Source organism: Embleya sp. NPDC059237 (genome assembly GCF_042754105.1).
In the GTDB taxonomy this organism is placed as follows: domain Bacteria; phylum Actinomycetota; class Actinomycetes; order Streptomycetales; family Streptomycetaceae; genus Embleya.
In genome coordinates, this window is record NZ_JBHZAE010000001.1 from 57098 (window position 1) to 170668 (window position 113571).

Genomic DNA, 113571 nt, shown 5'->3' on the forward strand with positions numbered 1-113571 from the left:
TGCGGACGGCCCCGGCGGCCGGCTACGGGCTAGATTTCCGGCATGACCGATCTTGTGCGTTCCCGTCCGCCGGCTTTCGTCTTCGACCTCGACGGGACCCTCGTCGACAGCGTCTACCACCACGTCATGTCGTGGCAGGAAGCGCTCGGCGAGGCCGGCATCGACCTGGCCATGTGGCGGATCCACCGCAAGATCGGGATGAGCGGCGGCCTGTTCGTCCGGGGCATCCAGCGCGAGACGGGGATCGACCTGTCGCCCGAACAGGTCGAGGCGCTGACCGACGCGCACGGGCGCCACTACGCCGCCCGGGTGCCGTTCGTGGAGCCGCTGCCCGGTGCCCCCGAACTGCTGCGCCACCTCACCGAGGTGGGCATCCCGTGGACCATCGCCACCAGCGGCCGGCGGGCCGGGGCCGAGCCGATGCTGGCCAAGCTCGGCGCGCCTGCGGACCTGCCGATGGTCACCCGCGACGAGGTCGCGCGGGCCAAGCCCGACCCCGACCTGTTCCTGGCCGGCGCCGCCAAGCTCGGCGTCGACCCCGCCCAGTGCGTGGTGGTCGGTGACAGCATCTGGGACCTGCTCGCCGCCCGCCGCGCCGGCTCGCTCGGCGTGGGCCTGCTCTCCGGCGGCTACGGCGCCGACGAGCTGGAGCGCGCGCATGCCTTCCGGGTCTACGACGAGCCCGGCGACATGCTGGCGCACATCGACGAGCTGGGCGTACGCGGCGACTGAGCCGCACACGCATCCGGGTGATCCTGTTCGGTCAACCCGTCCCGGCCGGGGCGCCACGTCCTACCCTGGGGACATGGGTCCGGCCGACGAACCTGCGGAACTGCTCCGTCTCCTCGCCGACGACGCCCGATTGAAGGTGTTCGCCGCACTGGTCCTGGAGGCTCGTCTCAGCTCCGACATCGCCGATCGGGCCGGCCTGCCGCTGCGGGACACGATCAAGGTGCTGACCCGGTTCGAGTCGGTGGGTCTGGCCGCGCGGGCCGGCGACGGGTGGCACGCGTGTCCCGAGGCGCTGGCCCAGGCGGCGGCGGGGATCGGCGAGGAGCCCGACGACGCGTTCGCCGACCGGGGCCCCGCCGAGGCGGCCGTGTTGCGGACCTACCTCGCGCGCGGCCGGGTCCGGCAGTTGCCCGTACAGCGGGCCAAGCGCCTGGTCGTGCTCGACCACATCGCCGGCAGCTTCGAACCCGGCGTGCGCTACGAGGAGGCGGAGATCGTGGAGACCCTGCGCCGCTTCATGGACGACCACGCCGCGCTGCGCAGACACCTCGTGGACGAGGGCTTTCTGGGCCGCGAGGGCGGGGTGTACTGGCGCACGGGCGGATCGTTCGTGGTCTGATCCGCCGCCGGCGAGGACCGGGGCGGGTCGCGGATGTCCCCGCGTCGGACATCCGCGACCCCCGGCTCAGCGCGCCGCAGCGCGGTCGACGGTGATGCCGCCGTTGTCGGTGCGGATGTCGATCGAGCGGGTCGCCCGGGGATCGTCGCCGAGTTCGTTGTCGATGCCGCCGTTGCCGGACTTGGCGCTCACCCGGTACGTGTTCTCGTCGCCGGGCACGGTGACGTGCACGCCGCCATTGTCGGTCTTCACCTTCACCTTTGTCGGCGCGGTGTCCATACGCAGCCGCATTCCGCCGTTGTCGGAGGTGGCGGTGATCGTGTCGGCGCGCACCCGCGACGTGGTGATGCCGCCGTTGTCGGTGGTCAACGTCAGGTTCCCGGTGCTTTCGGTGACGTCGATGTGCCCGTTGTCGGTGCCGAACTTCATGTTCTGCCGCAGTCCGATGGCGTTGATGGCGCCGTTGTCCGAGGACACCTCCAGCGGGATGTCGAGCGGAATCCGGATCCGGTAGGACCCGTCACAGTCCACGTTCATGAAGCCCGAGCAGTTCAGCCGCAGCTTGAGCCGGTTGCCGACCAGGCTCCAGGTCGGGTCCGCGCCGCGGATGCTGTGCGTGACCTTGCGATCCACGCTGATCGTGCCCGGCGCGCCCGGTTCGATGGTGACCCCGCCGTCGTCCGTGTCGATGATCAGGTCACCGGCGGTCAGCGTGAAGGTGCGGTGGTCGCGAACGTCGTGGCTGGAGAGCAGCGTGAGCCCGGTCCACGCGGCCATCAGGATCCCTCCGATGGCGAACAGCCCACCGAAGAAGATCAAAGACGTCCGAAGCGGCCTTTTCATGACACTCTCCCCGACAGGTGATCCGAAGCTGCCCAAACTGTATGAGCGAGCGTCCCGGGGCCGGCATCCGGCGGTCACCCGAACCCGGGGTAGGGCTGTCCCCCCTGTGCGGTCGGTGACCGGCCCGGCGGGGCGGGTGTTCGACGGGGGCTGAACCCGGGCAGTCTGGGAGCCGTTGATCTGTGCGAGGGTCGATACCTTCCCCCGAGTGCCCCCACCCGCCCCGCGATTTCCCCGCGATCCCCGACCGTTCAGGAGAACCGCTTCATGTTCGACACCGTCTCCGGCCTGCCCGTTCACGTCCTGGTCGTGCACTTGGCGGTGGTCATCGTGCCGGCGGCGGCGATCGCGAGCGTGCTCGTGGCGGCCAAGCGGCCCTGGTTGCTGCGCTTCGGCTGGTGGGTGGTCGGGCTGGATGCGGTCGCCGCGCTGACCTGCTTCGTGGCCAAGGAGAGCGGCGAGAAGCTGCTCGCCCGGCTCGACCGGCTCTCCGACGGCCAACGCGCCGCCGCCGTGCAGACGCACGTGGACCGGGGCTCGGACATGCTCTGGTACACCCTCGGCCTGCTCGGCGTCACGCTGGTGCTGCTCCTGGTCGCCCGGCACCGGGCCGCCGCCACCTTCCGGCCGCGGACGATACCGCCCATCGTGGTGCCGATCGTGGCCGTGCTGACCCTCGCCGCCGCGGTGCTCGCGGTGGTGCAGGTGGTGCGGGTGGGCGAGTCGGGCTCCAAGGCGGTGTGGCACGACACGGTGAAGAACAGCAGCGGTCCGCTGCGCTGACCGCGCGGGCCCGGCCCGGTGCGCCCCCGGCCGGCGGGTGTCAGTCGCCCTCGTCGCGCTCGCGGGTGCGCAGCAGCCGGCGCAGCGAGTAGAGCCGGGCCGGGTCCGCGTGACCGGCCTCGACCCACGCGTCGAGCCCGCAGTCGGGCTCGTCGTGCGAACAGGCGCGCGGGCAGCCCTCGGTGCCCGCCGCGAGGTCGGGGAAGGCGTTGATCACCCGCCCGAGGTCGACGTGGTTGAGGCCGAACGAGCGCACGCCGGGGGTGTCGACCACCCAGCCCCGGTCGGCGCCCGGAGCGCTCGTGTCGCCCGCGAACGGGGGCAGCCGCAGGCTCAACGCCGAGGTGGTGGTGTGCCGCCCGCGCCCGGTCACCTCGTTGACGTGACCGGTGGCGCGCCGGTGATCCGGCACCAACTCGTTGACCAGGGTGGTCTTTCCGACGCCGCTGTGCCCGACGAAGACGGTGACCTTGCCGGCCAGCCGGGCCCGGATCGGGTCCAGGTCCCACGCGGACTCGCTCTTGGTGACCACGTGCTCCACGCCGAGGGCGCCGTACATCGCCAACAGCGGGTCGGGGGAGGCGAGATCGGCCTTGGTCAGCACCAGCAGCGGTTCCAGGCCCGCGTCGTAGGCGGCGACCAGGCAGCGGTCGATCAGGCGCGGGCGCGGCTCGGGGTCGGCCAGCGCGGTGACGATCGCGAGCTGGTCGGCGTTGGCCACGATGATCCGCTCGTACGGGTCGTCGTCGTCGGCGGTGCGGCGCAGCGTGCTGCGGCGCTCCTCGACCCGGACGATCCGGGCCAGCGAGCCCTCCCCGCCGCTGAGGTCGCCGACGATGGCGACCCGGTCGCCGACCACGACGCCCTTGCGGCCCAGTTCGCGGGCCTTCATCGCGGTGATCGAGCGGTCGGGCGCGTCCTCGTCCTCCAGGAGGCAGGTGTAGCGGCCCCGGTCGACGGTCAGCACCCGGCCCTCGCGGGCGTCCTCGTGCTTGGGCCGGGTCCGGGTGCGCGGGCGTGAGCCGTGCTTGCCCGGACGGATCCGGATGTCGTCCTCGTCGAGGTCCCTGCGTCGGTTGGAGCCGAGTCCCGCCATCGTTTCCGGCCTCTCAGCCGCGGCGCGCGCTCAGCATGCGCGTCCACATGCCGGTGAAGTCGGGCAGGGTCTTCGCGGTGGTGGCCACGTTCTCCACCTCCACCCCCGGGACGAGCAGGCCGAGCACCGCCGCGGCGGTGGCCAGCCGATGGTCGTCGTAGGTGTGGAACACCCCGCCGTGCAGCGCGCGCGGCCGGATCTCCAGGCCGTCGTCGATCTCGTTCACGTCGCCGCCGAGGTCGTTGATCTCCTTGACCAGCGCGGCCAGCCGGTCGGTCTCGTGCAGCCGCAGGTGGGCCACGCCGGTCAGCCGGCTGGGGCCGTCGGCCAGCGCCGCCACCGCCGCGATCACCGGGGTCAACTCGCCGACGTCGTGCAGGTCGGCCTCGATGCCGTGCACCGCGCCGCCGCCGGTCAGGGTCAGCCCCGCCGGGGTGCGCCGGCACGAGCCGCCCATCGCGGTGAAGATCGAGCGCAGCCGGTCGCCGGGCTGCGTGGTGTGCTCGGGCCAGTCGCGCACGGTCACCGAACCGCCGGTGACCAGCGCGGCGGCCAGGAACGGGCCGGCGTTGGACAGGTCCGGCTCGACCACCATGTCGCGGCCGAGCAGCGCGCCCGGGGCGACCCGCCACACGTTCGGCTCGCCGTCGTCGACGCGCGCGCCGGCCGCGCGCAGCATGTCCACGGTCATCGCGATGTGCGTCATCGAGGGCACCGAGGTGCCGGTGTGCCGGACCTCGACGCCGAGGTTGAAGCGCGGCCCGGACAGCAGCAGCGCGCTGACGAACTGGGACGAGGAGGACGCGTCGATGTGCACCACGCCGCCCTCGACCCCGCCGCCGCCCAGCACCGTCATCGGCAGCCGGGCCTCGCCCTCGTCGTCGATCCGGGTGCCCAGGTCGCGCAGCGCGTTGATCACCCCGTCGAGCGGGCGCTCGTAGGAGCGCGGGTCGCCGTCGAAGCGCACCGGCCCCGCGGCGAGCGCGGCCACCGGCGGCAGGAAGCGCATCACCGTGCCGGCGTTGCCGCAGTCCACCACGGCCGGGCCGGCCAGCCGCCCGGGCAGTACGTACCAGTCGTCGCCGCGGTCCTCGATCACCACGCCGAGCGCGCGCAGTCCGGCCGCCATCAGCAGCGTGTCCCGGCTGCGCAGCGGACGGCGCACATACCCCGGCCCACCGGCCAGCGCGGCCAGCACGAGGGCGCGATTGGTCACCGACTTGGACCCGGGCACCTCGACGGTGGCGGTCACGGGAGCGGAGGCAACAGGGGCGGACCACAGCGCAGACATCACGAACCAAGCCTAGTGCGTTGCCGCCCCGCCCCCGATTTCGTTTCGGTACGTGGCACTCTGGACGCCATGTGTGGCCGTTATGCGTCCAGCAAGAGCCCCGACGACCTCGTCGAGATGTTCGAGGTCGATCGTTTCGATCCCGCGGACGAGCTTCCGCCGGACTGGAACATCGCCCCGACCAAGCAGGTGTACGCGGTCCTGGAGCGCCCGGTGGAGTCCGGCGGCGCGCCCACCCGGCAGCTGCGGTCGGTCAAGTGGGGCCTGGTGCCGTCCTGGGCCAAGGATCCCGGCATGGGCGCCAAGATGATCAACGCCCGCTCCGAGACGGTGCACGAGAAGCCGGCGTATCGGAAGGCGTTCGCCGCGCGGCGGTGCCTGCTGCCGGCCGACGGCTACTTCGAGTGGCACACGCCGGAGACCGCGCCCGACGGCCCCAAGGGCGGCTCGCGCAAGCAGCCGTACTGGATCCACGCGGCCGACGGCACCGAGGTCGCCTTCGCCGGGTTGTACGAGTGGTGGCGCGACCGCGGGCGGGCCGAGGACGACCCGCTCGCGTGGTTGTGGACGTGCACGATCCTGACCCTGGACGCCGAGCCCGAGCTGGCCCGGATCCACCCGCGGATGCCGCTGGTGCTGACCCGGGACAAGTGGGACGGGTGGCTGGACCCGGCCTGGACCGAGCCGGAGGAGATACGCGGGCTGCTCGTGCCGCCGCCCGCCGGGTTCATGACGGCGCATCCGGTCTCCACGGACGTGAACAACGTGCGCAACAACGCGCCCCACCTGCTCGACGCGATTCCCCCGGACGAGGTCACCGTTGACGCGACGCTCTTTTGAACCGGCCGGCCCCGCGGCGGTCGCCGTGCCCGAGGTGTTCGAGGTGGCCACGCCGCCCGGCACCGCGCGGGTGACGCTGCGCCGGGCGACCGTCGCGGCGCGTGCCTGGTTCGTGGCGAGCCACGGCGCGGGCGGCGGGATCGAGGCGCGCGACCTGGCGGCGCTCGCCGCCGCGCTGCCCGCGCGCGGGGTGCACGTGGCCCTGGTCGAGCAGCCGTGGCGGGTCGCCGGACGCCGGCTCGCGCCGGCGCCCAAGACGTTGGACGCGGGCTGGCTTCCGGTGCTGGAGGAGATCGCCCGGCGCAACACGGCCGAGGCGCTGCCCGTGTTCGGGTCCGGTCGCAGTGCCGGCGCCCGGGTGGCCTGCCGCACCGCGGCAAAGACCGGGGTGGCCGGCGTGGTGGCGCTCGCCTTCCCGCTGCATCCGCCCGGTCGACCGGAGCGTTCGCGCTTGGCTGAACTGCTCGGGGCGGGCGTGCCCACCCTGGTGGTGCAGGGCGAACGGGACACGTTCGGTGCGCCGAACGAGTTTCCGAAGGACGGTCCGACCGTGCTCCCGGTGCCCTTCGCGGACCACGGATTCGCCGTACCGAAGCGCGCCGAGATCACTCAGGAAGCGGCGTTGGCGCTGATCACGGCCGGTGTGGGCGATTGGTTGACGGTGCCGAGCACCCGGGAATGATCCGCTGCGGCGACGTGTTCCCACCACTGTCAAGCGTCGACGAGTGGAGGTCGCTCCCATGCTCAAGGCCGCCGGTTCGGTTGTCCGAAACGAGGCACCGTTTCTCGCCTGGCCCGAGTGGGGTGCGGGCACCGATCAGCCTCGGGCGATATCGTCGACTCCTGGCCTGAAGGAGGTGGGTCTCGTAACGGAGACCTTGGAGCAGCAAGACGCGCGGTTCGAGCGGGACGCCCTGCCGTTCCTCGATCAGTTGTACTCGGCGGCGCTGCGGATGACCCGCAACCCGGCCGATGCCGAGGACCTGGTCCAGGAGACGTTCGCGAAGGCGTACGCATCGTTCCACCAGTTCAAAGAGGGCACCAACCTCAAGGCCTGGCTGTATCGCATCCTGACCAACACCTTCATCAATTCCTATCGCAAGAAGCAGCGGCAGCCGCTGGAATCGCATGCGGAGGAAATCGAGGACTGGCAGCTGCACCGCGCCGAGTCGCACATGTCCACCGGACTGCGCTCGGCCGAGGCGCAGGCACTCGATCACCTGCCCGACTCCGACGTGAAGACGGCCCTCCAGGCCATTCCGGAGGAGTTCCGGATCGCGGTGTACCTCGCCGACGTCGAGGGTTTCGCGTACAAGGAGATCGCGGACATCATGGGTACTCCCATCGGGACCGTGATGTCGCGCCTGCACCGCGGGCGTCGCCAGCTTCGCGATCTGCTGGCCGACTACGCCCGCGAGCGCGGCCTCGTCCCCGCAGGCACCGACCGGAAAGGCTCGGACTCATGAGCTGCGGTGACCACCACGAGGTGGACTGCTCCGAGATCCTCGGGCACCTGTACGAGTACATCGACAACGAGTTGGCCGACGCGGACTGCACCAGCATCCGCACCCACCTCGACGAGTGCTCGCCGTGTCTGGACAAGTACGGCCTCGAGCAGCAGGTGAAGGAGCTGGTGCACCGCTGTTGCGGCCGCGACGAGGTTCCCTCGGAGCTGCGCAACAAGGTGTTGGAGCGGATCAAGCTGGTGCGCGTCGAAGTGGACGCCCAGCGGGTCTCGGTCGAGGAGTCCTCGATCGAGATGGAGCGACCGGGTCGTTGACCCGAGGGTGCTCCGGAGGCACCGGATCGCCGGCTCGAACAGGCTGTCGAGGCGCGCGGATCCACTGACTCCATCGGGCTAAAAATGGGGCGCATGGTCGGGACAAACCGGGCATGCGCCCCTCCGTCGTTCCCGGGGCGGCCTATTCTCGGTGGTCCGAGCGACCAGTCGAGGAGTCGCATGCGCACGCTGCCGCCGAGCGCCCGGATCCACGTCGGGATCGTGGTGGGCGGGTCCGTGTCCGCGCTCGTCCTGCTTCCGTGGACCGGCGCCGAAACCGATCGACTGGGCGCGCTGGCGGTGCTGTTCGTCGTCTTCGGAGCCGTCGCCCGCGCCCGCCTCGGCGGTCTGTGCGGCGCCCCCGACGGGGTGCTCTTCCCGCTGGTGTGCGCGGGGGTGCTGCTGCTGCCCGCCGGGCCCGCCGCGGCCGTCGTGGTGCCCGGCGTACTGATCGCGCGGTCGCGCACCGCGACCATGGTCACTCGGGTTGCCCACGCCGCCCACCTGGTGCTCGCCGTCGCGGTGGCCGCCGGGGTGTACGAACTCCTGGACGGATCACGGTATCCGTCCGCCGGCGAGCTGCCCGAGGCCCTGGTGCCGCCGGCCGCGGCGGGGGTGGCGCTCTACCTGGTGAGCGGACTGTTCGACACCGTCGCGGTCGGTGTGGCCGAGGGCGCCGTGCGACCGCAGGTGCTGCGCGAGGTGTTCGTGCGTTCGGCCGGCTGGCGGCTGGGCTCGGTGCCGATAGCGCTGATGATGGCGGTGTTGTGGCAGCAGCGACTGGGCGTGTTCGCCGCCGTGTTGGTGCTGCTCCCGCTATATGTGGCCTTCTGGGCCTACATGCAGTTGGCCTGCGAGCGGGCCGCGCACGAGGCGACGGTGCGCACCCTGGTGCGGGCGGTGGAGATCAAGGACGGCTACACCCGCGGCCACAGCGAACGGGTGGCCCGTGCCTCGGTGTTGATCGGCCGTCGGCTCGGCATGCGCGAGGACCGGGTGCTCTGCCTGCGCTACGCGGGGATCCTGCACGATGTCGGCAAACTGGGGGTGTCCACCCGGGTGTTGACCAAGCCGGGGCGGCTGGACCCCGACGAGGTGCGCGAGATGCAGCGGCACCCGGTGACCGGTGCCGCGATGGTGGCCGACCTGACCTTCCTCGGCGAGGCGCGCGCGGGCATCCTGCACCACCACGAACGTATGGACGGACGCGGTTACCCGGCGGGTCTGACCGGCGCCGAAATCCCCGAGTTCGCCCGGGTGATCGCGGTCGCGGACGCGTTCGACTCGATGACCTCGACCCGGTCGTATCGGCCCGCGCGCGGCGCCGAGGCGGCGATGGCCGAGCTGCGCCGATGCAGCGGGACCCAGTTCGACCCGCGGATGGTCGAGGCGTTGGCCGAGGCGCTGGACCGACACGGCTGGCCGGAGGGGGAGGTGCGGGACCGGGTGCCCGCGCCGCGCGGGAAACCGCGTGCGGAGAGCCGGCCGGAGATCCCCTCGGCGGACAGTTCCTCGGAGGCATGCCGGGACGGGGCCCCGGACACCCATTCGGTGGCGCGCGAGCGGGTCGGTGGCGGATCGTGATCGCGGTGACCCGGGTCCGGCGTGCGCCGGGCGGTCCGGCCGCGCGGCTGCGGGCGCATACCGGCACGCTCGTGCTCGGGCTGGGCGCGCTCGCGGCGGTGGCCGCGGTGGCCGGCACCGCGGCCCGGGGCGTGGTGCAGCCCTGGTACGCGCTGGTGTTCGGCGTGGTGATCGCGGTCGGCGAGGCGGCCCGGGTGACGCTGCCCGGCAGCCGGGAGAGCGCTCCACTGGGCGCGGCCGGCGCGCTGGCCTACGCCCTGCTGCCGGACGTGCACGGCACGGTGTCCCGGCACGGCGTGCTCCAGGTGGTTGCGGTGGTCGGCGTCGCGCTGCTCGCGGGCACGCTGCCGCACGTGGCGCGCGGGCGGGCGCCGGATCCCGCGTACGTGGCCCGGCGCCTGCTCGCGGCGGCGTTCGCCGCGACGCTGTTCCGGCCGCTGTACGCGGCGGGCGGGCTCGATCCGGTGATGGCGCGCGGCTGGGCGTACGGCACGTTCCTGGTCGTGGTGGTGCTGCTGACCGCGCTGTGCGACGCGGTGGTGGTGGCCATGGTCCGGGTCGGCGGTCCGTTTAGTCCCGCACTGCCGGCCGAACTGCGGGCGCTCGGCGCGGGCCCGGGCACCCGCGAGCGGATCGGGGCGGACGGCGGGGACGGCGGCCGGGCGCCGGGCGGGCCGGCCGGGATCGGCACCGCCGTGGGCGCCACCGGGATGCTGATCGCGCTGTCCACCGGCGCGCTGGGGCTGTGGGCGGTGCCGGTGTTCTGCGTGCCGTCGCTGCTGGTGCTGCTGTCCTTCCGGCGCTGCGCCGCGATCGGGCAGGTGCACCGGCAGACCGTCGACGCGCTGTCCCGGCTGCCCGAGGCGGCGGGGTGCGGCTCGCCCGGACACGCGGCCCGGGTGGGCGAGTTGGCCCACGCAGTCGGGGTGGACCTGGGGTTGGGCGAGGTGGAACTGCGCGAACTGGCCTACGCGGCGCGGATGCACGACATCGGGCAGTTGGCGCTGGCCGACCCGGTGCCCGGCGGGACCACGCTCGACCTGCCCGTGGCCGAACAGCGTCGGATCGCCCGGCTGGGCGCGGAGGTGATCCGGGAGAGCGGCGTCCTGGACCGGGTGGCGACCATCGTGGCCGCGCAGGCCGATCCGTACCGCGACGAGAGCGCCACGCCGCCGCCGCTGGCCAGTCGGATCATCAAGGTGGCCAACGCCTACGACGACCTGCTCGCGTCCGCCGACGACCTCGGCACGCGGCGCGAGGTGTTCGCCCGACTGCGCGCGGACGCCGCCGGGGCCTACGACCCGCGGGTGGTCGAGGCACTGGCGCAGGTACTCGAACGGGCCGGCTGAGCGCGGGGGCCTCCGGCCGAGTGCCGGGGCCTTTGGCCGAGTGCGCAAGCGGAGCCGCGATGGCCCCCGTCCGGAGCGAGACGAGCCCTGGCCGAACCGCGATGTGCGTCGGTCGGATCGAGGTGCACCCGCCGGATCGGGCCGGACACCGGTCGGACCGAGTGGCTGCCGTTCGGACCGCGACGGGCGCGGCGGATCGAGGCGCGCACTGCCGGACGGGCCGGACACGTGTCGGACCGAGACGAGTCCCGGCCGGGCCGCGATGGGCGTCGGGCAACGGACCGAGGCGCACCCGCCGGACCGACGTGGGTACCGGTGGGACCGGGGCGAGTCCCGGTTGGGCTGCGGTGGGTGCCGGGCGGGGCGACGTGCGCACCGTGGGATCGGGGCGGACGTCCGTCGGGTCGTGATGGGTTGGTCAGATCGCGGTGAGTACTCCGTGTTCTACGCACTTGGCGGTCCAACCGCGCGGGGTCACCTGTACGGTCATCCGCCGCCGGCACTGTCCGCAGTAGCGCGGCGGCTCGAGTTCGCGGCGCCGCACACAGTCGTCGTGCGCGGCGCCGGCAAGCTGCTCGCCGCAGTGGTCGCAGAAGGCTGCAATGGTGGTCACGGCCGTAGATTACGGCCCGGGCCGCAGCGGCCCGACCGGACACCCCGGCCGTGACGGCCGGCCGCGGTCAGCCCTGCGGGGTCTCGCGCAGGTCCTTGAGGTAGCAGATCAGCTCCACCTCGGGCACCGGCCACCAGTCCCGCTCGGGCGCGCGATGGAAGCCCATGCGGCCGTAGAGCCGGTGCGCGGCGCGCATGTCCCACACGGTGGAGATCGCCACGGCGGTGAAGTGGTACTTGCGGGCGCGCTCCAGGCACGCCTCGACGAGCGCCTCGCCGATGCCGCGCCCGCGCGCGGCCGGGGTGACCGCGAGCATCCGGAACTCGCCCTCGCCCTCGCGGGAGACCTCCGCGTAGGGGCTGCCGGGCAGGACGAACGCGACGGTGCCCAGGATCTCGCCGGTGTGCTCGTCCACGGCCACGAGCAGTTCGGAGTTCTCCGCGCGGTGCGCGGCCTTGCGCAGGTCGTTGACGTAGTCCTGGTCGGAGGCGACCAGGCCCGCGTAGCCGGCGATGGTCACCTCGCCGACCGCCTCGTACTCCTCCGGACGGGCCTGGCGGATGCGGACGCCGGTCGGCGCGGGGTGATGGTCGTGGGGTCGGGCCGCGGCGGCGGAGCCAGGGGGATTCATAGCCGTCCAGTTTACGCGGCGAATCACACACCCATGGTCGAGCGTGGGTAGACCGCCTCCGGATCGGTGAGCACGTTCACCAGATAGGGCACCCCGGAGGCGAACGCGCGCCGCAGTGCGGGGGCGATCTGCTCGGGCCGGGCGACCGTCTCGCCCGCGCCGCCCAGCGCCCGCACCACGTCGTCGTAGCGGGTGCTCGGCGCCAGGTCGGCGGCCACGTGGTGGCCGTAGAGCATCCGCATCGGGTGCTTCTCCAGGGCCCAGCACCCGTTGTTGCCGACGATCAGCACCACCGGCAGCCGATGCCGGACCAGGGTGTCCACGTCCATCAGCGAAAAGCCCGCCGCGCCGTCCCCGAGCAGCAGCACCACCTGCGCCGAGGGCCGGGCCAGTCGGGCGCCGAGCGCGTAGCCCAGGCCGGTGCCCAGGCAGCCGTAGGGGCCCGCGTCCAGCCAGCCGCCCGGACGCGCGGGCTCGATGTACTTGCCCGCGTAGGACACGAAGTCGCCGCCGTCGCCGATCACCACCGCGTCCTCGTCGAGCAGGCGCAGCAGTTCGCCGTGCACGCGCGCGGGATGGATCGGCCGGCCGGCGCTGCCCAGCAGCGGCGCGTCGGACTGCGCGGCGGTACGGGCCGCAGCGCGCACGTGGGCGGCCCAGTCGCGGTACATGCCGACCCGGCCGACCCGCTCCCACGCCGCGGTGAGCGCGTCGAACAGGGCGCTCAGGTCGCCGCAGGCGCGTACCGCGCAGTGCCCGTGCGAGGTCGCCTCGGGCGGCGCGTCGGCCAGGTGCACCACCCGGGCGGGCGGCCCGCCGCCCTGCCCGCCGAAGCCGCCGTAGGACAGCCGGAAGTCCAGCGGCGCGCCCGCCACCAGGACCAGGTCGGCGCCGCCGAGCGCGCCGACCCGGGCCCGACCGGCGAGCAGCGGGTGGCCGGCGGGCAATACGCCCCGGCCCATGCCGTTGGCCACCACCGGCAGGCCGATCGTCTCGGCGGCCCGGCGGGCGGCGTGTTCGGCGCCGCCGATCCACACGTCCTGGCCGAGCACCAGGACCGGGCGGGCGGCGCGCACCAGCAGGTCGGCGATCACCGCGATCAGGTCCGGGTCGGGCAGTACGGGCGCGGGCCGCGCGGCGGCGGGCAGCGTCACCTCGGCCCGGTCGTAGAGCACGTCCATCGGCACGTCCAGGAAGACCGGGCCGCGGTGCGGGCTGTTCGCCAGGACCAGCGCGGCGTCCACCTCGGTGGCGATCCGGTCGGTGTCGTGCACGGTGGCCGCGCGTTTGGTGATCGACGCGAGCAGCGGGGGGTGGTCGAGTTCCTGGAGCGCGCCCGAGCCCCAGCGGAACGCGGGCGCCCTGCCGCCCAGGACCAGCATCGGCGAGCCGTTGAACCAAGCGGTGGCCACCGCGCTGACCCCGTTGGTGACGCCGGGGCCCGCGGTGAGCACGGCCAAGCCCGGTCGGCGGGTGAGCTTGGCGGTCGCCTCGGCGGCGAACACGGCGGTCTGCTCGTGTCGTACGTCGATCACCCGCAGCGCCGGCTCCGCGCCGACCGCGCCGTCGTAGAGCGGGAAGACGTGGCCTCCCGACAGGGTGAACATGGTGTCGATCCCGTGTGCCCGGGCGGCGGCGACCGCAAGCGCCCCGCCGTGCCCCTCGACCGTCCCGCTCGCGGGTCCCCGGCCCCCGGCCCCTCGTCGTGCGCGCATGCCCGGCCTCCGTCGCCGTAGACGCCGCCACCCTCGTATGCCGGGGGAAACCTATCCGCGCGCGCCCGACGGGCAGTAGAGGGGCCGGCGCCGGCGGCCCCCGGGTCGGAGCGGGGGCCGCGGGCGGGGCGATGGGGCTACAGGGTCTGGTTGAGCGCCTTGACCGGCATGCTCAGTTCGTCGAGCAGGGCCAGGTCGGCGTCGGCGGTGCGGCCCAGGGTGGTGAGGTAGTTGCCGACGATCACCGCGTTGATCCCGCCGAGCAGGCCGTCGCGCGTGCCGAGGTCGCCGAGCGCGATCTCGCGGCCACCCGCGTAGCGCAGGATGGTCCGGGGCAGCGCGAGCCGGAAGGCGCCGATGATCCGCAGCGCCTCGCGCGGCTCCAGCACCTTCTGGTCGGCGAACGGGGTGCCCGGGCGCGGGTTGAGGAAGTTCAGCGGTACCTCGTCCGGCTCCAGCTCGGCCAGCTGGCCGGCGAACTCGGCGCGCTGCTCGACCGACTCGCCCATGCCGACGATGCCGCCGCAGCACACCTCCATGCCCGCCGCGCGCACCATCCGCAGGGTGTCCCAGCGCTCCTCCCACGTGTGGGTGGTGACCACGTTGGTGAAGTACGACTTCGCCGTCTCCAGGTTGTGGTTGTAGCGGTGGATGCCCATGTCGGCCAGCTCGTCGACCTGCTCCTGGGTGAGCATGCCGAGGGAGGCGGCGATGTTGATGTCGACGACCTCGCGGATCGCCGCGACGCCCTCGCGCATCTGCTTCATCAGGCGCGCGTCCGGGCCGCGCACCGCGGCCACGATGCAGAACTCGGTGGCGCCGGTCGCGGCGGTCTCCTTCGCCGCTTCCACGAGGGAGGGGATGTCGAGCCAGGCGGCCCGTACGGGGGAGGGGAACAGGCCGGACTGCGAGCAGAAGTGGCAGTCCTCGGGGCAGCCGCCGGTCTTGACCGAGACGATGCCCTCGACCTCGACCTCGGGCCCGCAGTGCCGGACCCGCACCTCGTGCGCGAGCTGGAGCAGTTCCTCCAGCCGGTCGTCGGGCAGGGTCAGTACGGCCAGCACCTGCTCGGCGCTCAGGCCGCGACCCTGCTCCAGGACCTGGTCTCGGGCCACGGCCAGGATGTCGTCGGTCCCGGTCTGCGTACGGTCGTCGAGGGCGGTGTCGAGGGATTCCGTCATGTGGCTCACCTTGCGGTCGGATCCTGTGCGGCGCGGAACGCGGCCGGGTCGAAGGTACCCCCCAGGGCGGGGGCCAGACTCGCTCGGGCCGTGAGCAGGAAGTCGGCCGGGTGCAGCGAACCGGCGCCCGCGGGCAGTACGCCGGCCAGTGGTCGGGCGGCCAGCGTCTCCAGATCCCGGACGTTGCAGCGCATTGCCAGGTCGGGCTCGTTCGGCCAGGAGCCGATCACCACGCCGACCAGGTCGACCCCGCGGTGGGCCAACGACTCCAGGGTGAGCGCGGTGTGGTTGAGGGTGCCGAGGTCGGGTCGGGCCACCACGAGCACGCCCGCCCTCAGCTCGTGCGCGAGGTCGGCGATCGTGGTGCCGTCGTCGTCGAAGCGCACGAGCAGGCCGCCCGCGCCCTCGACCACCACGAGGTCGGTCTCCTTGGCCAGTGCGCGGACCCGGTCGGCGACCCCGTAGAGGTCCACCGGCGGCAGACCGGAGACCCGGGAGGCGGCGGCGGGGGAGAGTGGGTCGGGGTAGCGGGAGTATTCGTGCAGGTCGGTCACCCCGGCCAGGCGCCGCACGTCGGCGAGGTCGCCCGGCTCGTCGGGCGCCACGCCCGTCTGCGAGGGCTTGACCACCGCGACGGAGCCGCCGCGCACCGCGGCAATGGCGGCGACGGCCGCCGTGACGATCGTCTTGCCCACCCCGGTGTCGGTGCCGGTCACCACGAGAACGCTCATGACGGTCCAGAGTAGGGGGACCTTGGGCCCGCCGTTTGTGGACCTGTGGCCCCGGTCGCCGGGCGCGCCGGCGAGGCATGATCGAGGTGGTGGGCGCATGGTCCGGCGGGGCCGCGCGTGACACCGCCGGCGGCCCTCTGCACGGGCTGTGGGAGTGAACGGCAATCCTCCGGCGATCGGCCGGACGGTCCGGGTGGGCCCGGGTCGTCCGGCCGATCGCATGTGCTCGAAGGGAGCGCCGGCGGATTCACGGCGCGCTCACCGGCTCATTCCTGGGGGCGGCGCAGGCGGGCGACGAACTTGTACCGGTCGCCGCGGTAGACGGATCGCACCCATTCGACCGGTTCGCCGTCGGTATCGAAGCTGTGCCGGGACAACAGCAGCAGCGGCAGGCCCACGTCGGTACCGAGCAGTCCGGCCTCGCGCGGGGTGGCCATCGCGGTTTCGATGGTCTCCTCGGCCTCGGCGAGATGGACGTCGAAACCGGCCGACAGGGCCCGATACAGCGAGTTGTGCTTGGCCAGGTGCTTGCGCAACCCGGGGAAGCGCTTGGTGGACAGGTGGGTGGTCTCGATCGCCATCGGCTCGGAGTTGGCCAGCCGCAGTCGCTCGATCCGCAACACGCGGTTGCCGGGTCGGATGGCGAGCCGCTCCGCGAGGTGGTCGTCGCAGGTGATGTAGCCGATCTCGATCAGTCGCGAGGTCGGTTCCAGGCCCTGGGCCTGCATGTCCTCGGTGTACGAGGTCAGCTGGAGGCTCTGCGCCACCTTGGGCTTGGCGACGAAGGTGCCCCGGCCCTGGGCGCGCTCCAGGCGCCCCTCGATGACCAGCTCCTGAAGCGCTTGGCGCACCGTGGTGCGGGAGATGTCGAACTGCGCCGCGAGGGTGCGCTCGGGTGGCACGGGCGTGCCCGGTGGCTGGGTGTTGGTCAGCTCCTGAAGATGGCGCTTGAGGCGGTAGTACTTGGGCACGCGAGCGCTCGGCTCGAGGCCGGCGTCGCCTCCCGCCATCGCACTGTCCGCCGTGGTCGTGATCACGTGTTCCGCCGTCACCGGTGCCCTCCTGACACGTTCGGTCCCCATCGTGGCACGACCACCGATCCCCCCAGGACCAGGAGCGCGGATGTCGGTCCGATAACGGCGTGCCTTCGCCGTCTACGGAACCTTGACACCCCAATTGGTCTATGCCAACCTCCGAAATGGTCTAAACCATTGATGGTCACCGCGCAACCCTCGTCCCTGGGGCGTCGGTGTTTTCCCATTTCGAGTCCCCTCCCCAGTGGGGGACTCGGTCGGTCCACGCACCTCACGGATCCGACGGGCGAATATCGACGACTTCATACCGAACTGCGGTGCCCGACATCCTGAGGAGGATGTAGTGAAGCGTCGTCTTCTCGTCGCGGCCGGTGTCGCGGCGGCGCTGACCGGTGTTGCCGCCTGTGGGTCCGACAGCAGCAGCGATGACAACAAGAACGAAACCAAGGCACCGGGCGCGAGCGCGCCGGCTGCGGGCAACGGCAAGACCGTTCGCGTCTGGCTGATGAAGGGCTCCGCCCCCGACGACTACATCGCCGCGCTGAAGACCAAGTTCGAGGCGGACCACCCGGGCGCCAAGCTGGACGTGCAGATCCAGCAGTGGAACGGTATCGGTCAGAAGATCACCGGCGCCCTCGCCAGCAACGACGCCCCCGACGTCGTCGAGGCGGGCAACACCCAGATCGCCCAGTACGGCGCCTCGGGCGGTCTGAAGGACCTCAGCTCCAAGGTCAACGAGCTCGGTGGCAAGGACTGGCTGACCGGCCTGTCCGACCCGGGCAAGGTCGACGGCAAGACCTACGGCATCCCGTTCTACGCCGCCAACCGTGTCGTGATCTACAACAAGGACCTCTTCGCGAAGGCCGGCATCACCACGCCGCCGAAGACCCGCGCCGAGTGGCTCGACGTCACCACCCGCCTCAACACCGGCGACCAGCAGGGCATCTACCTGCCCGGTCAGAACTGGTACTTCTACTCGGGTCTGCTCAAGGACGAGGGCGCGGACATCGCGACCAAGTCCGGCAGCGCGTGGAAGGCCAACCTCGACGGCGCCCCGGCCGTGGCCGCCGCCGGCTTCTACAAGCAGCTCCAGGCGCTCGGCAAGGCCGCCAAGGACGGCGACGAGAAGACCCAGCCCGAGGTCCTCGCGGCCGACGGCGGCAAGATCGCCCAGTTCATCGCCGTTCCGGGCGAGGCCGAGACGATCATCAAGTCGAACCCGGCCCTGAAGGACAAGTTCGGCTTCTTCCCGATCCCGGGCAAGGACGCGAGCAAGGCCGGTGCCACCCTCACCGGTGGTTCCGACCTGATGGTCCCCGAGGCGTCGAAGAACCAGGACCTGGCCTACGACGTCATCAAGCTGATCAACAGCGACGAGTGGCAGAGCAAGCTCGCGCAGGCGACCAAGCAGCTCCCGAACAAGACCACGCTCGCCAGCGCCGTCACCGCCGACCCGGGCGGCGCGGCGATGATGGAGGGCGCGAAGAACGGCTTCGCCACCCCCAACTCGCCGAACTGGGCCTCCGTCGAGGAGAACAACCCGATCAAGGCGTACCTCACGAAGGTGATGACCGGTGGTGACGCGGCCGCGGCCGGCAAGGAAGCCAACGCGTCGATCGAGAAGACGCTGAACACCAAGAACTGACCCGCACCACCCGCCCGGACCGCTGAGCGGATCGGGTGATGAACAGTCCGGCCGAACGGTCGGCTCCCGCCGCGGGGTACCGCTCCGCGGCGGGACCGGCCCGGCCCACCCGGCGCGGCCCGCCGGCGGTCCCCCGTCGCCGGCTCCGCGCTCTCGCCACGTCCCGCCACCGGGCGGGACGGGCCGGAGACCCCCGACACCGAACCACGGGAAGGCAGCTGTGTCAGCCTCCAAGGCAGACGCGGTGGTCGCGACACCTACGCAGCCCCCGCGCAAGCAGGCACCATCGGGTGCCAGACGCGCATCGAAGCCCCCACGCAAGTCGTCGGGGATCGTCAAGTCGGTCACCCCATACCTTCTTGTCGCGCCCGCGATTCTCGGGATCGCCTTCCTGCTGTTCTATCCGGTGGTCCGGAACGTCATGTTGTCGTTCCAGCATTACCGCTTCAAGCAGCTGATCTCGCGGTCGGCCGACTACGTCGGCTGGGAGAACTACCAGGCCGTCTTCAAGGACGACGAGTTCTGGGAGGTCACCCGGCGGACCTTCTATTTCACCGCGATCAACGTCGTGGCGATCATGGTGATCTCCACGCTGTGCGCGCTGATGCTGATGAAGCTCGGCAAGGCCATGCGCATCGTGGTGCTGATCGGCCTGGTCGCCGCGTGGGCGACTCCGGTGATCGCGGCCACCACGATCTTCAAGTGGCTCTTCCGCTCCGACAACGGTGTGGTCAACTGGGCGCTGGTCAAGCTCGGCTTCGACTACGAGGGCTACACCTGGTTCGCGCACGGAACCTCCACCCTGACCGTGGTCACCCTGCTCATCGTGTGGCAGTCGATCCCCTTCGCGACGCTGACCCTCTACGCCGGGCTGACCACCGTGTCGACCGACGTCTACGAGTCGGCCCGACTCGACGGCGCCGGTCCGGTGCGGATCTTCAGCTCGATCACCTTCCCGATCCTGCGCCCGATCTTTGCGCTGGTGACCTCGCTGGAAGTGATCTGGATCTTCAAGTCGTTCGCCCAGATCTGGGCGATCGCGGGCGAGAACGGGCCGATCAACGACGTCCGCACGCTGCCCGTGTACGCGTACCAGCAGGGCATGTCGCTCAAGTTGTTCGACATGGCCGGCGCGATCTCCACGATCACCGTGCTCATCCTCGTGGTGATGCTCGTCTTCTACTTCCGTCAGATGTTCAAGCAGGAGCGGGAGGCCGACAAGTGAAGGCGCGCACCCTGAAGCGGATTCCGCTCAACATCGCGGCGCTGCTGGTCTTCGCCGTGTCGATCTTCCCCGTCTACTGGATGATCCTCACCGCGTTCAAGCCGGCCAAGGACATCCAGTCGTCGACGCCGAAGTTCCTGCCGAGTTCGATCTCGTTCCACAACTTCGACACCGCGGTCAACACGCCGCACTTCTGGGACTACTGGCGCAACAGCCTGCTGGTCGCGGGCTGCGGCGTGCTCCTGGCGCTGGTCGTGGCGTGCTTCGCCGCGTTCGCGGTGGCGCGTATGCAGTGGAAGGGCCGGGCGCCCTTCATCCTCATGGTGTTCATCGCGCAGATGGCGCCGTGGGAGGCGCTGATGATCCCGATGTACCTGATCGCGCGCGACAACGACCTGCTCGACTCGCTGCCGATGCTCACCGCGATCTACTTCGTGATGACGCTGCCGTTCTCGATCGTGACCCTGCGCGGCTTCCTCGGGGGCATCCCGGTGGAGCTGGAGGAGGCCGCCCGGGTGGACGGCTGTTCGCGCTTCACGGCGTTCCGCAAGGTCGTCTTCCCGCTGCTGGCCCCGGGTCTGCTCTCCACCTCGCTGTTCGGCTTCATCACCGCGTGGAACGAGTTCGCGTTCGCCAACGCGCTGCTGCTGAACAAGCCGGAGCAGCGCACGCTGCCGACCTGGCTCAACTCCTTCAGCAACGGGCTCACCATCGACTGGGGCGCCATCATGGCCGCCTCCACCCTCTTCATGCTTCCGGTGCTTGCGATCTTCCTGGTCCTGCAGGGCAAGGTCACCGGCGGGCTCACCTCCGGCGCGGTAAAGGGCTGATCAACCATGTCCGAACGTCTCGAGCGCCTGGCGCTCGCCGTCCTGCAGCCCGGTTTCGACGGCCTGACCGCGCCCGGATGGCTGCGCCACCGGATCGCCGGCGGGTTGGGCTCGGTGGGCCTGTTCGGTCGCAACGTCGCGACCCCCGAACAGGTCACCGCCCTGACCGAGGAGCTGCGCCGGGAGAACCCCGATCTCATCGTTGCGATCGACGAGGAGGGCGGCGACGTCACCCGGATACACGTGAACACCGGCAGCCGCTGGCCGGGCAACCTGGCGCTGGGCGTGGTGGACGACACCGCGACCACCGAGGCGGTCGCGCGCGGGCTCGGGCGCGAGCTGGCCGCGTGCGGCGTCAACCTCAACTGGGCCCCGTCGGCCGACGTCAACTCCAACCCGGACAACCCGATCATCGGCGTGCGGGCCTTCGGCGCCGAGCCCGACCTGGTCGCGCGGCACACCGCCGCATACGTCACCGGGCTCCAGGCGGCCGGCGTGGCCGCGTGCGTCAAACACTTCCCCGGGCACGGCGACACCGCGATCGACTCGCACCACGGCATGCCGCTGGTGGACGTCTCGCGCGAGACGCTGGCCGCCCGGGAACTGGTGCCGTTCCACGCGAGCATCGCGGCCGGCACCAAGGCGATCATGAGCGCGCACATCCTGCTGCCCGCGTACGACACCGAACTGCCCGCGACGTTGTCCCGGAAGATCATGACCGGGCTGCTGCGCGAGGAACTGGGCTACACCGGCCTGATCGTCACCGACGCCATCGAGATGGGCGCGATCGCCGACACCTACGGCATAGCCGACGGCACCGTCCGCGCGATCGCGGCCGGCGTCGACGCGGTGTGCGTGGGTGGTGGGCTGTGCGACGAGGACACCGTGCTGCACCTGCGCGACGCGCTGGTGGACGCGGTGCGCGAGGGCCGGCTCGCCGAGGAGCGGCTGGTCGACGCGGCCGGGCGGGTGCACGCGCTGGCCGCGTGGGCCAAGGTCGGCGCGGCCGAGCCGGTCGACTACGCGCTCGGGCTCGACGCGGCCCGCCGCGCGGTCCGGGTGACCGGTACGGTGACGCCGATCGATCGGCCCGCACACGTGGTGGAGCTGTCGCCCACCGCCAACATCGCGGTCGGCGAGCAGACCCCGTGGGGCCTGGCGCCGGTGCTGGCCGAGGCGCTGCCCGGGACCACGGTGACCCGGGCCCGGGCCGCCGAGCCGCAGCTGATCGACGAGGTGCTGCGCGCGGGGGCGGACCGTCCCCTGGTACTCGTGGTGCGCAACCTGGAGCACCACGTCTGGGCGACCGAGATCGTGGCGGGCCTGCTCGCCGCGCGGCCGGACGCCGTCGTGGTCGAGATGGGCATCCCCGGAGCTGCCACTCCGGGCGCCGCCCATCTCGCCACGCACGGCGCCGCCACCGTGTGCGGGATCGCCGCCGCCGAGATCCTGACCGGCCGTCGGCTCGCCTGACGGCATTCCTCGACAAGGGGGCCGGAAGCCCGGTATTCGTTCGACACCGAGCGTCCGGCCCCCGTGAACCCGCCCGACACCGGGAAACCGGACACTGGGGAGGCGGGCGTTCCCGGGCCCCGGCCCGCGGATCCGCCCGACCTCCGCATCCGTATGTGGAAACCGAATCAGCACCTGGAATCAACGGAAGGCCGCACCATGTCCGCCACCGACGACCGTGACGTCCTGGCACCGAACCGGGGCACCATCATGTCCGCCGAGATGGCGGAGCAGCCTGCCGTGCTGCGCCGGATCCTGGCCGAGGGCGCGCCCTCGATCCGCGCCGTCGCGGCCGAGATCGCCGCGCGCAACCCGCGGTTCGTGCTGCTGACCGCGCGGGGCACCAGCGACAACGCCGCGTTGTACGCGAAGTACCTGATCGAGGTGCTGCTCGGCAAGCCCGCCGGGCTCACCTCGATGTCCACGACCACGGCGTACGGCGCGGAGCCGGACCTGACCGACTGCCTGGTGATCACCGTCTCCCAGTCGGGCGGCTCGCCCGACCTGGTGGCGTCCACCGAGGCGGCCCGCAAGGCCGGCGCGATCACCCTCGCGGTGACCAACAACGCCGACTCGGCGCTGGCCGCGGTCTCCGAGTTCCACATCGACGTGCTGGCCGGTCCGGAGAAGGCGCTGCCCGCGACCAAGACGTACACCGCGGAACTGCTCGCGCTGTACCTGTTCGTCGAGGGCCTGCGCGGCGGCGACACCTCGCCGGCCGACTCGCTGCCGGCGCTGGCGCAGGACGTGCTGGACCGCCGGGAGGAGGTCGCCGAGCTGGCGCAGCGCTACCGCTTCGCGCAGCGTCTGGTGATCACCTCGCGCGGCTACGGCTACCCGACGGCGCGCGAGGCCGCGCTGAAGATCATGGAGACCAGCTACATCCCGGCCCAGCCGTTCTCCGGGGCCGACCTGCTGCACGGGCCGCTGGCCATGGTCGACAACGTCAGCCCGGTGATCGCCGTGGTGCCGGACGGCAAGGGCGGCGACGCCCTCCAGCCGGTCCTGGAGCGGCTGCGCGGGCGCGGTGCGGACCTGATGGTGATCGGCAACGCGGACCAGGTCGGTCGGGCCTCGGCGGGCTTCGTGCTGCCGGAGGGTGTGGCCGAGGAGGTGCAGCCGATCCTGGAGATCATTCCGCTGCAGCTGCTGGCGTACGAGGTCACCATGGCCCGCGGTCTCGACCCGGACGCCCCTCGGGCGCTGGCGAAGGTGACCGAGACGCGCTGACGCCGACGACCGGGAGCGGTCCCGGGACGCGCGCGGCGAGGGTGCGTCCCGGGACCGCCCCGGGGCCGGAAAGCGCGGTCCGAACGCGCAAAAGCCCCCGACCCGGACCGGGTCGGGGGCTTTCGCGCATCGCGGGGTGGGGGTGGTCAGGCGGTGGCCTCGTAGGCGACCACTCCGCCGATCCAGGTCTTGAGGATCGTCCACTCGTCGCTCCACCAGACCAGGTCGGCCGTGGCGCCGGGGGCGATGCGGCCGAGGTCGGTGCGGCCCAGGGCGTCGGCCGGGACCCGGGTCGCGGAGGTGAGCACCCGCGCCGGCGGGTTGCCCAGGCCGATCAGGTTGCGCACGGCCAGGTCCAGGGTCAGCGCCGAGCCGGCGATGGTGCCGTCCAGGTTGCGCGGCACGTCGCCCTCGACCAGGGTCACGTCCACGTCGCCGAGCCGGTAGCGGCCGGGCGGCATGCCCGCGGCCGCCATCGCGTCGGTGACCAGTGCGGTGCGCTCGCCTGCCACGCGCAGCACCAGCGAGCAGACCGGGCCCACCACGTGGTGCAGGTCGGCGATCAGGCCGGGGGTAAGGCGCGGGTCGCTCAGCGCCGCGCCGACCACGCCCGGCTCGCGGTGGCCCAGGCCACGCTGGGCGTTGAACAGGTGGGTGACCATGGTCGCGCCCGCGTCCGCGGCGGCGGACATCTCGGCGGCGGTCGCGTCCGTGTGTCCGGCCGAGACTCGGATCCCCGCGGCGACGATGCGTCGAATGGCCTCGAGCGCACCGGGAAGTTCGGGGGCCAGGGTGACCAGCGTCAGCGCCTCGCGGACGGCGTCGTCCAGGAGCAGCCGGTCGATCAGTTCGGGAGTGGGCTCGCGCAGGTACTCCGGCGGGTGGGTGCCGACCCGGGCGGGGGACAGGAACGGCCCCTCCAGGTGCACGCCCAGGTCGCGCGCGATGGGCTCCGTGGCGAGCTTGGCGCGCAGCTCCGCGGCCCGCACGAGGGCCGCGGTGAGGATGTCCAGGTCGCCGGTGATGAAGGTCGGGCAAAAGGCGGTGACCCCGGTCGACGGGAGCCGGGCGGCGACCTCACGCCAGGCGGTCGCGTCCGCGGCCACGAAGTCGTGCCCGAACGCGCCGTTGAGCTGCACGTCGATCAGGCCGGGCGTGAGCACGCCGTGTGGCAGCCGGAGTGTGTCGGGGCGGCCGGGTCCCTCGGTGACGCCGGTGATCCGGCCCTGCTCGACCCCCACCTCGGCCGGGCCCACGAGCTTCCCGTCCACAAGCACGCGAGGTGCCCCTATGCCGGCCACGCGTGCCCTTCCTTCCCTGCGGGACCGCTACGCGGCCGAACGTTCGGCGGCCTCCCGGTGCGGGCCGGGAGGCCGCCGCCCATTTTGGTTCAGACCAATCCCAGTTGTCTAGACCAATGTCGAGGGACATGACACGTATACCGGTGGTTATCGGGTCACGAAGTGGCGTATCGCAGTGCCGTCAGGGCCCGCTCCAGATCGGCCGGCGTCAGGTCCGCGCGGGCCGCGAGACGCAGTCGGGAGATGCCGTCGGGCACCGACGGCGGACGGAAGCAGCCGACCCGGACCCCGGCCTCCGCGCAGCGCGCGGCGGTGTCGAACGCGAGCTGCGCCTCGCCGACGAGTACCGACGTCACTGCGCCCTCGGGCGCGGTCGCGCGCAGCCCCGCCTCTCGGGCGCCGGCCGCGAGCGCGCGTGCGTTCGCCCGTACCCGCGCGGCCAGGTCCGGCTCCGCGCGCAGGATCCGCAGCGCCTCCAGGGCCGCCGCGACGCTCGCCGGGGCCAGCCCGGTGTCGAAGATGAACGACCGGGCCGCGTCGATCAGGTGCTCGACCACCCGGCGCGGCCCCAGCACCGCGCCGCCCTGCGCGCCGAGCGCCTTGGACAACGTCGCGGTCAGCACCACGTCGTCGGCCCCCGCGAGCCCGGCCGCGTGCACCGCGCCCCGGCCGCCCGTGCCGACCACACCGAGCCCGTGCGCCTCGTCCACGAGCAGGACGGCGCCATATCGCCGTGTGACGGCCGCCAGCTCCGCGAGGGGGGCGATGTCCCCGTCGACCGAGAAAACCGCGTCCACGACCACCAGGGCCCGTTCCTCGGGCCGTTCCGCCAGCACCCGGGCCACCGCCTCGACGTCGCAGTGCGCAGTGATCGCCACCCGGGCCCGGGACAGCCGGCACGCGTCCACGATCGAGGCGTGGTTGATCGCGTCCGAGACGACCAGTCCGCCCTTGCCGATCAGGCCACAGATCACCCCGAGGTTGGCCAGGTAGCCGGAGGAGAACACCAGCGCCGCCTCGGCTCCCATGTGCGCGGCCAGCTCCGCCTCCAACGCGGCGTGCAGCGTCGTGGACCCGGTCACCAGGCGCGACCCGGTCGACCCGCCGCCCCAGGTGCGCAGGGCGCGTACGCCCGCCTCGATCACCCGTGCGTCGCGGGTCAGCCCCAGGTAGTCGTTTCCGGCCAGATCCAGCCCGTCGACCGTCGCCTCGCGCGGGCGCAACCGGCGCCGCAGCCCCGCCTCCTCCCGTTCCTTCTCCCGCAGGTCCAGCCAGTCGAGCGGATGACCGCCGCCGGGGAGGGGCCGGCCGGGCGTGGGCGATTCGGTGGACATCCATACCTCACGGGTGCGGCGGAGTGGGGCGGCCAGGATCGCAGGCCGGGTGGAAAGTACGCTGCGCATGTGCCCTCCATGAACGATCTCGTCCGCCGCCACGGCGCGCTGTCCGCCGCCGACCTGGAGTGGCTGCACCTGCTGGTGTCCGAGTGGCAACTGCTCGCGGATCTGTCGTTCGCCGACCTGGTGCTGTGGGTGCCCACCGACGACGGGCAGTACGTGGCGGTGGCGCAGATGCGGCCCAACACCGGAGCCACCTCGCACCAGGACGACCTGGTCGGCGACTTCGTCCCGCGCGGCCGGCGGCCGATGCTGGACGCCGCCCTCGACGAGGGGCGGATCGTGCGCGAGGGCGACCCGGAGTGGCGCGACGACGTGCCCGTGCGGGTCGAGGCGATCCCCGTCTCCCGCGAGGGTCGGGTGATCGGGGTGATCGCGCGCAACACCAACCTGCTCACCGCGCGCACCCCCAGCCGGCTGGAACTGACCTATCTGCAAAGCGCCGCGGACCTGGCGCAGATGATCGCCGCAGGGACGTTTCCGCACGCGGGCGAACTGCTCGACATGGACGCCTCGCCGCGCGTGGGCGACGGCCTGATCCGGCTCGACGCCGACGGCATCGTGCAGTACGCCAGCCCCAACGCGCTCTCTGCCTACCACCGACTCGGCCTGACCACCGACCTGGTCGGCTGCCACCTCGGCCGGATCACCGCCGAACTGGCCCCGCACGAGGGACCGGTCGACGAGGCGATCTCCGCCGTCGCCAGCGGTTGGGCGCCGCGCGAAACCGAGGTCGAGACGCCGGCCGCGGTGGTGCAGCTGCGGGCGATCCCGCTCAAGCCGCGCGGTCAGCGGATCGGCGCGATCATGCTCCTGCGCGACGTGACCGAATTGCGCCGTCGCGAACGCGAGCTGATCACCAAGGACGCGACCATCCGGGAGATCCACCACCGGGTGAAGAACAACCTCCAGACGGTGGCCGCGCTGTTGCGCCTCCAGGCCCGCCGGATGGACGCGCCGCAGGCCCGCGCCGCGCTGGAGGAGGCGGTACGCCGGGTCGGCTCGATCGCGATCGTGCACGAGACGTTGTCCCAGACGCTGGACGAGCGGGTGGACTTCGACGAGATCGCCGACCGGGTGTTGTCCATGGTCACCGAGGTCGCCGCGTCCTCGCTGCGGGTGCGCACCGCCCGGCACGGCAACTTCGGCGAGCTGATCGCGGAGACCGCCACACCGCTGGCGATGGTGTTGACCGAGCTGCTGCAAAACGCCCTGGAGCACGCGTTCGAGGACCCGGCGTACGCGGATCGGGCCAACACCCTGGAGGTGCACGCGGAACGGTGGGCGGAACGACTGCTGATCACCGTCACCGACGACGGGATCGGCCTGCCCGACGGCTTCGATCCGCAGACGTCCGGCAATCTCGGTCTGCAGATCGTGCGCACCCTCGTGGGCAGCGAACTCGCGGGCCGTTTCGACATGGTGCCGAATCCGGCCGGCGGCACGATCGTCAGGCTGGACGTACACCTGAGGCAGCGCCGCTGAGCGCCGCCGCCGAATTGCGGATCGGTTCGGATCCGGCGTACGCGACGAATACCCACACGAGAAAAAGCAGTTGCCCCGCCTCGGTCCGATCGGACCCCGGCGGGGCAACTGCGGTAAAGCTCTTTTGTTTTCCGGCGATCCAAGTCTCCGGAGAGTTCAGCCCGTCGTGGTGATCAGGCGGAGGCGCGGGCGCGGTTGCGGGCGGCGCGGCGCTTGAGAGCGCGACGCTCGTCCTCGCTCAGACCGCCCCACACACCCGCGTCCTGACCGGACTCGAGAGCCCAGCCCAGGCACTGCTCCATCACGGGGCAACGGCGGCAGACCGCCTTCGCCTCCTCGATCTGAAGCAGAGCGGGACCGGTGTTGCCGATCGGGAAGAACAGCTCCGGGTCTTCGTCACGGCAGGCAGCAACGTGGCGCCAGTCCATGCGGTCCAACTCCTCGTGGGTCAGCAAGGGCTTCCGGCCCCGCTGTGGCTTGTGAATGTGAACGCTTTCACGAACCCCCCGACAAGCATGGGGCCGACGGAGTCGGTCCCCAGGTTTGGCAGTGGATTCGGGCGGTGAAGATGACCTTTCGGCCACGTCCCTGCCGCCTCGTAGAGCCTTACAAACCTCGGCCGCCGATACAACCCCCTTGGGCCAGGATTTTTTAAATCATCGGTGTCGACTAGGTCACACCACTACATCGAAGGGATGAACGGGGTATTCGCGTTCGAGTGAAAGGCCAAAAGGCCCTTCCACTCACACAATCACACGCAGTGCACGGGGAACCCCCCTGAAGGTCACACTCCGATGTTCTCCCAGATGGTCCCCGTCGACCTGAAGGGAAACAGGTTCTTCAGCCCGAAGAGTGAACGCATCGCAGTCGTGCAGGGACACGACGTGACGCCCGTGTGGAGCATTACCCGTGGAGCCCAGCATCTGGGCCAGATGGCGCAATGTGGGCAGTGTTGTCATCCGGGTGAGCGCGAAGAGGTCCAATCCGGTGTCATATGACGCTTGCGGACAGGGATTCAACGGCCGATTGCGCAAAAACGTCCACGGGACCGTGTTCTGGACTATGCCGAGGCAGATTCCCCCGATCGGGTCCATGCCCGGGACCTCCAGCGTGAGCGGCCCGCGCCTGTGGGCGTTTCGACCGCCGAGGAAGTGGTGCATCGCGGAGCGTACGTACAACCCGGGGGTGGCCCGCCGGCCGCCGGCCCGGCGGTGCTCCACCCGTCCGACCACCTCGGCGTCGAAGCCGAGTCCGGCGCAGAACAGGAACCAGCGCTCGTCGGCCAGGCCCAGGCCGATCTCCCGACTGCGGCCCGCGCGCAACGCGTCGAGCAGCAGACCGGTCGCCTCGACCGGGTCGTTGGGCAGTCCGAGCGAGCGGGCGAAGACGTTGGTACTGCCGCCCGGGACCACCGCCACCGCCGGTAGCGAGGGGGCCGGGCCCGCCGCCAGGAGGCCGTTGGCCACCTCGTTGACCGTGCCGTCGCCGCCGAGCGCGATCACCAGGTCGATGCCGTCGTCGGCCGCCTGCCGGGCCAGCTCCGCGGCATGGCCCCGGTGCTCGGTGTTCACCACGTCGAGCTTGAGGTCGCCGGCGAGCGCGTGTGCCAGCACGTCGCGGGTCCGCTCACTGGTGGTCGTGGCCTTGGGGTTCACGACGAGAAGGGCACGCATGACGACAGGGTATCTACCGGCGGGTAGGGCGCCCCCGGCCCGGAGCACACCGGCCCGAGGTTACAGTCTTGGGGTGACCGAGAGCCCTTCCGCCCAGGACCAGCCGGACCCCGCCGGGGCCCTCCCGCTCACCTGGCGCATCTGTACCGCGGTGGTCGGTGTCGAGGCGTTCGCGCTCCTCGGCTACGCCCTCTACCTGACCTTCCGCAGCGAGTTCGGCCATCCGACCAACTCCTCGGAGGGCGTGGCGATCGGCATCTACCTGCTGATCCTCGCCGCCGGGATAGTCGCCGCCTTCGTCGGCATGGTGCGCGGCCGGCGCTGGAGCCGATCGCCGGCGATCACCGCCAATCTGATCGTGGTCGGCATGGGTTGGTATCTGATCAAGGCGGATCAGATGGCGATCGGGATCCTGACGATGATCGTGGGCGCGGCCACCATCGGCACGCTCGCCACCCCCGGGATGTACAAGGCGCTCGAAACGCGGCACCAGGCCCGGCGGGCCTGAGCGCGCGGACACCGGCTCGGCGAAGCGGGCGGCCCCGGACCGACATCGGTCCGGGGCCGCCGCACTTCCACACCCGCGCGCACCCGGTGTACCGGTGCCGCTCCGGTGCTACTCCTCGACCAGCAGGCGCTCGCGCAACTGCGCGAGCGTGCGCGCCAACAGCCGCGAGACGTGCATCTGGGAGATGCCGACCTCCTGCGCGATCTGGGACTGGGTCATGTTGCCGAAGAAGCGAAGCAGCAGGATCTTCTTCTCGCGCGGCGGCAACTGCTCCAGGAGCGGCTTGAGCGACTCGCGATACTCGACCCCCTCCAGCGCGTCGTCCTCGGCGCCCAACGTGTCGGCGACGGCCGGTGAATCGTCGTCGGTGTCCGGCACGTCGAGCGACAGCGTGCTGTAGGCGTTGGCCGATTCGAGGCCCTCGAGCACCTCCTCCTCGGAGATCCCCAACTGCACGGCGAGTTCGGCGACCGTGGGGGACCTGCCGTTGCGCTGGGACAGCTCGGCGGTGGCCGAGGTCAGCGCGAGCCGCAGCTCCTGGAGTCGGCGCGGCACCCGCACCGCCCAGCCCTTGTCCCGGAAGTGCCGCTTGATCTCGCCGACGATGGTCGGCGTCGCGTAGGTCGAGAACTCGACCCCGCGATCCGAGTCGAACCGGTCCACCGACTTGATCAGGCCGATGGTGGCCACCTGGATCAGGTCGTCGAGCGGCTCGCCGCGATTGCGGAACCGGCGGGCCAGGTGCTCGACCAGCGGCAGATGCATCTCCACCAGTCGATCGCGCACCGCGGCCCGGGCCGGCGGATCCGATTCCAGTTCCGCCAACCGCGCGAACAGCCCCCGCGCGACCTCGCGGTCGTGGGCGTGGCGTTCGGAACCGGCCCGCCGCCGATTCGGCACCGCGGGACCCGTGGGCCCGGCGGCTCCGGCAGGCTGCGCCGACCCCGTCGCCTCGACACCACCGTCCATCGTCATGCTCGCGTCGCTCACCATGCCCTCACCCTCCCCTCGGCCGCGCCCGGCGGCCTCGTCGGGTGAGGCCGCGCTCGGCTGCGGTTCGTTGGCCGCGCCTTCAACACCACTGCTCACGTCTGCTCCGGCCCGCCACCGCGCTTCTTGTGCAGGCTGATGGCGACCACCTTGTCGTCGCTCACCGTGGCGTCCACCTCGCCGGCCAGCGCCGACAGGACGGTCCAGGCGAACGTGTCGCGCGCGGGTGTTCGACCGTCCGTGGTCGGCGCGGACACGGTCACGTGCAACGCGTCGCCCACCAGGTTGAACACGCAGGAGAGGATCCCGCCGGCCACCGCCTGATCGAGCAACATCGCGCACGCCTCGTCCACCGCGATGCGCAGATCCTCGATCTCGTCCAAGGTGAAGTCGAGGCGGGCCGCGAGGCCCGCCGTGGCGGTGCGCAGGACGGAGAGATAGGCACCTTCGGCAGGCAGTCGGACCTCGACGAAGTCACGCTGCCCGGTGCCGGCTTCGTCCGCGGTGTGTGCGGATCGCTGGGACACCCTCACCTCCAAGGTGCTGCTGTGGGTGGCCGCCGGAGGCGGTCACCACCGATGTCGGGGAACCCCAGCGACGCTACCGCGCCGGCCGACAACTGTCGTCATCGATGCGCGAACGTGGGCGGGAACGACCGGGGAGCCGTCCACCCGACGCTACGTCACGATATGTGATTTGACGAGTACGTAGTGTACCCGACTTCGGTAATTTCGCACCGGGAGATCAAGCCGTCCATGTACATGTGCCACAGTCGACCGCGCGCCAACCCGCAAATGTCAGGTATGTCGGTCGGGCTGCGGCTCCCGGGCCCGGCGTCTGGCCCGGTACAGGGCCACGTTGGCGCGCGAGGCGCACCGGTCCGAACAGTGCCGGCGGGAGCGATTTGCGGACAGGTCCAGGAACACGTTTCGGCACGGGAGGGCCTGGCAGACGCCGAGTCGGTCGATACCGTGCGTAGTCAACTGCACGGCCAGGCCCATGCCGGCGATGGCGGCGAAGCCCTCGGCCGCGCCGACCGCGTCGCCCGCCAGGTGTAGATGCCACGGGCTGGCGTCGTGGCCGGTCAGGCGCGGATGTACGGGGAATTCGGCGAGCAGTCCGTTCAGCGTCGCCACCGCGTCCGCCTCGCGTCCGGCCGCGGCGGCCGTGAAGACCGCGCGCAGGCGGGTGCGGACCGAGCGCAACCGGGCCACGTCACCGTCGGTCACCCGGGACGGGATCCGCCGAACGGGTGCGATCAGCGCGGGCACGTCGTCGGGGGAGCGCAGCAGGTCCTCGCCGCGGGCCGGCTGTTCGGTGTTGACCAGGCGGACCGCGTGCTCGGCATACGCGGAGAGGTCCAACGGCTGCCCTTCTTCGCGCAGAGGACGATCGGCGCGCGATTCGCCCGGAACGACCTGACGGATGTGGCGGCGGTTACTGTCAGCGTACCGCCCGTGGCACTAGCGTCTGGGCCGGGTGCACCAGGGTCTGACGGTCCATCACAAAAAGGTGGTAATCGGTTCATCGCCCCGGCGTACCCCCGTTCGGGGGGTGTGCCAAAATCGGCGTCACGGGTGACCCCCGTACCCTCAGCCGGATCATGTGCGCTGCACGAAGCGCCGATGCCGCTGAGGTAAGCAGCTGGCGCTCGCGCTCCGAGAGCTGCACTTCCACTGAGCAATGTCGATGAAGTCGATAAGAGGGGTCACTGTGGCAGCGGAGATCATCCCGACGGACAGCATGGCGACGGACGAACTCGATCCGGTCTTCGCCCTGCACCGGGGCGGGAAAATGGAAGTTCGCTCGACCGTCCCGGTGCGCAACCGCGACGACCTGTCCCTGGCCTACACGCCCGGTGTGGCACGTGTCTGCACGGCCATCGCGCAGAACCCGGAGCTGGTCCACGACTACACGTGGGTGTCCAACACGGTTGCCGTCGTCACCGACGGCACCGCCGTGCTCGGCCTGGGCGACATCGGTCCGGCCGCCTCCCTGCCGGTGATGGAGGGCAAGGCGATCCTGTTCAAGCAGTTCGGCGGCGTCGACGCGGTGCCGATCGCGCTCGACTGCACCGACGTGGACGAGCTGGTGGACACCATCGCCCGGCTCGCGCCCTCGTTCGGCGGGATCAACCTGGAGGACATCAGCGCCCCGCGCTGCTTCGAGGTCGAGCGCCGGCTCCAGGAGCGGGTGTCCATCCCGGTCTTCCACGACGACCAGCACGGCACCGCGATCGTCGCGCTGGCCGCGCTGCGCAACGCGGCCACGGTGACCGGGCGCGGCCTCGGCGACCTGCGCGCGGTCATCTCGGGTGCGGGCGCGGCGGGCATCGCGATCGCCAAGATCCTGATCGAGGCGGGCATCGGCGACCTGTGCGTGGTGGACAGCCGGGGCATCGTGCACGAGGGACGCGACGACCTGACGCCGATCAAGCGGATGATCGCCGAGCTGACCAACAAGGCCGGGCTGCGCGGCGGCATCGAGCTCGCGATGAAGGGCGCCGACGTCTTCCTCGGGGTCTCCGCGGGCAAGGTGCCCGAGGAGGTCGTGGCGACGATGGCGCCCGAGGCGATCATCTTCGCGATGGCCAACCCGAACCCGGAGATCGACCCGGACCTCGCGCACAAGTACGCGGCCGTGGTCGCCACCGGGCGCAGCGACTACCCGAACCAGATCAACAACGTGCTGGCCTTCCCGGGGGTGTTCGCCGGCGCGCTGTCGGTGCGCGCCAAGCGGATCACCGAGGGGATGAAGGTGGCCGCCGCCGAGGCGCTGGCCGCGGTCGTCGCCGACGAGCTGGCGCCCGACCGGGTGATTCCGTCGCCGTTCGACGAGCGGGTCGCGCCGGCGGTGACCAAGGCGGTGGCCGAGGCCGCGCGCCGGGACGGTGTGGCGCGCATCTGAGCCGCGGTCCGTGGATCGGTGATCGTCCGACGGCTCCTCGCCGACCGTTCGACGATCGACGCGCGGCCACGGCTGCCGAGAGCCGAGGGCCCCACCCGGGCGGGTGGGGCCCTCGGCTCGTCGCCGGCGTCAGTAGGGTGCCTGCATGTTTGCCGTGAGTGCCGTGCGCATCGATGCCCAGGACCCGCTGTCCGGTCTCCGGCTCGGGGAACGACCCGAGCCCGGCGCGGACGGGGCGCTGCCGCCGGGGTGGACGACCGTCACGGTCAAGGCCGCCTCGCTGAACCACCACGACCTGTGGTCCCTCAAGGGTGTGGGCATCACCGAGAAGCAGTTGCCGATGATCCTGGGCTGTGACGCGGCCGGGATCGACGAGGACGGCAACGAGGTCGTCGTGCACTCGGTGATCGGCGGGCTCGGGACCGACGAGCCCCGGTCGATCCTGACCGAGCGCTACGACGGCACCTTCGCCGAGAAGGTCGCCGTACCCCGCTGGAACCTCCTGCCCAAGCCGGCCGAACTGAGCTTCGAGCAGGCGTGCTGCCTGCCTACGGCGTGGCTGACGGCGTATCGGATGTTGTTCACCAACTCGGGGGTGCGGCCGGGCGGCACGATCCTGGTCCAGGGCGCCGGCGGCGGGGTGGCCACCGCGCTGGTGGTGCTCGGGAAGGCGGCCGGGTACCGCGTGTGGGTGACCAGTCGGGACGAGGCCAAGGGCGCGCGGGCGGTGGAGCTGGGCGCGGACGCGGCGTTCGGGTCGGGCGCGCGGTTGCCCGAGCGGGTGGACGCGGTGATGGAGACGGTCGGCGCGGCCACCTGGTCGCACTCGATCAAGAGCCTGAAGCCGGGCGGCACGATCGTGATCTCCGGTGCCACCTCGGGCGATCGGCCGCCGGCCGCCGAGTTGACCCGGATCTTCTTCAACGAACTGCGCGTCGTCGGTTCGACGATGGGCGACAAGGACGAACTCGCGGGGCTGCTTCGGCTGTGCGCGCACGGTGGGGTGCGGCCGGTGATCGACTCCGTGCTGCCGTTGCGCGAGGCGGTGGAGGGGTTTCGGCGGTTGGCGGAGGGTGAGTTGTTCGGGAAGATCGTTTTCGCTGTTTGATTCGGTTGATTCGGCTTTTGGTTGCCGGTTGCCGGTTGCCGGTTGCCGGTAGTTGGTAGTTGGTTGCGTGGGTTTTCGGAAGGACCTTCGATGCCGTTGTCCCGTCGCCGTGTGCTTGCCCTGGGGGCCGGTACGGGGGTGGTCGCGGTGTCCGCGGGCCTGCTCGCCGGCTGTGGCGGGCGCGAGTCGCGGTCGGGGGGCACGCTCGTGGTGGGCCTGCCGCGGCTGCCCGACGTGCTCAATCCGGTGCATTCGACGGCCGAGGCGACCCGGTGGATCGCCGACCCGGTGGTCGAGGCGCTGTACACCTACCGGGACGACACCACGATCGGGCCGGTATTGGCCGCGGCCGATCCGCAGATCGCGCCGGACGGGCTGAGTTGGACCGTACGACTGCGGGCGGATGTGCGCTTCCACAACGGGGATCCGTTCACCGCTGAGCATGTGGCGGCATGTCTGCGTCGGGTGAACGATCCGGCGACGGCGGGGGACTGGGCGCCGTGGCTGGCGGGGCGGTTCGGGGCGATCGAGGCGCCGGACGCGCGGACGGTACGGATCGAGCTGCCGCGGGCGTTCGGGGCGCTCCGGGCGTTCTTGGCCTGTCTGCCGATCCCGCATCAGGCGAGCCTGGGGGATCCTCGGGCGCTGGTGGGCACCGGGCCGTTTCGGCTGGCGAGCGCGGACGGCGGTGCGGTCGTGTTGCGCCGGGACGCGGGGTATCGGGACAAGGCCGCGCCTGCGGACGCGTTGGAGTTCCGCGCGTCGGCCGATCCGGTGGCCGATCTGAAGGCGCACCGGCTCGCGGTGTACCCGCACCCGACGCCCGATCAGGTGCGGCGGTTGCGCAAGGCGGACGACACGTACGTGCAGACCGCGAGCGGGCCGGCCGACCTGGTGGTGCTGCCGAACCTGCGCCGGCCGCCGTTCGACGACGTCGCGGTGCGACGGGCGCTGGGGTTCGGGATGGATCGCACCCGGGTGCTGCGGGACGTGTACCGGGGCGACGCGGTGATCGGGCAGGGGCCGCTGGGGCCGGGCAACGAGGGGTGGGACCCGGAGTACACCCCGTACGGGCGGGGGGTCAGCCCGACCGTGTCGCCGAAGCCGAGTCCGAGCGCGACGGCGGGGCCGACGGTGGAGCCGGAGCGGGTCACCGCGATGTTGGGCGAGGCGCCGGTGCCGTTGCCGCGGGGCGGCGTGCGGTTCACGCTGCTTGCGGTGGTCGGGGATGCCGGGGAACTGCCGGACGTGGCACGGGTGTTGGCCGAGGGGTGGAATCGGGTCGGGTTCACCGTCGTGGTCGAGCGGGTGGACGTGGCGACGTGGGCGGCGCGGCGGCGGGTCGGTGACTTCGACGCGGCGCTGGTGGATCGGCGCGGGTCGGGGTACGCGGTGGGGCGCACGGGCTTCGCGGCGTTGGCGCCGGCGGTGTCGACCGGGGGCGAGAGCACGGGGTATGCGAACCCGGAGCTGGATCGGTTGGTCGAGGAGGCGGCTGCGACGCCGGACAACGCGCGGCGGGCGCGGCTCACGCGGGTGGCGGGGGAGATCGTCGCGCGGGACGCGGTGGTGCTTCCTCCGGTGTATCCGAAGGTCGTGGTGGGGCGGACGGGGCGGGTCGAGTCGGTGAACACGCGGGCGTTGGCGACGGGACGGTTGTCGCTGGCGCGGCTGCATCGACGGGGGTAGACGGGCTCGCCCCGGGCCGGGGCGGACGAGGCCGCGAGGTGGGCGCGGCGGGGCTGCGGGGCGCTGGAGTGGCGTGGTGCAGCGGAGCAAGGCCGGGATCGGGACGTGCGGGGGCGGGGCGTCGGGGTCGTGTCGGCGGCGTTGCTTCGTGTCGGGCGCTCCCCACCGGCTCGCGATGCACCACTTTTCCGCTCCCCCGCTTCGCTCCTCCAGGAAAAAAGGCCCCTCGCTCGGGGTCGGGTGTCTCTCCGTTTCGTTCCCGGGCCGCCCGGGCCGAGTTCTGCGGCTCGATCCGTGGGTGGGGTTCGGGCGGTTGTGCGGTCGATGCCACCTGGTGGAGATGGAGATGTTGGGCTTGTCGGGAGTGTCGGGCGGGCCGGCCCGTGAGGGTGTCCGGGCGGGCCGGCCGGCGGGTGTGCGGGTGCGGAACCGGGTCGTCTACCCGATGGGGGCTTCGGGGTCTTTGTGCGGCTTGTCGGAGGGAGGTTGGGGGTCGAAGACCTTTTTCAGGTCCTTGATCGCCGTTTTGATGATGTCTCGGGCCTGGGTCAGTTGGTCCTGGGTTACGCCGGCTCGGTGGGCCCAGGGGGTTACCTCTGTGCGGATGGAGTCGATGATCGACTCCAGGTCCAGGGAATCCTGGTCGCGGGTCGGGCGGTCGGTTTCCTTGGACCAGGCGTCGGTGGCTCGGGCTCGGGCGGAGGTGGGTTCCGGGTCGGTGCCGAAGCGGCGGCGGAGTTCGCGTTCCAGGTCGAACAGGCCGGGTTTGGCGGCCAGGTCGACCAGGTTGTGGGCCAAGCCCTCGGCGAGGTCGGCCATGCGCTGGGAGAACATCGGTTCCCAGGACCGGCGGCCGGCGGCCTTGGGGTCGGACCAGTCGTCGGTGTCCGGGCGTTGCTCCTCCTCGACGGCCGGGCGCGGGGACTTGCGGACCTCGCGGGCCGCGCGGCCCAGTTCCTCCCGCAGGTTTTGCGCCGACGTGCGCACCTCGTCCCGGATCTCCCGGGCCCGCTCGTAGACCGACTCGCGGATCTGCGCCTCCAGCTGGGTCAACTCCTCCTGGCGGGCCGCCAGTTCGGCGCGGCCGGCGTCGGTGATCCGGTACACCTTCCGGCCGCCCTCGACGTCGTGCTCGACCAGGCCCTCCTGCTCCAGCTTGGCCAGGCGCGGGTAGACGGTGCCCGCGGAGGGCGAGTAGAGGCCCAGGAAGCGGTCGTGGAGCAGGCGGATGACCTCGTAGCCGTGACGGGGGCTCTCGTCGAGCAGCTTCAGCAGGTAGAGCCGTAGCCGGCCGTGGCCGAAGACGGGGTTCATGCGCTCACCTTTCCCTCCGGCGCGCGGCGCAGCAGCGTCACGTCGCCCGATACCGAGTTGATCCGCAGCCGGCCCGAGCCCTCGCCGAGCTTGCCCGTCACGTGGCTCGCGCCGAATTTGGCGCTCGTGGTCAGCTCGTCGAAGACCGAGTCGACGGAGCCGGCCGCGGTGCGCACGTCCACGCGCATATCCCCGCGGTGCGGCAGGCGCACGGTCAACTCGCCGGATACCGTGGTCAGTTGCACGTGGCTGCGGCCGACCTCGTCCAGGTCCAGGGTCATCGACCCGGAGACCGAGTTGGCCCGCACCCGGCCGCCGGTGCCCTCGATCACGGTGAGCGAGCCGGCCACCGTCACCACCCCGAGGTCGCCGGCCAGCGACTCGGCGTCGACCGATCCGGAGATCGTGTTCGCGTCGACCGTGCCGGTCAGCCCGACCAGGGTCACGTCGCCGCCGATGCTGCGCACCGTGGTGGTGCCGTGCATCCCGGACACGGTCGCGTGCGCGGACACCACGCCGATCTCGACCGTGCAGTCCCACGGCACGGCCAGCGAGACCTCGGCGTGCCGCCGCCCGATCGCGCGCCCGTCGGCCATGAACGCGCGCAGGTCGGAGCGTTTGCCGGCGTTCTGGAACCGGTCCATCAGGTGCTTGGCCGTCAGGTCCGGGTAGGAGACGACGAGTTCGCCGCTCACCTCGTCGTGGGTCACCTGCAGCGGCGGACCCTCGACGGCGTGCACCTCCAGGCGCGGCGGGCCGTCGGTGCCCACGACGTCGACCAGCCCGCCGATGGTGCGCACCCGCAGCACCCGCACGGTGTCGAGTGTGAGGTCTTGCGGTCCCTCGATCATCCATCGGGACATGGACCCTCCCCTTGGGGTCGGTGTGCCGGACGCGATGCGTCGGGCGCGATGTGCGCCGGACGCGATATATCGCGAAGCTCTGCTACTCACGATATATCGCGTGTCCCGAAGGTCAAGGGAACCATCCGGTCTGCTTCCGGCGTTTTTGGATGCCGACGGACCTTGCCCCGCCGCGCGGCCCGCGCGCGGCGGGCCCGCATCGCACCCGGGGGCGCCACGCATGCCATTCACGCTCAGCCACATCGCCGCGGTGCTGCCGCTGCAGGGGGCGACCCGCACCGGCACCACGGTCGGCGCCGGGGCGGGCCGACACGGCCCGCTGATCGCCTCCGCGCTCGCCTTCGGCGCGATGGCCCCGGACGTGATCCTGTTCGTGAACCTGGACTTCCTGCCGATGCGCGCCGACCGCCGGGCCACCCACGAGCTGTGGCCGGGGGTGCTGGGCCTGAACATCGTGCTCACCGCGCTGCTCGTGCTCGCGTTCCACCTGCTCGCCAGGCCGCTGCTCGTACTGCTGCCGGACCGGATCCGGGCGGCCCTGGAGGAGCCGCTGCGCCCGCGCCTGCCGGGCCGGTGGTACACCGCCGCGCGGGCCCGGCGGCCCTTCCTGCGGGAAATGCTCGTGGTGTGCGCGTGGTTCGTGGTCTCCGCCGTGCTGGGCGGGCTCTCACACCTGGCCTGGGACGCCTGGACGCACCACGACGACCCCGGGGTGGCACACGTACTGCCCGAGCTGCGCCGGGAGTTCCTGGGCCTGCGTCCGGGCTATGTGCTGCTCCAGCACATCAGCACGGTGGTCGGGTTCGTCGCCTGCTCGGTGTGGACGTGGCGCTGGATCGGCCGACTGCCGCAACGCCCCGTCACGGGCCCGCGCATGCCCGTGGCGGGGCGCTGGGCGGTGCTGGGCGCCCTGGTGCTGGTCGGCACGATCGGGGCGGCCAGGGCGCTGCTGCCGTTCCCCGACGGGCGGGTACCGGCCTTCGAGGTGCTCGGCTTCGACGCCGCGACCGGATTCGGCCGCGGCCTCGCCGTCGGGATGGTGCTCTACGCCCTCGGCTGGGCCGTATGGCACACCCGCGCGCCGCGCCGAGCCGACACCGGGACCTGACCGAGCCCGCTACTCGTCGTCGTCCTCGTCGTCCAGCCGCGCCAGCCAGGTCGCCAACCGCTCGACGGGCGTCTCGAACTCGGGGTTGAGGTCCACGAACGTGCGCAGCTGCTCGGCGAGCCAGGCCAGGGACACCTCCTCCTCGCCGCGCCGCTTCTCCAGCTCCTCGATGCCACGGTCCGTGAAGTACATGTTCTCCGACTCCGGTATGTGTGTGGGATCCACCGCCGAACGCGGCTCCGCCCCGGCGCGCATCGTACGTGCGCCGGGGCGGAGCCGGTGAATCGACCTACGAGCCGTGGATCAGCTCATCGCTTCCTCGACCAGGCCCTGCTGCTCGGCCTCGTGCCGCTTGGCCGAACCGACCGCCGGCGACGAGGACGACGGACGCGCGATCCGCCGCGGCGCCGGGAGGCCGTACTCGACCAGGTTGAGCGCGATGAACGGCCACGCGCCCTGGTTGGTCGGCTCCTCCTGGGCCCAGACCAGCTCCAGGTCCTTGCCGTAGCGGTCGAGGCCGTAGCGCTCCAGCTCCGCCTTCAGCTCGGCCACCGGCAGCGGATAGAGCCGCTCCACGCGGACCAGCGCGACGTCGTCGCGGCCCGCCTTGGCCCGGCCCGCGGCCAGGTCGTAGTGGAACTTGCCGGACGACATGACCACCCGCTTGACCTTGGCCGGGTCCACCGTGGTGTCCCCGATCACCGGCCGGAACTGACCGGTGGTGAACTCCTCGATCTTCGACGCGGCGGCCTTCAGGCGCAGCATCGACTTCGGGGTGAACACCACGAGCGGCTTGTGGTGCGGGTTGAGCGCCTGCCAGCGCAACAGGTGGAAGTAGTTGCTCGGCAGGGTCGGCGCGGCCACCGTCATGTTGTTCTGCGCGCACATCTGCAGGTAGCGCTCGATGCGCGCGGACGAGTGGTCCGGGCCCTGGCCCTCGTAGCCGTGCGGAAGCAGCAGGACCACACCGGAGTGCTGGTGCCACTTCTGCTCGGCGGAGGAGATGAACTCGTCCATGATCGACTGCGCGCCGTTGGCGAAGTCGCCGAACTGCGCCTCCCACAACACCAGCGACTGCGGCCGGGCCAGCGAGTAGCCGTACTCGAAGCCCATCGCGGCGAACTCGCTGAGCAGCGAGTCGTACACGGTGAACTTGGCCTGGTCCTCGGACAGGTGCGCGAGCGGGGTGTACTCGGCGCCCGAGGTGCGGTCCACCAGGACCGAGTGCCGCTGGCCGAAGGTGCCGCGCCGGCTGTCCTGACCGGCGAGGCGCACCGGGCGACCCTCCATCAGGAGCGAACCGAACGCCAGCGTCTCGCCCATCGCCCAGTCGATCGTGCCGTCCTCGACCATCGCCGCCCGACGCTGCAACTGCGGCTGCAGGCGCGGGTGTACGGCGAAGTCCTCGGGCAGCGAGACCTGCGACTCGACGATCCGCTTGACCGTCTCGTGCGCGATGCCGGTCGGGTCGATCCGCGGGAAGGCGATGTCGGCCGCGGGGGCGGCCGGGGCCACCTGCGGGGCCTGCGGCGCGGTGGCCTGCCGGACCTCGGAGAAGACCTTCTCCAGCTGGTCCTGGTAGTCCTTGAGCGCCTGCTCGGCCTCCTCCACCGTGATGTCGCCACGACCGATCAGGGCCTCGGTGTAGAGCTTGCGCACCGAACGCTTCTTGTCGATCAGGTCGTACATCAGCGGCTGGGTGAACGACGGGTTGTCGGCCTCGTTGTGACCCCGGCGCCGGTAGCAGATGAGGTCGATCACCACGTCCTTGTGGAACGTCTGCCGGTACTCGAACGCGAGCTGCGCGATCCGCACGCACTGCTCGGGGTCGTCACCGTTGACGTGGAAGATCGGCGCCTCGATCATCCGCGCGACGTCGGTCGCGTAGATGGACGAGCGGGACGCGGCCGGGGAGGCGGTGAAGCCGACCTGGTTGTTGATCACCACGTGGATCGTGCCGCCGGTGCGGTAGCCGCGCAGCTGCGACATGTTGAGCGTCTCGGCGACCACGCCCTGGCCCGCGAACGCGGCGTCGCCGTGCAGTAGGAGCGGCAGGACCGGGAAGTCGGCGCCCTCCATGTCGATGATGTCCTGCTTGGCGCGCACGACGCCCTCCAGGACCGGGTCGACCGCCTCCAGGTGCGAGGGGTTCGCCACCAGCGAGACCTTGACCTGGGCGCCGTCCTCGGAGGAGAACGTGCCCTCGGCGCCGAGGTGGTACTTCACGTCGCCCGAGCCGTGCATCGACTTGGGGTCGATGTTGCCCTCGAACTCGCGGAAGACCTGCGCGTAGGACTTGCCGACGATGTTGGTCAGCACGTTCAGCCGGCCGCGGTGCGCCATGCCGATCGCGACCTCGTCCAGGCCGTCCTCGGCCGCCGCCGAGATGATCGCGTCGAGCAGCGGGATGGTGGTCTCGCCGCCCTCCAGGGAGAAGCGCTTCTGGCCGACGTACTTGGTGGCCAGGAAGGTCTCGAACGCCTCCGCCGCGTTCAGCCGGCGCAGGATGCGCAGCTGGTCCTCGCGGTCCGGCTTGGCGTGCGGCACCTCCACCCGCTCCTGGATCCAGCGGCGCTGGTCCGGGTCCTGGATGTGCATGTATTCGATGCCGACGGTGCGGCAGTAGGTGTCCCGCAGCACGCCCAGCACGTCGCGCAGCGTCATCAGCGACTGCCCCGCGAAGCCGCCGACCGCGAACTCGCGCTCCAGGTCCCACAACGTCAGCCCGTGCTCGACCACGTCGAGGTCCGGGTGCCGGCGCTGCTTGTATTCCAGCGGGTCGGTGTCGGCCATCAGGTGACCGCGGACCCGGTAGGAGTGGATCAGCTCCTGCACACGTGCCGTCTTGTTGACGTCGTCCTCGTGTGTCGCGGAGATGTCCTGCACCCAGCGCACGGGTTCGTACGGGATGCGCAGCGAACGGAAGATCTCCTCGAAGAAGCAGTCCTCGCCGAGCAGCAGCTGATTCATCCGACGCAGGAACTCGCCCGACTGGGCGCCCTGGATGATGCGGTGGTCGTAGGTGCTGGTCAGCGTGAGTGTCTTGCTGACCGCGAGGCGGGAGAGGGTGTCCGCGGACGCCCCCGCGAACTCCGCCGGGTAGTCCATCGCGCCCACGCCGACGATCGTGCCCTGACCGGGCATCAGGCGCGGCACCGAGTGCACGGTGCCGATGCCGCCCGGGTTGGTCAGCGAGATCGTCACTCCGGCGAAGTCGTCCACCGTGAGCTTGTTCGACCGGGCCCGCCGGACGATGTCCTCGTACGCCTGCCAGAAGGCGAAGAAGTCCATCTCGTCGGCCTTCTTGATGGCCGCCACCACGAGCTGGCGGTCACCGTTGGCCTTCGTCAGGTCGATCGCGAGACCGAGGTTGACGTGGGCCGGCTTGACCAGGAACGGCTTGCCGTCACGCTCTTCGTACGCGTGGTTCATCGACGGCATCGACTTCGCCGCCTGGACCAGCGCGTAGCCGATGAGGTGGGTGAACGAGACCTTGCCACCGCGAGCACGCTTGAGGTGGTTGTTGATCACGATCCGGTTGTCGATCAGCAGCTTGGCCGGTACGGCCCGCACGCTGGTCGCGGTCGGAATAGTGAGCGACGAGTCCATGTTGATCGCGACACGTGCCGCCGGGCCCTTGAGCTGGACGGCGTCGGGGGAGGCGGCGGGCTGCTTCGGCGCGGCGGGCGCCTTGGCGGCCGGCGGCTTGGCCGGCGCCGCGGGGGCGGACTTCGCGGGCGCGGGCGGGGCCGGAGTGCCGGCCGGGATCGGAGTCGACGAAGGCGCCGCGTCCTGTACACCGGTCGTCATCATCGGGTGGCTCGGGGCCGGGGCCGGAGTCGTCGTCCCCGTCGCGGTCGACGAAATCGCCGCCGACACCGGGGGTTGCGCCGTGCTCGGCGCGGGGATGTTTCCAGAGTTGTTCGTGGTACCGCTCACTGGTGTGGGGCCGCTCGGGCTTGCCACGGTGGCTGGACCGGCGGACGTCGACGGCGTCGACGGCTCGCTGGGCTTGTAATCGGCGAAGAAGTCCCACCAAGCACGATCCACCGAGTTGGGATCTTGCAAATATTGCTGGTAAATCTCGTCGACGAGCCACTCGTTGGGGCCGAAGCTGGCCATCGGGTTGCTAGGGGACTGTGACGACACGGCGGCAACCGCCCTCTTCCGCTTCCTGGGGTGGTGGACAGCGGGAAACAAGGCTACGCCCTTTGACCGGTGTCGCGCAGGCCCCTCGGCCTCCGCGTCGCGTAGATCACAAACGGTTGACTGTTTAGTCGCGTTTGTTGCTTCCCGCCGTATTGGTGGTCACGGAACGTCATGTCGGGATCGTCCCGTGCAGTTAGTGGCCGATCACCCGATTACGTCGGGTCACCGGGCAGGAGCACTCGGATTCGGCACCCATGGCTCGATTCGGCTACGGAAATATCACCCCCATGCAGATCCACGGCCCAGCGGGCGATCGCCAGCCCGAGTCCGGTTCCCCCGTCGGTGGACGAACTTCCGCCGCCGCGGGTGAAACGTTCGAACACCCGGCCGCGCTCGGCGGACGGAATTCCCGGACCCTCGTCCAGGACTTCCAGGCGCAGGCTGCCGATGCCGTCGTCGCGTCGTGCGTGCAGACTCACCGTGCCACCGAACGGGCTGTGCCGGCAGGCGTTGGCCACCAGATTGGTAACAACCTGATGCAGCCGCTCGGGGTCGGCCCGTGCGGTCAGCTCCGCGGGCTGGACGTCGACCTCGAAGCGAACGTCGCCGCCCAGTGCCCCGGTCTCCTGGGTGAGCGCGACCAGGAAGGGCCGTACGGCGAATTCGCGCGCCTGCAGCGGCACCGCCCCCGAATCCAGTCGGGAAAGGTCGAGAAGTTGTGACACGAGTCGGCCCAATCGCGCGGTCTGGGTGAGCGCGAGGCCCAGCGTGTCGGGATCGGGTTTCTGCACGCCGTCCACGAGGTTCTCCAGCACCGCGTGCAGCGCGGAGATGGGTGTGCGCAACTCGTGCGAGACGTTGGCGACCAGCTCGCGGCGGTGTCGGTCCACCGCTTCCAGGTCGGCCGCCATGTGGTTGAACGCACCGGCGAGGCGGCCCACCTCGTCGCGCGAGGTGGCGCGCACCCGACGCGAGTAGTCGCCGCGCGCCATCGCCTGCGCGGCGGCGGTCATTTCGCGCAGCGGCGAGGTCATCCCGTGCGCGAGCACGAGGGTGACCGCCAGGCAGGCCAGCGAGGTGAACACGAGCATGTACCGAAACCGCACCTCGGCCCGCAGCCCCAGGATGATCAGCAGCGTCGAGACGAAGACGGACGCGATCACCAGCACGCCCAGCTTGGCCTTGATCGAACGCAGTCGATCCAGCGGGCGCGGGTTGCCGCGGCCGAGCCGCAGGCGGCGCGACCGCACGGGGCGGAGGTCGGCGGTGTTCAGGACGGTGCCTCCAGCGCGTAGCCCACACCGTGGACGGTGCGGATCCACTCGGCGCCGAGTTTACGGCGCAACGCCTTCACATGGCTGTCCACTGTGCGCGTCCCGGACGCGTCCACCCAGTCCCACACCTCGGCCAACAACTGCTCGCGCGAGAGCACCGCCCGCGGTCGCGAGGCGAGGCAGACCAGCAGGTCGAACTCGGTCGGGGTCAGGTGCACCTCGTCGACGCCGAGCCGGACCCGGCGCTGGGTGCGGTCGATTCGCAACACGCCCAACTGGAGCGCGGCCTCGGGGGAGACCGCCCGGGCCGCCGCCTCGGCCCGCTCCAGCCGGCGCAGCAGCACGTGCACCCGGGCCACCAGCTCGCGCATCGAGAACGGCTTGGTCATGTAGTCGTCGGCGCCCACCGCCAGGCCGACGAGCAGATCGGTCTCGTCGTCACGCGCGGTCAGCATGAGCACCGGCAGCCCCGGGTGCAGCGCCTGGAGCCGACGACACACCTCCAGGCCGTCGAGCCCGGGCAACATCACGTCGAGCACGACCAGATCGGGACGGGTGCCGGCGGCCGTGGCCAGCGCCGAGGGACCGTCGGGCGCGGTGATCGCGCCGAACCCCTCCGCCCGGAGCCGGGCGGCCACCGCGTCGGCGATCATGGGCTCGTCCTCGACCACGAGTACGAGCCGCTTTTCCCCCGTCGCGTCGGTCATACCCGCAGCCTACGTACCGTCGGCGGGCGGTGTGCGCGAGTTGGCCAGGCTCGCCCGAACCGGGGAGACCCCCTACGACGTCCAGAGGAGAAGGGGCCGTAACAAGGTACCGAGGTACCCCCTGCGAGCCGGCCCCGATTGGTACTTCAGGGGGAGGATCGGTCTAACCTGATCCGTCTACCCTGGCTGAAGCGTTGCCGCCGGACAACGCACCCCTCGATCCGCCGCGCGGATCCGGGGAGTGGTCCACGACCCGGGTGGTGACGGATCGGATCGAATCGGCCGACCGACGGCTCAACCGACAGCATGGGGGACGTGGTGAAGGGCAACGTCACGGAGGATCCCTCCCACGAGGTCGAGGGGCGCGAGCAGTCGCCGCCGACCACGCAGGCGGGGTCGGTGACGAAGGCCGGCGAGGCGGCGAGGGCTTCGGACGAGGCGGCCGCGGCCAAGGCCCGCCGGATGCGCACGATCAAGGACGCGGCCCGCGAGCTGCTTCTGGTCGCGCTGCTGTTCGGGGTGTACAAGCTCGGTCGCGGGCTGGCCTCGGGCGAGACGTCCACCGCCTTCTCGAACGCGAAGCAGCTGCTGACCATGCAGCAGGACCTGCGACTGCCCGACGAGGCGTCGATCCAGCACTGGTTCATGCAGTCGCACGCGGCCATCACGTTCTGCAACAAGTACTACGCCTACGTGCACTTCCCGGCGACCGTCGGGTTCCTGCTGTGGTTGTGGATCCGCCATCGCGAGCACTACAAGTGGGTGCGCAACATCCTGGCGATGATGACCGGCGCCGCGCTGATCATCCACATCCTGGTGCCGCTGGCGCCGCCGCGGAAGATGCCGGGCTTCACCGACACGGGGATGGACGCGGGCGACTCGCCGTACGCCGGCGCCGGCGCCAAGATCGCCAACCAGTTCGCCGCGATGCCGTCGCTGCACGTGGGCTGGGCGGTGGTGGTCGCGCTCGGGGTGGCCTCGGTCTGGCGCGCGGCCGGGACCGGTCGCAAGATCGCGAGCTGGGCGATGTGGCTGCATCCGGCGATCACGCTGCTCGTGGTCGTGGTGACCGCGAACCACTACTGGATGGACGCGGTGGTCGCGGTGCTGCTGATGATCTTCGCGATGGCCGTACTGCCCGGACCGGATCGTCAGCTGCGGCGCGAAACACCACGCGGGATCCCGGCGCCGCGGATAGCCCGCTAGCTCGTACCGCCCGTGGTACGGGGTCGGGGGCAGGGGGGTCGATCGGCCGTTCGGCGCAGGACCCGCGTGCGGTGGCTTTCGGCGGAGCGTCGAGGGGCATGATGCTCGGGTGTCCGTCTCCCTCCCCTCCGGGGGCATCCGCGCCAAGACTCCCGCCGGTCGATGGGTGCTGCTCGCCACCGTGCTCGGCTCCGGCATGGCGATGCTCGACTCGACCGTCGTCAACGTGGCGCTGCCGAGCATCGGACGCTCCTTCGACGCCTCGCTCGCGGCGCTGCAGTGGACGGTCAACGCGTACACCCTCACCCTGGCCGGGCTGATCCTGCTCGGCGGCGCGCTGGGCGATCGCTACGGGCGACGTCGGGTGTTCGTGATCGGGGTGGCCTGGTTCGCGCTGGCCTCGCTGCTGTGCGGGATCGCGCCGAACGTCGAGACGCTGATCGCCGCCCGCGCGCTCCAGGGCATCGGCGGCGCGCTGCTGACCCCCGGCTCGCTGGCGATCATCCAGGCCACGTTCCACGCCGACGACCGGGCCCGGGCGGTGGGCACCTGGTCGGGGCTCGGCGGCGTGGCGAGCGCGATCGGGCCGTTTCTGGGCGGCTGGCTGGTGGACGCGGTCAGTTGGCGATGGGTCTTCCTGATCAATCTGCCGTTGGCGGTGGTGACCATCGTGGTGGCGCTGCGCACCGTCCCGGAGACCTTCGATCCGCAACCGCGAGGCCGGTTCGACGTGACCGGTGCGGCGCTCGCCGCGCTGGCCCTGGCGGGGGTGACGTGGGCCTTGGTGGAGGCGCAGACCAACCCGACCTCGGCGGCGCTCGCGGCCGCGGCCGGGGTGGTGACGGGTGTGGCGTTCGTCCTGGTGGAGAAGCGCTCGCGCGAGCCGATGTTGCCGCTGGACATCTTCCGGATCCGGCTGTTCACCTCGGTCAACGTGGTGACGCTGTTCGTCTACGGCGCGCTGGGCGCGTTCATGCTGCTCCTGGTGCTCGAATTGCAGACGGTGGCGGGCTATTCGGCGCAGGAGGCTGGTCTGGCGCTGTTGCCGGTCACCGTGGTGATGCTGTTCCTGTCCGCCAGGTCGGGCGATCTGGCCCGGCGGATCGGGCCGCGATGGCAGTTGTCCGTGGGGCCGCTGGTGTGCGCGGGCGGGCTGCTGACGCTGCAGCGGGTCGGTCCGCACGCGTCCTACGCCACCGACGTGCTGCCCGGGGTGGTGGTGTTCGGTCTGGGCCTGGCGATCCTGGTCGCGCCGCTGACCGCGACCGTGCTGGCCTCGGTCGACGTCGCTCGGGCGGGCATCGCGAGCGGGGTCAACAACGCGGCGGCCCGGGCGGCGGGACTGCTCGCGGTGGCCGGTCTGCCGGCGCTGGTCGGGTTGTCCGGTGACGGCTACCGGGACCCGGGTGTGGTGGACACCGGCTTCGATCGCGCGTTGTGGATCTGCGCGGCGCTCCTTGTGGTCGGCTCGGCGGTGGCCTGGTTCACCGTACCGAGCGGGGCGCTGGCCACGACCGAGCCGGACGTCCCGGGTGGGCGCGCCGCGCCGTGTGTGCGGGTCGGCTGCGACATGGCGGGGCCGCCGCTGGATCCGGGGCACGAGCGGGTACCGGGGGGCGCGCCGGGGCGGGAGCGGCCGGCACCGTAGCGTGGCCTCGCGACGCGGGTCGGCGGCGCGGTTCGGCGCGGGAGAGGCGGCGGGATGGGCACCATGGACACCGGGGTCGACGGGCTCGTGGTCGAGGCGGAGGGCCCGATCGCCACGCTGCGGATCGATCGCCCGCACGCGCGCGGGGCGCTGACCGCGGCGATGTGGGCGGCGCTGCCGGGCATCCTGGCCGCGCTCGACGCCGACCCCGAGGTGAGTGTGCTGGTGCTGACCGGCAGCGGCGGGGTGTTCTCCGCGGGCGCCGACATCCGCGAGCTGCGCGGGCACTACGCCACGGCCGAGTCGGCGGACGCCTACCACGCGCTGAACGCGGCCGCCGAGCGGGCGCTGGCCGGTTTCGGGAAGCCGACGATCGCCTTCGTCCAGGGCCCGTGCGTGGGCGGCGGGTGCCAGCTTGCCGCCGCCTGCGACCTGCGCTTCGCGGACACCACGGCCCGGTTCGGGGTGACGCCCGCCAAGCTCGGCATCGTCTACGACGCGGGGTCGACCGCGCGGCTGGCCCGGCTGGTGGGCGTGTCCACGGCCAAGTACCTGTTGTTCTCCGCCGAGTTGATCGACGCGGCGCACGCGCTGCGGGTGGGCCTGGTGGACGGGGTGTTCGGGCCGGAGGAGGCGCACAGAAGCGTGTACGACCTCGCCCGGACGATCGCCTCGCGCTCGCAGCTGACGGTACGTGCCGCCAAGGACCTGTTGGCGATGGACCTTTCCGGTGTCCCGGGCGCGGATCCGGGGGTCGACGGCGACCCGGTCGAGGTCTGGCGCGAGCGGTGGGAGCGGGAGTCGCGCGGCTCGGCCGACGTCCGCGAGGGGTTGGCGGCCTTCACCGAGCGCCGCGCGCCGCGCTTCGCCTGGAACGGCTGAGGCCCGGGCCCTCGTCCGACACGCACCGGGCCGCGGCCGGCACATCACAGCTCGGCGGCGGCCCGTTCGTCCCCTGCCTGCCGGGCGTTTCGATCTGCCACTGTTGCCCCGGACGGCGTCCTTGACCTTGTGGGGTGGGGTTCCATGGTCGATGCGGAGGGGTCCGACGGGCCGAAACACAGCGCGCTGCTGCGGCGGGCGGCACGGGCCCTGCCGGGGCGGTTGCCGGAGCTGACCGATCGGCTCGTGGCGGAGTTGCAGGATCTCGAACCCGCCTATGTGGCGGGCGGGGTGCCGCCGGACGAGTTGTGGCAGAGCACACACGAGGCGCTTCGGGTCGCGGTGGGCGCGCTCGCGGTGTGGCCGCGCGAACTGGAGGGCAGCCGCTGGGCGTCGGGGCGGCTGGCCCGGCGGCGGGCCGAGCAGGGGGTGCCGCTGGAGGCGCTGCTGCACGCCTACCGGCTCGGCGGGGTGATGTTGTGGCAGACGTTGGTCGAGGTCGCGGCGGAGCAGGAGCCGGACGAGGTACGGCTGTTGGTGCACGTGGCCACCGACGTGTGGAACTTCGTCGACCGGCACGCGAGCGCGATCGCCGACGAGTATCGGCGGGTCCAGACGGAGCTGACCAACCGTCACGACGAGCGGGTGCACGCCCTGTTGGACACGCTCTTGGACGGCCGGGCGCCGGAAGCGGACCTCGCCGCGGCGGCGGGGGTGTTGGACCTGCCCGAGCGGGGCCGCTACGCCGTGGTCGCGGTGCGCCATCCGCTGCCCGGTACCGGTGTGCACGACGCGCCTCGGCGGGCCGCGCCGAACGGGGTGCGGGTGGTCTGGCGGGCGCGCGCGGAAGGGGAGTTCGCGGTGGTCCTGCTCGGCACCTCGGGGCTGGACGAGATTGCCGAAACGTTCGGCCCGGTGGCCGGGTCGCGGACCGGGATCAGCCCGATCGTGGACGGGTTGGCCGCGCTGGGTCGGGCCCGGCGGCTCGCCGAGATCGCGCTGCGCACGTGTACCGCCGACGGTGAATGCGCGCGCTTGGACGAGCGGTTGCCCGCCGCCCTGGTGGCCTCGCAGCCCGATCTGGCGCGGGATCTGGCGGCCCGGGTGCTCGGGCCGATTCTGGCCCTGGACGCGGTGGACCGGGACCTGCTGCTCGGTACGTTCGGCGCCTGGCTCGACTCGGGCGGCTCGGCGGTGCGCGCGGGCCGGCGGTTGTTCTGCCATCGCAACACCGTGCTCAACCGGCTGCGTCGGATGGAACAGCTGACCGGGCGCGAACTGGGCCTGCCGCGCGACCTGGTGGAGTTGGCGTTGGCCCTGGACGCGCATCGACTGAGCGCCTGAGGAGGGGCCCGAGACACGGCCTGCCGCGCGGTACGGGCTGTGCCGCTGCACAAGACGCACGCCGCTGCGTTGGTCGGCTGCCCCGACCTCGCGGGCGGATCTGGACTCCGTGCACCCCCCGTGCTGTGATCGCGGTCACTCCAACAGCGGGGGAGGGGTGCGATGGAACCGGGAGCGCTCCTCGTCGAGGGCCTGGAGGTCGTCTACGGCCGGTCCGTCCGGGCCCTGCGCGGCGTCTGCCTCGACGTGCCCGGCAACGGCGTGGTGGCCGTGCTCGGCGCGAACGGGGCGGGCAAGAGCACCCTCCTGCGGGCCGTGTCGGGCACGCTGTCCCTGCATCGGGGCACAATCGCCGGCGGCTCCATCCGCTACGACGGCGTCCGGCTCGGCGGCCGCGACCCGGCCGCGATCGTGCGCGCCGGGGTGGTGCAGGTCCCGGAGGGGCGGCGGGTGTTCGCCCATCTGACGGTGGCCGAGAACCTGCGCGCGGGCACGCTGGGCCGGCGCGGGCGGGCGGCGGAGATCCGCGCCGAACACGACCGGGTGCTCGACCTGTTCCCGGTCCTCGCCGAGCGGCGCGAGCAGCGCGCCGGCCTGCTCTCCGGCGGCGAACAGCAGATGTTGGCGATCGGTCGGGCGCTGATGGCCGCGCCGCGCCTGCTGCTCCTGGACGAGCCCTCGCTCGGCCTCGCGCCGCGCATGGTGGGTCGGATCGCAGGGGTGATCCGGGAGATCGCCGCCCGGGGTACGGCCGTGCTGCTGGTCGAGCAGAACGCGACGATCGCCCTCGACCTGGCCGAGAAGGCGTACGTGCTCGACGTCGGCGAGGTGCGGCTGGCCGGTGCGTCGGCCGACCTCGCCCGTACCGACGAGGTGCGCCGGTTGTACCTGGGCGAGGCGGTCGAAGCGGAGGGCACACCCGCGCCGGTCCGGACCACTTCGCGTCGGGCGCTCGGACGGTGGACCGGATGAGCGGCGCGGCGACACCGGAGGTGCCCGAGCTGACGCTGCGCGCGGTCACCGTACGCTTCGCCGGCCTGCTCGCGCTGGACGCGGTCGGCTTCACCGTCGCGCCGGGCACGATCCACGCGGTCATCGGCCCGAACGGCGCGGGCAAGTCGACCTGCTTCAACGTGCTTTCCGGCGTGTACCGGGCCGAGCGCGGCAGCGTGCGGCTCGGCGCGCACGACCTGACCCGGCTGCCCCCGCACAGGATCGCCGGTCTCGGACTCGCCCGTACGTTCCAGAACATCGTGCTCACCCGGGGCACGGTCGCGGACAACCTGATGCTCGGCCGGCACGTGCTGACCCGCTCCGGCTTCGCGGCCACCGCACTGCGCCTGCCGAGGGTGGTCCGCGAGCAGCGCAGGCATCGCGAACGGGCCCGGGAGATCGCCGAGTTCATGCAGCTGGGCGCGGTCTTCGACACCTCCGTCGCGCTGTTGCCGTACGGCATGCGCAAGCGGGTGGAGATGGCCCGCGCGTTGTGCATGGAACCCGGGGTATTGCTGCTCGACGAACCGGTGGCCGGGATGAACGCCGAGGAGCGGGCGCAGACCTCGGACACGATCGCCTCGATCCGGGACTCGCTCGGCATCTCGATCGTGCTGGTCGAGCACGACATGGGGCTGGTGATGCGGATCGCCGACGCGGTGACCGTGCTCGACTTCGGCCGGCGGATCGCGAGCGGTACACCGGCCGAGGTGCGACGCGACCCCGCGGTGATCCGCGCCTACCTCGGCGCGGGCGACGAGGGCGAAGACGGCGAGCACGACCCGAGTGGCGACGGCGGCCGGAGCGAGAGTCACGAGGAGTCCCGATGACCAAACTCGCCGAGATCGTCCTCAACGGCTTCGCGCTCGGATCGGTCTACGCGCTGATCGCGCTCGGCTTCGTGGTGATCTTCAAGGCGTCGGGCGTGATCAACTTCGCGCACGCGTCGCTGCTGCTGCTCGGCGGGTTCACCGTGGCCAAGCTGCACGACGACCTCGGCTTCACGCTCGCGCTGCTCGTCGCGGTGGTGGTGACGGCCGCGGTGGCGGGCCTGGTCGAGATGGTGTTCATCCGCGGCCTGGGCCGCACCGAGGTGCACACCCTGACCATCCTCACCATCGGCGTGGACATCCTGCTGACCACCGAACTCACCCGCCGGATCGGCTCCGACGTGCTGAGCCTGGGCGATCCGTGGCAGGCGGGCGTGCGGGACTGGGGCGGCGTGCACATCGCCGACGCGCGGATCGCCTGCGTCGTGGTGGCCGTGCTGCTGATCGGCGCATTCTTCGCGGCGTTCCGCTTCACCGCCTGGGGGTTGTCGATGCGCGCGGCGGCCGAGGACCGGGAGGCGGCGGCGCTGATGGGGGTGCGGCTCGGGCGGGTGCAGTTGATCGCGTGGTGTGTGGCGGGGGCGCTGGCCGCGGTCGCGGCGGTGTTCCTGGCCGCGTTCCCGTCCGCGGGCCTGGACCGGTCCACCGGGCAGATCGCGCTCGCCGCGTTCCCGGCGGCGATCCTGGGCGGCATGGACTCGGCCGCCGGAGCCCTGCTCGGCAGCCTGTTGGTGGGGCTGACCTCGGCGCTGACCGCGGGCTACCAGAGCGATCTGAGTTGGCTCGGCGCCAACCTCGGCGATGTCGCCCCGTACGTCGTGATGTTGCTCGTGTTGATCTGGCGGCCGACCGGCCTGCTCGGCTCGAAGGAGCGTGCCCGTGTCTGAGCGCCTGTCCGCGCCGGAGAGCCGGGCCGCAGAATCGATTCCGGCCCGACACGCCGCGGCGGCCCGCCCGGGGCCGCGCCGGTGGTTTCGGCCCGGCGCGGTGGTCGTGGTCGTCGGGGTGCTGCTGGTGCTGCCGTTCTACGTGACCGCGTTCTGGTTGCAGACCGGCCTGTTCGCGATGGCCGCCGCGATCGGTGCGATCGGGCTCAACCTGCTGTCCGGCACCACCGGCCAACTCTCCCTCGGGCACGCCTTTTTCCTGGCCTTCGGCGCCTACGGCTACGTCTGGCTCGCGGGCGACTCGGGTCGGGTGGGGGTGCACCACCTGAGCGGCGCGGGCCTGCCGCCGCTGCTCGCGCTGGTCCTGGCGGTGCTGCTGACCGGTGTGGTGGGCGGCCTGTTCAGCCCGATCTCCGGGCGGCTGCGCGGAATGTACCTCGGCGTCGCCACGCTGGCCCTGGTGTTCATTGGACACCACGTGATGCTCAACGCGACGTCGGTGACCGGCGGCTTCAACGGGCGTTCGGTGCCCTCGATGGGGGTCGGCGACTTCACCCTCACCGACGGCCGGCCGGACGGCCTGGAGGTGCTCGGCATTCCTTTCGGTCGGCTCGAACGGCTGTGGTACTTCGCGCTGATCCTGGTCCTGGTCGCCGCGCTGACCGCGCGCAACCTGGTGCGCGGGCGGCCCGGACGGGCGCTGGGCGCGGTCCGGGACAGCGAGATCGCGGCCGCGGTGATGGGCGTCGCGCCGGCCCGGTACCGCTCCGCCGCGTTCGTGGTGTCGTCGATGTACGCGGGTCTCGCGGGCGCGCTGATCGCGCTGATTTTCAACCGGGTGGTGCCGGACTACTTCGGCCTCGCGCTGTCCATCGACTACCTCGCGATGATCGTGATCGGCGGCCTCGGTTCGGTCACCGGCGCCGTGGTCGGCGCGGCGTTCGTGACGATGTTGCCGCAGGTGCTGAGCAAGTACGCGGACACGCTGCCGCTCGTGGTGGCGCCCGGCAGCCCGGAGTCGGGGGTGGGGCCGGGCGAGGCCGCGCGCTACCTGTACGGCGCGGCGATCGTGCTGGTCCTGCTGTTCGCCCCGGGCGGCCTGGTCGGCCTGCTGCGCGGTCGAGCGGGCGGTGGCCCCGGCGGGCGCGGCGAAGGACTCGGACGACTCGGACGTACCCAGGGCTCCATCCGTATCGGCTCCAAGGAGTAGCACCGTGAGGCTTCGGAACGGCGTGCGTGTGGGGGCGGCGCTCGCGGCGCTCGTGCTGGCGGCGACGGCGTGCAGCACCAAGGGCGACGACGACAAGAAGGACAAGCAGTCGGGCGGGGTCAAGTCCGGCCCCGGGGTCACCGATACGACGATCACGCTCGGCGCGCTGACCGATCTGTCCGGTCCCTACGCGCCGTTGGGCAAGAGCATCGTCAACGCCCAGCAGTTGTACGTGGACGAGATCAACGCGCAGGGCGGGATCTGCGGACGCAAGTTGGCGATCACCGTGCGCGACCACGGCTACGACGTGCAGAAGGCGGTGGCCGCCTACACCGAGATCAAGGGCGGCGTCGCGGGCTTTCCACAGGTGATCGGCTCGGCCGTGGTCACCGCGTTGCAGGACAGCCTGAAACAGGACCGGATCCTGACCTTCCCGCAGGCCTGGCCGGCGACCCTGCTGAACCGGTCGGAGATCCAGATCGTCGGTACCACCTACGACATCGACATGATCAACGGGATGGACTTCCTGGCCCAGGCGGCGCAGCTGAAGTCCGGGGACAAGGTCGGGCACGTCTACTTCGAGGGCGAGTACGGCGAAAACGCGCTGGCGGGCGCGAAGTTCGCGGCCGGGAAGCTCGGCGTGCAGATCGTCGAGCAGAAGATCAAGGCCACCGACACCGACCTGACCGCGCAGATCGCCGCACTGCGCGGCGCGGGCGTCAAGGCGATCCTGATCAGCGCCGGGCCGACGCAGACCGCGACCCTGGTCGGCTTCGGCGCGGTGGCCGGGCTGCGGGTGCCGGTGCTCACCAGCGCGCCGGGCTTCCACCCGCAGGTGATGGCGAGCGCCGCGGCGGGGGCGCTGGAGCAACTGTTGTACGTGGTGAGCGCGGCGCCGGCGATCGGCGCGGACATCCCGGCGGTGAAGAAGCTCGCCGCCGACTACAAGGCCAAGTATCCGGACGGGACCCTGGACCAGGGGGTGATCTCCGGGTACAACGCGATGAAGATCTTCGGCGAGGACCTGAAGGCGGCGTGCGCGGCGAAGGACCTGTCGCACGCCGGGATCATCGCCGCGCATCGGCAGCAGAAGCAGATGGACACCGGCCTCGGCACGCCCGAGGACTTCTCCGACGTGACCAAGCCGGCCACCTACAAGTCGTACATCCTCAAGCCGAGCAAGGCCGCGCCGGGCAACCTGGTGGTGGCCAAGGACGCGTACGAGGTGCCGGCGGCGCGGGAGTACAAGTTGCCGGCGGCCGGGTAGCGGCTCGCCCGGGACTCGACGGCCCGCCCTACCGGATGGCCGGTGCGGGCGAGCCGAAGGTCAGGGTGATCCCGGCCGGCGGTCGGGCGGTGCCGTCGGCGGCCAGGGAGGCGCCGCTGAGGCTGTACAGGCGGGCGGTGCCGACGCCGGCGTAGGCGGCGATGCCCGGGCGTGCTCGGGCGGCGGCCAACGGGCCGTCGGGGCCGGTCATCCGGCTGCTCGGGCCCCGGTCGTGGTGCAGGTGGACCACACCGGGGCCGAGCACCAGGTATTGCACCTCGTGGTCCAGCACCCGACAGGCGACCACCGTGGCGGCCGGGGTGGCCTCGTGCCCGAGGTCGCAGCGGGCCCCGTGCAGCGCGGCGGTCTCGGCGATCGTGTCGGCCAGACAGTCGGCGATGCCGCGCTCCGGCCGATCGGTCAGCCGGGCGAGCAGGTGCACCCCCAGCCGCCGCAGGAACCACCCCATGCCGTGCCCGCACCCGCCCACGGGCTCGGTCGACGCGGCGGCCACCACGACCCCGGCCTCGGGTGTGGCGAGCGCGAACGCGCGTTCTGCGGAATCGTTTTTCGGGCCTTCGACGACCACCTCGGCATGCACGAAGATCAGTCTTGGGGACGAACGTCGGTGGGGACAGGGGTACGGGGCCGATTGGCTCGAAGGAGTGGGCGAAGGGCCGCCGCCGGGTGGCCGCCGCGGCTCCCGTCGGCCCCCGTACGCTGACGCCATGACCGACGAGGCGAGCCGACGCAGGATCAACGAGGCGATCAGCTCGGTCCGCAGGCTGATGAGCAGTCGGCGGCTGGACGCGCTGCACATGGAGCGGTCCGGGGTGCCGTTGAGCCTGGTCGCGATCGGGGTGTTGCATCGCATCATCGACTTCGGGCCGATTCGGCCGACGGAGTTGGCGGAGCGGGCCGACATCCAACCGGCCGCGTTGAGTCGCCAGATCCGCATCCTGGAGGAGGGCGGCTACTCGGTTCGGGTCACCGCTCCCGAGGACGGTCGAGTGGCGCTCCTGGAGGCGACCGCGCGCGGGCGCGAGGCGTACCGGCTGTTCGTGGCCGCCAACGACGCGATGTTGGCGCGGCAGTTGTCCGGGTGGACGGCGGAGGAGCTGAACGACCTGGCCGATCGTATGCAGCGGTTGGTGGCCGACCTGCGCGGGCCGCTGGACGAGGAGTGAGCGGTGCGGCCGGGCGCCGGTGATCGGCGTCGCGCGAGATGATTGACTCTGTTAATTAACAGAGTTAACGTCCCGCCATGGCATGGGATTTCAGTACCGATCCAAAGGTCGCCGCCGAACTGGCGTGGATCCGGCGGATGGTGGTCGACGAGATCGAGCCGCTCGACCTGGTGAAACACCGGATGAGCGCGGACAACTGGCGCGCCGCCACCGACCCGCTCAAGCAGGCGGTCAAGGACCGGGGGCTCTGGGCCGCGCACCTGGACCCGGCCCTGGGCGGCGGCGGGTTCGGCCAGGTCCGGCTCGCGTTGATGCACGAGATCCTGGGGCGTACGCCGTCGGCGCCGGCCGTCTTCGGCAATCAGGCGCCCGACTCGGGCAACGGCGAACTGCTCGCCGTGGGTGCGTCGAAGGCGCAGAAGGAGCGCTGGTTGTGGCCGCTGCTGGACGGCCGGCTGACCAGTTCGTTCTCGTTGACCGAACCGCACACGGCCGGCTCCGATCCGACCGGGATCCGGACCCGGGCGGTGCGCGACGGCGCGGACTGGGTGATCGACGGGCACAAGTGGTTCGCCTCGAACGCGCGCCGGGCCGACTTCGTGCTGGTCTTCGCGGTCACCGACCCCGATGCCGAACGCCACCGGCGGGCCTCGATGTTCGTGGTCGAGCGGGGGACGCCCGGGATGCGCGTGGTGCGCGACGTGCCCACCATGCACCACCCGTACGACGGCGCCGCGACCCATCACCTCGGCGGCCACGCGGAACTGCTCTTCGAGGGTTGCCGGGTGCCGCACGAGAACCTGATCGGCGCGCCCGGGGATGCGTTCGTACTGGCCCAGAAGCGGCTGAACGGCGGTCGGATCCAGCACACGATGCGCTGGATCGGCCAGTGCCGGCGGGCCTTCGACATGCTCTGCGAGCGGGCCCTGTCCCGGCATTCGCACGGCCGGCCGCTCGCCGAGCACCAACTGGTGCAGGCGATGGTGACCGAATCCGCGATCGACATCCGGGCGTTGCGGCTGATGACCCTCGAAGCCGCCTGGATCTGGGACCACCAGGGACCGGCGGCGGCCCGCCAGGCGGTGTCGGAGGTCAAGTATCGGGGCGCGCGGATCCTGCACGAGGTGGTCGATCGGGCGATCCAGGTGCACGGCGCGCTGGGCTACTCGGCCGACCTGCCGCTGGAGGAGATGTACCGGCTGGCCCGCAACTTCCGGCTGTCGGACGGCGCGGACGAGGTGCACGTCGCGCAGGTGGCCAAACTCGCGCTGCGCGGCCGGCGGGCGGTCGAGGGGTGGCCGAGCGAGCACATCCCGACCCGCCGCGCGGCGGCCGAGGCGCGCTTCGCGACGCTGCTGGACCTGCCGTGAGCGCGCCGGGGGCGGTGGACGCGCGGGCGCTCGCCGACTGGATGGCCGGGCGGGGCCTGCTTGCGCGGGGGACGGAGTTGCGGGTCCAGGCGTTGGCGGGCGGCTCGTCCAATCCCACCTACCGGGTGCGCGGCGGCGGTGTCGACCTGGTGTTGCGTACGCCGCCTCGGCGCGGCGGGCTGCCCACCGCGCACGACATGGACCGGGAGTACCGGTTCCAGGCGGCGCTCGCGGGCGGCGCGGTCCCGGTCGCGCCGATGGTCGCGCTGTGTCCGGATCCGGCGGTGATCGGGGTGCCGTTCTACCTGATGGGTCGCTTGGACGGGGTCGTGTACGGCCGGGCCGAGTCGGTGCGGGGGTTGCCCGCGGACACGGCGGCGGCGGTCGGCGGCGAACTGGCGCGCACCCTGGCCCGGTTGCACGCGGTGGATCCGGTGGCGGCGGGGCTCGGCGACTACGCACGGCCCGAGCCCTATTCGGTACGCCAGTTGCGGCGGTGGCGGCGGCAATGGGCGGCCTCCGCCGCGGGGTCGGTGCCGGCGGTCGACGAGGTGTTGGTCGTGCTGGCCGCCCGGGTGCCGGAGGTGGGCCCGGACCGGATCGTGCACGGCGACTACAACCTGGCCAACGTGATGTACGAACGGGACCGCCCGGAGCGGGTGCTCGCGGTGCTCGACTGGGAACTGGCCGCGCTCGGCCCGGCGGCGGCCGACGTCGGTCAACTGCTCGCCTACTGGGGGCCGGCGGGACGGCTGTTGGCGGCCGGGCGGGGCGGGCACGCGCCGGATGCCCATCCTGGGTTGCCCACGGCGGACGGGTTGCTCGCCGCGTACCTCGCCGAGCGCGCTGCCGCCGAGCGTGGTGCCGACGGCGCCGACCGCGACGCCCGGGATGAGCTGAATATCCGTCATATCCCGTTCTGGGAAGCCTTCGCGGTGATCAAGCTTGCGATCGTGTGCGCGGGTGCGCTCGGTCGCGCGGCGGATCCGTCGGGTGAGCGTCGGCAGCGGATCGAGTCCCTCGTGACCGGTTTGACGGCCATTGCCCGGGACACGCTGGAGGAGTGAGGTTACGCCTGGAACGAACCCCGAGAATCGGGGCAAATCCCTCGATGGTTGTGCGGAGAAAAGTAAAATTCTCAAGAACTTCGCCTCGGATACGCATGAGTAGCCGGTCGAGGGGCCAAGATTGCAGGTGTTCGCCAGGGAGCGTGGCGAACACTTCGAGACGAGGCGGGCCCGGCCGGGGCGGGCCCGCCGCGTCCCTCCCGGAACCGAACGATCTCCGACCCGATCAGTACGCGGTGGCCCGCACCCGTTCGAGGTCGTCGAGGATGCGGTCCAGGGCCGACGGATCCGATACGTAGGCCGATACCGCCCGTTGGAACGCGCTGCGCATCGTGGTGGGCATCAGATCCGACCCGTCGAAGCGGATCGACCGCGCCCCGGCCAGCTCGGTGCCGAGCCGCCTGGTCACCTCGTCCCGATAAGCGTCCGGCGGCACGTTGCGGTCCGGGGACAGCGCGGTGCCCGTCTTGACCCACAACGCCTGCGCCCGGGTACTCGTCAGATAGTTGAGCAGCTCTCGGGCCGCCGACGTCGGGTGGAACATCGCCGCGACGTCGCCCGCGACCTCGCGTGCGGGCGGTGTGTCGAACCCGGGGAAGGCGAACGTGTCGTAGCCGGGGGCCGTGCCGGGCGGGGTGCGCGCCGCGTAGGTGCCGGCCACGAACGAGCCCTGGTGGTCGAACACGCACCCGCCGCGGGCATCGAGCACCTGCTCCGACTTGTCGAAGCCGCTCAGCAGGACGTTGATCGGCCCGCCCCGGACGCTGTCCTGGTTGGTCACCAGCTCTCCCCAGCTCTGCCAGGCCGCCCTGATCTCCGGTGCCTCCCAGGACAGTTGTCCGCGTACCCAGGAGTCGTAGATGTCCGGCCCGGAGCGGGCCAGCACCAGATCCTCGACCCAGTCGGTGCCGGGCCAGCCCGAGGTGGTGCTGGAGGCCAGCCCCATGCACCACGGAGTCGTGCCCGCGGCCCGCAACTTGGCTGTGGTGTCCTTCAGTTGCGCCCAGGAGGTGGGCGGCGGTTCGTGGACCGAAGCCAATTTGGCCCGGTTGTACCAGATGGTGCTCTTGAGCGCAGCCTTGATCACCACCGCCACCTGACGGCCGTTCACCCGCCCCGGCGCCAGCCACTCGGGCGCGTAATCCGGGTGGATCTCGTCCAGTGGCACGAGCTTGTTCATTTTGTCGTAGTGCAGCAGATCGCCCGGCGAACTGAGCACCGCGATCTCCGGCGGATCCCCCTCCTCCACCCGAGCGGCCACCACCGCCGCCACGTCCCGGGTTCCCTCCAAGCGCACGTCGATCCCGGTCTCCCGCTCGAACGGCGCCACCACGTCGTAGAACGCCTTCTTCTCGGCCTCCTCCCAGGTGCCCAGCACATTCACGACCCGCGTCGGCGACGCGGTGGTGCACGCCACGGGGGTCAGCGCCGCACCGACCAAGAGCAGGGCACCGAGGGCCGCTCGCGACCTGCCGACAGTGATCACCGAAGCCTCCCGTATTCGAATCGGCGCACCAGCACCCCCGCCAGGGCGAGGACCAGCACGGCCGTGCACACCACCGGGCCACCCACGGTCAGCCCGCCGTCGTCGGCCGCCTCGGCCAGCGCCGCGTCGGCCTCCCGGCGGCCGGCGATCAGCGCGTCGGTCAACGCCGCCTCGGCGTCGTCCGCCGCGCCCGACATGAGCCCCTCGGACCGGCCGGTCACCGTGGCCGCCCCGGCGCCGCCGTCCCGGGTGCCCCCGCGCGGCGCCTCCGCTCGGGCCCGCTCGCCCGCCTGGCGCAGCGCGCCGAGCGCGGTCAGCGCCCGCGCGCCCGCCGCCCGCAGCGGCACCGATCGGTCCTGGGCCAGCGCGGTGGCGATCAGGCCGCCGAACCTGGGGTCGGCGCCGGTGCGCACCGCGTCGATGTCGTCCACCGACGGCAGCGGTTCGGCCAGGTCCCGCAGGGTGAGTCCGGCCTTGACGTCGCTCGTGCGCGGTACCCCGCCCGAGGCGAGGTCCAGGGCGGTGCTGCCGACCACCTCGTGGACCGCGGTACGCGCCTGCCACAGCGCGGACTGGCTGGTGAGCCCGCGCCCGGCCGCCTCGGCCAGCCGATCGTGGGTGGTCTGCGCGTGCAGCACGGTCCAGGCGATCAGCGCGGCCAGCGCGGCGGCGCCCAGCAGCAGCGGCGGACTGGTGCGGCGGCGGAAGCGGCGGCGCAGGTACCTGTGCGCGAACAGCAGGAGCAGCAGGGCCAGGAACGCGGTCGCCCCGAACGGGACCGCCACGTACGTACCGACCCACCAGGTCGAGCGGGCCGCCCGGATGTCCTCCAGGTCGGCCCGCCGCTGGTCGTAGAGCCCGGTGACGATCGACCGCCGCAGATCGGACGCGTAGAACACGTTGGCCAGGGACAGCGGCCCGTCGCCGCCGGTCTGGGCCAGGCCGACCATGATCGTGTACTCGACCATCAGCGCGTTGACCCCGGTCAGCCGCGCGCGGGCGCCCGGATCGTCGCGGTGCAGGTCGGCGGCCACGGTGAGGTACTGGTTGGCCCGCTTGACCGCGTCCTGGTAGTCCTGCCCCGGGCCGGTCAACGAGAACGCGCCCGACACCAGGCTCGTCGCCGTCGCCCGGTCGGCCTCGGTCAGCGCGGCGGCGGCCTGGTCGAGGGCCAGCGCCGCCGGGATGCGCCGGTCGCGCAACTCCGCCGTGGTCGCCCGGGAGCGGTCCGCTATCAGCACGGACAGTGTGCATACCGGGATCAGCGCGAGCACCAACAGCACTGCCAGCGCGACCAATCGGCTCGGCGTGGAGGCGGGCAGCCGGGGCCGGACCCGCGACGGACGGTGTGTGATCGAGCCTGCTGTGGTGCTGGACATGGAACGGGCGCCCCCTCGTTCCGCTCGGCAACCCGGTCAGGTTAGACGCGTGATCGGCCGGTTACCACACGGTGTTCGCCCTTGTCGGAAAAGGGTGCCGTGTGCTAAGTACGGGCTGCTTGAGGGGATTTGGTCGGGGTCGCCGCCCGGCGCGGTTCACAGGAACGTGTCCCGGCCCCCGTTGACGATCAGGGTCTGGCCGGTCACGTAGCGGGAGGCGGGCCCGCACAGGAACACCGCGGGCGCCCCGATGTCGGTCTCCGGATCGCCGACCCGGCGCATCGGCACCTTGTCCGCGATCCGCCCCTCCATGGTCGGATCCGCCTCGAACGCCGCCGCAAGCGCGGGTGTCACGGCCAGTGGCGCCAGCCCGTTGACCCGGACACCGGTGGGACCCCACTCGCGGGCCAGCGCCTTGACGAAGCCCCGCTGGGCGCCCTTGACCCCCGCGTAGAAGGACAGGTTCGCGCTGCCGCGCATCCCGGCCGGGGAGGTCAGCAGCAACAACGCGCCCTCGGTGGCGCGCAGATGCGGGTACGCGGCGCGGGCGACGGTGAACGAGCCGGTGAGCGAGACGTCGGCGTGCTCGCGCCACAGCGCCGGGTCCGCGTGCTCCAGGTCCACCGGTTCGCTGGAGCGCCGCGACGTGGCGTTGTGCACCACCGCGTCCAGTCGGCCGAAGCGGGCCGCGGTCGCCTCGATCGCGGCCCGGACCGACTCCGCCGAGGTGACGTCGCACGTGGTCGCCCACGCGGTGCCGCCGCGCGCGGCGATCTCGTCCACCACCTCGGCACCGGCCGCGAGTCGGCGCGCGGTCACCACGACGGTGGAGCCGGCCGCCGCCAGGGCCAGGGCGATGCCCCTGCCGAGGCCCGCCGCCGCACCCGTCACCAGGGCCACGTGTTCGGTCACGGCGTCATCAGCGCTCCTCCGTCGACGATCAGGGTGGTGCCGGTCAGCCGGGCCGCGGCCGGGTCGAGCAGCAGTGCCACGGCGTCCGCGACGTCGGCCGGCGTGGTCGGGCCGGGCAGTACCGCCTCGCCCCGGTCCACGTCGGTGCCGCGCAGGTGCTCGGCGCCGTAGGCGAACACGTCGGGGGTGACGAGGTTGACGGTGATCCCGTCGGCCGCCCAGCGGCGCGCGGCCGACTTGGCCAACGCGCGCAGCGTCTCGGCGGCGGTGGCGAGCGGGACCAGGTCGGCGGCGCCTTCCAGGGCGACCGCGGGCACCACCAGGACGAGGCGGCCCCGGCGCGGGGCCAGCAGTTCGCGGGCCGCCTGGAGCACGGTCAGGCCGTGCCGGACCGGGTCCTCGGCCAGCCGCCGCCACTGCTCGTCGGTCAGCGCGGCGAGCGGACGCGGGGTGAACGCTTCGTCGGGCAACAGGGTGTACACGAGCGCGTCGACCGCGTCGTGGCCGGCCTGCCGCAGCAGGTCGGGGAGGGCGTCGCGGAAGGCGTCCGGGGTGTCCAGGCAGACCTCGGTGGCGACCACGCGCGCACCCGTGGCGGCAGCGGTCTCGGCGAGTCGACCCGACGCCCGCGCCACCTCCCGGTCGCACAGGATCAGGTCGCGGCCGTCCGCGACGAGCCGGTGCGCGACGGCCTCGCCGAGGCCGGTCGCACCCACGACGAGGGCGACTTGTTCCGCCACGGGACCTCCGAAGATGGGGACCGGCTGGTGATCGACAGCGATGGAACCACGGAGCAGGCGAATTGACCATGCGTCAGGTGCGATCCGCGTGTCGTCCGTTTCCTTTTGCCCGGCGCTGTGTTGTGCTTCCGGCAGACCCGGTGACCAGGTGAGGAGGCGATCGTGGCGACCTACGTGTACCGATGCGCGGACTGCGGTGACTTCGAGCTGACCCGACCGCTGGGCGAGGCCGGCCCGAGCGAACGATGTCCCGCCTGTGCGGAGCCCGGTCGGCGGGTGTGGACCGCACCGCGACTGGCCGGCAACGGCGTCCGGATGCGCGCGGCCGCCGCCGAGGAGCGCTCGGCCCACGCCCCCACCGTGACCTCGGGCCCACCACCGCGACCCGGAGTACGCGCGCCCGGCGACCCCCGGCACGCCCGACTACCCCGGGGCGGGTCTTGAACCCCCCGTCGGGCTCCGCGACGCCCGGCACCGCACCTCGCCGCCCCGGCGAACCACCCGAATAGAACCACTATGCAGGTGCTCCGCCGGCACGCCGATGCACGGCACCGGACGCCGCGGAGCGACGGGGGGTTCAAGACCCGTCCCGGCCCTGACGCTTCGTCACCGGCCGCCGTCACCAAGAGGCTTCGAGGAGTCACATGCCCGAGATCGTGTTCGGTGTCGACCAGTCCCGCCCCTTCCGGGAGCAGAAGACGCCGGGCCACAACCGATGGCACCCGGACGTGCCGCCGGTGACCGTGGTCAAGCCCGGCGCCGAGTTCCGGATCGAGTGTCGCGAGTGGTTCGACGGCACGATCGGCAACAACGACAGCGCCGACGACGTGCGCGACGCGGACCTGACCATGGTGCACCAGCTCAGCGGGCCGATCGGGGTCGAGGGCGCGCGGCCGGGCGACCTGCTGATCGTGGACATCCTCGACGTCGGTGCCTGCCCGCAGGACGACACCTTCGCGGTGACCGGCCCGGTGGCCGGCCAGGGCTGGGGCTACACCGGCCTGTTCGCGAAGGAGAACGGTGGCGGCTTCCTCACCGACCACTTCCCCGGCGCGTACAAGGCGGTCTGGGACTTCCACGGGCAACGCGCCACCTCCCGGCACGTCCCCGGGGTCGAACTGACCGGCATGATCCACCCCGGCCTGATGGGCACCGCCCCCTCGGCCCGACTGCTCGCCGAGTGGAACGCCCGTGAGGGCGCGCTGCGCGCAACCGACCCGAACCGGGTGCCGCCGCTCGCGCTGCCGCCCGAGCCGATCGCCGCCGTGCTCGGCTCGATGGACGCCGCACGCGCCGCCGAGGCCGTCCGGGAGGCCGCGCGCACCGCACCGCCGCGCGAGAACGGCGGAAACCAGGACATCAAAAACCTCACCGCGGGCTCTCGGATCTTCTACCCCGTATTCGTCGACGGAGCCAAACTCTCCGTGGGCGACCTGCACTTCTGCCAGGGCGACGGCGAGATCACCTTCTGCGGCGCGATCGAGATGGGCGGCTTCATCGACCTGCGCGTGGACGTGATCAAGGGCGGCATGGAGACCTACGGGGTGACCACCAACCCGATCTTCATGCCCGGAAGGTCGGCGCCGCAGTACAGCGAATACCTGACCTTCACCGGGTTCTCGGTCACCGAGGACGGCGAACAGCGCTACCTGGACTCGACGTTGGCGTATCGGCGGGCCTGCCTGAACGCGATCACCTATCTGACCAAGTTCGGCTACACCCCCGAGCAGGCGTATCTGATCCTGGGCGCGGCGCCGATCGAGGGCCGGTTCTCCGGCGTAGTGGACATCCCGAACGCCTGCGCGACGCTGTATCTGCCGACGGAGATCTTCGACGTCGACATCCGCCCGTCGGCGGCCGGACCGGTGCGCGTCGACCGTGGGCAGTGCGCCACGACGAGCGACTGAACCGGGGCCGGCGAACCGAAGGGGAGGGCACTCCGCGCGCTTCGGCGCCGGGGTGCACCTCGGCCGAGTTGTTGTCGGCCGGACCCCGTAACTTCCTGGTGAGGACGCCACGGAGGGTGCACGAGTGTCGAAGACCGCCATCATCGCGCTGCTGGCCGAATTGAACGATGTCGACGGAACGATCTTCGCACGGATGCGGGAGGAGATGCCGGCGGCGCTCCGGGAGACCGAGACGCTGCCGCCGGCCCTGGTGCGCGACGCGCTGCGCCGCGCGGACGAGGCCGCGCTGTTCGCGATCGCCGGCAACCTGGGGCTGCCGCGCGGCGCGCTCGCCGAGTTGTACACCGGGCCGGCCCTGCCGGCGCTGCGCGCGCTGCGGGCACTGGCCCCGAAGAATCCTCGCGCCTACACCGAAGTCACGCGCGGATCAGGCGAGTTGATCGAGCGTCACCTCGGCTGCTCGACCGCCGCCTGGGGCCGACTGCTGGCCGCGTTGCCGACCTGTACGACCTCCCTGGGCGCGGCGATCGAGGCGGCGGGGGCGGGCGAGGCGGTGACGGGGGCCGGCGAGGAGGCGGCCGACCTGCGCGTCCCGGCGGATCTACGCGCCGAATTCCGCCAGTTGTTGCTGCTCGCGCCCGCGGAGGTGTTGGCCGAACTTTTGCCCGCGCTGCGCCCGCACACCGTGCGCGACCTGCTGCGGTTCGGCGCCGAGGTGGCGCCGGCCGTCCTGACCGAGCTGATCGCCCGGGCGACGCCGGCCCAGCGGCTCGCGCTGGCCCGGGCCCGGCGGGCCCGCCCCGAGGTGGCCGGCGCGCTGATCGAGCTGGGCGATTCGGCGCTGAACGCGGCGGTCTACCTCAACCCGCGCACCGGCCCGGCGATCCGGGCCCGGATCATGGCGTCGGCGACCCCGCTGCACCCGACCGTGGCGGAACGGGTTTGCCGTGACTGGGCGATCACGATTCGGCTGCCCGCGCTGTGGTCCGGCGACCCGCTCCTGGTCCGCTCCGCCCTGCTGCGGCGCGGCGCGTTGGGGCTGCCCCTGGCCGAGTGCCTGGCGATCTGGCAGGAACGCGGCGTGGAGGGGCTGCGCCCGTATACCCACCACGTGGCGCCGATGCCGACCGGGCGACAGGCGCAGCCGTTCCGGGCCCCGCGCTACCGGCTGGTGCTGCTGATCACCCTGCTGCGACTGGGCGAACGATCCGGACCGCGCGCCGCCCTGGACCTGGTTGCCGACCTGGGCCTGCCGGAACCCCTGGCCGCCCGCTGCCGCGAACTGCTCGCCGAACCGGACGCGCTCGACCGGCTGCGGGCCGAGGTCGCCGCCGCCGGCGGCACCCGCCGACTCGCGCGGCGGCTGCGCGGCCACCTGCCGACGGTCGGCTGGCCGATGATCGAGACACCCGTCGTGGACTGGGCCGAGATCCGCCGGGCGCACCGGCGCAACCCGTTCGGCGACCGGGCGTTGGCGCTGCTGCTCGACCAGGACGGGTGCCCGACCGAACTGCGCCGCGCCGCCGAGGCCGTGCCGCGTTCCCCGTACCGCCCGCGCCCCGGTCGTTGGCCGACGCCGGTGACCTGGACCGATCCGCGCGGCGTGCACTGGCGCACCCCCGAGGAGCAGACCACCGCGACCGCGTTGGCGACCGGGCGGGTGCCGCTCGCCGAGGTGCTGACCCGGCCGCGCGCGGTGACCGCCGCCGAACTCCTCGGCCGCTGCGAGGCGATCGCCCCCGACGCGCCCGCCGCTCGCGAACTCCGAGAGCGTTTGCGGGCCCTGATAGCGGGTCAGGTCGCTCCGGCGGACCGCGTGCCGTTCGCCGTGGTCGCGCTGCGGCTGTTGCCGGACTTCGAGGGCAGCCTGGCCGAACTGGTCACCACCGCGGCCGGCGCCGCCCGTACCTGACCGCGCCCGGCACCGGCCGTCGCCGGGTGGGCCACGACCCCGAGAGGGCCTTCGAGATGGAATACCCCGCCGCGTTCGCGCTGCTGGCCGCGCTGGACAACGCCGAGGGCGAGGTGTTCGCCCGGGTGCGCGGCACCTACGCCCCGCACCTGAACAAGACGCGCGGCCTTCCGGTCGCGCTGATCCGCTCGGTGATCCGACACGGCTCCGGCGCGGACCTGATGAAGGCCGCGGCGCGCAACCCGCACGAGCGGGTCACCGCCGAGGTGTTCGCCGACGCGCGACCGGCCGTCGCGGTGTTGCGCTTCCTGCGCCACTGCGGCTCCCACGACGAACTGTCCTATCTGCGTCCGATGGCCGAGGTCACCGCGCTCCTGGACCGGCACCTGGGCGCCGACCCGCGCGCCTGGTCGCGGCTGCTCGCACTGCTCCCGAACGGGCGGGGCACGGTCGCCGAGACCATCGAGGAGGCGGGCGCGGGGTCGGGCGGTCGCGAGGCGATTCCCGCGCCGCCGGCCGCGATCGCCGTCGAGTGGCGGCAACTGCTGCTGAGCGCCCGCCCCGAGCACCTGGTCGCGCTGATCCCGCACCTGCGCCCGCGTACCCTGCTCGACCTGGCGCACTTCGGCGCCGCGTTGCCCGTCGAGGTGGTCGCCGAGACGGTGCGCCGCGCGACCGCCCGACAGCGCCGGACGCTGGCCGCCGCCGAATATCCGCGCGCCGAGGTGTTCGACGCGCTGATCGAGCTGGGCGACCCCGGGTTGAACGCGGTCGTCTACGCCAACTCCCGGGTGGGCGACCGCGAACGCAACCTGATCATGGCCGCCGCGGGCACGGTCCCGCCGGATCCGACCACGGTGGCGCGGGTGATCCGGTCGGACAACGTGCGCTACCGGCGCCCCGCGGTGTGGTCCGGCGACCCGACCCTGGTGCGCGCCGCGCTGTTGCGGGTGCGGTACTCGAGCGTGGTGGTGGCCAAGGCGGTCGAGGCGTGGGAACGCGGCGGGATCGCGGCGCTGCGCCCGCTGTTCTACAACCGCTACGAGAACAAGCAGCACGAGCCGTTCGTGCCGCCGGTGCAGCGCGGTGTGCTGCTCGGCGCGCTGTTGGGCCTGTGGAACCGGCACGGGCCGGCGGAGGCGGAGCGGCTGATCGACGACCTGCCGCTGCGGCCGGGTGTGGCCGCGAAGTTGCGGGCGATGTGCGCGGACGGTGACGCGGGCCGGGCGCGGATGCGGGAGGAGTGTCGACAGGCGTTCGACAAGCGCACCCGGCACGTGGTGCTCCGGGAGCCGATGGGCTTTCGGGCCGGCGCCCCGGGCTATCCGCCGACGGGGTGGCCTCTGCTCCTGGCGGCGCACGCCGAGGAGCCGTTGGCCGGCGCGACGGCGCGCACGCTGAGCGCCTTCCCCGGCTGCCCGGCGGAGATACTCGCCGCCGCCGAGGACGGCACCGTCCTGCGGGCGATCTGGCCGGTTCGCGACCGGTGGTGTGCCAAGACCGGGCACGACCACGTGTACACGCACGAGGCGCGTCGACTGCGCGCCGAGTTGGCGAAGATCCCGGGACTGGCCGACCAGGTGTTCTCCGGCCTGGTGCCCGCCGGCAAGGCACTGGACGTCTACGACCGGATCCAGCGGTACGGCGCCGACGCGTCGCTGGTCGACAACCATCGGGAGCGCATGCCCGCGTATCTCCGCGAATACCTGGGCGAGGGCATCGAAGCCCGGGTGGTCGCGGCCCGACTGGCTCCCTCGTTCGCCGGAACGCTGCCCGAGCTGTTGGCGACAGCCGCCGCCGCGGCGGGCTGAACGGGAGGGGGTCGGTGGTGTGCGAGTCGTGTGCGGGTCCGGGAAAAGCGTTGGTGCGGGCGGCCGATTCGGGGTACCGATGCACACGTGACGGATGAGCGCGTACTGACGTGGCAGGTGACCGAGAGCGGCGGGCAGGAGACCTCGTGGGTCGAGTTGGGCGCGTCCCGGCTGAGTGCGCGGGGCGAGGCCCTGGGCACGTCGCCCCGGTCCTATCGGCTCACCTACCAGTTGGAGACGGCGGAGGAGTTCGTGACCACCCGGTTGCGCGTGGTCGCGCAGGGTGCGGGCGAGACCAGGCGGCTGGATCTGCGGCGCACGGCCGAGGGCTGGACGGTGGACGGTGTCCCGCGCCCGGACCTGGCCGACGCGCTGGACTGCGACCTGGGCCTGTCCCCGCTGACCAACACGATGCCGATCCGGCGCCACGGGTTGCACGAGGGGCCGGGCAGGCACCGGTTCCTGATGGCCTTCGTGGCCGTGCCGGAGTTGGTGGTGCACCCGTCCGTGCAGACGTACACGCACCTGGAGACGACCCCCGACGGGGCTCGAGTGCGGTACGAATCGGGCGACTTCGCCAGTGATCTGTCGGTGGACTGCGACGGATTGGTCGTGGACTATCCGCAATTGGGTACCCGAATCCGGGCCGAGCGTACGCAGTACCGGTGATCATGGCCGTAACAGTCCTGTTGCTCTTGGCGTCCGGCTGTGAAGGCTTTGGCCGGATTCCATAAAATCCGATCCCATGAGCTCCTCCTCGGACGCAGCGTCCCCGCTGCCCGCCCGCACCCCAGGTCTGCCCACCCGGGTGCCGCAACCCCGTCAGGGCGGACGGCACCGTCGGCCCGACTCCCATGAACTCCCGGAGGCCGCCAAACCGTTGATTCTCGCCGTGCCCGGACCCGCGAACGGCGAACTGCTCGCCCTCGTGGGCGAGGTCGCGCTGTTGGCCGGCGCCGATCTGCCCGGTCTCGACCTCCGACCGGTGGTGATAGAGGAGGACGGCACCGATCTGGCCGCCGTCCTCCACGGTGCCCCGGCGGCGGTCGTCGTCCCGCTCCTGCTCGGCCCGAACGCCGTGGCCACGGCCCGTACCGAGGCGGCGCTCGCCGCCGCGGAGGGGGAATTCCGGCACTGCGGCGTGCTCGGCCCGCACCCGCTGCTGGCCGAGGTGCTGCACGAGCGGCTGTCCGAGGCCGGCCTGGCCCGGGCCGACCGGGCCCGACTGTTCAGTGTGGCCACCGCCGCCGAGGGCATCGTGCTGGTCACCGACGGTGGCCCCGAGGCGGTGGCCGCCGCCGAGGTGACCGGTGTGCTCCTCGCGGCCCGACTGGCGCTGCCGGTGATGACCGCCGACCTGGGCGACCCCAAGACGGTGGTGGCCGCGGCCGAGCGGCTGCGCGAGATGGGCGCGGCGTCGATAGCGCTCGCGCCGCACGTGCTCGGACCGGACGTCGAGGCCGGCCGGATCGACGAGGTCGCCGAACAGGCCGGCTGTACCGCGGCCGGGCCGATCGGCGCGCACACCGCGGTGGCCAGGCTGATCCTGCACAAGTATCTGGAGGCCTGCGGCTAGTCGCGGGCGACCCTCGTGTCGCTCCCGACGGCGCATGGCTCCCCCCGTGCCATGCGCCGTCGAAAGCGACGGGTCCGACGTGCCTTCGAAAGCAACCGGCCCGACGTGCCGTCAGAGGCCGTACACCCGGCGGGCGGTCGCGCCGAACACCAGGTCCCGCTCGGCGTCGGACAACTCGGCGCACGCCTGGTCGGCGATCGAGAGCACCGTGTCGTAGGACGCGGCCAGAGTGCACACCGGCCAGTCCGAGCCGAACATGGTGCGTTCCGGGCCGAAGCAGGCCAGTGCGTGCCGGGCGTACGGGAGGATCTGCGCCGTCGTCCAATCCCGCCAGTGCGCCTCGGTGACCAGGCCGGACAGCTTGACCGCGACGTTCGGCAGCGCGGCCAGGCGCTCGATCGTGTCCGCCCACGGTTGCCACGCGCCCGCGCCGATCGCGGGTTTGCCGAGGTGGTCCAGCACGAAGGACATCCCGGGATGCCGCTCCGCGACTCGCACCGCGGCGGGCAACTGCGGTTCCCGCACCAGCAGGTCGTAGGTCAGCCCCGCGGCGGCCAGCGCTTGCAGCGAGCGGGTCACGTCGGGTCGCGCCAACCACTGCGGATCCGCCTCGTCCTGGACGAAGTGCCGCACGCCGAGCAGGAGTTCACCACCGGGCGCGGCCCGCAGCGCGGCCACCCGCTCGGCCGGGTCGGGGGCGGTCAGGTCGATCCAGCCGACCACGGCGACCACCGGCGTGCTCGGATCGGCGGCGATCGCGAGCAGGTCCAGGGTCTCCTCGGTGTCGGTGCGCGCCTGGACCGCGACCGTGCCGACCGTGTCGACCGGGCCCGCCGCCCGGGCCAGTTCGTCCGGACCGAACCGGCCGCGCAGCGGGTCGGCCCACGGGCCGTCCATCCACCCGTACGCGTCGGGGTGGGCGTCGGTGTCCCACAGGTGGTGGTGCGCGTCGACCCGCCGCGCGGCCTCGCTCACGCCTGTCCGATCCGCTGCCGCTGCCGGCCGAGCGAGCCGCCCGGTCCGGTGATCTCCACCTCGACCACGCTGCCGGCGCGCAGGTAGGGCGTGCCCGGCAGGCCGAGGGCGACGCCGGCCGGAGTACCGGTGTTGATCACGTCGCCGGGCTCCAGGACCATGAACCGACTCAGGTAGCGGACCAGGTGATGCACACCGAAGATCATCTTCGCCGTCGAACCGTTCTGGCGCGGCACCCCGTCGACCCACAGCCGCAGATCCAGTGCCTGCGGGTCGGCCACCTCGTCGGCGGTGACGAACCAGGGGCCGAGCGGGTTGAACGTCTCGCAGGACTTGCCCTTGTCCCACTGCCCGCCGCGTTCCAACTGGAACTCGCGCTCGGAGACGTCGTTGCTGATGGTGTAACCCGCGATACAGGCCGCGGCCTCGGCGTCGGACTCCAGGTAGCGGGCCCGGGCGCCGATCACCACCGCGAGTTCCACCTCCCAGTCGGTCTTGTGGCTGTCCCGGGGGATCAGGACCTCGTCGTCGGGGCCGATCACCGTGCCCGGGTCCTTCATGAACACGATCGGCTCGGCCGGCACCTTGGCGCCGGTCTCCTCCGCGTGGTCGAGATAGTTCAGCCCGATGCACACCACCTTCCCGGGGCGGGCCAGGGCCGCGCCGATCCGACCCGGTTCGGCGATCGGGGGCAGTTCGCCGGCCGCGAGCGCCGCGCGGGCCCGGGCGATACCGTCACCGGCGAGGAACGCGCCGTCGAGGTCGGCGGTGATCGACGACAGGTCGTGCACCGCGCCGTCCGGGCCGAGCACGGCGGGACGTTCGAGGCCGGGGGCGCCGACCCGCAGGAATTTCACGGAAGGTCACTCCAGAGGTACGGAAAGGTCTGCATGCGACTCAGTCATCGGACCAATGGGATTCGATTTTCCGGAGCCCTGGCCTTGATACTGCCGATATGCAAGATTGACTCGATCACTGAAACTTAATGATCGGATCAATGTCAAGGTTGGGTCGGGTCGGAGGCAAACCGTCCGCACCACGACCCGCCGCAGGCGTCGATCCGGGACTCGAAGGGCGCCGACATGCGCGTGGCACTGCACACCCGGCTGCGAGCGGGACACGAGGACGAGTACGAGCAGGCCCACCGCGAGGTGCCGGCGGAGTTGACCGCGGCGATCCGGGCGGCGGGAGTGCGCGAGTGGAGCATCTGGCGCAGCGGGTCGGAGCTGTTCCATCTGATCGACTGCGAGGACTACTCTCGGCTGCTCACCGAACTGGCCGAACTCCCGGTCAACGTCGCCTGGCAGGCCCGGATGGCCGAGCTGACCGAAGTCGGCCACGACTACTCGGCGACGGGCACGCAGGCGAGCCTCCCCGAGGTGTGGCGGCTCTGAAGGTCCCCGGCGCGTTCGGCCGAACGGTCGCTCTTCGGCTGTGGTCGCGCCTGGAGGGGAACACGGGGCCATGGACACGTCACGTACGAGGGACACGGCACGCACGAGACGCCGGGCCGGGGTCGCGTTGGTGGTGGTCGGCCTGCTCACCGGGCTGATCACCGTGGTCTGGGACGCGGACCGCACCGAGGGCAGCGCGCGGCGGGATGCGATCACGGCGCCGAGCGCGACCGCGGACGGGTCGTCCGGATCCGGGGCACCGGGGAGCGGGCCGGCCGGGAAAGCACCGATGAGCTTCACCCTGACCACCACGGGCGACGTACTCGCCTACCCGACGATCATGGCCCAGTCGCAGCAGGACGCGGGCGGTTCGGGGCACGACTTCCATCGCATCTTCGCCGATGTCCGGCCGCTTGTGCAGGGGTCCGACCTCGCGTTGTGCCACATGGAGACCCCGTACGGGCCGCCCGAGGGGCCGTTCACCGGGTATCCGATCTTCGCCGCGCCGCCGCAGATCGCCGCGACGCTGGCGGACACCGGCTACGACGGCTGCTCGACCGCGTCCAACCACACGCTGGACGGCGGCTTCGCCGGGGTTCGGCGCACCCTGGACACCCTGGACACGGCGGGCGTGCGGCACGCCGGCAGCGCGCGCACCGAGGAGGAGGCCGCGCCGACCATCCTGGAGGTCAAGGGGGTCAAGGTCGCCCACCTGTCCTGGACGTACGACACCAACGGGATCCCGCTGCCGGACGGCAAACCGTGGTCGGTCAACGTGATCGACAAGCAGCGGATCATCGCCCAGGCCCGGGCCGCCCGCGCGGCCGGCGCCGAGGTGGTCCTGCTCAGCCTGCACTGGGGCACCGAGTGGCAGCGCGAGCCGGACGAGCAACAGCGCACGCTGTCCCGGGAGTTGACCGCCTCGACGGACAACGGGGTCAAGGACGTCGACCTGATCGTCGGCACCCACAACCACGTGCCGCAGGCGTACGAGAAGGTCAACGGCACCTGGGTGATCTACGGCATGGGCGACGAGCTGGCCAACTTCCCGGACAAGCCGCGCGGCAACTACAGCTCGGCCGGGATGTTCACCTTCGCGCGCGACACGGCGGGGCGGTGGAGCGTGACCCAGGCGCGGTTTCGGCCGCTGTACTCCCACCCCGGCCCGCCGTTTCGGATCCTGGACGTGAACCGGGCACTCGCCGACCCGGGCACGCCGGCCGCCACCCGGGCGCTGCTGGAGACGGCGCGGTCGACGGTGGTCGACGCGGTGCTGTCCGAGGGCGCGGCGGGAGCGGGGCTGGTGGAGGACCGGTAGGGGGCCGTGCGGGTGGGCTACGACGTGGGGAGGGCGTCCCAGAAGGCCAGTTCGTAGCTCTGCATCAGTCGGGCGGCCGTCTTGGCGCCCTCCTGGTCGTCGCCCCCGTCGAGGCCGGTCTGCAGCAGGGTCAGCGCCGCGTCCTCGAAGCCCGGGGGCAGCGCCGAGAAGAAGGTGAAGAAGGCCACCTGATCCTCGGTCAGGTCGTGGTGGGTGCGCAGCGCCTGCGCGAAGCGTCCGCAATAGCCGCCCCAGAAGCCGAAGTTGACCAGCAGGGCGAGCGCCACCTCGGCTCGCGAGCCGAACTGGGCCAACCAGGCCAGGTGATGCGGATACCCCTGGGCGGCGGCCACCGGCGGGTAGCCGCGCAGTTCGGCGCAGCCCATGCCGACCGCCTCGGCGTACGGCGTCAGCAACTCCAGCGCCTGCGCCTCGCCGCTCGCGAGCGCCAGGAACAGCGGCGCGGCATCCGGGAAGCGGGCCGCCAGGAGGGCGAAGGAGCGCCCGTCACCGGAGATGATCCGATACTCCTCGCCCGCGATCCGGCGCAACGCCTCGACGTCGACCGGACCGGCCTCGGCGCGGTCCACGAACCGGTTCGCGGCGCCCTCGGTCAGGTCTTGGACGACCTGGGTATAGAGCATTCGTGCGTCCATCGTCCACCGTTCCACTCGTCGGTCTCGGCGCTCACGCGACCTCGGCGCGCGGCCCTGGTGCGGGAGCCGTATTCCTCCCCGGCAACGGGCCGATTCACTCCCCGATCGTGGCGGCGAGGGGGAGAACCCGTCGGGAAACCGTCGGAAATCCATCGAAGGGGTGACCGGTCGGCGGGACGGATCGTGCGCCCGCGTGCGGGGCGACGCACGGTCGGTTGGGCCGGTTCGACCAGATCGCCGAACGCCTGCCCAACCCCGATACGCGTGATTAAGCTCTGGCGGCACGGGCGACGGAGGAGCGGGTGTGGCGGAGGAAGACAGGGCGTTGCCCAAGGAACTCCGGGACGTGCTGCGGGAATCGGGCCGCCGGTTGGGCTACGACCGGGGTGACGCGCTGTTCATGGAGGGTGATCACCCGCGCCACGTGGTGTTGATCGAACACGGGCAGGTCAAGATCGAACGGGCCACCTCGGACGGTTCGGCGGTGACCATCGCGGTACGCGGGCCGGGTGAGCTGGTGGGCGAACTCGCCTGTATCGACGGGCGAGGCCGCTCGGCGACCGTGGTCGCGCTCGGCCCGGTGGTGGCGGTGCTCGTGCCGCTGACCCGATTTCGCGAACTGCTCAGCACGAACGCCCCGTTGGTGTACGCGGTGTTGATCCGCACGGTGTTGCGGATCCGCGAGTCGGACCGCTGGCGGGTCGAGTACGGCGCGCTGGCCACCGGGCGGCGGGTGGCCCGGGCGCTGGCCGATCGTACGCTGGGCCGGGCCGAGGGTCCGTGTGTGATCCGGACCACCCAGCAGGAACTCGCGGACGCGATCGGCATCTCCCGGGAATCGGTGGTCCGGGCACTGCGCGTGCTGCACGAGTCGGACCTCGTGCAGACCCGGCGCGGCAGCATCGTGGTGTCCGATCCACCCGCTTTACGGGAATGGGCCGACGGATAACGCGTTGTGTGTCATCTGACGCGTACAAGCGGCCGGCGCCGGAGTACTCCTTGAGGGGCAGAAGGCAGGGAGTGGCGAGCGGGGCGCGCGAGCGCACGGCCCGATAGGGGGATTCCGTGGGAGCCAAGTCGCGATACATGTCGATCCTGGTGCTCGACGTCGAGCGATTCGGCAGGCGCTCGGACGTGACGCAGGAGTGGGTACGGGGACGTCTGTACGAACTGCTGCACTCCGCCCTCGAATCGGCGGGCATCGCCTGGGACGCGTGTGTGGTCGAGGATCGTGGTGACGGGGCGATCCTGCTGATCCCGGCGAACGTGCCGAAGGAGGATCTGACCGACCTGTTCATCGATCGCCTGCACGCCGGCTTGCGCAACCACGACCGGCACGCAAGCGAGGAGGCACGGATCCGACTGCGGGTGTCGCTGCACGCGGGGGACGTGGTGCAGGACACCCGGGGCTGGTCGGGCAGCGCGATCAACACCGCCTGCCGACTGGTCAACGCGGACCCGCTGCGCGACGTGTTGGCCGCCGCGGAGCGTGCGTGTCTGGCGCTGATCGTCTCCAAGCCCTGGCACGAGGCGGTGGTCGTCCCGGAGCGGGGCGGCCTGGAGAGCGCGGCCTACGGGGAGGTCCACGTGCGGGCCAAGGAGGTCGACGAGACGGCCTGGGTGTACGTACCCGGGTATCAGCGCCCACCCGCCACGGACACCGAGCGGGCGGCGAATCCGCCGCGAGGGAAGAAGACGACTGTCCGGCGCGGGGGGCTGGACAGGGGCTTCACCTTCGACGGGGAGGTTCGCTCGCCCGGCTGACGTGGTGGGTGGTGACGAACCGGGTCGGGTCCGCAAGCCCCCGACCCAGGGCGTGTCTTCAATCTCCCGCCGAGCACCACGACGCCCGGCACCGCACCTCGCCGCCCCGGAGAAACAGGCGAATAGAACCACTATGCACCTGCTTCTCCGGCACGCCGATGCACGGCACCGAACGCCGCGGAGCCCGACGGGAGATTGAAGACACGCCCTAGCCGACGGGGGTTTGCGGACACGACTCGGGGCGTGAGGTCGATGTGGCCGACCGATGGGGGCGGTTTCGACCGGCGCGGCGGCCGGCACCCCCGGGCCTGGGAGGGAGAGGCCCGACGGTGCACGGCACCCGGGTGGACGGTCGCGCCCCCACGCACGGGGGCCGACCGTCCACCGGCTCGCCCCGGGGCGGGCGCGTGGATCGATCAGGAGGCCGGCGGCATCAACACGGTGTCCACGAGGTACACGGTCGCGTTCGCGGTCGGCACGTTGCCGCAGACCACCTTCGAGGTGTCGTTGACGGTGTACGCGTCACCCGAACCCTTGGTGGTCAGCGGCTGCTTCTCCAGCGTCTCGAACGAGCCGCCGGTCAACCGGGCGGGGGCCAGGCGTTGTCCCACCACGTGGTAGGTCAGGACCTTGGTCAGCGCGTCCTTGTCGGCGAGGAGCTTGTCCAGGGTGTCCTTGGGGATCTTTGCGAACGCGTCATTGGTCGGCGCGAACACCGTGATGTTCTGCGCGGTGTTGAGCGTGTCCACCAGGCCGGCTGCCTTGACCGCGGCCACCAGCGTGGACAACACGGGGTTGTTCGAGGCGGCGGTGGCGACCGGGTCCTGGGCCATGCCGGTGAAGCTGCCCGCGCCGGTGGCCGGGACCGCGGTGCATCCGGCGCCGAAGGGCACGGCGGCCGACGTGGTGGTGCCGGGGGCGCCGGCCGCCGCCGAGGGGGCCGCGGCCGGTGCGGATGCCGCCGTCTTCGAGGCGGAGTCGTCCTTCTTGTCGTCGCTGCCGCAGGCGGCCAGCGGGAGGGCGAGCGCGGCCACCGTCGCGACGGTGGCGATGGTGCGGGGCAGACGGATGACGGTCATGGCGTGACTTCCTTGGTCGAGTTGCTGCGGATTGCGTCCGCGACGGATGCGCCGCGGAATCCAACGGGTGACGGGATCGGGGGAGCCGACAGGCGGCGAGGAGGTGATGGGTGATCAGGCGACGGTGACCACCACCGAATGTCGTCCGGTGGCACCGTCGGGCACCGTGCCGACCCGCTTGTCGGTCTGCACCGCGCCGGTGGCGTCGGTGGCGCGGACCTCGATCCGGTGTGCGCCGATTCGGGTCGGCGTCCACTCCCACACCCACTGCCGCCAGGTGTCGGGCCCGGGCACCGCGGCGGACCGGGCCGGCTGCCACGGCCCGCCGTCCACGCTCACCTCGACCGCGGCCACGCCCCGGTGCTGAGCCCACGCGACGCCGGCGATCGGTACCGGAACGCCGACCCGCAGGCGGGCGAACGGTTTGGGCGTGTCGATCCGCGACTGGGTCTTGATCGGCGCCTCCCGGGCCCAGGTGCGCTCGACCCAGTAGGCGTCGTAGTCGGCGAACGTGGTCAGTTCGAGGTCGACGAGCCACTTGCACGCGGAGACGTAGCCGTACAGTCCGGGCACCACCATCCGGACCGGATAGCCGTGTTCGAACGGCAGCGGTTCGCCGTTCATGCCGATCGCGAGCAGCGCGTCGCGCCCGTCCATGGCCACCTCGACCGGGGTGCCGATGGTCATCCCGTCGACGGACCGGGAGAGCAGTTGGTCGGCGGGCCCGCCCCCGCTCGGGGGACGCACGCCGGCCTCGCGCAGGAGGTCGGCGAGGCGTACCCCGAGCCAGCGGGCGGTGCCCGTGTACGGCCCGCCGACCTCGTTCGACACACAGGTCAGGGTGAGGTCGCGCTCGATCAGCGGGCGGCGCGACAGATCGTCGTAGGAGTAGCGCAGCGGGGTGCGGACACCCTTGCCGTGGATCCGCAACGACCAGTTCTCGATGTCCACGCGGGGGACCACCAAGGCGGTGTCCACGCGGTAGAAGTCGGCGTTGGGGGTGGTGAAGGCGGACAGTCCGGGCAGGCGCAGGTCGGTGCCAGGCGGGAGCGGTGCGGCCGGCTCCGCCGCGGCGGGCAGCCGGATCCGGTTGCGGAAGGCGGCGATCGAGGCGCGCCTGCCGTCGGTGACGATGCGACCGGTGGTGCCGGCCACCGCCGAGCCCAGGGCCAGCGCGCCGGCGGTGATCAGGAACGCCCGGCGGTCGAATGCGCGATCCTCCGCGCGCACGCGCACCACCGGCTCGGTCGACCACCACAGCGCGGCGGCGCCGAGCACGCCGCCCAGCAGGGAGGGCACCGTGTCGACGAGGCCGGCGCCGGCGCGATGTATCGCCGCGTATGCGCCGACCAGGCCGAACGCGAACACTGCGACCATCGCCGTGCGGCGCAGCCGCAGCGACAGGACGCCCAGGCCCATCGCGATCAGCCCGAGGACCACCAGGATCCCCGTCTGCAGGACGAGTTTGTCGTCGGTGCCGAAGTGGCGGACGGCCCAGTCCTTGACCGCCGGCGGAGTGCGGTCGATCACCGCTCCGCCGACGGCCGGGAGGGGGCCCGCCTCGGGGCGAACGAACGCCGCCGCGAACTCGGCGACGGCCAACGCGACGCCGGCGGACAGCAGTCCGCCGAGCGCGCCTGCTCCGGCCCGGAGCCATCGGCGGGTTTCGGTTGCCTTCACGTGGGGCCATTCGCCGCCGTCGGCCATTCGGATTGGTCGTTCACTCGAACGGGTCGGGGCGGCGATCCGGCCCGGAAATCGATGAGTGCGGGGACCAATCCGGGCGGTCCGCGGCCCCGAATATGGCTCGGATGGCCGTGTGCGGTGACGAGGCCGGGCGGGGCCCGGACGCCCGGCGCGGGTGTCCGCCTCGGGGTCGGCGCGAGTGGGAGTGGGACATGGACGATCGGCACGGGCACCGCCGCCGGGACGGGCTCGGTCAGGGGGGTGAGGCCGGGTGAGGACCGTCGTACACATCGCCGCGCCGGGTGGGCGCGGGCCCACGCTGGAGGACCGGCTCGCCCTCGTCGCACAGGGTGACCAGGAGGCGTTCTCGTTCGTCTACGACGCGGTGATCGGCGCGGTGCTCGGCGTCGCCCGGCGGGTGGTCCGCGATCCCGCGCAGTCGGAGGAGGTGGCACAGGAGGTACTGCTCGACGTCTGGCGCGGCGCCGCGCGTTTTCGCCCCGATCGGGGCAGCGCGATGACCTGGATCCTGACGATGGCGCATCGTCGCGCCGTCGACCGGGTGCGCTCGGCCCAGGCGGCCACCGATCGGGAGCACCGCACCGCGCTTCGCGAGCACACGCCGGAGTACGACGAGGTGATCGAGGAGGTCGAGGCGCGGCTGGAACGCGAGCAGGTACGGCGCTGCCTGCGCACGCTTACCGAGTTGCAGCGCCAGTCCGTGACCCTGGCCTACTACCGGGGCTGTACCCACCGTGAGGTGGCCGGCCTGCTCGACGTACCGCTGGGCACGATCAAGACCCGCCTGCGGGACGGTCTGATCCGCCTCCGCGACTGCCTGGGAGTGGGCGCATGACCTCCGCCGACCTGCACACGATGACGGGCGCGTATGCCCTGCACGCCCTCGACGAGGACGAACGGCGGGAGTTCGAGAGCCACTTGGTCGAGTGTCCGGCGTGCGCTCGGGAGGTGCGCGAGTTCCGGGAGACCTCGGCACGACTGGCCGTCGCGGTCGCCGAGACGCCGAGCCCGGAGCTGAAGCGGCGGGTGATGGACGAGATCGCGACCGTGCGTCAGCTGCCGCCGGAGCTGCCCGATCGGCCCTCGCCCACCCCGGTGGAGCCGCGCCGGACCCGGCGGGTGGTGGTTTTGGTACTGGCGGCCTGCCTGGCGGCGATCGGCGCGCTGGGCGGGGTGGCGATCGATCAGTACCGGGACGCGCGGGACGCCGAACGGGCCGTGGCCGAGCAGCGGGCGCGAGGCGCGGCGATCGAGGCGGTGATCACCGCGCCGGACGCGGTCGGGGGGGCGGCGCCGGCCGGTGGCGGCGGGACGGTGCGGGTGATCGCCTCGCCCTCGCTGGACCGGACCGTGGTGCTGACCTCGGGGCTGCCGGCGCTGCCGGACGCGCGGGTGTACCAGGGGTGGTACAACGACCACGGCCACATGCGGTCGATCGGGCTGATCCGGCCGGGGACGGCGCTGCTGGCGTCGGGGTTGGATCGGGCGTCGGGGGTCGGGGTGACGGTGGAGCCGGCGGGCGGCTCGGCGCAACCTTCAGGTGAGCCGATCGTGCTGATCGACTTCCCGGTGGGGCGGTCGTGAGCGGTGAGTCGGGCCGCTCGGGCGACCTTGCGGGGCGCGGATCGGAGTCGCAGCGTCACGGTGGGTGATCAGCGATGTGGGCGTGACTTGATTTGTGGTCCGTCGTGTTCGAGGATTTCGGACCATGGGACCTCTCAAGCCGGATCTCGGCGAACTGATCTTCGGAGTCATCGTTTTCGGGCTGGTCTTCGCGGTCTTCGCGAAGGTCCTGCTGCCGCGGATCGGGAAGACGCTCGCCGAACGGCACGACGCGCTCGAAGGCGGCTTCGACCGGGCGACCGACATCCAGGCCGAGAGCGAGGCCGCGCTGGCCGAGCTGCGGGCGCAGATGGCCGAGACCCGGCGCGAGACCGCGCTGGTTCGGCAGCAGGCGGCCGAGGAGGGGGCCAGGCTGATCGCGGAGGCGCGTGCCGAGGGGCAGCGCATTCGTGAGGAGCTGGTGACCACCGGCCACGAGAAGCTGAACGGCGACGTCACGCTCGCGACCGCGTCGCTGCACGCGGAGCTGGGCCTGATCGCGACCGAGCTGGCGAGCAAGGTCCTCGGCGAGCCGGTCGGCACGCTGGTGGCCGACAGTGACGTGATCGAGCGCTTCATGGCGGAGCTGGCCGAGCTCGACGAGACGCCGGAAGGCGGCGCGGCGGACAAGGGCTGACCGACACGCTTTCGAGGCGACCGGTTCCGGGGTGGATTCCCCGGGGCCGGTCGTTTCGTTTTCGGGGTGGGCCTGTGGTTGTGGACGCGGGCGTGGGTTTTTCGGATGGCGAGGCATTCGGGCCGGGCCGCGGAGGTCCCCCGCGGCCCGGCCCTGGGCTCGGTACGGCGTGGTCCCCGCGGCCCGGCCCTCGGCTCGGTACGTCAGCCCCGGTAGTCGGGATCCGGGTCGAAGTCCGGGTCGTATTCCGGGGTGGGCTCGAAGTCCGGCTCGTAGTCGGGCGGGTAGTCGGCCTGATAGTCCGGCTGGTAGTCCGGGAGGGGCTCGCGGATGAGTTCGGACACGGGCTCGCGGGTGAGCTCGGCCGCCGGCCGCGCCGGCTTCGTCGGTTGTGCGGGCACTGTGGGCGCAGCCGCCGGGGCCGCGCCGGTCGGGGCCGTGCCGGCCAGCGTGTCCAGGATCGGCTGCCCGTACTTGGCCAGCTTGTTCTCGCCGATCCCGCTGATCGTGCCCAACTCGGCGAGCGTGGTCGGCAGGGCCGTGGCGATCTCGCGCAGGGTCGCGTCGTGGAAGATCACGTAGGCCGGGACACCCTGCTCCTTCGCGGTCGCCCCCCGCCATGCCCGCAGCGCCTCGAAGATCGGCGCGGCCGCCGCCGGCATCTCGACCGGCGCCGCCTTGCCCTTGGCGGTCTTGGCCGCCTTCGCCGCTTTCGCCGCGCGCGCCGGCCGCTCGGGCTCGCGCCGCAACATCACCTCGCGCTTGCGGCCCAGCACCTCGTCGCTGCCCTCGGTGAGCACGAGGGCGTTGTACGACGGCTCCACGGCGAGCAGCTTCATCGCGAGCAACTGCCGCACCACACTCATCCATTCGGTCCGGCTCAGCTCGGTACCGATGCCGAACACGCGCAGCGTGTCGTGGTCGAACTGGATCACCTTGGCGGTCTTCGCGCCGAGCAGGATGTCGACGATCTGGCCCGCGCCGAACTTCTGCCCGCGCCGCTCGTTCTTGAGCCGCCACACCGTCGACAACACCTTCTGCGCCGCGATCGTGCCGTCCCACGCGGCAGGCGGGGACAGGCAGGTGTCGCAGTTGCCGCACGCGGTGCTCTGCTGGCCGAAGTAGGCGAGCAGGCGCACCCGGCGGCACTCGACCGTCTCGCACAGCGCCAACATCGCGTCCAGGTGGGTGCCGAGTCGGCGGCGGTGGGCCGCGTCGCCCTCCGAGCTCTCGATCATCTTGCGCTGCTGTACGACGTCCTGCAGGCCGTAGGCCAGCCACGCGGTGGACGGCAGCCCGTCACGCCCCGCGCGGCCGGTCTCCTGGTAGTAGCCCTCGACCGACTTGGGCAGGTCCAGGTGTGCGACGAAGCGCACGTCGGGCTTGTCGATACCCATGCCGAAGGCGATGGTCGCCACCATCACCATGCCGTCCTCGCGCAGGAAGCGGGCCTGGTTGGCGGCGCGCACCCGCGAGTCCAGGCCCGCGTGGTACGGCAGCGCGTCGATGCCGTTGTCGACGAGGAACCCGGCGGTCTTCTCCACCGAGGCCCGGGACAGGCAGTAGACGATGCCGGCATCGCCCGGGTGTTCGGCCCGGAGCAGGTCGAGCAGCTGCTTTTGCGGCTTGTCCTTGTGGGCGATCCGGTACTGGATGTTGGGCCGGTCGAAGCTGGCCACGAAGTGCCTGGCCTGCTGCAGATTCAGCCGAGAGGCGATTTCGGCGTGGGTGGCCTCGGTCGCCGTCGCGGTGAGCGCCACGCGCGGCACGTCGGGCCAGCGCTCGTGCAACTGGGACAGGGTGAGGTAGTCGGGCCGGAAGTCGTGGCCCCACTGCGCCACGCAGTGTGCCTCGTCGATCGCGAACAGCGAGACGATGCCCCGGTCCAGAAGCCGCAGCGTGGCGTCGACCTTCAGCCGCTCGGGCGCGAGATAGAGCAGGTCCAGCTCGCCGGCCAGGAACTCCGCCTCGACCATGCGCCGCTCGTCGGGGTTCTGCGTCGAGTTGAGGAATCCGGCCCGCACGCCGAGCGCGGTCAGCGCGTCGACCTGGTCCTGCATGAGCGCGATCAGCGGGGAGATCACCACCCCGACGCCTTTGCGGACCAGGGCGGGGATCTGGTAGCAGAGCGACTTGCCGCCACCGGTGGGCATGAGCACGAGGGCGTCGCCGCCGCCGATCACATGCTCGATGATCTCCTGCTGGCTGCCGCGAAAGGAGTCGTAGCCGAAGACGCGATGCAGAACCTGCAGCGCTTCGCTGATCTGGGGACCGTCGTCGAGCGCTGTCATCCGAGCAGTCTAAGAGCTTGTGGCGACAGCCGAGTGCGGTCTGTGGACAAGTGGTCGGGTCGGGGTCGTCGACGGGTCAGGGTTGGATTTCGCGGGGTACGCCCAGCGGGTTGGCGTCGCGCAGTTCCGGGGGCAGGAGGGCGTCGGGCCAGTCCTGGTAGGCGGTCGGGACGAGCCAGCGCTGCAGTGCGGTGCCGCCGACGGAGGTGTGGCCGGGGGCGGTGGTGGCGGGCCAGGGGCCGCCGTGGTGCATGGCCCAGCACACCGCGACGCCCGTGGGCCAGCCGTTGTGGACGAGCCGGCCGACGCGCGGGCGCAGGACGGCGGCGACCCGGGCGGCGAGCGGGTGGTCGGCCTCGACGGCGTGGACCGAGCCGGTGAGGCTGCCCGGAAGTACGGCGAGGGCGGCGAGGAGGGCGTCCGGGGCGGGGTAGGTGACGACCAGGCCGGCCGGGCCGAAGGTCTCCTCGGTCAGCTCGGCGGCGTGCGCGACGAATTCGGCGAGGTCGGCGTGCCGGACCACGGGGGCGACCGCCCAGGCGCCTTCACCGGCGGTGCCCCTCGCCGGTTCGCGCCCGGTACGCGCCGCCGTGCCCCGCTCGTACGCGTCCCGAATGCGCTCGGACAACATCGGGCCGCCGGTAGCGGTGCGGGTGTGCGCGGCGATGGCGTCGGGGAGGCCGCCGGTCTCGGGGACGAACAGCAGGCCGGGATTGGTACAGAACTGGCCGGTGCCCAGAGTGAGCGAGCCGACGTAGCCCCGGGCCAGCTCGTCGGCCCGCTCGGCTGCCGCGCCGGGCAGTACCACGACCGCGTTGACGCTGCCGAGTTCGCCGAAGAACGGGATCGGGTCGGGCCGGCCGGCGGCCAGGTCGAACAGGGCCCGGCCGCCCGCGAGCGAGCCGGTGAAGCCGACGGCCGCGATGTCGGGGTGGGTGACCAGTGGAGCGCCGGAGGCGGGGCCGACGACCAAGCCGAGCAGGTCCTCGGCGGCACCGGCGGCGGTCAGCGCGGCGCGGACCACCCGGGCCACCGCGATCGAGGTCGCCGGGTGCGCCTCGTGCACCTTGACCACGACCGGACACCCCGCCGCCCACGCGGACGCGGTGTCGCCGCCGACCACGGAGAACGCGAACGGGAAGTTGCTCGCGGCGAACACCGCGACCACGCCGATCGGATGCAACATGCGGCGCACGTCGGGCCGGCCGAGCGCCGGATCGGCCGGGCTGAGCACCGCGCCCACGTGCGCGCCGGCCCGGAGCAGCCCGGCGAACATGCGCAGTTGGCCCGAGGCACGCCCGACCTCCCCGCCCAGTCGGACCACACCCAACGCGGTCTCCCCGTCGGCGATCGCCACCAACTCCTCGCGCGCCGCGTCCAACGCATCGGCAACGGCCTCCAACACCGAGGCCCGCTCCGCTCCCGCCCGCGCCGCCCACCCGGGCAACACGCCCCGAGCCGCCGCGACGACGCGATCCACCTCGGCCTCGGAACTCGCCGGTACGGGCGCGCCGATCGGCTTTCCGGTGCGTGGACTGAACCCCTGCACGGCGGTGGGCACGATGGCGCCGGCAGTCGAAGTCGACTCGATCACGGCATTTCCTCCGGGACGACGAATGAACGAGCGAGGGCGCGAGCGGCGTTCGGGAGACATCGAACCACGCCCATCCGCGTGTTCCGGGCCCGGCGGCCGAGGACCACGCCGTGCGTGGTCGACCACGGATCAGTCGTGACCGCCGCTCCGGCGTGACGTTCCGCGTATCTCCAGGCGGGTTTCGATGGTTCGGCCCGTGGGGGACCGGTCGCCGGATTCCAGTGCCTTGATCAGCAACTCCATGCCCGCGGTGGCGATTTCGACGGGACGCAGGCTCAGGGTGGTGATCGGTGGGTCGGTCTGGGCGGCCGTCGGGTCGTCGCTGACGCAGACGATCAGCAGGTCGTCCGGGGTGCTCAGGCCGTGGGCGCGGATCGTCTCCAGGATCAGCGGCGGGTTGGCCTCGGTGAGTACGAACAGCGCGTCGGGGCGGTCGGATCGGGCCAGCATGACGTCGATCGCGGCGCGGGTGGCCCGGCTCCCGGGACGTTCGCTCAGTTCCACGAGCGGGGCGAACCCTCGTGCCGCGCACCATTCGTGATACGTCGTCAGCGCCAATTCGTAGAACAGCGACGTGGTCCCCGCGCCGATCACGCCGATCCGTCGCGCGCCGCCCGCCGCCAGGTGATCGAGCACGCCCCGCACCGCGATTTCGTGGTCGATGTCCACCCAGTGCGCCCCCGGCTTGCCCTGCACGCGTCGGTCCGAGACGACCGGGATGTGCGCCGCCAGGAAGTCCTCCACCAGCGGGTCGTCGGCGAGCGGATCGGCCAGTACGGCGGCGTCGAGCGGCAGATCCGCCCACTCGTCGCGGGCCGACCGGGTGGGCAGCAGGACCAGCGCGTAGCCGTGGGCGAGCGCGGCCTGCGCGGTGGCACTGGTGAGTTGGGCGAAGTAGGGCGACTCCATGTACGACCACGGGGTTTCCACGTACTCGCGTACCGCGTAACCGATCAGCCGGGCGTGTCCCGCGCGCAACAGTCGCGCGGTGGCGTTGGGGCGGTAGCCGAGCCGGCGCGCGGTCTCCTGGGCGTGCAGGCGGACCGCGTCGGACAGCCGACCGGTGCCGTTCAGGGCGGCCGAGACGGTGGTCTTGGACAGCCCCGCCTCGCGGGCGACGTCGACGAGGCGGACCCGGGGTACGGGCGCAGGTCGTTTGCCGCCGCTTCGCGGTGAAGTGGTCATGTCGCCACATGCTGCCGGCTGGGCAGCCCTGCGTCACGTCCGCGCACCCCGCTGCGACCTTCAGAAAACCGTTCCCGCAAACCCTTGTGCGGGAACGTTCCCGCATCAATACTCCTGACGACCCCAGCGTCCCCGCTACCCCCTGGAAGAGGTGGGTTCCCTTGCGCATGCTCCGATCCGTCGCGGCGGTTGCCGTCATGGCCGCCGCCGTGGCCGGGTGCTCCGGTGGTTCCAACGACTCGGCCAAGCCGGCCGGCGGGTTCAAGATCAGCCCGGACACCCCGGCGGCCAAGGGCAACATCCCCTCGGTCACCTGGTCGCTGTACGCCGAGCCGCAGACGCTCGACTACCTCTACGCCTGGGACTTCCCGATCAATACGGTGCTGGCCAACGTGTGCGAGCAGTTCCTGCGCACCACGCCGGACATGAAGATCGAGCCGGGACTGGCCGCTTCGTACACCAACCCGGACCCCCTCACCTGGGTCTACGAACTGCGGCCCGGGGTCACCTTCCACGACGGCACGCCGATGACCTCCGCCGACGCGGTGGCCAGTCTCAAGCGGCACATGGACCCCGAACTCGCCTCCGCGTGGGGTACCGCGTTCCGCAACGTCGCCTCGATCGACGCCACCGGCCCGCTCCAGGTGACCATCAGACTGAACAAGCCGGACGCGCTGCTCAATTCGCTGCTCGCCGCCTCGCCCGGCACGGTGGAGAGCGCCGCCTCGATCGCCAAGGCCGGGAAGGACTACGGCAATCCGCAGGGCGGGGTGAACTGCACCGGCCCCTACTCGCTGGACAAGTGGACCGCCGGCGACTCGATCGTGCTCAAGAAGAACCCGAACTACTGGGATCCGAAACTGGCCCCGAAGAACGACCAGTTCAAGTTCGTCTTCATCCAGGACCCGGCCGCGCGCGTGAACGCGCTGCTGTCCGGCTCGGTCGACGGCGGCTACACCGTGCCGTCCAACGCCTACGGCCGCCTGCTGAACTCCCCCCAGGGCAAGATGTACTTCGGCCCGGGCACCGGCGCCTACCTGCTGGGCGTCACGAACATGCAGGGCCCGATGGGTGACCTGAGGATGCGTCAGGCGCTGTCCATGGCGATCGACCGGCCCGGCCTGATCAAGGCCGCGGCCAGCGGCTACGCCAACGAGGCCAAGAGCCTGCTCCCGATCACCGCCTGGGGCCTGGCCCCCGACCGGGCACAGGGCTATTACGCCACCCTGCCGCCGGTCAAGCAGGACCTCGCCGCGGCCAAGAAGCTGGTCGCCGAGGCGGGCGGCGCGAACAAGAAGATCGTGCTGGCCACCAGCGTGCTCGCCCCCGAGATCTCCGTCTCGTCCACCGCGATCCAGGCCGCCGGCAAGTCGATCGGCCTGGACATCGAGCTCAAGACGGTCACCCCCGACGCGTACACCGCGCTGTTCACCGACCCCGAGGCACGCAAGGGCATCGACCTCGTGGTGACCAACGGATACACGAACACCCCCGACCCGCTGGAGTTCTACGAGTCGTTCGTCACGGGGGCGTTCGCCAACTACGGCAACTACTCCAACTCCGAGTACGACAAGCTCTACGACCAGGCGGCGGCCACCGCAGACCCCGGCGCCCGCTCGGACCTGACCGGCAAGCTCCAGGACATCGCGATGCGCGACCTGGCCTCGATCCCGCTCTTCGAGCAGCCGTCGAACCTGTACATGAACAAGCGGATCACCGGCGCCACGGTCAGCAGCGCCGCGCTCTACTGGCCGTGGGCCGCGACCGTCGGGGCCGCGGGCTGATGGCGCGTTACTTCCTGGGCCGTTTCCTCGGGTTGGCGATGGTGCTGCTCGCGACCTCGTTCCTGGTCTTCAGCGCGATCCACCTCGCCCCCGGGGATCCGGTGACCTTCCTGCTCAAGGGCCACCCGGCGACGCCGGAGGCCAGGGCGGCCGTGCGTGCCCAGTACCACCTGGACGACCCGTTCCTGTCCCAGTACGCGCAGTGGCTCGGCGACGTGTGCACCGGCGACTTCGGCCGCTCGGTGCAATTCCGGCAGGACGTCGGCGCGTTGATCTCGTCCCGGCTGCCCACCACGTTGTTCCTGATCGGCTACGCGGCGCTGCTGATCGTGCTCGCCGGCGTGCTCCTGGGCATCCTGGCCGCGCTGCGCCCGGGATTCGTGGACAGGTTCGTGCTGATCGGCACCGGAGTGGCCACCGCGACACCGTCGTTCGTCGCCGCGATCGGGCTGGTCTCGATCTTCTCGGTCAAGCTCGGCTGGTTCCCCACCTTCGGCGGCGGCCAGGGCTTCGGGGGCCGCGTCGAGCACCTGACCCTGCCCGCGGTGGCGCTCGCGTTCACCCTGTCCGGGTTGCTGGCCCGGGTGACCCGGGCCTCGATGCTGGACGAACTCGCCCGGGAACACGTCGAGGTGGCCCGCGCCCGCGGTGTCGCGGAGACCGACGTGGTGCGCCGACACGTGCTGCGCAACGCGCTCGGCCCGATCGTCACGGTCGTCGGCACCATGATCGCGGGCCTGTTGGTGACCACGTCGATCGTGGAGACCGCGTTCTCCGTACCGGGCGTCGGCGGACTGTTGGTGTCGTCCGTGAACGTCAAGGACTTCCCGGTGGTACAGGCCATCACGCTGCTGACCGTGGCCGCGTTCGTTCTGGTCAACCTCGTGGTGGACCTGCTGCAGCCGCTGGTGGACCCGCGGCTTTCCCTGACCGGGCGAGGTGCCTCGTGAGTACGATCCCCATCGACCGAAAGGCCGCCGGCGGCGGGATCGCCCGGCGGCCCGGCTTCGGGGTGTTGCGCGCGCTGCGGCAGGGCCCGCTGTTCGCCGGCGCGGCCGTGATCCTCGTACTGCTCGTGCTGATCGCGGTGTTCGCACCGCTGATCGCGCCTTACGACCCCGACGCCGTGGACCTGACCGCCACGCTCGCCGGTTCGTCGTCCGATCACCTGCTCGGCGCCGACCAGTCCGGCCGGGACATCCTGTCCCGCGTCATCCACGGCGCCCGCACCGGTCTGCTCGGCCCGCTGCTCGTGGTCGGCATCTCCACGATCCTGGGCATCGTGCTCGGCGTCGCCGCCGCGTGGCGCGGCGGGTGGATCGACGCGATGTTGTCCCGCTCGATGGACCTGATCTTCGCGTTCCCGGGCATGCTCGTGGCCATCCTGTTCGTCGCCGTCTTCGGGTCCGGACTGACCGCGCCGGTGATCGCGATGAGCGTCGCGTACACGCCGTACGTCGGCCGCCTGGTGCGCTCGATCGCCGCGCAGGAGAAGGCGCGGCCGTACATCGAGTCCTACCGCGTCCAGGGCTGGTCGGGATGGACCATCTGCGTGCGGCACCTGATCCCCAACATCACCCCGACCGTGCTGGCCCAGTCGGCGATCAACTTCGGCTACGCGCTGATGGACCTGGCCGCGCTGTCCTACCTCGGCTTCGGCGTGCAACCACCCGACTCCGACTGGGGATCGATGATCAACGAGGGTCAGGCCGCACTGCTCCAGGACGCCATGCTGCCGTCGTTCGCGCCGGGCCTGTGCATCGTCGTCGCGGTCGTGGCATTCGGCATCGTCGGCGAGGGCATCGCCGACCGAGTCGCGAAGCGGGAGCGCTGATCCGGCCATGGCATTTCTGGAAATCGACGAGCTGAGCGTGCGGTTGCCCAAGGGACGGGCCGCCCGACCGATCCTGGACGGCATCTCGCTGCGGGTCGACGAGGGCGAAAGTGTGGGCCTGGTCGGCGAGTCCGGCTCGGGCAAATCGGTCGCGTGCCGCTCGGTGCTCGGGCTGCTGCCGGAGGGATCCTCGGTGAGCGGTGCGGTGCGTGTGGGTGGACGTGACGTACTGGGTTTGCGTCGCGCCGAGTTGCGTTCGCTTCGGGCGCGCGAGGTGGCGATGGTCTTCCAGGACCCGAGGGCATCGGTCAACCCGATGCGCCGGGTCGGCGACTTTCTCACCGAGGGGCTGCGCGCGGCCGGGACCGCTCCGGCGGTCGCCGCGCGGCGTGCGGTCGAACTGCTCGAAGCGGTGGGCATTCGCGACCCCGAGGGCGCGATGCGCCGCTATCCGCACCACTTCTCCGGCGGCATGCTCCAGCGGGTGGTGATCGCCGCGGCGCTGGCCGGGGAGCCGTCGTTGTTGCTGGCCGACGAGCCGACCACCGCGCTCGACGTGACCACGCAGGCCGAGGTGATCGGGATCCTGACCCGGCTTCAGGCCGAGCGCGGGACCGGCATGTTGTTCGTGACGCACGACCTGGAGTTGGCCGCGGCGGTGTGCGACCGGGTCTACGTGATGTACGCGGGGCGGATCGTGGAGTCGCAGACCGCGGCGGGGTTGTTCGCGCGACCGAGGCATCCGTACACGGCCGGCCTGCTCGCGTCCACGCCGCGCCTGGACCCGGACGCCGGGCCGCCGAAGCCGATTCCGGGACGCCCGGTGTCGCTGGCCGAGGCGCCGACCGGGTGCGCGTTCGCGGCGCGCTGTGCGCGAGTGGGGCCGGAGTGCCTGGTCGAGCCGCCCGCGCTGGTGCGGGCCGACGACGCGTACGCGGCTTGTTTTCGGGTCGACGAGGGGATTGTGACGTGACCGGCTCGGTGGCCCGGAAGGGTGGGGGCAAGGGCGGGAGAGTCGTGGGGGCCGGGGATTCGGGGGGCTCCAAGGGGTCTACGGGTGACGGGGGTTCCACGGGCTCCGAGGGTTCCGTCGATGGCACGCTCGAAGTCGTCGACCTGTGCAAGGCGTTCGGGGGGCATCGGGCCGTGGACGGGGTGTCGTTCACGCTCCCGCCCGGCGGCTCGCTGGGCATTGTCGGCGAGTCCGGATGTGGCAAGACCACGACGGCGCGCATGCTCGTGGGGCTCGTCTCGCCCGACTCGGGCAGCATTCGCATCGGGGGTCGGGAGCGGGCCGTGCGTACCCGCAACCGGGCCGAACGCCTCGCCCGCGCCCGGGAGATGCAGATGGTGTTCCAGGATCCCTACCTGTCCCTGGATCCGCGCATCGTGGTGCGCGAGTGCATCGACGAGGTGCTGCGCCTGCACTTCGACCTGACCCGGGATCAGCGGACGGCGCGGGTCGACGAATTGCTGGACCAGGTGGGGCTGGGCGAGCGCGAGGCGGGGGCGCTGCCGAAGGCGCTGTCGGGTGGACAGCGCCAACGGGTGGCGATCGCGAGGGCATTGGCCGCCGAGCCGAAGGTGTTGATCCTGGACGAGGCGGTCGCCGCGCTGGACGTGTCCATCCAGGCGCAGATCCTCGACCTCCTGGCCGGGATTCGGCGCGACGCGGGAGTCGGCTTCCTGTTCGTCAGCCACGACCTTGCGGTCGTCCGGCACATCACGGAGGACGTGGTGGTGCTGCGCGGCGGGCGAGTGGTGGAGGCGGGCCGGACGGCCCATGTGCTGACGGATCCGCAGCACGCGTACACGCGGCTGCTGCTCGATTCGGTGCCGCGGGTGGGGTGGGATCCGGCGCGGATCGCCGCGGATCGGCGGGCGTTGGAGCGGGAAGCGGGGGGCTCGTCGGGGGAGTGATCCCCGGTCGACGGAGCCGAACTCGTCGCGGTGCACCCGGCCGCGACGCAAACACAACGAAAGGATGCGAACTTCCCATGTCCGATCACGCCGTCGATGAACTCGCCTACCTGCCCGCGACCGAGGCCCTGCGTCGTTTCCGGGACCGATCCCTGTCGCCCGTGGAACTGATGAACGCGGTGATCGCGCGCGCGGAGGCGGTCGAGCCCGTCGTCAATTGCCTCGCCGAGCGGCTGTACGACGAAGCGCTGTCCGCGGCCCGGGAGGCCGAGGCCCGCTACGCCGGCAAGGGCGACGCGCCACGGCCGTTGGAAGGGCTCGCGGTGGCGACCAAGGAGGAACAGCCGATCGCCGGCCGGATCATCGCCGAGGGCTCGCTGCCCTTCGCGACCGAGATCGCCGAAACGACCCACCCCGTGGTCGAGCGGGTGATGGCGGCCGGCGGCATCGTGCACGCGCGCACCACGACCCCGGAGTTCAGCTGCGCGGCGTTCACCAGCTCGAAGTTGTGGGGCGTGACCCGCAATCCGTGGAACCCGGACTATTCGCCCGGTGGTTCCTCGGGCGGCGCGGGGGCGGCGCTGGCGGCCGGGAGTACGACGCTCGCGACCGGTTCGGACATCGGCGGCTCGATCCGCATCCCCGCCTCGTTCACCGGCACGGTCGGCTACAAGCCGCCCTACGGGCGGGTGCCGGCGCTGCCGCCGTTCAACCTCGACACGTACTGCCACGACGGCCCGATGACCCGCACGGTCGGCGACTGCGTACTGCTCCAGAACGTGATCGCGGGCCCGCATCCGCTCGACGGCGTCGCGCTCAGCCCCAAGCTGATCCTGCCGACCGTGCCGGAGGACGTCGCGGGGCTGCGGGTGGCGCTGTCGATCGGGCTGGGCGACTGGCAGATCGACCCCGAGGTGGAGGCCAACACCCGCGCGGTCGCGGACGCGTTGCGCGAGGCCGGTGCGATCGTCGAGGAGGTGGCGGTCGACATCCGCCGACGCGACGTGATGGACACCGCGATGATCCACTTCGGCGCGATCTTCGGCTCGTGGGTGCGCGGGGTCGCGAACGACTACGGCGATCAACTCAACGCGTACACCCTCAGGTTCGCCGAGGAGACGGTCGCGGCGGCGGACCGGCGCGGACTGCTCTCGGGCCTGGAACGCGAGGCGGCGATCCAGGCCGAGATCGGCGGACTCCTGGACCGATACGACGTGTTGCTGTGCCCGACGGCCGGCATTCCCGCGTTCCTCGCGGACGACGACTACACGTCGACCAAGGTCACGATCAACGACGTCGAGTTGGAGCACTACCTCGAGGCGTCGCTCACGACGGTGTTCAACGTCGCGAGCCGGTGCCCGGTGCTGAGCGTGCCATCGGGGCGGGCGGCGAACGGGGTTCCGACGGGGGTTCAGATCGTCGGGCGGTTCTACGACGACGCGACGGTGTTCCGGGTGGCGGCGGCGGTGGAACGGGTTCGGCCGTGGGACTACGCGGGGGTGGGGACGCCGGGGCGTTGAAGGGGCGCCTGCCCTTCGTCCTCCGAATCGTCTGCCTGGCTCCCGCTTCGTCCTCGTGAGCCTCTTGGCTTCTTCCCTTCCTTCCCCTCCTGCCTCTCCATCGTCTCCTGCCTCTCCATTCTCTCCACCCTCTCCTTCTCCGTTACAGCGCCGGGAGTTCCACATGTCTGCCTTCGCCGATGTCGTTTTCCGAGGTGGTGCGGTCCATACGATCGATGCCGTGCGTCGCCGGGCCACGGCGGTCGCCGTGCGGGATGGGCGGATCGTGGCGGTGGGCCATGATCCGGACGTGCGGGACCTGATCGGGCCGCGTACCGACGTGATCGACCTGGCGGGGCGGGCGTTGGTGCCGGGGTTCCAGGACGCGCACGTACATCCCGCCCTCGCGGGGATGACGCTGATCCGCTGCGATCTGTCCGAAGCCCGGGACGCCGACGCGACGTTCGCGCTGATCCGGGCGTACGCGGCCGATCGGCCCGACGAGGAGTGGATCACCGGCGGCGGGTGGAACATGGAGGCGTTCACCGGCGGCACGCCGAGTCGGCAACAGTTGGACGCGCTCGTATCGGATCGGCCGGCGTTCCTGATCAACGCCGACGGCCACGGCGCATGGGTCAACACCCGTGCGCTCGAACTCGCCGGGCTCGACCGGCACACCCCGGATCCGGCCGACGGGCGGATCGAGCGCGAGCCGGACGGGACGCCGCAGGGCACCCTGCACGAGGGCGCCGCCGCCCTGGTCGGCGACCTGGTACCGGGTCTGGACGCGGCGGACGGCCTGCGCGCGCTACTCGCCGGCCAGGCACGGATGCACTCGGTCGGCGTGACGTCGTGGCAGGACGCGATGGTCGGCTCCGCGCATCCGGGCCTGGATCCGCTGGAGGCCTATCTGACGGCGGCCCGCTCCGGGCAGCTGACCGCACGCGTCGTGGGCGCGCTGTGGTGGGAACGCGATCGCGGTGCCGAGCAGTTGGAGCGCCTGCTGGAGCTCCGCGCGTCCTCGACGGTCGGCCGGTTCACCGCGACGAGCGTGAAGATCATGCAGGACGGCGTCGCGGAAAACTTCACCGCCGCGCTGAACGAGCCGTACTTCGACGGTTGCGGCTGCCACACCGGCAACAGCGGCCTGAGCTTCGTCGACCCGGCCGAACTGCGCGAACACGTCACGCTCCTCGACGCGCACGGGTTCCAGGTGCACGTACACGCGGTCGGCGACCGGGCGGCGCGCGAGGCCCTGAACGGCTTCGCCCAGGCGCTCGCCACCAACGGCCCCGGCGACCGGCGGCACCACATCGCGCACCTCCAGGTGGTCCACCCCGACGACATCCCGCGCTTCGCCGCACTGGGCGTTTCCGCCAACCTTCAGCCCCTGTGGGCCGCCCACGAGGCCCAGATGGACGAGCTGACCATCCCGTTCCTGGGCGACGAACGAGCCGCCTGGCAATACCCCTTCGGCGACCTCCTGCGCTCCGGCGCGACCCTCGCCGCCGGCAGCGACTGGCCGGTGAGCGCTCCCGACCCGATGTGGGGCATCCACACGGCGGTCAACCGAGTGCTGCCCGCGTTCGCCGAGCCATCGGACACGATCTTTCTGCCCGAACAGCGCATCGACCTGACGGCGGCGCTGGCGGCCTACACGGTCGGCACGGCGTACGTGAACCACCGCGACCACGACACCGGCACGATCGAGACCGGCAAACTCGCCGACCTGGTGGTCCTCGACCGCGACCCGTACGCGGCCTCGCCGACCGAAATCGCCGAGGCACGGGTACTGGCCACATTCGTGGAGGGCAAGGCGGTGTATACGGGAGAGGGCCTGTAGGGCCGGGCCGAGGGCGCGAGTGGGCCGGGGCTCGGGTAGTCCTTGTAAAGATTATCCCCGCGCAGATAATCTGCTCTCGACGGCTCGACGGCTCGACGGCTCGACGGCTCGACGGCTCGACGGCTCGACGGCTCGACGGCTCGACGGGCCGCTCGGTTCGTCGGGCCGCTCGGTTTGTCGGCTGGTGTGGTGAGTTGGGTGGACAGCTGTCCACTTGGTTGGTCGGCACGTGCCGTCGGCGGGCTTGTCGATCAGCTGGTCGATCAGCTGATCGATTGCCCGAACGCCCAACGGGCCACCCGTTCGGATGGTCGCGGGCTTGGTCGGGCCGGGCGATGTCCGGCCGGTGGTCCGGTGGTCCGTTCGTTCCCGAACGCCCTCCATCCCTTCGCCCCCACCCCATCCGACCCCACCGCACCGCGCCCGCGCCCACACCCGCGCCCACGGAGGTCCACCATGCCGCTTGCCCCCGACGACAGTCCGGGCTTCCTGCTCTGGCACACCACCCTCCGCTGGCAGCGCACGATGGCGGCCACGCTCGGCCCGCTCGACCTGACCCACCCTCAATTCGTGCTGCTGGCAAGCCTGTGGTGGCTGGAGGGCCAAGGCGTACGCCCCAACCAGCTCGCCCTCGCCAACCACGCGGGCATGGACGTCAAGACCGCCTCCCAGGTCCTCCGCCGCCTGGAAGCCAAGTCCCTCCTGGTCCGGGCCACCGACCCGACCGACACCCGCGCCAAGCTGCTGCACATCACCGACGCGGGCGCCCGCCTGGCCGCCGAAGCCATCGAGGCGGTGGAAGCCGCCGACACCACCTTCTTCGCCACCACCCCGGACCGCCCGGCCCTCCTGGCAGCCCTGCGCCACCTGTCGGCCGGGAACGACGCGTAGCCGGTCGGCCAGGGTTCGAGCCGGTCGGTCGTCGCCGGCCGACGGTCGGCCCGTCGGCCCGCGGCCGGGCCATGGCCGGCCGACCACCCCCGCTGGTCAAGAGCCGACACGATCCGCGATACTGCCGTACGCACAAGCCCCGGTCGATCCGCCGATCGGCACGCACATGATCACGGCTCACGACTCACGGAACGGCGTGGACGCACATTTCCCGGCCCGCTGCCCGAGTTCCTGTCGCGGATATCGCATATCGACCGTTCGACACCGGATCATCAGGTCGTCGGATCACCGGCTCACTCGATATCCGTCGCAGGCCGAGCGAGATCGCCCGCGACCAGGACCAGGCCGTGTAGGGATATCACGGCCGCCACGACCGCGCACTCCCGCCGCCCACTCGGAGATTCCAGAATGCGGAAACTGACACACGGCGAATTCCTGGCGATGCGGAGGTTCGACGCGCTCGACGGCCTGCGCGCCTTTGCCGCCGTGATCGTGATCTTCTTCCACTTCGGCGGTCGGAAGGTCGAATTCCTGTCCGGCTGGATCGGCGTTCACGCGTTCTTCATCATCTCCGGCTTCCTGATCACCACGCTGATGCTGCGCGAGCGGGACAGAACCGGACGGGTATCCCTCCGGAACTTCTACATCCGCCGAATCTTCCGCATCATGCCGCTCTACTACGTGGTGCTTGCGGTAGTCGTCGTGGGAGCCTACAAAAACGGCCGTTCGTGGACCCTGCTGAAAGAGCACCTCCCGAACTACCTGGGCTTCATGAACGAGTACCACCTCCCGGCCGGGGACGTGCCGTACCTCTATTCCTGGACGATCGGAATCGAGCAGAAGTTCTACCTGGTATGGCCGCTCGCGCTCATCCTGGTGAGCTTCGTCTCCAGCCGCCTCCGGATTCCCCTCGCCATCATCGCGATCGGCCTGGTCCTGGTCCCCTACTCGGACACCTGGCGCGGAATGGGCATCCACTACGCGGTCCTGCTCACCGGTGCCCTGCTCGCCCTCATCCTGCACCAGCCGCGCGGATTTGCCCTGTTCAGCCCGCTCACCCACCCCGTGGTCGGTGCAATCGTCGGCGCGGGCTTCGTGACCCTGCACCTGAACCTCAAAAACCTCGTCGAATACTTCGACGACGAACGCCCGGTAGTCCTCCTCTACGGCGTAGCGGTGGCCATTTTCCTCCCCACCCTATTGGCCCCGGGCATCGGCAAGTGGACCCTGTCCCTCCGCCCCCTGGTATTCGTCGGCGAACGCTCCTACGGCCTATATCTGATCCAGGGCCCCGCCGAGATCGCCGTGGTCGCCATGGCCCCCCACCTCCGCCCCGGTACGGTCCTGTTCGCCATCGCCGTAACCCTGGTCGCCCTCTTCGCCGCCGACGCCCTCCACCACCGCCTCGAAAAGCCCATGGTCGAAGTGGGCCGCCGCGTCATCAAATCCCTCGACGCCCGCAAATCCACCCCCACCGACCAGCCCCCGACCACCCCCCACCACACCCCCCAAAATCCCGAACCCCAAATCCCCGCCCACCAATCCACCTAACCGCAACACCCCACCCTCAGCCGGAGAACCGAGCCTCCCGAACGCAACAGCAACCTCGGCCGCTTCGCCGACCCCGAGGGCCACGAATCCACGGCCCAACACCAACAAGCCCCCGCCCAACACAACCGCGGCCATCCTCACGACGGCCCAAGCCCCGACACCCTTTCGCGCGCCCGGCCATTCACCCCAAACAACACACAACCCAAGCCACCAACAACACCCCTCGCCCGCATCCCCTAAGCCCGGCGTGCAACGAGCCGCTCTACGCGACCGACCCTCGAACGGCCCGGGATCCAGAGGTCGGTGCGTATCTCGACCCAACGAGCGGCGCCGAACCACCCACCTGGCACGATGCGTTGGACGACCTGCGCGACAAAGCCGAACCGATCCACGTCGCCCGCCGCGCGGCGTTGCATCGGTCCCACGAAGCCCAGAGCGGGCCCGGAATGCTCACGTGGACCCGACCCGTGGAAGCACTGGGCTACGAGCCCTGCTCGCCCACCATGGCCAACTGGCCGCTGTACGGGGTCCAGCAAGATCCCGGTCGTGAAGTCCGTGGACCGGCACTCGGTTGCCTCGCCGGTCCAGGTCCGTGATCTGCTGACCTCGGTCCCGTACGCCGCCGGCTACAAGCCGGCCGGCGGCCGACGTCCGCGGCCCGTCTTCGCGGCCCTCTACTACGCCGGAACTCGCGCGACTCGATCAACCAGCGCATCTCGGAGGGTCTCGATGACGGCCTCTGACCAGCCAGCGCCCCCGGCCGACGAGCCTCGGACGACCTCCGGGGCTTTCGTCACATCCGGGCCCGGCCGTTGCCGCCGCTCTGCCACCAGACTCGCAAATACGGCGCGTGACCTGCGCAGACGCCTCCAAGATCACCACACATACAACGCACAACCGTCGACCTACACCCGCATCCGGCCGCCCACCCCTGCACGGAAAGCGAGGACCGGCATGAGGCCCCAAAACAAAAACAACAGCTCACGAGTGATCGTGGCTGCTGAGACTGTTCACACTGTGTGCCCCTGGCAGGATTCGAACCTGCGCACACGGCTCCGGAAGGCACTCCGCACACGGCCCTGACCTGCATGTTTAGTCCGCCCCAGGCGTCCGGGGTCGATTGTGGGCGCAGGATGGGCGCGCAGCTGCCACTAGTAGCCTGTGGCCCACGGTCGAAGGGGGCGCGTTCATGGTGGGGGACACGACGGAGTCCGCGGGTTTCGGGTGTGCGGCGTGTTGTGCTGAGGACGCGGTGGTGGCGCGGGCGCACCACGGGAGCCCGGCCGGGGTCCGGGTCGAGAGGATGATTCGGGACGACTCGCATTTCATCGTCTCCGTTCACCGCTGCGGCCTGTGTTCGCAGGCTTTTGTGAGCGTCTTCACCGAGTACGTGGACTGGGTCGCGTCGAGGGACGCGCAGTACCGGACCGTGCTGCCGATCACGGACGCCGAGGCGGACGACCTGATGGCGGGGCGGTTGAGCCCGCACCGGGTCGGGGACCTCGGACACCGCCGCCGCCGTCTGCAGAGCGACTGGCCGAGCGAGACCGACGAGCCGTCCGTGTACTGGGACAGCGGCGTCTTCGAGGTGCGCGAGGGGTACTGACCAGGGCGGCCCCGTGCCGGCTATGCCGGTTGCGCGTCGTCGTTTCGCCGCCGGGCTCGCTGGTCCAGCAGTTGACCGCCCTTACTCGGCTCGCTGGAGCTGCGGGAGAAGGCCCGCCGGGTACCGGGTCCGGCAGGGGCCCGCCGCGTGACCGCCGAAGCGGCCGAGGCAAGGGGCGCCCGTCCTTGGCGCCCTGCCCCCGCCTTTGACGAGTTTTCGTTCAACGTCCGTTTGTGGCGGGTCGCGAAGTCTGCCGGCAAGTCCGCGCCGTGGCGCCTGCGTTGGCGAGTTGCGGGGTAGCCGGCCAACGAGCAGTTCGCCACGCTGCCTCTCGCGGAGAGCCGCCGGTCGGAGCTGTCGCAGGCGATGCGCCGCGGTGAGGCGTTCCACGTCCGCACGGGCCCGCCCGAGTCCGAGTACCGCGCCGCGCAGGCTGCCCAGGTCGCTCGGGATGCCGAAGAGGAGGAGGCGGCGCCGCCAACTCCGGTGGTCCTGCCGGGAGATGCCCTGTGGCCCGCGTTCAGCCGGGCCTATCCAGGGGTGCGGTGGCGGACCCTCGCAGGCAAGAGCCGCGAGGGGATCGCGGACGGGTTGGCCGCCGTCGCCATCGCGATGGTGTCGCCCGATGCACCGGAGCGGCCGGCGCCTCTGGACGTCCGGGCGGTCATGCGGTGGATCGTGGTCCCGGACCACACTCCTGACGACCTGTCCGCCGAACTCTTGCCGGTGTGGGAGTGGTTGGAGAAGAATGCCCTGCCGGTATCGGCTCTGGAGGATCCCGCCGTCGCTCGGGAGGTCCGGTACCGGGTGACGTACAAGCTGGACGGCGGCCCGGCCGGGGCCGAGACGGTCAAGCGGAGACGGCGCGCCCTGCAAGGCGCGGTGGCGTACGCCCGGGAGATCGGGGCCCTGACCGGTGATCCCTTCGCCTGAGGGTGGTCCAAGCTGGGCACGACGATGCGCCCGATCGACCGCCGGTCGCTGCCGAATCCGACGCAGGCTCAGCAGCTGCTGACGACTGTCTCGTACGTCGGTTCGTGGGACCGGATGCGGGGGCGCCGCCTGGTGGCGTTCTTCGCCGTCATGTACTTCGCCGCCCTGCGCCCGGCGGAGGTGGTGGGGCTGAAGGTGGCCGACTGCGAGCTTCCCGAGTCGGGGTGGGGCGTCCTGAAGCTCTGGGAGACGCGTCCGGTGTCGGGCAAGCAGTGGACCGACAGCGGGGCGCGGCACGACAAGCGCGGCTCGAAGGGGAGGGAGCCGGAGACGGATCGTCCGGTGCCCATCCCGCCGGTCCTGGTGGCCATCCTCCGGGCCCATCTTGAGGAGTTCGGCACCGCGAAGGACGGGCGCGTGTTCGGGAACGAGCGGGGCGAACTGGTGGGGACTTCCACGTACTGGCGGGTCTGGCAGGAAGCGCGGGAGTTTGCCCTGCCTCCTGCTCGGGTGCGCTCGATCCTCGCCGAGAAGCCCTACGCCCTCCGGGCCGCAGCCATCACCCGATGGCTGAACGCCGGGGTGCCCGTCGCCGAGGTGGCACGCAGGGCGGGCAACTCGGTGGAGGTTATCCACAAGCGGTACCAGGGGTGCATGGACGGCGGGGAGGAGGCCGCGAACCGGGCGATCGAGCGGGCCCTGGAGGAGCCGGCCACGTAGGCCCGGACCTGGGCGCAGGATGGGCGCGGACACCGCGACACAACGAGAAGCGCCCGGACTCAGTAGGACTGAGGCCGGGCGCTTCGTCGTTGCGTTCTGGCTGGTCAGCGGCCGATTTCTCGTCCTGACCTTTACGTGCCCCTGGCAGGATTCGAACCTGCGCACACGGCTCCGGAGCGGGTGCCAGCAAATCCCCACAACCGCCCTTTGACCAGCACGTTAGCCGCGTCGGGACCCACCCAATCCCAAGATCATTACACGCATGCTGCACAACCATTGAGCTGCCCGCAAGCCCGAGTGGATTCAGGGAAGTTACCGGGACAGCAACCTTCGCTCTGAGCTTGAGGTGAGTGTTTACCTTCGCGTCGATCGGTGGGGCCGGAGCATGGTCAGGGGGCCGTACGCTGCCCGGCGGAGGGGGCCGCAGGCATCCCCACCCGGTTTTGGTTCCCCTCGGCCCCCTGGCCTTGCTCCGGGAGGGGTCCCCGCCGATCGGCGCGAAGGTAAAGACTCGCCTGCGGCGGACCCGCCACACCGTTGATCGCCCGGTTGGGCTGGGGGCTGCGCCGGGACCGGCGGCCACGCCGCACGCCCGGCGCAGCCCCCAGTTTGGCCGGGCGTCGGCACGCGTGACGCGGGCCACTTGATCCATTAGAGCTGAATTCGGCAAGCATCTGCGTACGGGCGTGGGACACGGCCACGGATGCCTGCGTAGGATGAGATCCGCATCATTCTCGAACCCCCTGCCCGTGGGGCCCACTTCAATGGGGCCTTGCGACTCAACACCGGTTAGGGGATGGTGCTATGACGCGTCGTCAGCAACGGCGCCGACAGGAACGGAAGGTCAAGCTTGACTCGTGGGCGCGGCTTTGTGCAGCCGTGCTCTACCTGGTGTGCTTGATCATCCGCTGAAGTAGGGACTCTAGGCCCGGCGTCGGCTAGGCGGTTCTCGAAAGTAGGGAGCCCCGGCCGAGTTAAGGACGACCGGGACACACGCCCTGCTGTAGGTTGCCCGGTCGTGGAGCGCCAACTCCAGGCCGGGCTTTCCTGTGCTACGACCACCTGAGTCTTACTCAAGCACAGAAATGTATATACATTTTTACGTTGCCAGTAGACCCGATCCGTCGTCGGCACGCAAGTGAACATGCGTGGTCCCGTGCCGACTTTGAGGGCCTGGCCGGTCGTCATCAGTGCTTTGTTGTTGATCCTCGTCGAGGCCGGCCTGCGGGCGGCTTGGCCGGTAGCGTCGTCGTGTGGCTACTGACGATGACACTTCCTCGGCTTGGGTCGTTCATGGCGAACGGATCATCTATGACAACGAGTGGATGCGCGTCTTCCTGACGGACGTTGAACTGCCTGATGGGGAGCGGTTTGAGCATCATGTGATCAAGCTGCGGGCGGCGGCGATGACGGTGCTGATCGATGATCAGGATCGGGTGCTGATGATGTGGCGGCATCGGTTCGTGGCGGATCGGTGGGGGTGGGAGATCCCCGGTGGACTGGTGGATGAGGGGGAGGACCCCGAGGAGACGGCGCTGCGGGAGTTGCTGGAGGAGACCGGCTATCGGCCTGCGACCTTCCGGCACGCGGCGCGGTTTCAGCCCATGGTCGGGATGGTCGACTCTTGGCATGACGTGTTCGTGGGGGAGGGGGCTACCCAAATTGCCGAGCCGACTGAGACGACCGAGATGGCGCGGATGGAGTGGGTCCCGCTTGCTGACATCCCGGGCCTGATTGCCAAGGGGCGGATCTGGAACTCGGGTGTGTTGGTGGGGCTGTTGCATGTCTTGGCTACCCGTGGTGGGGCCAAGTTGGACGACGAGGCTTCACAGGCGTTCTGACAGGCGGACCAGGCGGCGGCGGGAGCGGGCTGAGGCGGCTACCGTGCTGAGCTTTTTGGCCTCGTTCCAGTGGATGCGGGCTTCTTCGGTGCGGCCGTGGGCAATCAGGGCTTCGGTCAGGTCGCACCGGAGGCCCGCTTCGGCGCGGGTGAAGCCGCTCATGCCTGCCAGGGCGTTGGTCAGGGTGTCGATGACCTCGGTGTCGCCGAGACGGACCAGGCAGGATCCGCGCCACCTGGCCAAGTGGGTGAGGTTGAGGGCCAGGAAGGGGAGGTCCGGGTCGTTCGGGTCTGCGGGTAGGGCTGCGGCGGCCAGATCCATGGAGTTCATCGATGCGGAGCCGTCGCCCATGGCCGCGTGGGCTTCCGCCTCAGCGCCGTACAGCCAACTCCGGGTCAGGGACGGCAGCCTTGAGCGGCTTTCGCCGTGGGCGTACCGGATGAGCTGCAAGGCGGACTCGGCCTGGCCCAACTCCAGGAGCACGTATGCCTGCTCGGCTGTTGCGAAGGCCAGGATGCTCGGGTCCTCCGCGATGCTCGCCGCGGCCTTCGCGCGCTCGAAGTGCTCCCAGGACTCGTGGAGCGATTCGGTGTCGACTCCCTGCCAGCCGGCCAGAGCGGATGCGTCGGCGAGTACGTGCGCCAGGCCGGCGCGTTGCTTCGGCAGCATGGCGTGCTTGAGCAGCTGATCGACCTGGCTTATGTGGGCGCTCATCTCGTCCGCCACCACGGCGGCACCCAAGCGACGGTCCTTCAGGCGGATGGCGTTGGTCTGGAACCTGAGCAGGGCCAACATCTCGTCGTCGACGGCTCGGGCGCTCTCCAAGCGGGTCATCAGTTCGATCACGCCCGGATCCGGCTTGCCCCACGCGTTCGCGGCTGGCTCGTCGAACGCCATGTCCTCCGGCTCGACTTCGTACACCGCGCACAGGATTGCCTGATAGCGCTCGTCGGGGAGCTGTCGGCCGTTCTCCCAGTCGGAGATGCGCCGTTTCAGACTGTCGTCACTCACCAGCCTGATGCCGCGTCGTGCGGCGATCTCGCGCATCGATCGCATCAGTTGGCGCTGTGTCCACGACCGTTCGTTGCGGACGCGACGCAAACGCTGGGCGTAGAGCGGAAGGACTTGGTTCTCCATCGTCGCCCCCAGGGGGACAGGGGGACGCGTCCCCCTGCTCGGGTTCGTGTCATCTTCCGCCCACTGCACGTTGCGGTCAACTCTGAACGCACGGTAATCACAATCGGATGTCCCGAAGGTGGCGACGCTGTGCGCAACACGATCTTGCAGTCGCTGGAGTGGTTGGCCCGGGCGGCCGACAACCCGCAGCGATGCCTTGAGGAATGGAACACCACCCCGGCGGTCCTGTATCCGTTGAAGATCGGGAAGACGTTCGACCTGGTCACGGTGCACCAACACGTCGGTGAGCGAGTGCTCGCGTTCTACGACCGGGAGCGCATTCCGACCGGTGGTGTGCTCTTCGACCCCCGAGCGACGAAGTTCGGGCTCCTCGTTCACCGCGATACGGATTCGCCTCCACTCACGGTCGCTCTCGCGTGCGAAGCGGTCTACCGCACCCGCTGTGCGGGACTCAGGGGCTATCTCCTGGCTCCCTCGCCCGATGTGGGTCCGACAGAGTGGCGCAAAGCGACGCGATGGCTTCGTCGGCCCGGCCTCCTCGGGATGAATACGTTCCGGCTGGATGCCCTGACCGTGAAGCTCGCCGAAGTGGCCGAAGAAGGCATGGTCTTCCCCATCTCCGACGCGGCGCCGTCGGCGTACTCGTCCCGGTAACCAGCGAGGGAGCGAAACGGTGCGCGATTCGGATGAGCCACACGGCATGGACGACAGCGACGCCTGGTACGTGGCCCGTTCCGCGGTGATGGACCTGCGCGACGTGCTGATCGCGGCCGGTATGGAAGCGGACTTCACGTTTCTGACGGCGGACGTCAACGCCTTCGGGCGGGGGATCGTCAACCTGGGCCGGGTCTCCCCGGCCACCACCCGCCGATTGGCCGCGCTGCTGCGGGCGGCTCGACTGGCCTTGGGGGATGAGGCGTTCGCGACCGAGGGTACGGACGGGGAGCACGACCATGGATGACAAGAAGGATGTTCACGCCGATGTCCTGCGGCCCGGTGTGCCGTATGTCCGAGGCTGGTCCGAAGCGCGGGATGCCGCACGGGAGTTGGCGGAGGAGTTGCGGTTGCTCGGCCTGGCCGACGACTTCGCGTACTTGCAGGGTGACGTGAACATCGTGGGCAAGGGTCACGTCCGCCTCGGCCGGGTGACCAGCGATGCGGCTTCCCGACTCAAGGACGCGCTGACCCTCGGCCTGTGCGTCGAAATCGGGCGTCTGCCATGCGCGGACGAGTCGGCACGCAACGACCGTTCGACCCCGGCCTGACCCAAGCTCGGCCGGAGTCTCCCTTCTCTGTTGGCGCCGGTCGAATAGGAGAACCCCCGCTCACTGAACCTGAGCGGGGGTTCTCGCACGTCCGAAGCCGATTCAGTTCGGTTTTCGGAACTGGGACTTCAGCTTCGGGCGGCCTATGACCTCGATGTAGGCCACGGACTCATGGACCAGATCGATGTTGATCATGGCGTTGTCCTTCTCCCCGAGAAGGCAGAGCGTTCGATGTCCGGGGCCGAAAGCGCCGTCCGGTGCCGGCGCCGTCCTGAAGCTCTGGCAGAAATCGTCCGTGCACTCACACCAGTCGTGGAAGCGCACCATGTGGAGATCGCCGGCCAACGAGTGCTCGGATTCCTCGTGTAGGAGCCTGATCAACTCGATGTAGAACTCCGGGAAGACTTCCGAGAGCGGGCGTGTCTCGCTCACGAGGAGCCGCTGAATCCGTAGGAGATCTCCAGATCGTCACTGGAGATCTTGAACTCCTCCAGAGCGAGCGGCCGGTCGTGCTGATTCGACGCCACCCGCAGGATGTGGAACAGCGGGACACCATCGGTCAGGTGGAGTGACGTGGCCTCGTCGGGGAGCGGCATGCGGCTGCGGACGTTCTCGGTCCAGTGCAGTTCGTGGCCGAGCTGTTCCAGGGCTACGTAGAGCTGCGGGGCCGGCGGGGGAGCGGTGTCGGCGTACGGGGTGTTCTCCAGGACGGAGAAAGGCACGTACGTCCGGTGGGCCTGGCGCAGCCGGCCGTGTTCGGCGGTCTGCAACTCGTCGTAGGTGAACATCGGCTCACCCGGCGGAACGCGAAGCATGTCGGCGAGCGCGAGGGGCGCGTCGGTGCGGGTGGCGGCCGGCTCGTCCTTCGTCGTCCAGCGGATGGCGTCGGCCTCGACGTATCGCCCGTCCCGATCCCGACGGACCCCCCGCGGGCGCGTCGTGTTCGGCCTGGCGTGTGGGGAGCGGACGAACATCCCGCGGCCCATCAACACTTCGACCAGCCCAGCCGCACGAAGCTCCGTGATGCCTTGGCGAACCGTCGGGCGGGATACCCCGAACTCCTTCGCCAACTGCTCCTCACTCGGTAGCGGCTGCCCGGCCGGGAACGTGCCGTCCATGATCCGGTCGCGCAGATAGTCCGCGATCTCGTGGTAGCGGGCCTTCTTACGAGCGGGCTCCATGGCTTTCCTCCCGGTTTGCGATGCGGAGCACGGTTCAGACTTCCTGCTGGCAGCATCCCGCAAGACATGTCGCTTGACAAGACGTACTACGGGTGTGTAACTCTGAAGTCAGCCCGTACTACGGGTTGGCATCCTCTTCGATCGAGGAGATGTCTCGGGACTCGTGATGGGTGATCCGAAATGGCAATCAAGGGTGCGATCCCGGTGGCGTTCGCGGCGGTGTTTCCGTTTGGGGCGTTCGCGAAGTCGGTGGCTCCGGTGGCGGACTTCGAGGCGTCGAAGGGTGGGGCGAAGGTGCAGGCGCGGGACAAGGTGAGCGGGCTGCCGGTGTGGGCGGTGTCGGTGGTCGACGGCGACCCGGACGCGAACGAGTCGACGGTGAAGGTGAAGGTCGCGGCGGACGTGGAGCCGGTGTTGCCGGACACGTTGCCGGGGTTGCCGTTTCGGCCGGTGGAGTTCGACGGGCTGACGGTGACGGCCTACCTCAACCAGTCCACCAACCGCGTGGCGTTCTCCTACCGCGCGTCGGGCCTGCGGGCTCCGGCGGGGCCGCTGAAGAGCGCGATCAAGACGGCGGCGGCCTGACGGTTCGTCGTGTGAGACAGGCGCGGCCCTGGTGCGAGCAGATCTTGGCGGGTTCGTCGCACCGGGGCCGCTCCCCATCCGAACGACCTGGTGATCTTCGAAGGGGTTCTTCCATCATGCATGTGTTTCAGCGGCCTGTCGTGCGGTTCGGGGCCTTACTGCTCGCGGCGTTGTATGTGCTGTTCGAGGTGGTGCGGGCCCGGGGCGGCGTCCTGGCCTCGTCGCTGCTGCTGTTCGTCTACCTGGTGGTCGCGGTCGCGTCTGCCTGGTGGTGGCTGTTCTCGTTCGCGGCTCGGGTGCGGCGGGGGTGGCCGGCGTTGTCGAAGGCGATCGGGGCCTGGCAGCAGGAGCCGGTGTCTCGGATCGATGAGACGTTCGAGTACAGGTTTCCGCGCATTCTGCGTATTCGGCGGCATGAGCTGGGCTTCGACGTGACGGTCTCGTTGTTGCCGGGGCAGACGCCGAAGGATCTTGGCGATCGCGTGGAGGGCATCGCGCACACCTGGGGTGTGTTCCGGGTGGAGGCGTCGTCTCCCGGGCGGGGTGTGGTGCTGCTGCGGGCCTGGTTTGCGGATCCGTTGGCGGAGTCGTTCGAGGCGCCGCCGATGCCTGGGTTGGGCGATGTCGTGAAGCGGGCGGCAGGGCTGGCTGCGGTCAGGTACGGGAAGCCGGCGGCCGATCGGGAGGATCCGTGGCGGCCGGAGTTCGCGGCGGCGGAGATCGGGCGGTGTGACGACGGGTCGCCTTGGCGGCTGCGGTTGCACGGGACTCACGTCTTGGTGGCCGGTGTGACCGGGGCCGGGAAGGGCTCGGTGCTGTGGGGCGTCGTGCGGGCGCTGCTTCCGGCGGCTCGGGTGGGGCTCGTGCAGCTGTGGGCGTGTGATCCGAAGCGGATGGAGTTGTCGTACGGGCGGTCGTTGTTCCGGCGGTACGCCTGTGAGTCGGCGGCGATGGTGGAGCTGCTGGAGGCCGCGGCGGCGGAGATGAATGCGCGGGCGCAGGCGTTCGCGGGTCGGGTTCGTAAGCACGAACCCTCGGCTGCCTGCCCGTTCGTGGTGGTGATCGTGGATGAGCTGGCGTTTCTGACGGCGTATCAACCCGATCGGGATCTCCGGAAGCGGGCGGATGCGGCGATTGCGACGCTGACGAGTCAGGGGCGGTCGGTCGGGTTCTGTGTGATCGGGGCCTTGCAGGATCCGCGCAAGGAGGTCATGAACATCCGGAACCTGTTCCCGGATCGGATCGCGTTGCGGCTGGATGAGCCGAATCAGGTCGACATGGTCTTGGGCAACGGGGCGCGGGATCGGGGTGCGGCGGCCGACCTGATCTCTCCCGATCCGGAGATCGGTGCCGGGGTGGGCTACGTGAAGCGGGAGACCCAGCCCGAACCGGTGCGGGTGCGGGCGGCGTTCGTGTCCGATGAAGCGATCGACGCGATGGTGCGCGAGTACGGCCGGTCCTCCGGTGGCTTCGGGGGTGCGGCGTGAGGAGCGGTGAGTTCGACTCGGACATGGGGCGGGGCGTGACCGTCCTGCGGTGCGTCGCGGACTTCATCGGCTGCCGGCCCACTCTTCCCCCGGCCACCTCGTTGGACATCGGGTGGTCGCCGGTGGATAAGGCGTGGTCGGTGACGATCCACCTGTTCGGCGGGATCGTGCGGGATCTGGAGCGTTGGGCGTCGGCCATGGACGACGTGGTGACCACGCGTTTCGAGGGTCGCAGCGAGTACACGGGGGAGTACACCCGGATCGAGGTCGCGGGCACCGTCCACGGCCACTCCGTGACGGTGTGGACCACGCTCGAAGAGAGCACCCGATGAGTACCCGGGCCGAGCGTGCGCGGATGCCGATGGCTCGTGAGGTCGTGCGGGCCGTGGCGCAGGAACAACGGGGTCTGTGTGCGGCCGATCGCGCTGCGGCGGATCGATGTGGTGACCGGTGAGACGACCGTGGTGGACGTCCCGTGTGGGGCGACGCTGGCGAGCGTGTGCCCGTCCTGTGCGGAGCGCAAGCGGCGGCTGAGGATGGCTCAGTGTCGGGAGGGGTGGCGATTCAGGAGGCCGACGAACCCACCGGCGAACAGCGGGTGCTGGCGGAACTGCGGGCCGACTGGACGAAGAAGCACGACCTGGCGCGCGGCGGCGAACGGGACGATCTTGTCGACGACCTGGCTGCGGTCGACAAGGAGTTGGCCGACTCGGGGGTGCGCGGCAACATCGACCCGGATCCGGTGGCCCGGCGGGTGCGGTCTACCCGGCGGCGTCAGGACGCGCCCGATCTGCCGCGGCGTGAGGTCGACGCGCGGACGGTCGGGAAGGCGTACACCGCACCCGACGGCAAGGTCTTCCGGCCGTCGCTGTTCGTCACCCTGACCCTGCCCTCGTACGGGCGGGTGCGTGGCGACGGGACGCCGGTGAACGCGTCGGCGTACGACTACCGGGCGGCTGCCCGGGATGCGTTGCACTTCTCGAAGCTGGTCGATCGGTTCGTGCAGAACCTGCGGCGCCTGGTCGGCTTCGACGTGCAGTACTTCGCGGCAGTGGAGTATCAGCGGCGGCTGGCTCCGCATATTCACCTTGCGATCCGGGGCACGGTTTCGCGGGCCGAGCTTCGTCAGGTCGTGGCGGCCACCTATCACCAAGTGTGGTGGCCGGCATGTGACGAGCCGGTCTACTCGGCCGACCTTCCGCCGGTCTGGGATCCGGAGGTCGGTGCGTATCTCGACCCGGCCAGCGGCTCCGAACTGCCCATCTGGGATGAGGCGTTGGATGACCTGGCCGACGATGCCCAGCCGATCCACGTCGCCCGGTTCGGGACGCAGGTCGACGCGAAGGGCGTCCTCGTCGGCTCGCCCGATGCGCGGCGCTGCATCGGCTACCTGACCAAGTACCTGAACAAGTCTGCTCACGAGTCCCACGAGGCCCAGAGTGGGGCTCAGAACGCCCACGTGGATCGGCTCGTGGAAGCCCTGCGGTATGAGCCGTGCTCGCCCGCCTGTGCGAACTGGCTGCTGTACGGGGTCCAGCCGAAGAACGCCCGGCCGGGCCTGTTCCCGGGCCGCTGCAAGGCCAAGGCGCACCGCCGGACCCACCTCGGCTACGGCGGGCGGCGCGTACTCGTCTCCCGCAAGTGGTCCGGCAAAACCATGGCCGACCACAAGGCCGAGCGCCGCGCCTGGGTCCTCGACCTGATCGGCGACCCGGCCGACGTATCCGACCCCAACCGCTTCATCTGGCAACGCGTCGGCCGCGACGACCCGGACGTCGCGCCGCTGTCCCACCGACTCCTTCGCGCCGTCGCCGAACGCGTGCGCTGGCGCCGGGCCATGGACGACGCGAAGGCCAGAGCGACCGGGTCGCTCGACAATTGCGCAACCGCACCGCGGGGGAGGGCCGCATGACCAGAAGAAGGACATCTGCCCGAGCCGAACTCATGACGGTGCCGGAAGTCCTCGAAGAACTGTGCGACATCTCTCCCCGGACCTTCTACCGCTGGCGCCAACTGGGCACGGCTCCCGCCTGCATCAAGCTCCCGAACGGTGAACTCCGGATCTCTCGCGACGCGTTCGCGGACTGGCTCGACAGCAGGAGGGAGGAGGCGGCATGACCGAGAAGTCGTATGGGGTGCGGATCTGGGGCGTCTTGCGCAACCAGAGCAGCAAGAAGCCCTCCTACGTCGTGCGTTGGAAGGTCGCGGACTAACGCCAATCCACCACCTTCGGCTCCAAGGGGCTGGCCGACCGGTTCCGTTCCCGCCTGCTCCGGGCTGTGGAGGACGGCGAAGCGTTCAATGTGGAATCAGGTCTTCCGGATTCCATGGAGAAGGCCAAGGCAGCCACATCGCTCTACGCCTTCGCGCTCGCCTATATGGACATGAAGTGGCCCGGTGCGGCGGCGAAGTCGCGCGACAGCATGACGGATGCGCTGGCCACGGCGCTGCCCGCGTTCGTCAAGGACGCCAAGAACCGCCCGGAGCCCACAACCCTCCGCAGGGCCCTTCGGCTCTTCGCGCTTCCACCCACGCGCCGCGAGATCGACCGGCCCAAGGACATCGCCAAGGCCATCACATGGCTCGAAAAGGCATCCCGACCGATCACCGACCTCCAGGACGCCAAGACCGTGCACGGCCTCCTGGACGCGCTCGGCCGCAAGCTCGACGGCACCGCGGCCGGCGCCGAGACCCTGCGGCGCAAGCGGGCGGTTCTGTACAACGTCTTGGACTACGCCGTGGAACTGGACCACCTGCCGGCGAACCCGATCGACCGGATCAAGCGCAAGCGCGTCATGGTCGTGACGTCGGTGGATCGGCGCGCCGTCGCCAACCCTGTCCAGGCCCGCGGGCTCCTGACCGCCGTGACCTACGTCGCCGGCTACAAGCGGGCCGGCGGTCGACGGCTCCAAGCCTTCTTCGCGGTCCTCTATTACGCCGGAACCCGCCCGGCCGAAGCGGTCAATCTCCGCCGGGCCGACTGCAAGCTGCCCGAATCCGGCTGGGGCGAACTCACCCTCCAGGCCACCCGACCCACCGCGGGCAAGACCTGGACCGACAACGGCCAGGCGCACGACGAGCGGGGCCTGAAGCAACGCGCCGACAAGGACACCCGCCCCGTGCCGATCCCGCCGCAACTCGTGGCGATCCTCCGGGCGCACCTCGAAGAGTTCGGCACCTCCGCCGACGGCCGACTCTTCCCAAGTGAGCGCGGCGGCGTGCTCGCCTCCTCCACTTACTCCCGCGTGTGGAAGCAGGCGCGCATGCTCGGGCTGACGGAGGAACAGGTCTCGTCCCCACTCGCGGCCCGGCCGTATGACCTGCGGCACGCCTGCGCGTCCCTGTGGCTGAACTCGGGCGTACCGCCCACGGAGGTCGCCGAACGGCTCGGGCACTCCGTGGACGTCCTGCTCAAGATCTACGCCAAGTGCATCGACGGACAACGAGACATGATCAACAAGCGCATCTCGGACGGCCTCGGTGAACACGGCTGACGGCCCGTCGCCCGACAGGGAGCCCCGGAGCGATCCGGGGCTCTCGCCATGTTCCGAGTCATGTCCGAAGCCACGCCGCGAATACGCCGCACAGACCTCAAATACGTACCGTGACCTGCGGAAACGCGTCCAAGATCATTGCACGTATATTGCACGGCGGCTGTCCTACACCTGCATCCGGCGGCCACTGCCTGCACCCACAGTGAGCATCGCCCCACCACCCCAAAACAAAAACAGCAGCTCACGAGTGATCGTGGCTGCTGAGACTGTTCACGCTGTGTGCCCCTGGCAGGATTCGAACCTGCGCACACGGCTCCGGAGGCCGTTGCTCTATCCCCTGAGCTACAGGGGCTCGGGTGACGTGAACATTACCAGTTCTTCGGGGGCGGTTGCGAAGGGGTTGGGGTTGGGGGTGGGTGGGGTGGGGACGAGATGTGCGGATCGGGC

The 113571-nt window shown here is 71.3% G+C and carries 103 protein-coding genes, 1 tRNA gene and 2 pseudogenes; 67 read left to right on the plus strand and 39 right to left on the minus strand.

What is annotated here, in order from left to right:
- Nucleotides 1-42: 42 nt before the first annotated feature.
- Both ACFXKZ_RS00250 and ACFXKZ_RS00255 read left to right on the plus strand, forming a co-directional pair.
- Nucleotides 43-732, plus strand: coding sequence for an HAD family hydrolase (locus ACFXKZ_RS00250; RefSeq protein ID WP_379994761.1), 690 nt, complete (start codon nucleotides 43-45; stop codon nucleotides 730-732).
- Between the two features lie 73 nt (nucleotides 733-805).
- The gene (locus tag ACFXKZ_RS00255) at nucleotides 806-1351 is read left to right on the plus strand and encodes a DUF2087 domain-containing protein (RefSeq protein ID WP_379994763.1); all 546 of its coding nucleotides are present in this window, start codon (nucleotides 806-808) and stop codon (nucleotides 1349-1351) included.
- A 66-nt stretch (nucleotides 1352-1417) separates the two neighbouring features.
- Here the strand turns inward: ACFXKZ_RS00255 and ACFXKZ_RS00260 are convergent, their stop codons facing one another.
- Nucleotides 1418-2194 carry a DUF4097 family beta strand repeat-containing protein gene (locus ACFXKZ_RS00260; RefSeq protein WP_379994765.1) on the minus strand — a complete coding sequence of 259 codons (777 nt, stop codon included), beginning with the start codon at nucleotides 2192-2194 and terminating at the stop codon, nucleotides 1418-1420.
- A 267-nt stretch (nucleotides 2195-2461) separates the two neighbouring features.
- On the opposite strand from ACFXKZ_RS00260, the gene ACFXKZ_RS00265 reads away from it, so the two are divergent.
- On the plus strand, nucleotides 2462-2977 hold the full coding sequence (locus ACFXKZ_RS00265; RefSeq protein WP_379994767.1) for a DUF2231 domain-containing protein: 516 nt from the start codon (nucleotides 2462-2464) through the stop codon (nucleotides 2975-2977).
- A gap of 40 nt (nucleotides 2978-3017) precedes the next feature.
- Here the strand turns inward: ACFXKZ_RS00265 and rsgA are convergent, their stop codons facing one another.
- Complete coding sequence (gene rsgA / locus ACFXKZ_RS00270; protein ID WP_379994769.1) at nucleotides 3018-4073, minus strand: ribosome small subunit-dependent GTPase A; 1056 nt, start codon at nucleotides 4071-4073, stop codon at nucleotides 3018-3020.
- A 13-nt stretch (nucleotides 4074-4086) separates the two neighbouring features.
- Nucleotides 4087-5364 (minus strand): 3-phosphoshikimate 1-carboxyvinyltransferase, encoded by a 1278-nt coding sequence (gene aroA, locus ACFXKZ_RS00275; protein WP_379997232.1) that lies wholly within the window; start codon nucleotides 5362-5364, stop codon nucleotides 4087-4089.
- A 69-nt stretch (nucleotides 5365-5433) separates the two neighbouring features.
- Here aroA and ACFXKZ_RS00280 point away from each other — a divergent pair, with 69 nt between their 5' ends.
- The 6 genes from ACFXKZ_RS00280 (at nucleotide 5434) to ACFXKZ_RS00305 (ending at nucleotide 10917) form a co-directional block, all read left to right on the plus strand.
- Nucleotides 5434-6204: an SOS response-associated peptidase gene (locus ACFXKZ_RS00280; protein ID WP_078975508.1), complete on the plus strand. Its 771-nt coding sequence runs from the start codon at nucleotides 5434-5436 to the stop codon at nucleotides 6202-6204.
- Nucleotides 6205-6229: 25 nt separating this feature from the next.
- The gene (locus ACFXKZ_RS00285) at nucleotides 6230-6886 is read left to right on the plus strand and encodes an alpha/beta family hydrolase (RefSeq protein ID WP_379994772.1); all 657 of its coding nucleotides are present in this window, start codon (nucleotides 6230-6232) and stop codon (nucleotides 6884-6886) included.
- Nucleotides 6887-6944: 58 nt separating this feature from the next.
- Entirely contained in the window at nucleotides 6945-7670 is a 726-nt protein-coding gene (locus tag ACFXKZ_RS00290; protein WP_235618548.1) for a sigma-70 family RNA polymerase sigma factor, read from the plus strand.
- On the plus strand, nucleotides 7667-7984 hold the full coding sequence (rsrA, locus tag ACFXKZ_RS00295; RefSeq protein WP_379994774.1) for a mycothiol system anti-sigma-R factor: 318 nt from the start codon (nucleotides 7667-7669) through the stop codon (nucleotides 7982-7984). The genes ACFXKZ_RS00290 and rsrA overlap by 4 nt, the downstream gene beginning before the upstream one ends.
- Before the next feature lie 180 nt (nucleotides 7985-8164).
- The gene (locus tag ACFXKZ_RS00300) at nucleotides 8165-9568 is read left to right on the plus strand and encodes an HD-GYP domain-containing protein (RefSeq protein ID WP_379994776.1); all 1404 of its coding nucleotides are present in this window, start codon (nucleotides 8165-8167) and stop codon (nucleotides 9566-9568) included.
- Nucleotides 9565-10917 carry an HD-GYP domain-containing protein gene (locus ACFXKZ_RS00305; RefSeq protein WP_379994778.1) on the plus strand — a complete coding sequence of 451 codons (1353 nt, stop codon included), beginning with the start codon at nucleotides 9565-9567 and terminating at the stop codon, nucleotides 10915-10917. Before ACFXKZ_RS00300 ends, ACFXKZ_RS00305 begins: the two co-directional genes overlap by 4 nt.
- 418 nt (nucleotides 10918-11335) lie before the next feature.
- Here the strand turns inward: ACFXKZ_RS00305 and ACFXKZ_RS00310 are convergent, their stop codons facing one another.
- The 6 genes from ACFXKZ_RS00310 to ACFXKZ_RS00335 form a co-directional block, all read right to left on the minus strand.
- Nucleotides 11336-11530, minus strand: a complete 195-nt coding sequence (locus ACFXKZ_RS00310) for a hypothetical protein (protein ID WP_379994780.1) — start codon at nucleotides 11528-11530, stop codon at nucleotides 11336-11338.
- Nucleotides 11531-11597: 67 nt separating this feature from the next.
- Nucleotides 11598-12161, minus strand: a complete 564-nt coding sequence (locus ACFXKZ_RS00315) for a GNAT family N-acetyltransferase (protein ID WP_379994782.1) — start codon at nucleotides 12159-12161, stop codon at nucleotides 11598-11600.
- A 23-nt stretch (nucleotides 12162-12184) separates the two neighbouring features.
- The gene (locus ACFXKZ_RS00320; protein WP_379994784.1) at nucleotides 12185-13876 is read right to left on the minus strand and encodes an acetolactate synthase; all 1692 of its coding nucleotides are present in this window, start codon (nucleotides 13874-13876) and stop codon (nucleotides 12185-12187) included.
- Nucleotides 13877-14013: 137 nt separating this feature from the next.
- Nucleotides 14014-15057: a biotin synthase BioB gene (bioB, locus tag ACFXKZ_RS00325; RefSeq protein ID WP_379994786.1), complete on the minus strand. Its 1044-nt coding sequence runs from the start codon at nucleotides 15055-15057 to the stop codon at nucleotides 14014-14016.
- 5 nt (nucleotides 15058-15062) lie between these two features.
- On the minus strand, nucleotides 15063-15788 hold the full coding sequence (gene bioD / locus ACFXKZ_RS00330; protein ID WP_379994788.1) for a dethiobiotin synthase: 726 nt from the start codon (nucleotides 15786-15788) through the stop codon (nucleotides 15063-15065).
- A gap of 266 nt (nucleotides 15789-16054) precedes the next feature.
- A complete protein-coding gene (locus tag ACFXKZ_RS00335) occupies nucleotides 16055-16798 on the minus strand; it encodes a GntR family transcriptional regulator (protein WP_126637595.1) in 744 nt (247 codons plus the stop codon).
- A 367-nt stretch (nucleotides 16799-17165) separates the two neighbouring features.
- Here ACFXKZ_RS00335 and ACFXKZ_RS00340 point away from each other — a divergent pair, with 367 nt between their 5' ends.
- From ACFXKZ_RS00340 to ACFXKZ_RS00360, 5 genes are all read left to right on the plus strand, one after another.
- The gene (locus ACFXKZ_RS00340; RefSeq protein WP_379994790.1) at nucleotides 17166-18467 is read left to right on the plus strand and encodes an extracellular solute-binding protein; all 1302 of its coding nucleotides are present in this window, start codon (nucleotides 17166-17168) and stop codon (nucleotides 18465-18467) included.
- A 220-nt stretch (nucleotides 18468-18687) separates the two neighbouring features.
- A complete protein-coding gene (locus ACFXKZ_RS00345; RefSeq protein WP_379994793.1) occupies nucleotides 18688-19692 on the plus strand; it encodes a carbohydrate ABC transporter permease in 1005 nt (334 codons plus the stop codon).
- Nucleotides 19689-20522: a carbohydrate ABC transporter permease gene (locus tag ACFXKZ_RS00350; RefSeq protein WP_379994795.1), complete on the plus strand. Its 834-nt coding sequence runs from the start codon at nucleotides 19689-19691 to the stop codon at nucleotides 20520-20522. Before ACFXKZ_RS00345 ends, ACFXKZ_RS00350 begins: the two co-directional genes overlap by 4 nt.
- 6 nt (nucleotides 20523-20528) lie before the next feature.
- On the plus strand, nucleotides 20529-21995 hold the full coding sequence (locus ACFXKZ_RS00355) for a glycoside hydrolase family 3 protein (protein ID WP_379994797.1): 1467 nt from the start codon (nucleotides 20529-20531) through the stop codon (nucleotides 21993-21995).
- 198 nt (nucleotides 21996-22193) lie between these two features.
- Entirely contained in the window at nucleotides 22194-23264 is a 1071-nt protein-coding gene (locus ACFXKZ_RS00360) for an SIS domain-containing protein (protein ID WP_379994799.1), read from the plus strand.
- Between the two features lie 146 nt (nucleotides 23265-23410).
- Here the strand turns inward: ACFXKZ_RS00360 and nagA are convergent, their stop codons facing one another.
- Together nagA and ACFXKZ_RS00370 are read right to left on the minus strand one after the other, a co-directional pair.
- Nucleotides 23411-24541, minus strand: coding sequence for an N-acetylglucosamine-6-phosphate deacetylase (gene nagA / locus ACFXKZ_RS00365; RefSeq protein WP_379994801.1), 1131 nt, complete (start codon nucleotides 24539-24541; stop codon nucleotides 23411-23413).
- Nucleotides 24542-24720: 179 nt separating this feature from the next.
- Nucleotides 24721-25899 carry an 8-amino-7-oxononanoate synthase gene (locus ACFXKZ_RS00370; RefSeq protein WP_379997234.1) on the minus strand — a complete coding sequence of 393 codons (1179 nt, stop codon included), beginning with the start codon at nucleotides 25897-25899 and terminating at the stop codon, nucleotides 24721-24723.
- Nucleotides 25900-25977: 78 nt separating this feature from the next.
- Between ACFXKZ_RS00370 and ACFXKZ_RS00375 the strand changes: the two genes are divergently transcribed.
- The gene (locus tag ACFXKZ_RS00375; RefSeq protein ID WP_379994803.1) at nucleotides 25978-27447 is read left to right on the plus strand and encodes a histidine kinase N-terminal domain-containing protein; all 1470 of its coding nucleotides are present in this window, start codon (nucleotides 25978-25980) and stop codon (nucleotides 27445-27447) included.
- Between the two features lie 173 nt (nucleotides 27448-27620).
- On the opposite strand, the gene ACFXKZ_RS00380 is transcribed toward ACFXKZ_RS00375, so the two are convergent.
- The gene (locus tag ACFXKZ_RS00380; protein ID WP_020557388.1) at nucleotides 27621-27875 is read right to left on the minus strand and encodes a WhiB family transcriptional regulator; all 255 of its coding nucleotides are present in this window, start codon (nucleotides 27873-27875) and stop codon (nucleotides 27621-27623) included.
- Nucleotides 27876-28190: 315 nt separating this feature from the next.
- Entirely contained in the window at nucleotides 28191-29120 is a 930-nt protein-coding gene (locus ACFXKZ_RS00385; RefSeq protein WP_379994805.1) for a diacylglycerol/lipid kinase family protein, read from the minus strand.
- 73 nt (nucleotides 29121-29193) lie between these two features.
- On the opposite strand from ACFXKZ_RS00385, the gene ACFXKZ_RS00390 reads away from it, so the two are divergent.
- On the plus strand, nucleotides 29194-29628 hold the full coding sequence (locus tag ACFXKZ_RS00390) for a hypothetical protein (RefSeq protein WP_379994807.1): 435 nt from the start codon (nucleotides 29194-29196) through the stop codon (nucleotides 29626-29628).
- A 108-nt stretch (nucleotides 29629-29736) separates the two neighbouring features.
- Here the strand turns inward: ACFXKZ_RS00390 and ACFXKZ_RS00395 are convergent, their stop codons facing one another.
- The 3 genes from ACFXKZ_RS00395 to ACFXKZ_RS00405 all read right to left on the minus strand — a co-directional run bounded on the left by ACFXKZ_RS00395 (nucleotide 29737) and on the right by ACFXKZ_RS00405 (nucleotide 31982).
- Nucleotides 29737-30621: an RNA polymerase sigma factor SigF gene (locus ACFXKZ_RS00395; RefSeq protein ID WP_078975490.1), complete on the minus strand. Its 885-nt coding sequence runs from the start codon at nucleotides 30619-30621 to the stop codon at nucleotides 29737-29739.
- 92 nt (nucleotides 30622-30713) lie between these two features.
- Nucleotides 30714-31157 (minus strand): anti-sigma regulatory factor, encoded by a 444-nt coding sequence (locus tag ACFXKZ_RS00400; RefSeq protein ID WP_379994809.1) that lies wholly within the window; start codon nucleotides 31155-31157, stop codon nucleotides 30714-30716.
- A gap of 258 nt (nucleotides 31158-31415) precedes the next feature.
- Nucleotides 31416-31982 carry a CGNR zinc finger domain-containing protein gene (locus ACFXKZ_RS00405; RefSeq protein ID WP_379994811.1) on the minus strand — a complete coding sequence of 189 codons (567 nt, stop codon included), beginning with the start codon at nucleotides 31980-31982 and terminating at the stop codon, nucleotides 31416-31418.
- Between the two features lie 379 nt (nucleotides 31983-32361).
- Between ACFXKZ_RS00405 and ACFXKZ_RS00410 the strand changes: the two genes are divergently transcribed.
- From ACFXKZ_RS00410 to ACFXKZ_RS00420, 3 genes are all read left to right on the plus strand, one after another.
- Nucleotides 32362-33525 (plus strand): NADP-dependent malic enzyme, encoded by a 1164-nt coding sequence (locus ACFXKZ_RS00410; protein WP_379997236.1) that lies wholly within the window; start codon nucleotides 32362-32364, stop codon nucleotides 33523-33525.
- Nucleotides 33526-33670: 145 nt separating this feature from the next.
- Nucleotides 33671-34633, plus strand: coding sequence for a zinc-binding dehydrogenase (locus ACFXKZ_RS00415; RefSeq protein ID WP_379994813.1), 963 nt, complete (start codon nucleotides 33671-33673; stop codon nucleotides 34631-34633).
- Nucleotides 34634-34723: 90 nt separating this feature from the next.
- On the plus strand, nucleotides 34724-36322 hold the full coding sequence (locus ACFXKZ_RS00420; protein WP_379994815.1) for an ABC transporter substrate-binding protein: 1599 nt from the start codon (nucleotides 34724-34726) through the stop codon (nucleotides 36320-36322).
- Nucleotides 36323-36760: 438 nt separating this feature from the next.
- On the opposite strand, the gene ACFXKZ_RS00425 is transcribed toward ACFXKZ_RS00420, so the two are convergent.
- Nucleotides 36761-37636 (minus strand): PadR family transcriptional regulator, encoded by an 876-nt coding sequence (locus ACFXKZ_RS00425; protein WP_379994817.1) that lies wholly within the window; start codon nucleotides 37634-37636, stop codon nucleotides 36761-36763.
- Nucleotides 37633-38499, minus strand: a complete 867-nt coding sequence (locus ACFXKZ_RS00430) for a DUF4097 domain-containing protein (RefSeq protein WP_379994819.1) — start codon at nucleotides 38497-38499, stop codon at nucleotides 37633-37635. The genes ACFXKZ_RS00425 and ACFXKZ_RS00430 overlap by 4 nt, the downstream gene beginning before the upstream one ends.
- 220 nt (nucleotides 38500-38719) lie before the next feature.
- On the opposite strand from ACFXKZ_RS00430, the gene ACFXKZ_RS00435 reads away from it, so the two are divergent.
- Nucleotides 38720-39607, plus strand: a complete 888-nt coding sequence (locus ACFXKZ_RS00435) for a DUF4184 family protein (protein ID WP_379994821.1) — start codon at nucleotides 38720-38722, stop codon at nucleotides 39605-39607.
- 9 nt (nucleotides 39608-39616) lie between these two features.
- On the opposite strand, the gene ACFXKZ_RS00440 is transcribed toward ACFXKZ_RS00435, so the two are convergent.
- The 4 genes from ACFXKZ_RS00440 to ACFXKZ_RS00455 form a co-directional block, all read right to left on the minus strand.
- Nucleotides 39617-39799, minus strand: coding sequence for a DUF6104 family protein (locus tag ACFXKZ_RS00440; RefSeq protein WP_078979233.1), 183 nt, complete (start codon nucleotides 39797-39799; stop codon nucleotides 39617-39619).
- A gap of 111 nt (nucleotides 39800-39910) precedes the next feature.
- Complete coding sequence (locus ACFXKZ_RS00445; protein WP_379994823.1) at nucleotides 39911-43729, minus strand: multifunctional oxoglutarate decarboxylase/oxoglutarate dehydrogenase thiamine pyrophosphate-binding subunit/dihydrolipoyllysine-residue succinyltransferase subunit; 3819 nt, start codon at nucleotides 43727-43729, stop codon at nucleotides 39911-39913.
- Nucleotides 43730-43968: 239 nt separating this feature from the next.
- Nucleotides 43969-45006: an ATP-binding protein gene (locus ACFXKZ_RS00450; RefSeq protein WP_379994825.1), complete on the minus strand. Its 1038-nt coding sequence runs from the start codon at nucleotides 45004-45006 to the stop codon at nucleotides 43969-43971.
- A 20-nt stretch (nucleotides 45007-45026) separates the two neighbouring features.
- Entirely contained in the window at nucleotides 45027-45737 is a 711-nt protein-coding gene (locus tag ACFXKZ_RS00455) for a response regulator transcription factor (RefSeq protein ID WP_379994827.1), read from the minus strand.
- 315 nt (nucleotides 45738-46052) lie between these two features.
- Here ACFXKZ_RS00455 and ACFXKZ_RS00460 point away from each other — a divergent pair, with 315 nt between their 5' ends.
- The 9 genes from ACFXKZ_RS00460 (at nucleotide 46053) to ACFXKZ_RS00500 (ending at nucleotide 56004) form a co-directional block, all read left to right on the plus strand.
- Nucleotides 46053-46943: a phosphatase PAP2 family protein gene (locus tag ACFXKZ_RS00460; protein ID WP_379994829.1), complete on the plus strand. Its 891-nt coding sequence runs from the start codon at nucleotides 46053-46055 to the stop codon at nucleotides 46941-46943.
- Between the two features lie 109 nt (nucleotides 46944-47052).
- The gene (locus ACFXKZ_RS00465) at nucleotides 47053-48591 is read left to right on the plus strand and encodes an MFS transporter (RefSeq protein WP_379994831.1); all 1539 of its coding nucleotides are present in this window, start codon (nucleotides 47053-47055) and stop codon (nucleotides 48589-48591) included.
- A gap of 63 nt (nucleotides 48592-48654) precedes the next feature.
- Nucleotides 48655-49473: an enoyl-CoA hydratase/isomerase family protein gene (locus ACFXKZ_RS00470; RefSeq protein ID WP_379997238.1), complete on the plus strand. Its 819-nt coding sequence runs from the start codon at nucleotides 48655-48657 to the stop codon at nucleotides 49471-49473.
- Between the two features lie 144 nt (nucleotides 49474-49617).
- Nucleotides 49618-50817: a PucR family transcriptional regulator gene (locus tag ACFXKZ_RS00475; protein WP_379994833.1), complete on the plus strand. Its 1200-nt coding sequence runs from the start codon at nucleotides 49618-49620 to the stop codon at nucleotides 50815-50817.
- Between the two features lie 162 nt (nucleotides 50818-50979).
- On the plus strand, nucleotides 50980-51789 hold the full coding sequence (locus tag ACFXKZ_RS00480; RefSeq protein WP_379994835.1) for an ABC transporter ATP-binding protein: 810 nt from the start codon (nucleotides 50980-50982) through the stop codon (nucleotides 51787-51789).
- Nucleotides 51786-52640, plus strand: a complete 855-nt coding sequence (locus ACFXKZ_RS00485; RefSeq protein WP_379994837.1) for an ABC transporter ATP-binding protein — start codon at nucleotides 51786-51788, stop codon at nucleotides 52638-52640. Before ACFXKZ_RS00480 ends, ACFXKZ_RS00485 begins: the two co-directional genes overlap by 4 nt.
- Entirely contained in the window at nucleotides 52637-53527 is an 891-nt protein-coding gene (locus ACFXKZ_RS00490; RefSeq protein WP_379994839.1) for a branched-chain amino acid ABC transporter permease, read from the plus strand. Before ACFXKZ_RS00485 ends, ACFXKZ_RS00490 begins: the two co-directional genes overlap by 4 nt.
- 37 nt (nucleotides 53528-53564) lie before the next feature.
- Nucleotides 53565-54737 (plus strand): branched-chain amino acid ABC transporter permease, encoded by a 1173-nt coding sequence (locus ACFXKZ_RS00495; protein WP_379997240.1) that lies wholly within the window; start codon nucleotides 53565-53567, stop codon nucleotides 54735-54737.
- A gap of 4 nt (nucleotides 54738-54741) precedes the next feature.
- A complete protein-coding gene (locus ACFXKZ_RS00500; RefSeq protein ID WP_379994841.1) occupies nucleotides 54742-56004 on the plus strand; it encodes an ABC transporter substrate-binding protein in 1263 nt (420 codons plus the stop codon).
- A 28-nt stretch (nucleotides 56005-56032) separates the two neighbouring features.
- Here ACFXKZ_RS00500 and ACFXKZ_RS00505 read toward each other — a convergent pair whose 3' ends face one another.
- Complete coding sequence (locus ACFXKZ_RS00505) at nucleotides 56033-56605, minus strand: hypothetical protein (protein ID WP_379994843.1); 573 nt, start codon at nucleotides 56603-56605, stop codon at nucleotides 56033-56035.
- A gap of 127 nt (nucleotides 56606-56732) precedes the next feature.
- Between ACFXKZ_RS00505 and ACFXKZ_RS00510 the strand changes: the two genes are divergently transcribed.
- The 3 genes from ACFXKZ_RS00510 to ACFXKZ_RS00520 all read left to right on the plus strand — a co-directional run bounded on the left by ACFXKZ_RS00510 (nucleotide 56733) and on the right by ACFXKZ_RS00520 (nucleotide 59628).
- Entirely contained in the window at nucleotides 56733-57191 is a 459-nt protein-coding gene (locus tag ACFXKZ_RS00510; protein ID WP_379994845.1) for a MarR family winged helix-turn-helix transcriptional regulator, read from the plus strand.
- A 77-nt stretch (nucleotides 57192-57268) separates the two neighbouring features.
- The gene (locus tag ACFXKZ_RS00515; protein WP_379994847.1) at nucleotides 57269-58561 is read left to right on the plus strand and encodes an acyl-CoA dehydrogenase family protein; all 1293 of its coding nucleotides are present in this window, start codon (nucleotides 57269-57271) and stop codon (nucleotides 58559-58561) included.
- A complete protein-coding gene (locus ACFXKZ_RS00520; RefSeq protein ID WP_379994849.1) occupies nucleotides 58558-59628 on the plus strand; it encodes a phosphotransferase family protein in 1071 nt (356 codons plus the stop codon). Before ACFXKZ_RS00515 ends, ACFXKZ_RS00520 begins: the two co-directional genes overlap by 4 nt.
- A 226-nt stretch (nucleotides 59629-59854) precedes the next feature.
- Here the strand turns inward: ACFXKZ_RS00520 and ACFXKZ_RS00525 are convergent, their stop codons facing one another.
- From ACFXKZ_RS00525 to ACFXKZ_RS00540, 4 genes are all read right to left on the minus strand, one after another.
- Nucleotides 59855-61114, minus strand: a complete 1260-nt coding sequence (locus ACFXKZ_RS00525; RefSeq protein WP_379994851.1) for an ABC transporter substrate-binding protein — start codon at nucleotides 61112-61114, stop codon at nucleotides 59855-59857.
- A complete protein-coding gene (locus ACFXKZ_RS00530; protein WP_379994853.1) occupies nucleotides 61111-62493 on the minus strand; it encodes a hypothetical protein in 1383 nt (460 codons plus the stop codon). Before ACFXKZ_RS00530 ends, ACFXKZ_RS00525 begins: the two co-directional genes overlap by 4 nt.
- A 156-nt stretch (nucleotides 62494-62649) precedes the next feature.
- A complete protein-coding gene (locus ACFXKZ_RS00535; RefSeq protein WP_379994855.1) occupies nucleotides 62650-63405 on the minus strand; it encodes an SDR family NAD(P)-dependent oxidoreductase in 756 nt (251 codons plus the stop codon).
- The gene (locus ACFXKZ_RS00540) at nucleotides 63402-64145 is read right to left on the minus strand and encodes an SDR family NAD(P)-dependent oxidoreductase (protein WP_379994857.1); all 744 of its coding nucleotides are present in this window, start codon (nucleotides 64143-64145) and stop codon (nucleotides 63402-63404) included. The genes ACFXKZ_RS00535 and ACFXKZ_RS00540 overlap by 4 nt, the downstream gene beginning before the upstream one ends.
- A 162-nt stretch (nucleotides 64146-64307) precedes the next feature.
- On the opposite strand from ACFXKZ_RS00540, the gene ACFXKZ_RS00545 reads away from it, so the two are divergent.
- The 6 genes from ACFXKZ_RS00545 (at nucleotide 64308) to ACFXKZ_RS00570 (ending at nucleotide 71351) form a co-directional block, all read left to right on the plus strand.
- Nucleotides 64308-64589, plus strand: a complete 282-nt coding sequence (locus tag ACFXKZ_RS00545; protein WP_379994859.1) for an FmdB family zinc ribbon protein — start codon at nucleotides 64308-64310, stop codon at nucleotides 64587-64589.
- 200 nt (nucleotides 64590-64789) lie between these two features.
- Nucleotides 64790-66052 carry a formamidase gene (fmdA, locus tag ACFXKZ_RS00550; RefSeq protein WP_379994861.1) on the plus strand — a complete coding sequence of 421 codons (1263 nt, stop codon included), beginning with the start codon at nucleotides 64790-64792 and terminating at the stop codon, nucleotides 66050-66052.
- 124 nt (nucleotides 66053-66176) lie between these two features.
- Nucleotides 66177-67964: a hypothetical protein gene (locus ACFXKZ_RS00555; RefSeq protein WP_379994863.1), complete on the plus strand. Its 1788-nt coding sequence runs from the start codon at nucleotides 66177-66179 to the stop codon at nucleotides 67962-67964.
- A 56-nt stretch (nucleotides 67965-68020) separates the two neighbouring features.
- Complete coding sequence (locus ACFXKZ_RS00560; protein ID WP_379994865.1) at nucleotides 68021-69775, plus strand: hypothetical protein; 1755 nt, start codon at nucleotides 68021-68023, stop codon at nucleotides 69773-69775.
- 87 nt (nucleotides 69776-69862) lie between these two features.
- Complete coding sequence (locus ACFXKZ_RS00565) at nucleotides 69863-70444, plus strand: putative glycolipid-binding domain-containing protein (protein ID WP_379994868.1); 582 nt, start codon at nucleotides 69863-69865, stop codon at nucleotides 70442-70444.
- Nucleotides 70445-70520: 76 nt separating this feature from the next.
- Complete coding sequence (locus ACFXKZ_RS00570; protein ID WP_379994870.1) at nucleotides 70521-71351, plus strand: sirohydrochlorin chelatase; 831 nt, start codon at nucleotides 70521-70523, stop codon at nucleotides 71349-71351.
- 111 nt (nucleotides 71352-71462) lie between these two features.
- Here ACFXKZ_RS00570 and ACFXKZ_RS00575 read toward each other — a convergent pair whose 3' ends face one another.
- Both ACFXKZ_RS00575 and ACFXKZ_RS00580 read right to left on the minus strand, forming a co-directional pair.
- Complete coding sequence (locus ACFXKZ_RS00575) at nucleotides 71463-72326, minus strand: amidohydrolase family protein (protein WP_379994872.1); 864 nt, start codon at nucleotides 72324-72326, stop codon at nucleotides 71463-71465.
- Entirely contained in the window at nucleotides 72323-73183 is an 861-nt protein-coding gene (locus ACFXKZ_RS00580; RefSeq protein ID WP_379994875.1) for a fumarylacetoacetate hydrolase family protein, read from the minus strand. Before ACFXKZ_RS00580 ends, ACFXKZ_RS00575 begins: the two co-directional genes overlap by 4 nt.
- A gap of 225 nt (nucleotides 73184-73408) precedes the next feature.
- Here ACFXKZ_RS00580 and ACFXKZ_RS00585 point away from each other — a divergent pair, with 225 nt between their 5' ends.
- Entirely contained in the window at nucleotides 73409-73720 is a 312-nt protein-coding gene (locus ACFXKZ_RS00585; RefSeq protein WP_379994877.1) for an L-rhamnose mutarotase, read from the plus strand.
- Nucleotides 73721-73790: 70 nt separating this feature from the next.
- Nucleotides 73791-75038: a CapA family protein gene (locus tag ACFXKZ_RS00590; protein ID WP_379994879.1), complete on the plus strand. Its 1248-nt coding sequence runs from the start codon at nucleotides 73791-73793 to the stop codon at nucleotides 75036-75038.
- Nucleotides 75039-75055: 17 nt separating this feature from the next.
- Here ACFXKZ_RS00590 and ACFXKZ_RS00595 read toward each other — a convergent pair whose 3' ends face one another.
- Nucleotides 75056-75694 (minus strand): hypothetical protein, encoded by a 639-nt coding sequence (locus ACFXKZ_RS00595; RefSeq protein WP_379994881.1) that lies wholly within the window; start codon nucleotides 75692-75694, stop codon nucleotides 75056-75058.
- Nucleotides 75695-75998: 304 nt separating this feature from the next.
- On the opposite strand from ACFXKZ_RS00595, the gene ACFXKZ_RS00600 reads away from it, so the two are divergent.
- Both ACFXKZ_RS00600 and ACFXKZ_RS00605 read left to right on the plus strand, forming a co-directional pair.
- Nucleotides 75999-76643, plus strand: a complete 645-nt coding sequence (locus tag ACFXKZ_RS00600; RefSeq protein WP_379994883.1) for a Crp/Fnr family transcriptional regulator — start codon at nucleotides 75999-76001, stop codon at nucleotides 76641-76643.
- A 116-nt stretch (nucleotides 76644-76759) separates the two neighbouring features.
- Nucleotides 76760-77458 (plus strand): hypothetical protein, encoded by a 699-nt coding sequence (locus tag ACFXKZ_RS00605; RefSeq protein ID WP_379994885.1) that lies wholly within the window; start codon nucleotides 76760-76762, stop codon nucleotides 77456-77458.
- 416 nt (nucleotides 77459-77874) lie between these two features.
- Here the strand turns inward: ACFXKZ_RS00605 and ACFXKZ_RS00610 are convergent, their stop codons facing one another.
- Entirely contained in the window at nucleotides 77875-78537 is a 663-nt protein-coding gene (locus ACFXKZ_RS00610; protein ID WP_379994887.1) for a fasciclin domain-containing protein, read from the minus strand.
- Nucleotides 78538-78651: 114 nt separating this feature from the next.
- Nucleotides 78652-80244, minus strand: coding sequence for a molybdopterin-dependent oxidoreductase (locus ACFXKZ_RS00615; RefSeq protein ID WP_379994890.1), 1593 nt, complete (start codon nucleotides 80242-80244; stop codon nucleotides 78652-78654).
- 250 nt (nucleotides 80245-80494) lie between these two features.
- On the opposite strand from ACFXKZ_RS00615, the gene ACFXKZ_RS00620 reads away from it, so the two are divergent.
- The 3 genes from ACFXKZ_RS00620 to ACFXKZ_RS00630 all read left to right on the plus strand — a co-directional run bounded on the left by ACFXKZ_RS00620 (nucleotide 80495) and on the right by ACFXKZ_RS00630 (nucleotide 82483).
- The gene (locus ACFXKZ_RS00620; protein WP_379994892.1) at nucleotides 80495-81079 is read left to right on the plus strand and encodes a sigma-70 family RNA polymerase sigma factor; all 585 of its coding nucleotides are present in this window, start codon (nucleotides 80495-80497) and stop codon (nucleotides 81077-81079) included.
- Entirely contained in the window at nucleotides 81076-81828 is a 753-nt protein-coding gene (locus ACFXKZ_RS00625) for an anti-sigma factor domain-containing protein (protein WP_379994894.1), read from the plus strand. Before ACFXKZ_RS00620 ends, ACFXKZ_RS00625 begins: the two co-directional genes overlap by 4 nt.
- Nucleotides 81829-81952: 124 nt before the next feature.
- Nucleotides 81953-82483, plus strand: coding sequence for a hypothetical protein (locus ACFXKZ_RS00630; protein ID WP_379994896.1), 531 nt, complete (start codon nucleotides 81953-81955; stop codon nucleotides 82481-82483).
- A 203-nt stretch (nucleotides 82484-82686) separates the two neighbouring features.
- Here the strand turns inward: ACFXKZ_RS00630 and recQ are convergent, their stop codons facing one another.
- The 3 genes from recQ to ACFXKZ_RS00645 all read right to left on the minus strand — a co-directional run bounded on the left by recQ (nucleotide 82687) and on the right by ACFXKZ_RS00645 (nucleotide 87553).
- Complete coding sequence (gene recQ, locus ACFXKZ_RS00635; protein WP_379994899.1) at nucleotides 82687-84774, minus strand: DNA helicase RecQ; 2088 nt, start codon at nucleotides 84772-84774, stop codon at nucleotides 82687-82689.
- 76 nt (nucleotides 84775-84850) lie between these two features.
- Nucleotides 84851-86368 (minus strand): aldehyde dehydrogenase (NADP(+)), encoded by a 1518-nt coding sequence (locus ACFXKZ_RS00640; protein ID WP_379994902.1) that lies wholly within the window; start codon nucleotides 86366-86368, stop codon nucleotides 84851-84853.
- A gap of 129 nt (nucleotides 86369-86497) precedes the next feature.
- Entirely contained in the window at nucleotides 86498-87553 is a 1056-nt protein-coding gene (locus ACFXKZ_RS00645) for a LacI family DNA-binding transcriptional regulator (protein WP_379994904.1), read from the minus strand.
- A 167-nt stretch (nucleotides 87554-87720) separates the two neighbouring features.
- On the opposite strand from ACFXKZ_RS00645, the gene ACFXKZ_RS00650 reads away from it, so the two are divergent.
- The 13 genes from ACFXKZ_RS00650 (at nucleotide 87721) to ACFXKZ_RS00710 (ending at nucleotide 103975) form a co-directional block, all read left to right on the plus strand.
- Complete coding sequence (locus ACFXKZ_RS00650) at nucleotides 87721-89337, plus strand: ABC transporter substrate-binding protein (protein ID WP_379997242.1); 1617 nt, start codon at nucleotides 87721-87723, stop codon at nucleotides 89335-89337.
- On the plus strand, nucleotides 89337-90287 hold the full coding sequence (locus ACFXKZ_RS00655) for an ABC transporter permease (protein WP_379994907.1): 951 nt from the start codon (nucleotides 89337-89339) through the stop codon (nucleotides 90285-90287). Before ACFXKZ_RS00650 ends, ACFXKZ_RS00655 begins: the two co-directional genes overlap by 1 nt.
- Nucleotides 90284-91171, plus strand: coding sequence for an ABC transporter permease (locus ACFXKZ_RS00660; protein ID WP_379994909.1), 888 nt, complete (start codon nucleotides 90284-90286; stop codon nucleotides 91169-91171). The genes ACFXKZ_RS00655 and ACFXKZ_RS00660 overlap by 4 nt, the downstream gene beginning before the upstream one ends.
- A gap of 7 nt (nucleotides 91172-91178) precedes the next feature.
- On the plus strand, nucleotides 91179-92144 hold the full coding sequence (locus tag ACFXKZ_RS00665) for an ABC transporter ATP-binding protein (RefSeq protein WP_379994911.1): 966 nt from the start codon (nucleotides 91179-91181) through the stop codon (nucleotides 92142-92144).
- Between the two features lie 143 nt (nucleotides 92145-92287).
- Nucleotides 92288-93091, plus strand: coding sequence for an ABC transporter ATP-binding protein (locus ACFXKZ_RS00670; protein ID WP_379997244.1), 804 nt, complete (start codon nucleotides 92288-92290; stop codon nucleotides 93089-93091).
- A gap of 77 nt (nucleotides 93092-93168) precedes the next feature.
- Complete coding sequence (locus ACFXKZ_RS00675; RefSeq protein ID WP_379994913.1) at nucleotides 93169-94611, plus strand: amidase; 1443 nt, start codon at nucleotides 93169-93171, stop codon at nucleotides 94609-94611.
- A 163-nt stretch (nucleotides 94612-94774) separates the two neighbouring features.
- Nucleotides 94775-96433, plus strand: a complete 1659-nt coding sequence (locus tag ACFXKZ_RS00680; RefSeq protein WP_379994916.1) for an amidohydrolase — start codon at nucleotides 94775-94777, stop codon at nucleotides 96431-96433.
- 456 nt (nucleotides 96434-96889) lie between these two features.
- Nucleotides 96890-97324: a MarR family winged helix-turn-helix transcriptional regulator gene (locus ACFXKZ_RS00685; RefSeq protein WP_379994918.1), complete on the plus strand. Its 435-nt coding sequence runs from the start codon at nucleotides 96890-96892 to the stop codon at nucleotides 97322-97324.
- A gap of 408 nt (nucleotides 97325-97732) precedes the next feature.
- Nucleotides 97733-98875, plus strand: coding sequence for an acyltransferase family protein (locus ACFXKZ_RS00690; protein ID WP_379994920.1), 1143 nt, complete (start codon nucleotides 97733-97735; stop codon nucleotides 98873-98875).
- 1369 nt (nucleotides 98876-100244) lie between these two features.
- Nucleotides 100245-100481 carry a hypothetical protein gene (locus ACFXKZ_RS00695; protein ID WP_379994922.1) on the plus strand — a complete coding sequence of 79 codons (237 nt, stop codon included), beginning with the start codon at nucleotides 100245-100247 and terminating at the stop codon, nucleotides 100479-100481.
- Nucleotides 100482-100847: 366 nt separating this feature from the next.
- Nucleotides 100848-101414: a hypothetical protein gene (locus tag ACFXKZ_RS00700; RefSeq protein ID WP_379994924.1), complete on the plus strand. Its 567-nt coding sequence runs from the start codon at nucleotides 100848-100850 to the stop codon at nucleotides 101412-101414.
- A gap of 24 nt (nucleotides 101415-101438) precedes the next feature.
- Entirely contained in the window at nucleotides 101439-102134 is a 696-nt protein-coding gene (locus ACFXKZ_RS00705; protein WP_379994927.1) for a tyrosine-type recombinase/integrase, read from the plus strand.
- Nucleotides 102135-103387: 1253 nt separating this feature from the next.
- On the plus strand, nucleotides 103388-103975 hold the full coding sequence (locus tag ACFXKZ_RS00710) for an NUDIX hydrolase (protein ID WP_379994929.1): 588 nt from the start codon (nucleotides 103388-103390) through the stop codon (nucleotides 103973-103975).
- On the opposite strand, the gene ACFXKZ_RS00715 is transcribed toward ACFXKZ_RS00710, so the two are convergent.
- Nucleotides 103961-105112, minus strand: a complete 1152-nt coding sequence (locus ACFXKZ_RS00715; protein ID WP_379994931.1) for a helix-turn-helix transcriptional regulator — start codon at nucleotides 105110-105112, stop codon at nucleotides 103961-103963. The genes ACFXKZ_RS00710 and ACFXKZ_RS00715 overlap by 15 nt on opposite strands.
- 129 nt (nucleotides 105113-105241) lie before the next feature.
- Here ACFXKZ_RS00715 and ACFXKZ_RS00720 point away from each other — a divergent pair, with 129 nt between their 5' ends.
- Genes ACFXKZ_RS00720 through ACFXKZ_RS00730 form a run of 3 tightly spaced genes read left to right on the plus strand, consistent with a single transcriptional unit; the run spans nucleotide 105242 to nucleotide 106377 of the window.
- The gene (locus tag ACFXKZ_RS00720; RefSeq protein WP_379994933.1) at nucleotides 105242-105766 is read left to right on the plus strand and encodes a hypothetical protein; all 525 of its coding nucleotides are present in this window, start codon (nucleotides 105242-105244) and stop codon (nucleotides 105764-105766) included.
- Nucleotides 105767-105785: 19 nt separating this feature from the next.
- Complete coding sequence (locus tag ACFXKZ_RS00725; protein ID WP_379994935.1) at nucleotides 105786-106073, plus strand: hypothetical protein; 288 nt, start codon at nucleotides 105786-105788, stop codon at nucleotides 106071-106073.
- The gene (locus ACFXKZ_RS00730; protein ID WP_379994937.1) at nucleotides 106066-106377 is read left to right on the plus strand and encodes a hypothetical protein; all 312 of its coding nucleotides are present in this window, start codon (nucleotides 106066-106068) and stop codon (nucleotides 106375-106377) included. The genes ACFXKZ_RS00725 and ACFXKZ_RS00730 overlap by 8 nt, the downstream gene beginning before the upstream one ends.
- 102 nt (nucleotides 106378-106479) lie before the next feature.
- On the opposite strand, the gene ACFXKZ_RS00735 is transcribed toward ACFXKZ_RS00730, so the two are convergent.
- Both ACFXKZ_RS00735 and ACFXKZ_RS00740 read right to left on the minus strand, forming a co-directional pair.
- Nucleotides 106480-106809, minus strand: coding sequence for a hypothetical protein (locus tag ACFXKZ_RS00735; protein ID WP_379994939.1), 330 nt, complete (start codon nucleotides 106807-106809; stop codon nucleotides 106480-106482).
- Complete coding sequence (locus ACFXKZ_RS00740; protein ID WP_379994941.1) at nucleotides 106806-107558, minus strand: GntR family transcriptional regulator; 753 nt, start codon at nucleotides 107556-107558, stop codon at nucleotides 106806-106808. The genes ACFXKZ_RS00735 and ACFXKZ_RS00740 overlap by 4 nt, the downstream gene beginning before the upstream one ends.
- A gap of 180 nt (nucleotides 107559-107738) precedes the next feature.
- On the opposite strand from ACFXKZ_RS00740, the gene ACFXKZ_RS00745 reads away from it, so the two are divergent.
- From ACFXKZ_RS00745 to ACFXKZ_RS00770, 6 genes and pseudogenes are all read left to right on the plus strand, one after another.
- Complete coding sequence (locus tag ACFXKZ_RS00745) at nucleotides 107739-108143, plus strand: plasmid replication, integration and excision activator (RefSeq protein WP_379994943.1); 405 nt, start codon at nucleotides 107739-107741, stop codon at nucleotides 108141-108143.
- A gap of 116 nt (nucleotides 108144-108259) precedes the next feature.
- Nucleotides 108260-109630, plus strand: a complete 1371-nt coding sequence (locus ACFXKZ_RS00750; RefSeq protein ID WP_379994945.1) for an FtsK/SpoIIIE domain-containing protein — start codon at nucleotides 108260-108262, stop codon at nucleotides 109628-109630.
- Between the two features lie 35 nt (nucleotides 109631-109665).
- Nucleotides 109666-109962, plus strand: coding sequence for a hypothetical protein (locus tag ACFXKZ_RS00755; RefSeq protein WP_379994947.1), 297 nt, complete (start codon nucleotides 109666-109668; stop codon nucleotides 109960-109962).
- A 111-nt stretch (nucleotides 109963-110073) separates the two neighbouring features.
- Nucleotides 110074-111542, plus strand: a pseudogene (locus tag ACFXKZ_RS00760) (replication initiator).
- Nucleotides 111539-111748: a helix-turn-helix transcriptional regulator gene (locus ACFXKZ_RS00765; protein WP_379994949.1), complete on the plus strand. Its 210-nt coding sequence runs from the start codon at nucleotides 111539-111541 to the stop codon at nucleotides 111746-111748. The pseudogene ACFXKZ_RS00760 and the gene ACFXKZ_RS00765 overlap by 4 nt, the downstream one beginning before the upstream one ends.
- Nucleotides 111745-113124: pseudogene (locus ACFXKZ_RS00770) on the plus strand (tyrosine-type recombinase/integrase). The gene ACFXKZ_RS00765 and the pseudogene ACFXKZ_RS00770 overlap by 4 nt, the downstream one beginning before the upstream one ends.
- 280 nt (nucleotides 113125-113404) lie before the next feature.
- On the opposite strand, the gene ACFXKZ_RS00775 reads toward ACFXKZ_RS00770, so the two are convergent.
- Nucleotides 113405-113476 (minus strand) — tRNA-Arg (locus ACFXKZ_RS00775).
- Nucleotides 113477-113571: the final 95 nt, after the last annotated feature.

Coding starts and splice junctions, on each gene's coding strand:
- ACFXKZ_RS00435 (WP_379994821.1), top strand. CDS start 38,720: ATGCCATTCACGCTCAGCCACATCGCCGCGGTGCTGCCGCTGCAGGGG.
- ACFXKZ_RS00590 (WP_379994879.1), top strand. CDS start 73,791: ATGGACACGTCACGTACGAGGGACACGGCACGCACGAGACGCCGGGCC.
- ACFXKZ_RS00395 (WP_078975490.1), bottom strand. CDS start 30,621: ATGGTGAGCGACGCGAGCATGACGATGGACGGTGGTGTCGAGGCGACG.
- ACFXKZ_RS00315 (WP_379994782.1), bottom strand. CDS start 12,161: ATGAATCCCCCTGGCTCCGCCGCCGCGGCCCGACCCCACGACCATCAC.
- ACFXKZ_RS00300 (WP_379994776.1), top strand. CDS start 8,165: ATGCGCACGCTGCCGCCGAGCGCCCGGATCCACGTCGGGATCGTGGTG.
- fmdA (WP_379994861.1), top strand. CDS start 64,790: ATGCCCGAGATCGTGTTCGGTGTCGACCAGTCCCGCCCCTTCCGGGAG.
- ACFXKZ_RS00410 (WP_379997236.1), top strand. CDS start 32,362: ATGGCGACGGACGAACTCGATCCGGTCTTCGCCCTGCACCGGGGCGGG.
- bioD (WP_379994788.1), bottom strand. CDS start 15,788: ATGAGCGTTCTCGTGGTGACCGGCACCGACACCGGGGTGGGCAAGACG.
- ACFXKZ_RS00560 (WP_379994865.1), top strand. CDS start 68,021: ATGGAATACCCCGCCGCGTTCGCGCTGCTGGCCGCGCTGGACAACGCC.
- ACFXKZ_RS00690 (WP_379994920.1), top strand. CDS start 97,733: ATGCGGAAACTGACACACGGCGAATTCCTGGCGATGCGGAGGTTCGAC.
- ACFXKZ_RS00375 (WP_379994803.1), top strand. CDS start 25,978: ATGAACGATCTCGTCCGCCGCCACGGCGCGCTGTCCGCCGCCGACCTG.
- ACFXKZ_RS00445 (WP_379994823.1), bottom strand. CDS start 43,729: ATGGCCAGCTTCGGCCCCAACGAGTGGCTCGTCGACGAGATTTACCAG.
- ACFXKZ_RS00430 (WP_379994819.1), bottom strand. CDS start 38,499: ATGTCCCGATGGATGATCGAGGGACCGCAAGACCTCACACTCGACACC.
- ACFXKZ_RS00645 (WP_379994904.1), bottom strand. CDS start 87,553: ATGACCACTTCACCGCGAAGCGGCGGCAAACGACCTGCGCCCGTACCC.
- rsgA (WP_379994769.1), bottom strand. CDS start 4,073: ATGGCGGGACTCGGCTCCAACCGACGCAGGGACCTCGACGAGGACGAC.
- ACFXKZ_RS00680 (WP_379994916.1), top strand. CDS start 94,775: ATGTCTGCCTTCGCCGATGTCGTTTTCCGAGGTGGTGCGGTCCATACG.
- ACFXKZ_RS00595 (WP_379994881.1), bottom strand. CDS start 75,694: ATGGACGCACGAATGCTCTATACCCAGGTCGTCCAAGACCTGACCGAG.
- ACFXKZ_RS00380 (WP_020557388.1), bottom strand. CDS start 27,875: ATGGACTGGCGCCACGTTGCTGCCTGCCGTGACGAAGACCCGGAGCTG.
- bioB (WP_379994786.1), bottom strand. CDS start 15,057: ATGACGGAATCCCTCGACACCGCCCTCGACGACCGTACGCAGACCGGG.
- ACFXKZ_RS00265 (WP_379994767.1), top strand. CDS start 2,462: ATGTTCGACACCGTCTCCGGCCTGCCCGTTCACGTCCTGGTCGTGCAC.
- ACFXKZ_RS00625 (WP_379994894.1), top strand. CDS start 81,076: ATGACCTCCGCCGACCTGCACACGATGACGGGCGCGTATGCCCTGCAC.
- ACFXKZ_RS00280 (WP_078975508.1), top strand. CDS start 5,434: ATGTGTGGCCGTTATGCGTCCAGCAAGAGCCCCGACGACCTCGTCGAG.
- ACFXKZ_RS00585 (WP_379994877.1), top strand. CDS start 73,409: ATGCGCGTGGCACTGCACACCCGGCTGCGAGCGGGACACGAGGACGAG.
- ACFXKZ_RS00655 (WP_379994907.1), top strand. CDS start 89,337: ATGGCGCGTTACTTCCTGGGCCGTTTCCTCGGGTTGGCGATGGTGCTG.
- ACFXKZ_RS00705 (WP_379994927.1), top strand. CDS start 101,439: ATGCGCCCGATCGACCGCCGGTCGCTGCCGAATCCGACGCAGGCTCAG.
- ACFXKZ_RS00665 (WP_379994911.1), top strand. CDS start 91,179: ATGGCATTTCTGGAAATCGACGAGCTGAGCGTGCGGTTGCCCAAGGGA.
- ACFXKZ_RS00530 (WP_379994853.1), bottom strand. CDS start 62,493: ATGTCCAGCACCACAGCAGGCTCGATCACACACCGTCCGTCGCGGGTC.
- ACFXKZ_RS00765 (WP_379994949.1), top strand. CDS start 111,539: ATGACCAGAAGAAGGACATCTGCCCGAGCCGAACTCATGACGGTGCCG.
- ACFXKZ_RS00570 (WP_379994870.1), top strand. CDS start 70,521: ATGAGCTCCTCCTCGGACGCAGCGTCCCCGCTGCCCGCCCGCACCCCA.
- ACFXKZ_RS00320 (WP_379994784.1), bottom strand. CDS start 13,876: ATGCGCGCACGACGAGGGGCCGGGGGCCGGGGACCCGCGAGCGGGACG.
- ACFXKZ_RS00370 (WP_379997234.1), bottom strand. CDS start 25,899: ATGTCCACCGAATCGCCCACGCCCGGCCGGCCCCTCCCCGGCGGCGGT.
- ACFXKZ_RS00615 (WP_379994890.1), bottom strand. CDS start 80,244: ATGGCCGACGGCGGCGAATGGCCCCACGTGAAGGCAACCGAAACCCGC.
- ACFXKZ_RS00490 (WP_379994839.1), top strand. CDS start 52,637: ATGACCAAACTCGCCGAGATCGTCCTCAACGGCTTCGCGCTCGGATCG.
- ACFXKZ_RS00685 (WP_379994918.1), top strand. CDS start 96,890: ATGCCGCTTGCCCCCGACGACAGTCCGGGCTTCCTGCTCTGGCACACC.
- ACFXKZ_RS00425 (WP_379994817.1), bottom strand. CDS start 37,636: ATGAACCCCGTCTTCGGCCACGGCCGGCTACGGCTCTACCTGCTGAAG.
- ACFXKZ_RS00455 (WP_379994827.1), bottom strand. CDS start 45,737: ATGACCGACGCGACGGGGGAAAAGCGGCTCGTACTCGTGGTCGAGGAC.
- ACFXKZ_RS00650 (WP_379997242.1), top strand. CDS start 87,721: ATGCTCCGATCCGTCGCGGCGGTTGCCGTCATGGCCGCCGCCGTGGCC.
- ACFXKZ_RS00485 (WP_379994837.1), top strand. CDS start 51,786: ATGAGCGGCGCGGCGACACCGGAGGTGCCCGAGCTGACGCTGCGCGCG.
- ACFXKZ_RS00415 (WP_379994813.1), top strand. CDS start 33,671: ATGTTTGCCGTGAGTGCCGTGCGCATCGATGCCCAGGACCCGCTGTCC.
- recQ (WP_379994899.1), bottom strand. CDS start 84,774: ATGACAGCGCTCGACGACGGTCCCCAGATCAGCGAAGCGCTGCAGGTT.
- ACFXKZ_RS00750 (WP_379994945.1), top strand. CDS start 108,260: ATGCATGTGTTTCAGCGGCCTGTCGTGCGGTTCGGGGCCTTACTGCTC.
- ACFXKZ_RS00740 (WP_379994941.1), bottom strand. CDS start 107,558: ATGGAGCCCGCTCGTAAGAAGGCCCGCTACCACGAGATCGCGGACTAT.
- ACFXKZ_RS00480 (WP_379994835.1), top strand. CDS start 50,980: ATGGAACCGGGAGCGCTCCTCGTCGAGGGCCTGGAGGTCGTCTACGGC.
- ACFXKZ_RS00700 (WP_379994924.1), top strand. CDS start 100,848: ATGCGCCGCGGTGAGGCGTTCCACGTCCGCACGGGCCCGCCCGAGTCC.
- ACFXKZ_RS00360 (WP_379994799.1), top strand. CDS start 22,194: ATGTCCGCCACCGACGACCGTGACGTCCTGGCACCGAACCGGGGCACC.
- ACFXKZ_RS00730 (WP_379994937.1), top strand. CDS start 106,066: ATGGATGACAAGAAGGATGTTCACGCCGATGTCCTGCGGCCCGGTGTG.
- ACFXKZ_RS00290 (WP_235618548.1), top strand. CDS start 6,945: ATGCTCAAGGCCGCCGGTTCGGTTGTCCGAAACGAGGCACCGTTTCTC.
- ACFXKZ_RS00420 (WP_379994815.1), top strand. CDS start 34,724: ATGCCGTTGTCCCGTCGCCGTGTGCTTGCCCTGGGGGCCGGTACGGGG.
- ACFXKZ_RS00475 (WP_379994833.1), top strand. CDS start 49,618: ATGGTCGATGCGGAGGGGTCCGACGGGCCGAAACACAGCGCGCTGCTG.
- ACFXKZ_RS00745 (WP_379994943.1), top strand. CDS start 107,739: ATGGCAATCAAGGGTGCGATCCCGGTGGCGTTCGCGGCGGTGTTTCCG.
- ACFXKZ_RS00385 (WP_379994805.1), bottom strand. CDS start 29,120: ATGCGTGCCCTTCTCGTCGTGAACCCCAAGGCCACGACCACCAGTGAG.
- ACFXKZ_RS00260 (WP_379994765.1), bottom strand. CDS start 2,194: ATGAAAAGGCCGCTTCGGACGTCTTTGATCTTCTTCGGTGGGCTGTTC.
- ACFXKZ_RS00630 (WP_379994896.1), top strand. CDS start 81,953: ATGGGACCTCTCAAGCCGGATCTCGGCGAACTGATCTTCGGAGTCATC.
- ACFXKZ_RS00335 (WP_126637595.1), bottom strand. CDS start 16,798: ATGGCGGGAGGCGACGCCGGCCTCGAGCCGAGCGCTCGCGTGCCCAAG.
- ACFXKZ_RS00440 (WP_078979233.1), bottom strand. CDS start 39,799: ATGTACTTCACGGACCGTGGCATCGAGGAGCTGGAGAAGCGGCGCGGC.
- ACFXKZ_RS00255 (WP_379994763.1), top strand. CDS start 806: ATGGGTCCGGCCGACGAACCTGCGGAACTGCTCCGTCTCCTCGCCGAC.
- ACFXKZ_RS00510 (WP_379994845.1), top strand. CDS start 56,733: ATGACCGACGAGGCGAGCCGACGCAGGATCAACGAGGCGATCAGCTCG.
- ACFXKZ_RS00610 (WP_379994887.1), bottom strand. CDS start 78,537: ATGACCGTCATCCGTCTGCCCCGCACCATCGCCACCGTCGCGACGGTG.
- ACFXKZ_RS00715 (WP_379994931.1), bottom strand. CDS start 105,112: ATGGAGAACCAAGTCCTTCCGCTCTACGCCCAGCGTTTGCGTCGCGTC.
- aroA (WP_379997232.1), bottom strand. CDS start 5,364: ATGTCTGCGCTGTGGTCCGCCCCTGTTGCCTCCGCTCCCGTGACCGCC.
- ACFXKZ_RS00470 (WP_379997238.1), top strand. CDS start 48,655: ATGGACACCGGGGTCGACGGGCTCGTGGTCGAGGCGGAGGGCCCGATC.
- ACFXKZ_RS00515 (WP_379994847.1), top strand. CDS start 57,269: ATGGCATGGGATTTCAGTACCGATCCAAAGGTCGCCGCCGAACTGGCG.
- rsrA (WP_379994774.1), top strand. CDS start 7,667: ATGAGCTGCGGTGACCACCACGAGGTGGACTGCTCCGAGATCCTCGGG.
- ACFXKZ_RS00355 (WP_379994797.1), top strand. CDS start 20,529: ATGTCCGAACGTCTCGAGCGCCTGGCGCTCGCCGTCCTGCAGCCCGGT.
- ACFXKZ_RS00250 (WP_379994761.1), top strand. CDS start 43: ATGACCGATCTTGTGCGTTCCCGTCCGCCGGCTTTCGTCTTCGACCTC.
- ACFXKZ_RS00675 (WP_379994913.1), top strand. CDS start 93,169: ATGTCCGATCACGCCGTCGATGAACTCGCCTACCTGCCCGCGACCGAG.